General features: G+C 39.6%; 89 protein-coding genes (1 of these 89 cut by a window edge). 16 read left to right on the top strand and 73 right to left on the bottom strand.

What is annotated here, in order from left to right:
* Positions 1-61 precede the first annotated feature (61 nt).
* The 12 genes from BMZ99_RS05550 to BMZ99_RS05495 form a co-directional block, all read right to left on the bottom strand.
* Entirely contained in the window at positions 62-382 is a 321-nt protein-coding gene (locus BMZ99_RS05550; protein WP_090933765.1) for a UxaA family hydrolase, read from the bottom strand.
* A 47-nt stretch (positions 383-429) separates the two neighbouring features.
* Positions 430-1,797: a C4-dicarboxylate transporter DcuC gene (dcuC, locus tag BMZ99_RS05545; RefSeq protein WP_090933763.1), complete on the bottom strand. Its 1,368-nt coding sequence runs from the start codon at positions 1,795-1,797 to the stop codon at positions 430-432.
* Between the two features lie 77 nt (positions 1,798-1,874).
* Entirely contained in the window at positions 1,875-3,233 is a 1,359-nt protein-coding gene (gene purB, locus BMZ99_RS05540; protein WP_090933761.1) for an adenylosuccinate lyase, read from the bottom strand.
* A 29-nt stretch (positions 3,234-3,262) separates the two neighbouring features.
* A complete protein-coding gene (locus tag BMZ99_RS05535) occupies positions 3,263-4,609 on the bottom strand; it encodes an MmgE/PrpD family protein (protein ID WP_090933759.1) in 1,347 nt (448 codons plus the stop codon).
* A gap of 377 nt (positions 4,610-4,986) precedes the next feature.
* Complete coding sequence (locus BMZ99_RS05530; protein WP_090933757.1) at positions 4,987-5,646, bottom strand: GntR family transcriptional regulator; 660 nt, start codon at positions 5,644-5,646, stop codon at positions 4,987-4,989.
* Between the two features lie 227 nt (positions 5,647-5,873).
* On the bottom strand, positions 5,874-6,578 hold the full coding sequence (locus BMZ99_RS05525) for a hypothetical protein (RefSeq protein ID WP_090933755.1): 705 nt from the start codon (positions 6,576-6,578) through the stop codon (positions 5,874-5,876).
* The gene (locus BMZ99_RS05520; RefSeq protein WP_090933753.1) at positions 6,578-7,273 is read right to left on the bottom strand and encodes an ABC transporter ATP-binding protein; all 696 of its coding nucleotides are present in this window, start codon (positions 7,271-7,273) and stop codon (positions 6,578-6,580) included. Before BMZ99_RS05520 ends, BMZ99_RS05525 begins: the two co-directional genes overlap by 1 nt.
* Entirely contained in the window at positions 7,266-7,643 is a 378-nt protein-coding gene (locus tag BMZ99_RS05515; protein WP_090933751.1) for a GntR family transcriptional regulator, read from the bottom strand. Before BMZ99_RS05515 ends, BMZ99_RS05520 begins: the two co-directional genes overlap by 8 nt.
* Positions 7,644-7,832: 189 nt before the next feature.
* Entirely contained in the window at positions 7,833-8,942 is a 1,110-nt protein-coding gene (locus BMZ99_RS05510; RefSeq protein ID WP_090933749.1) for an Acg family FMN-binding oxidoreductase, read from the bottom strand.
* 38 nt (positions 8,943-8,980) lie between these two features.
* Entirely contained in the window at positions 8,981-9,565 is a 585-nt protein-coding gene (locus tag BMZ99_RS05505; protein WP_090933747.1) for a hypothetical protein, read from the bottom strand.
* 75 nt (positions 9,566-9,640) lie between these two features.
* Positions 9,641-10,087, bottom strand: coding sequence for a MarR family winged helix-turn-helix transcriptional regulator (locus tag BMZ99_RS05500; RefSeq protein ID WP_090933745.1), 447 nt, complete (start codon positions 10,085-10,087; stop codon positions 9,641-9,643).
* A gap of 187 nt (positions 10,088-10,274) precedes the next feature.
* The gene (locus BMZ99_RS05495) at positions 10,275-11,177 is read right to left on the bottom strand and encodes a LysR family transcriptional regulator (RefSeq protein WP_090933743.1); all 903 of its coding nucleotides are present in this window, start codon (positions 11,175-11,177) and stop codon (positions 10,275-10,277) included.
* 141 nt (positions 11,178-11,318) lie between these two features.
* Here BMZ99_RS05495 and BMZ99_RS26225 point away from each other — a divergent pair, with 141 nt between their 5' ends.
* The gene (locus BMZ99_RS26225; RefSeq protein WP_175490482.1) at positions 11,319-11,492 is read left to right on the top strand and encodes a hypothetical protein; all 174 of its coding nucleotides are present in this window, start codon (positions 11,319-11,321) and stop codon (positions 11,490-11,492) included.
* A gap of 29 nt (positions 11,493-11,521) precedes the next feature.
* Positions 11,522-12,286 carry a TSUP family transporter gene (locus BMZ99_RS05490; protein WP_090933741.1) on the top strand — a complete coding sequence of 255 codons (765 nt, stop codon included), beginning with the start codon at positions 11,522-11,524 and terminating at the stop codon, positions 12,284-12,286.
* Positions 12,287-12,348: 62 nt separating this feature from the next.
* Here BMZ99_RS05490 and BMZ99_RS05485 read toward each other — a convergent pair whose 3' ends face one another.
* Entirely contained in the window at positions 12,349-12,987 is a 639-nt protein-coding gene (locus BMZ99_RS05485) for a M23 family metallopeptidase (RefSeq protein WP_090933739.1), read from the bottom strand.
* A gap of 224 nt (positions 12,988-13,211) precedes the next feature.
* Between BMZ99_RS05485 and BMZ99_RS05480 the strand changes: the two genes are divergently transcribed.
* Entirely contained in the window at positions 13,212-14,333 is a 1,122-nt protein-coding gene (locus BMZ99_RS05480) for an efflux RND transporter periplasmic adaptor subunit (RefSeq protein WP_090933737.1), read from the top strand.
* A 138-nt stretch (positions 14,334-14,471) separates the two neighbouring features.
* Here BMZ99_RS05480 and thiT read toward each other — a convergent pair whose 3' ends face one another.
* The 5 genes from thiT to BMZ99_RS05455 all read right to left on the bottom strand — a co-directional run bounded on the left by thiT (position 14,472) and on the right by BMZ99_RS05455 (position 17,819).
* Positions 14,472-15,125 (bottom strand): energy-coupled thiamine transporter ThiT, encoded by a 654-nt coding sequence (thiT, locus tag BMZ99_RS05475; protein ID WP_090933735.1) that lies wholly within the window; start codon positions 15,123-15,125, stop codon positions 14,472-14,474.
* The gene (locus tag BMZ99_RS05470; RefSeq protein WP_090933733.1) at positions 15,109-15,849 is read right to left on the bottom strand and encodes a thiamine diphosphokinase; all 741 of its coding nucleotides are present in this window, start codon (positions 15,847-15,849) and stop codon (positions 15,109-15,111) included. The genes thiT and BMZ99_RS05470 overlap by 17 nt, the downstream gene beginning before the upstream one ends.
* 174 nt (positions 15,850-16,023) lie before the next feature.
* Entirely contained in the window at positions 16,024-16,929 is a 906-nt protein-coding gene (locus BMZ99_RS05465) for a chemotaxis protein CheX (RefSeq protein WP_090933731.1), read from the bottom strand.
* Positions 16,930-16,981: 52 nt separating this feature from the next.
* Complete coding sequence (locus BMZ99_RS05460; RefSeq protein WP_090933729.1) at positions 16,982-17,362, bottom strand: response regulator; 381 nt, start codon at positions 17,360-17,362, stop codon at positions 16,982-16,984.
* Positions 17,363-17,525: 163 nt separating this feature from the next.
* Entirely contained in the window at positions 17,526-17,819 is a 294-nt protein-coding gene (locus BMZ99_RS05455; protein WP_090933728.1) for a Dabb family protein, read from the bottom strand.
* A 237-nt stretch (positions 17,820-18,056) separates the two neighbouring features.
* Here BMZ99_RS05455 and BMZ99_RS05450 point away from each other — a divergent pair, with 237 nt between their 5' ends.
* The gene (locus BMZ99_RS05450; RefSeq protein ID WP_090933727.1) at positions 18,057-18,971 is read left to right on the top strand and encodes a fumarylacetoacetate hydrolase family protein; all 915 of its coding nucleotides are present in this window, start codon (positions 18,057-18,059) and stop codon (positions 18,969-18,971) included.
* A gap of 54 nt (positions 18,972-19,025) precedes the next feature.
* Here the strand turns inward: BMZ99_RS05450 and BMZ99_RS05445 are convergent, their stop codons facing one another.
* The 7 genes from BMZ99_RS05445 to BMZ99_RS05415 all read right to left on the bottom strand — a co-directional run bounded on the left by BMZ99_RS05445 (position 19,026) and on the right by BMZ99_RS05415 (position 27,797).
* Positions 19,026-20,789, bottom strand: a complete 1,764-nt coding sequence (locus tag BMZ99_RS05445) for a sigma-54-dependent Fis family transcriptional regulator (RefSeq protein WP_245754828.1) — start codon at positions 20,787-20,789, stop codon at positions 19,026-19,028.
* Positions 20,790-20,997: 208 nt separating this feature from the next.
* Positions 20,998-22,272, bottom strand: coding sequence for an MFS transporter (locus BMZ99_RS05440; protein WP_090933725.1), 1,275 nt, complete (start codon positions 22,270-22,272; stop codon positions 20,998-21,000).
* Between the two features lie 81 nt (positions 22,273-22,353).
* Complete coding sequence (locus BMZ99_RS05435; protein WP_281246753.1) at positions 22,354-22,518, bottom strand: Rid family hydrolase; 165 nt, start codon at positions 22,516-22,518, stop codon at positions 22,354-22,356.
* A 75-nt stretch (positions 22,519-22,593) separates the two neighbouring features.
* Positions 22,594-24,189, bottom strand: coding sequence for an N-acyl-D-amino-acid deacylase family protein (locus BMZ99_RS05430; RefSeq protein ID WP_090933721.1), 1,596 nt, complete (start codon positions 24,187-24,189; stop codon positions 22,594-22,596).
* Positions 24,190-24,204: 15 nt separating this feature from the next.
* Entirely contained in the window at positions 24,205-25,389 is a 1,185-nt protein-coding gene (locus BMZ99_RS05425) for a YgeY family selenium metabolism-linked hydrolase (RefSeq protein ID WP_090933719.1), read from the bottom strand.
* Positions 25,390-25,403: 14 nt separating this feature from the next.
* Positions 25,404-26,657, bottom strand: a complete 1,254-nt coding sequence (gene dpaL, locus BMZ99_RS05420; protein ID WP_407670176.1) for a diaminopropionate ammonia-lyase — start codon at positions 26,655-26,657, stop codon at positions 25,404-25,406.
* Positions 26,658-26,981: 324 nt separating this feature from the next.
* Positions 26,982-27,797 (bottom strand): alpha/beta fold hydrolase, encoded by an 816-nt coding sequence (locus BMZ99_RS05415; RefSeq protein WP_090933714.1) that lies wholly within the window; start codon positions 27,795-27,797, stop codon positions 26,982-26,984.
* Between the two features lie 155 nt (positions 27,798-27,952).
* On the opposite strand from BMZ99_RS05415, the gene BMZ99_RS05410 reads away from it, so the two are divergent.
* Positions 27,953-29,290 carry a putative DNA modification/repair radical SAM protein gene (locus tag BMZ99_RS05410; protein ID WP_090933712.1) on the top strand — a complete coding sequence of 446 codons (1,338 nt, stop codon included), beginning with the start codon at positions 27,953-27,955 and terminating at the stop codon, positions 29,288-29,290.
* Complete coding sequence (locus BMZ99_RS05405) at positions 29,269-30,072, top strand: TIGR03915 family putative DNA repair protein (RefSeq protein ID WP_090933709.1); 804 nt, start codon at positions 29,269-29,271, stop codon at positions 30,070-30,072. The genes BMZ99_RS05410 and BMZ99_RS05405 overlap by 22 nt, the downstream gene beginning before the upstream one ends.
* Here BMZ99_RS05405 and BMZ99_RS05400 read toward each other — a convergent pair.
* The 5 genes from BMZ99_RS05400 to BMZ99_RS05380 all read right to left on the bottom strand — a co-directional run bounded on the left by BMZ99_RS05400 (position 30,062) and on the right by BMZ99_RS05380 (position 35,537).
* Complete coding sequence (locus tag BMZ99_RS05400; RefSeq protein WP_245754827.1) at positions 30,062-31,393, bottom strand: MATE family efflux transporter; 1,332 nt, start codon at positions 31,391-31,393, stop codon at positions 30,062-30,064. The genes BMZ99_RS05405 and BMZ99_RS05400 overlap by 11 nt on opposite strands.
* Positions 31,394-31,559: 166 nt before the next feature.
* Entirely contained in the window at positions 31,560-31,904 is a 345-nt protein-coding gene (locus BMZ99_RS05395; RefSeq protein ID WP_090933705.1) for a CGGC domain-containing protein, read from the bottom strand.
* 71 nt (positions 31,905-31,975) lie between these two features.
* A complete protein-coding gene (locus tag BMZ99_RS05390; RefSeq protein ID WP_090933703.1) occupies positions 31,976-32,584 on the bottom strand; it encodes a DsbA family oxidoreductase in 609 nt (202 codons plus the stop codon).
* 138 nt (positions 32,585-32,722) lie between these two features.
* Positions 32,723-34,378, bottom strand: coding sequence for a flagellinolysin (locus BMZ99_RS05385; protein WP_090933701.1), 1,656 nt, complete (start codon positions 34,376-34,378; stop codon positions 32,723-32,725).
* A 355-nt stretch (positions 34,379-34,733) separates the two neighbouring features.
* Entirely contained in the window at positions 34,734-35,537 is an 804-nt protein-coding gene (locus BMZ99_RS05380; protein WP_090933699.1) for an epoxyqueuosine reductase, read from the bottom strand.
* A 359-nt stretch (positions 35,538-35,896) separates the two neighbouring features.
* On the opposite strand from BMZ99_RS05380, the gene BMZ99_RS05375 reads away from it, so the two are divergent.
* Positions 35,897-36,787 (top strand): LysR family transcriptional regulator, encoded by an 891-nt coding sequence (locus tag BMZ99_RS05375; RefSeq protein ID WP_090933697.1) that lies wholly within the window; start codon positions 35,897-35,899, stop codon positions 36,785-36,787.
* Positions 36,788-36,863: 76 nt separating this feature from the next.
* On the opposite strand, the gene BMZ99_RS05370 is transcribed toward BMZ99_RS05375, so the two are convergent.
* Genes BMZ99_RS05370 through BMZ99_RS05350 form a run of 5 tightly spaced genes read right to left on the bottom strand, consistent with a single transcriptional unit; the run spans position 36,864 to position 41,457 of the window.
* Complete coding sequence (locus BMZ99_RS05370; protein WP_090933695.1) at positions 36,864-37,613, bottom strand: alpha/beta hydrolase; 750 nt, start codon at positions 37,611-37,613, stop codon at positions 36,864-36,866.
* On the bottom strand, positions 37,610-38,425 hold the full coding sequence (locus BMZ99_RS05365; RefSeq protein ID WP_175490481.1) for an ABC transporter ATP-binding protein: 816 nt from the start codon (positions 38,423-38,425) through the stop codon (positions 37,610-37,612). The genes BMZ99_RS05370 and BMZ99_RS05365 overlap by 4 nt, the downstream gene beginning before the upstream one ends.
* A 16-nt stretch (positions 38,426-38,441) precedes the next feature.
* Positions 38,442-39,461, bottom strand: a complete 1,020-nt coding sequence (locus BMZ99_RS05360; protein WP_090933691.1) for a FecCD family ABC transporter permease — start codon at positions 39,459-39,461, stop codon at positions 38,442-38,444.
* Complete coding sequence (locus BMZ99_RS05355) at positions 39,454-40,461, bottom strand: FecCD family ABC transporter permease (protein WP_090933690.1); 1,008 nt, start codon at positions 40,459-40,461, stop codon at positions 39,454-39,456. Before BMZ99_RS05355 ends, BMZ99_RS05360 begins: the two co-directional genes overlap by 8 nt.
* Positions 40,462-40,470: 9 nt before the next feature.
* A complete protein-coding gene (locus BMZ99_RS05350; RefSeq protein WP_090933688.1) occupies positions 40,471-41,457 on the bottom strand; it encodes an ABC transporter substrate-binding protein in 987 nt (328 codons plus the stop codon).
* A gap of 309 nt (positions 41,458-41,766) precedes the next feature.
* On the opposite strand from BMZ99_RS05350, the gene BMZ99_RS05345 reads away from it, so the two are divergent.
* Positions 41,767-42,525, top strand: coding sequence for a helix-turn-helix domain-containing protein (locus BMZ99_RS05345; protein ID WP_090933686.1), 759 nt, complete (start codon positions 41,767-41,769; stop codon positions 42,523-42,525).
* A gap of 140 nt (positions 42,526-42,665) precedes the next feature.
* Here BMZ99_RS05345 and BMZ99_RS05340 read toward each other — a convergent pair whose 3' ends face one another.
* A complete protein-coding gene (locus BMZ99_RS05340; RefSeq protein ID WP_090933684.1) occupies positions 42,666-43,358 on the bottom strand; it encodes a Crp/Fnr family transcriptional regulator in 693 nt (230 codons plus the stop codon).
* 103 nt (positions 43,359-43,461) lie between these two features.
* Here BMZ99_RS05340 and BMZ99_RS05335 point away from each other — a divergent pair, with 103 nt between their 5' ends.
* Entirely contained in the window at positions 43,462-44,148 is a 687-nt protein-coding gene (locus BMZ99_RS05335; RefSeq protein WP_245754826.1) for an ATP-binding protein, read from the top strand.
* A gap of 112 nt (positions 44,149-44,260) precedes the next feature.
* Here the strand turns inward: BMZ99_RS05335 and BMZ99_RS05330 are convergent, their stop codons facing one another.
* Entirely contained in the window at positions 44,261-44,695 is a 435-nt protein-coding gene (locus BMZ99_RS05330; RefSeq protein ID WP_090933680.1) for a MarR family winged helix-turn-helix transcriptional regulator, read from the bottom strand.
* 179 nt (positions 44,696-44,874) lie between these two features.
* Between BMZ99_RS05330 and BMZ99_RS05325 the strand changes: the two genes are divergently transcribed.
* Positions 44,875-45,876, top strand: a complete 1,002-nt coding sequence (locus BMZ99_RS05325; RefSeq protein ID WP_090933678.1) for a YhdH/YhfP family quinone oxidoreductase — start codon at positions 44,875-44,877, stop codon at positions 45,874-45,876.
* Between the two features lie 119 nt (positions 45,877-45,995).
* Here the strand turns inward: BMZ99_RS05325 and BMZ99_RS05320 are convergent, their stop codons facing one another.
* The 4 genes from BMZ99_RS05320 to BMZ99_RS05305 all read right to left on the bottom strand — a co-directional run bounded on the left by BMZ99_RS05320 (position 45,996) and on the right by BMZ99_RS05305 (position 52,134).
* Entirely contained in the window at positions 45,996-46,415 is a 420-nt protein-coding gene (locus BMZ99_RS05320) for a CBS domain-containing protein (RefSeq protein WP_090933676.1), read from the bottom strand.
* Positions 46,416-46,491: 76 nt separating this feature from the next.
* The gene (locus tag BMZ99_RS05315; protein WP_090933675.1) at positions 46,492-49,629 is read right to left on the bottom strand and encodes an efflux RND transporter permease subunit; all 3,138 of its coding nucleotides are present in this window, start codon (positions 49,627-49,629) and stop codon (positions 46,492-46,494) included.
* Positions 49,630-49,642: 13 nt separating this feature from the next.
* Positions 49,643-50,812, bottom strand: a complete 1,170-nt coding sequence (locus tag BMZ99_RS05310) for an efflux RND transporter periplasmic adaptor subunit (protein ID WP_090933673.1) — start codon at positions 50,810-50,812, stop codon at positions 49,643-49,645.
* 32 nt (positions 50,813-50,844) lie between these two features.
* Positions 50,845-52,134 carry a TolC family protein gene (locus BMZ99_RS05305; RefSeq protein WP_090933671.1) on the bottom strand — a complete coding sequence of 430 codons (1,290 nt, stop codon included), beginning with the start codon at positions 52,132-52,134 and terminating at the stop codon, positions 50,845-50,847.
* A gap of 299 nt (positions 52,135-52,433) precedes the next feature.
* Here BMZ99_RS05305 and BMZ99_RS05300 point away from each other — a divergent pair, with 299 nt between their 5' ends.
* Positions 52,434-53,051 carry an outer membrane beta-barrel protein gene (locus BMZ99_RS05300; RefSeq protein WP_090933669.1) on the top strand — a complete coding sequence of 206 codons (618 nt, stop codon included), beginning with the start codon at positions 52,434-52,436 and terminating at the stop codon, positions 53,049-53,051.
* Positions 53,052-53,180: 129 nt separating this feature from the next.
* Here the strand turns inward: BMZ99_RS05300 and BMZ99_RS05295 are convergent, their stop codons facing one another.
* The 8 genes from BMZ99_RS05295 to BMZ99_RS05260 all read right to left on the bottom strand — a co-directional run bounded on the left by BMZ99_RS05295 (position 53,181) and on the right by BMZ99_RS05260 (position 58,443).
* Positions 53,181-54,299, bottom strand: coding sequence for a DUF362 domain-containing protein (locus BMZ99_RS05295; protein ID WP_090933667.1), 1,119 nt, complete (start codon positions 54,297-54,299; stop codon positions 53,181-53,183).
* A 241-nt stretch (positions 54,300-54,540) separates the two neighbouring features.
* Positions 54,541-55,086, bottom strand: coding sequence for a glutathione peroxidase (locus BMZ99_RS05290; protein WP_090933665.1), 546 nt, complete (start codon positions 55,084-55,086; stop codon positions 54,541-54,543).
* 104 nt (positions 55,087-55,190) lie between these two features.
* Entirely contained in the window at positions 55,191-55,571 is a 381-nt protein-coding gene (locus tag BMZ99_RS05285) for an HsmA family protein (protein WP_090933663.1), read from the bottom strand.
* 49 nt (positions 55,572-55,620) lie between these two features.
* Complete coding sequence (locus tag BMZ99_RS05280; RefSeq protein ID WP_090933661.1) at positions 55,621-55,965, bottom strand: hypothetical protein; 345 nt, start codon at positions 55,963-55,965, stop codon at positions 55,621-55,623.
* Positions 55,966-55,977: 12 nt separating this feature from the next.
* Positions 55,978-56,511, bottom strand: a complete 534-nt coding sequence (locus BMZ99_RS05275) for an RNA polymerase sigma factor (protein WP_090933659.1) — start codon at positions 56,509-56,511, stop codon at positions 55,978-55,980.
* A gap of 183 nt (positions 56,512-56,694) precedes the next feature.
* Positions 56,695-57,483, bottom strand: coding sequence for an EFR1 family ferrodoxin (locus BMZ99_RS05270; protein ID WP_090933657.1), 789 nt, complete (start codon positions 57,481-57,483; stop codon positions 56,695-56,697).
* Positions 57,484-57,544: 61 nt separating this feature from the next.
* Positions 57,545-58,147: a lysine exporter LysO family protein gene (locus tag BMZ99_RS05265; protein ID WP_090933655.1), complete on the bottom strand. Its 603-nt coding sequence runs from the start codon at positions 58,145-58,147 to the stop codon at positions 57,545-57,547.
* Positions 58,144-58,443, bottom strand: coding sequence for a LysO family transporter (locus BMZ99_RS05260; protein WP_090933653.1), 300 nt, complete (start codon positions 58,441-58,443; stop codon positions 58,144-58,146). Before BMZ99_RS05260 ends, BMZ99_RS05265 begins: the two co-directional genes overlap by 4 nt.
* A 305-nt stretch (positions 58,444-58,748) precedes the next feature.
* On the opposite strand from BMZ99_RS05260, the gene BMZ99_RS05255 reads away from it, so the two are divergent.
* Positions 58,749-59,168 (top strand): thioesterase family protein, encoded by a 420-nt coding sequence (locus BMZ99_RS05255; protein WP_090933651.1) that lies wholly within the window; start codon positions 58,749-58,751, stop codon positions 59,166-59,168.
* Between the two features lie 136 nt (positions 59,169-59,304).
* Here the strand turns inward: BMZ99_RS05255 and BMZ99_RS05250 are convergent, their stop codons facing one another.
* The 8 genes from BMZ99_RS05250 to BMZ99_RS05215 all read right to left on the bottom strand — a co-directional run bounded on the left by BMZ99_RS05250 (position 59,305) and on the right by BMZ99_RS05215 (position 65,496).
* A complete protein-coding gene (locus BMZ99_RS05250; protein ID WP_090933649.1) occupies positions 59,305-59,667 on the bottom strand; it encodes a biotin/lipoyl-containing protein in 363 nt (120 codons plus the stop codon).
* A 36-nt stretch (positions 59,668-59,703) separates the two neighbouring features.
* Positions 59,704-59,988, bottom strand: a complete 285-nt coding sequence (locus BMZ99_RS05245) for a hypothetical protein (protein ID WP_090933647.1) — start codon at positions 59,986-59,988, stop codon at positions 59,704-59,706.
* Positions 59,989-60,118: 130 nt separating this feature from the next.
* The gene (locus BMZ99_RS05240) at positions 60,119-61,249 is read right to left on the bottom strand and encodes a sodium ion-translocating decarboxylase subunit beta (RefSeq protein WP_090933645.1); all 1,131 of its coding nucleotides are present in this window, start codon (positions 61,247-61,249) and stop codon (positions 60,119-60,121) included.
* Between the two features lie 37 nt (positions 61,250-61,286).
* Complete coding sequence (locus BMZ99_RS26220; protein WP_090933643.1) at positions 61,287-61,448, bottom strand: hypothetical protein; 162 nt, start codon at positions 61,446-61,448, stop codon at positions 61,287-61,289.
* Positions 61,449-61,624: 176 nt separating this feature from the next.
* Positions 61,625-62,620, bottom strand: a complete 996-nt coding sequence (locus tag BMZ99_RS05230) for an NADH:flavin oxidoreductase (RefSeq protein WP_090933641.1) — start codon at positions 62,618-62,620, stop codon at positions 61,625-61,627.
* A 345-nt stretch (positions 62,621-62,965) separates the two neighbouring features.
* Positions 62,966-63,460 carry a hypothetical protein gene (locus tag BMZ99_RS05225; protein ID WP_090933639.1) on the bottom strand — a complete coding sequence of 165 codons (495 nt, stop codon included), beginning with the start codon at positions 63,458-63,460 and terminating at the stop codon, positions 62,966-62,968.
* Positions 63,461-63,505: 45 nt separating this feature from the next.
* Entirely contained in the window at positions 63,506-63,964 is a 459-nt protein-coding gene (locus BMZ99_RS05220; protein WP_090933771.1) for a hypothetical protein, read from the bottom strand.
* 266 nt (positions 63,965-64,230) lie between these two features.
* Positions 64,231-65,496 (bottom strand): cation:dicarboxylate symporter family transporter, encoded by a 1,266-nt coding sequence (locus tag BMZ99_RS05215; protein WP_090933637.1) that lies wholly within the window; start codon positions 65,494-65,496, stop codon positions 64,231-64,233.
* A gap of 219 nt (positions 65,497-65,715) precedes the next feature.
* Between BMZ99_RS05215 and BMZ99_RS05210 the strand changes: the two genes are divergently transcribed.
* Positions 65,716-67,008, top strand: a complete 1,293-nt coding sequence (locus BMZ99_RS05210; RefSeq protein ID WP_090933635.1) for a sensor histidine kinase — start codon at positions 65,716-65,718, stop codon at positions 67,006-67,008.
* Positions 67,009-67,010: 2 nt separating this feature from the next.
* Positions 67,011-67,931: a response regulator gene (locus BMZ99_RS05205; RefSeq protein WP_090933633.1), complete on the top strand. Its 921-nt coding sequence runs from the start codon at positions 67,011-67,013 to the stop codon at positions 67,929-67,931.
* A gap of 102 nt (positions 67,932-68,033) precedes the next feature.
* On the opposite strand, the gene BMZ99_RS05200 is transcribed toward BMZ99_RS05205, so the two are convergent.
* From BMZ99_RS05200 to BMZ99_RS05165, 8 genes are all read right to left on the bottom strand, one after another.
* Entirely contained in the window at positions 68,034-68,780 is a 747-nt protein-coding gene (locus BMZ99_RS05200) for an ABC transporter permease (protein WP_090933631.1), read from the bottom strand.
* Complete coding sequence (locus BMZ99_RS05195; RefSeq protein ID WP_090933629.1) at positions 68,777-69,529, bottom strand: ABC transporter ATP-binding protein; 753 nt, start codon at positions 69,527-69,529, stop codon at positions 68,777-68,779. Before BMZ99_RS05195 ends, BMZ99_RS05200 begins: the two co-directional genes overlap by 4 nt.
* Positions 69,526-70,482, bottom strand: coding sequence for an ABC transporter substrate-binding protein (locus tag BMZ99_RS05190; RefSeq protein ID WP_090933627.1), 957 nt, complete (start codon positions 70,480-70,482; stop codon positions 69,526-69,528). The genes BMZ99_RS05195 and BMZ99_RS05190 overlap by 4 nt, the downstream gene beginning before the upstream one ends.
* Before the next feature lie 168 nt (positions 70,483-70,650).
* On the bottom strand, positions 70,651-71,463 hold the full coding sequence (locus BMZ99_RS05185; protein WP_090933625.1) for an ATP-binding protein: 813 nt from the start codon (positions 71,461-71,463) through the stop codon (positions 70,651-70,653).
* Positions 71,460-73,421 carry an anaerobic carbon-monoxide dehydrogenase catalytic subunit gene (cooS, locus tag BMZ99_RS05180; RefSeq protein WP_090933623.1) on the bottom strand — a complete coding sequence of 654 codons (1,962 nt, stop codon included), beginning with the start codon at positions 73,419-73,421 and terminating at the stop codon, positions 71,460-71,462. Before cooS ends, BMZ99_RS05185 begins: the two co-directional genes overlap by 4 nt.
* Positions 73,422-73,582: 161 nt before the next feature.
* A complete protein-coding gene (locus BMZ99_RS05175) occupies positions 73,583-74,254 on the bottom strand; it encodes a Crp/Fnr family transcriptional regulator (RefSeq protein WP_090933621.1) in 672 nt (223 codons plus the stop codon).
* Positions 74,255-74,474: 220 nt separating this feature from the next.
* Entirely contained in the window at positions 74,475-76,379 is a 1,905-nt protein-coding gene (locus BMZ99_RS05170; RefSeq protein WP_090933619.1) for a heavy metal translocating P-type ATPase, read from the bottom strand.
* A 3-nt stretch (positions 76,380-76,382) separates the two neighbouring features.
* Entirely contained in the window at positions 76,383-76,802 is a 420-nt protein-coding gene (locus tag BMZ99_RS05165; protein WP_090933617.1) for a MarR family winged helix-turn-helix transcriptional regulator, read from the bottom strand.
* Between the two features lie 266 nt (positions 76,803-77,068).
* On the opposite strand from BMZ99_RS05165, the gene BMZ99_RS26910 reads away from it, so the two are divergent.
* The gene (locus BMZ99_RS26910) at positions 77,069-77,617 is read left to right on the top strand and encodes a hypothetical protein (protein ID WP_245754825.1); all 549 of its coding nucleotides are present in this window, start codon (positions 77,069-77,071) and stop codon (positions 77,615-77,617) included.
* 67 nt (positions 77,618-77,684) lie between these two features.
* On the opposite strand, the gene BMZ99_RS05155 is transcribed toward BMZ99_RS26910, so the two are convergent.
* The 7 genes from BMZ99_RS05155 to BMZ99_RS05125 all read right to left on the bottom strand — a co-directional run bounded on the left by BMZ99_RS05155 (position 77,685) and on the right by BMZ99_RS05125 (position 85,504).
* Complete coding sequence (locus BMZ99_RS05155; protein WP_090933615.1) at positions 77,685-77,990, bottom strand: antibiotic biosynthesis monooxygenase; 306 nt, start codon at positions 77,988-77,990, stop codon at positions 77,685-77,687.
* Between the two features lie 62 nt (positions 77,991-78,052).
* Positions 78,053-80,956, bottom strand: a complete 2,904-nt coding sequence (locus tag BMZ99_RS05150; RefSeq protein ID WP_090933613.1) for a sigma 54-interacting transcriptional regulator — start codon at positions 80,954-80,956, stop codon at positions 78,053-78,055.
* 237 nt (positions 80,957-81,193) lie between these two features.
* Complete coding sequence (locus tag BMZ99_RS05145) at positions 81,194-82,027, bottom strand: class II fructose-bisphosphate aldolase (RefSeq protein WP_090933611.1); 834 nt, start codon at positions 82,025-82,027, stop codon at positions 81,194-81,196.
* Positions 82,028-82,080: 53 nt separating this feature from the next.
* On the bottom strand, positions 82,081-83,181 hold the full coding sequence (locus BMZ99_RS05140) for an NAD(P)-dependent oxidoreductase (protein WP_090933609.1): 1,101 nt from the start codon (positions 83,179-83,181) through the stop codon (positions 82,081-82,083).
* Between the two features lie 25 nt (positions 83,182-83,206).
* The gene (locus BMZ99_RS05135; RefSeq protein ID WP_090933607.1) at positions 83,207-83,680 is read right to left on the bottom strand and encodes a PTS sugar transporter subunit IIA; all 474 of its coding nucleotides are present in this window, start codon (positions 83,678-83,680) and stop codon (positions 83,207-83,209) included.
* Positions 83,681-83,850: 170 nt separating this feature from the next.
* Entirely contained in the window at positions 83,851-85,125 is a 1,275-nt protein-coding gene (locus BMZ99_RS05130; RefSeq protein ID WP_090933605.1) for a PTS transporter subunit IIC, read from the bottom strand.
* A 73-nt stretch (positions 85,126-85,198) separates the two neighbouring features.
* Positions 85,199-85,504, bottom strand: a complete 306-nt coding sequence (locus BMZ99_RS05125) for a PTS sugar transporter subunit IIB (protein WP_090933603.1) — start codon at positions 85,502-85,504, stop codon at positions 85,199-85,201.
* 434 nt (positions 85,505-85,938) lie between these two features.
* Between BMZ99_RS05125 and BMZ99_RS05120 the strand changes: the two genes are divergently transcribed.
* Positions 85,939-86,439, top strand: a complete 501-nt coding sequence (locus BMZ99_RS05120; protein WP_090933601.1) for a hypothetical protein — start codon at positions 85,939-85,941, stop codon at positions 86,437-86,439.
* A gap of 96 nt (positions 86,440-86,535) precedes the next feature.
* Here BMZ99_RS05120 and BMZ99_RS05115 read toward each other — a convergent pair whose 3' ends face one another.
* Positions 86,536-88,020, bottom strand: the 3' portion of a protein-coding gene (locus BMZ99_RS05115; protein ID WP_090933599.1) for a [FeFe] hydrogenase, group A. It continues 198 nt past the right edge of the window; the window shows 1,485 of its 1,683 coding nt (coding positions 199-1,683); its start codon lies off the right edge, out of view — the gene reads right to left on this strand; its stop codon occupies positions 86,536-86,538.

Below are 88,020 nucleotides of genomic sequence, written 5' to 3'. Positions count from 1 at the left end.
CTTGAAGAAGAGGCTTGTTTAGTGCACCCATTTTTTGCGGATTACTTACAAAACTTATTTTTTATGGGCTTGACATATTACCAGATTGCTTTGTCTTCAAGTCGCCGCGTCCACGCAGACTTTCAATGTTTTGAACATGGGCATGATAACCGGCTCCGATATCTTTGGTGGCTCGTCCAATAATTTCACCATATTTAAGAATCTCTTCTCCGAAATGGACAGGTTTCAACGTAAATTTGTGTCCATATGGAATGTCCTCTTGCAATATGATATGACAAACATCGTGATTGATCCGAACTGTCGCCTCTTGTCCTACCTTGAGATCCTGCACTGCAGTAGCCACATTATCTGTCATATGTAGAGCGATTGCGTCAATAGCCATTTTTCTTCCTCCCTTGCTGTTTTAACTTTTGTTTTTATTTTTCTCGTCTATAAAAAAATGATATACGTAGTAACCATATTCGCGATAAGCCCAATTATAACCGGTATTGCACAACGCTTTGCCACTTGGAAAGGTGATACATCGGCTATACTGGATATAGCGACAATTGCGGGGGTTATCGGCGATATGCATCGACCAAAACCCGCCGTAATTTCCATAGGCAGTAGTATTAGTACAGGATCCACCTTAAGGTATGCAGCAATTTTAGGAGCCAATCCAGCGAAAGCAAAGAAAGAGGCATTACCTGAACCCATAATAAACGAACATGCAACCATGATCATGCTGATAATGAGCACCATTGACTTCAAACCGAAACCAGCTGATTGTGCCCCTTGTATCAGAGCATCCACGGCACCGATTTTCACCAAGCCCATTGCAAAAGTCTCTGCACAAATGATCAATGATACTACAACAACGAACTGTTTCCCCATTCCATCGAAAAAAGTCATAATGTTGTCCATGACTGGACGAATATCCCTCAACCGAATAAATTCAAAGATCATAGCGACTATTGTGCAAATGAGCATCGCTGTAATAACATCCATTTTAACCGACTTAACAAACAATGGGCAGAATACAATTACCAATATCAGTGGCAAAGTGGGTAAAATTGCGTATACACGAGGTATCTTTTCTGTAGCAGCCGCCTCTTCAACGGCATTATTCGAAGCATCTACGCTATAGCCTTCACGTCTATCCCACCAGGGTTGGATGAAATAATGGGCAATACCAACCACTATTATCGACGGTATAACGACAGGAAGCTGATATTTGATGAAATACGTCACCGGATCTAATCCAGCAGTGTGAGCCGCTAGAATAGCATTTGATGAAATTGGACCAATGTCGGTGAATTTTGCGGTAGCAATAATAGCAACAGCAGTTAACTTGCTAAGACCTGCTTTTACCATAATCGGATACAACGTCAACATTAGGAGTAGTCCAAGACCAGCGTGACTTGGAATAAACACGTCCACCACCTGACCAATCATATATGCCACCATCATTACAATCATCGGCGAACGTACTAATTTGAGAGGATATGCAGATACTTCTACCAATGCTTTATTGGCACCGCACTGCTCCATATACCTTACAAATCCACCAATGGACATAATCGTTAAGCCTAATCCCGCCAGTCTGTCACTCATCATTTTTTTCACGGCTTCAAATATGTCAAACCAAATAAAGCCTGTCGCTTGTTTTGCTGGCAAGATGGTTCCGCTCCCAAATACAACCGCGCAAACCATCAAAGCAATACCAGCTGCCAGTAATACCCCTTGCGGCTTATACCTTTTGTAAAGCATATAGCCAACCCAAGCGGTTACGACCACAGACAGTGAAAGTCCTAACATTTCTATCCCTACCCTTCAATTTACTTTAAATCGCAGGAGCCCAAGATATCTTACTATGCCTTTTTCTAATCCGCCTTCTAAGATCGGTCCTTCTTAATATTTTCCACAACGTTTTCTGCTAATTTATAACTAAAGCCTGTGTAATTGTGGGGATTCAAAATGTTGTCCAGTTCCATTGCCGTACAATATGTATTGACTCTAGGGTCGTCTAAAAGATATTGTTTGAAAGAAGCATTATCTTTGAACGCCTTCATTGAAATTTCATACACCACTTCATGAGCTGTTTGTTTGCCGAGTTTTTCACCTAGATAAAGCATAGCAGCCTCCGATAGCAATAGACCTTTTAGAATATCCAGGTTCTGTTCCATTTTTTCTTTGTTTACCACTAAGCCACTCAGTACCTTCTTGGATTTTGCCATAGCAGAACCAGCGAAGATGAAAGCCTCAGGCATAACCACCCACTCAACTTTCCAAGCAGCCCCGTCTCTTTCGTGTTCCTGAATCATAGATTCATACATCACAAGCAGGTTTCCTTTGACAAGCTTAGACATGCTAACCATACCCTCTGCACCGTTAGGGTTTCTCTTGTGAGGCATTGTACTGCTGCCTACAAGTCCATCTGACCATGGCTCCGCTAATTCTGACATTTCCGTCTTTTGCAAATTGAGAATTTCATTCCCAATCTTACCCAATGTTCCTGTAACTAAAGCCAGCATGCTTACTAGTGAAACCACTCTATCCCGACTAACATGCCAAGTAATATCAGGTACCACAAGACCCAATTTGCTCATAACTTTTTCTTGCAATTCAAAAGCATGTTCGCCAAAACCTGCCAAGGTACCCACAGCACCGCCGAGCTGCCCCGCAAAATCTCTTTTCTTACACTCTTGCATGCGCTCTAGATTTCTGTGAATTTCACTTGCCCATATGGCAGCTTTATACCCAAAGGTAATAGGTAATGCATGCTGTGTGTGTGATCGACCAGTCATTATCGTATTTTTATGCTTTTCTACCAAGTCAATCAATATTTCTTCAATTTCATATAAATCATTATATATTACATCAAACGCATTTTTCGCAGCTAGTATAAATCCAAGATCAATAATATCCTGGGTTGTGGCACCTAAATGAATATACTCTCCCGCTTTACCATTACATTTTCTTTGCAGCTCCCGAAGTATTGGAACAAGGGAATGGCCAATCTTGTTAATGTCTTGCCTGACTACAGCAAGATCTAAGTTCTCTACTTTGGCTTTTTTGACAATTTCCTGAGCAACTGCAGCAGGAATAATACCAAGCTCTGCTTGGCTTTCCGCCAATGCAGCTTCTACATCCAGCCAATTTTGAATAATTGCTTTATCATCCCAAATTTCTCGCATTTTTGCAGTAAGATAATTATCACTAAATAAAATTGAATCGATCATATGACAAGCCATCTTAAACCATCTCCTATTTTAAAATTTGTTTACATTAGGTGCTTCATTAGCATGTTTAAATCATCTAGTTTATCAATGCCTAAAATCATCTCCTTAACGGTTTCTACACGTTGGCGCTCTAAGCAGGTACTCGCCAGTGATCTGAATTTCTCCTCGAGAGCGCTATAGTCTGGAGCATCTTTTGATGAAATAGTTTCCTTTGCAATGATTAGGTTGTTATCCATTTCAATCTGAATGCTCGCCCTTCGTTCTCTTGGAAAATTCCTTGTAGCTTCCGGGTCCTCTGTAATTTTTATTTTGGCTGCTATTTTGGCTACAAGCGGATCATTTAATTTATCAAAGGAAAATTCTTCTAATGTGACCCTTTTATATAAGAGCGCAACAGCTATACAATAAGGTAATGAAAACTTTGCTTCTTCTTCATTGCTGTTTTTAAATTGTCCCGTCAGTTCAACAGCAGTAAGGTACGTCTTTATCTGCACCTGCCTTATGGATTGCGGTAATAAATCATGTTCTTGCAGGATCATAAAAATTAAATCTAATGGCGAGTTGGTATGTCCACAGGATGCATACACTTTAAAGTACGCTGTTCTTGATAAAAAGCTGCTGTCATTTATTTGTTTAAGAATTTTACTATTATCGTTTGAAGATGTTGCCTTAATAAAGCCTTTCTTGCCTCCAAGAATATCTTCAGGTCCTGTAAAACCTTTCATCGCCAATAAAGCCGATTGAATGCCACTTTGGCAAGCATGTCCAACATTGAGCGCTTTGGCATGTGTACCAAAGGTTTCTCGTGATCCCGATGCCATTGTCCCTGCGATTCCAAGGGACATAAGGATCCTGTCTCTATCAAGTTTTAATACACTCGCAGCAGCAGCAGCAGCAGCAAATGTCCCGCATGTGCCAGTCGTATGCCACATGTGATAATGAGATGGATTGACAGCGGTACCCAATCTGATTAGCACCTCATACCCCGCAATGATACCTGTTAATAGCTCCTTGCCCGTCTTGTTATACGTTTCTGCTATGGCAAGTGCAGTTGGAATCGTAACGGCTCCAGGATGGGCAATTGCCAGCCTGTGCCCATCATCAACCTCAGCTACATGCCCGATAATTCCATTGACTAACACAGCCTGAGAAAGCGGAACTTTTAAACCGCCTTTCAATACTGTTGCCTGGGCAATGCCGCCATTTGACTTTACCATTTCGGTAACAATGACAGATGGTGTATAGCGCGCCCCCACTAATGCACCTCCCAGCCAATCAAGAAGACGATACTTTGCATCTTCAATAATTTCTCCAGGCAAGCTATTATACTGCAATTCTGATATAAATTGCGCCACTTCAGCCTGAAGACTCTGCCGTCTTTTTTCCATTTCATCCCCCCATTTCCTTAGATACTCATTATTTTTCATTTGCTCTAAAAACGAATGGAACCATCGTACGCTTATCTCTTTTTAATTATATATTATATATAATATATAATTAAAGTTGACAATCCAATTTTAAATGATTAAGACGATAAGACTACAGCCAATTTAAGAACTTGAAATGCTTGCTATGGACTAAAGCAGTAATATTAAAACATAATCAATATTTAAAATATATTATATATTCTGATATTATATATAATATATACTTAAAATTCTAATCTTGTCAACAGCTTTTTTATATCTACTTTTATTCTGAGGGTTAAAAAGCCAAGTGTGCTTTTTAACCCCGAGACAAAATAGATATTCAATGTCGTTATGATTCAAGTATTAAATTGAGAGCGTAGATATTGACGCATCTTGTCAAATACCTTCTTTTTATGATCATATACCACTTTTGCCAACGCCTTGCTATCTCTGTCTTTTATAAATTGTAATATTATGCTGTGCTCCGTATTCGATGTTTCAATTATTTCTGGAAACAGTTGAAATATCATCTGCATTCTTTTCTCAGATTCCATTAATTCAAATATTGTTTTTGTCAGCAGCTCGTTTCCGCTGGCCTCAATAAATAATTTATGAAATGCTCTATTAAGATCACGGTATTCTGTCACATTACCAGCTTCTAATGCGCTTTCCATCTCATGATAATATTTTTCCAATATCCCTATCGTCTGCTCATCAATATTTTCCACAGCTAATTCAGCGGCTAAAGGTTCTAAGAATTCACGCATAAAGAACATTTCTTCTATCCCTTTTAAAGACATGCTAGCAACTCTGGATCCAACATGTGGTGTTGTTTCAACGAATCCTTCGGAAGTTAGTTCCCTCAATGCCTCTCGTACAGGAATATCACTTACACCGTATTGATTGGCTATGTGCTGTATCAACAAACGAGCTCCCGGTTTAAGGGTTCCATTAAGAATCTCTTTTTTGATTTCATTGTATATAGCTTCTGATTTGGTGATCGAAGTAATTGACATCCTTTACACCCCAATATATATAACATTATTTACACGATAATATATAATATATTATTCTCATTGTCAATATTAGAGGATCGATTCCTACTACCCCATCTGCGTTAATACTATCGATAATTTAATGAGGATTTCTTTGACCTGCAAGGCAGAGGAACCTCGCAGATCGAAGATCTGTGACAAGACGACAACGATGCAGGATAAAACGGCTGTTAAAGCAGTAGCGTTTTTTATAAATCTACCTTATGCTCTAATAAATAAGAAGTCGCCATAAATAATATCCCAAAGGTAACGATGTCAAAAATCATACTGCCAACATTCATTGTCATTGTTGTGACAGAGTGGATTTGCACCATCTGGGGAAAGGAGCTTGAAATTCCTACTGCTAGCCCTGCCTTTGCTATGCTAAGTAGAACAAAAATAACAAATGAGCCTATTTTCCCTATCTTTTTTCCTTTCAAGGCAATTCTGCCAACCACCATACAAAAATACATAAATGTCAATGTTGAAACGATGGTCCATAGGTGCAAAAGGATAGAATACACTAGTTCATGAAGCTCAACTTGATTAAAAATAGCATTGAATAATCTCCCCTGATCAAGTACACCAAACATGGCTGCAGATACAAGAGCAACAAGGCTGATTTGAATTACGGCTGCTATTAATCTCGAAGCCATAATTGATGTACCCGACTGCGGAAGTGTAAATAGCAGATACCCTTGATCCTCATACAAATAATCACTCATTAATGTTAACGAAGATATACCGATAACAACTAAAGCTGCTCCCCCTAAAAAACCCGATAGTACAGGTACTCCAATTTGCCAGGATTCTACCTTTGTCATTAAAAAAAGGTTCCCGATTATAACCGATAGGCAAATGCCAAGTATAGTTAGCAACTTTCCTCTTAGTTCATATTTTATAAGATGAAACATTATTGGAATACCTCCCTATACAATTCATCAATGGATTTATTCTTGTTCAATCTTAATTCTTCGGCATTGCCTTGCAATACAATCTCTCCATCAGATATAAATGCCACATCATCAAAAATTCGTTCAATATCATTAACAAGATGAGTCGTAATGATCATGGAACTATCTTCACTAAAGTTATTGATGATTGCATCTAGTATTTTTTCTCGAGCAGTAGGATCTACTCCACCAAGAGGCTCATCCAGTATATATAGCTTAGCTTTCCGCGAAAGCACTAAAGTTAATTTTAATTTTTCTTTCATGCCCTTTGACAGACTCTTAACGCTGCTATTTGCATCTAGTTTCATAAACTCCAGCAGCGCAAACGCCTTCTTTTCATCAAAGTCCGTGTAAAAATCTTTAAAATATTGAACTGCATCTTTTATTTTCATCCATTTGAATAAATACTCTGTATCAGGCAGATACGAAACGATAGACTTTGTGTACACCCCAGGTTCTTGGCCATCTATAAGCAATTTTCCAGAGGAAGGATGTAATATGCCTGCTGCTATCTTTAAAAACGTAGTTTTGCCACTACCATTCGGACCAAGAAGGCCCAAAATTTTTCCTTGTTGTATTGTTAAATTTGCTCCTTGCAGTGCTCTTTTATTTAAATAGGATTTGCATACGTTTTCAGCTTCCAATACATTATACATTTTTCTTCACCTCTGTTATATTTTTAGAAATACTCTCAATAATCTCTTCCTCATTAAACCCCAGACGTTTCATTCTCAGAATAAAAGAATCGATTACTTCCTTTGCCATCTCCTGTTTCAAATCATCTATCATATGCTTTCGCTCCCCCACAAATGTTCCCATACCCCTTTGGGTATAGACTATTCCAAGTCTCTCAAGTTCTTGATAGGCTCTTTGCAGGGTATTAGGATTTACCTTTAAAATGGTTGCCATTTCCCGTACTGAAGGCAATTTATCATTTACTTTTAACTTTTCTGTAGCAATATCCATTTTTATGTGGTCCATGATTTGTAGATATATAGGCATCTTATCATCAAATTCAAACTCCATACCTTCATCTCCTTAACTTGCTACATCTCCGATCTAGTGTATTAGTTAGATAATACACTAGATCGGAATATTTGTCAAAAAAAATACCAAATGAACAGTTAATTTTTTTCAATCTGTTCGTTTGGTCATATCCATGATCGCAACGAATGAGAAAATAGAAGCTTCTCAATTGGTGCGAAAATGTACTCCCTATACAATAATACGCTGTAAGGGCATCCTTAGACTTACGGGTTTAGGATAGTCGTTGATATAACCAACTCGTAATAAGAGCTGCATCTCGCCTGCAATCCCTAATCTTGAGAAGAAATCATTTCGTACTGCTATTTCTTCAACCATTTGCGTCATCGGATGAATTGCTATCTTTTTATCTCTTGCAGCAAGCCATATTCGCTGAAGATTCCGCCCTATATTAATCAACTCTGTAATAGAAGAATCTTTACTCGTAAGCAGAAGCCAACCACTGCCAGTTGCTACCTGCTCCTGTATTTTCTGAATCGTTGCTTTACGAAAATGATTTGCTAATGCAGATTGACGTGAGTAGAAATTCTTAACAAACCATCGTGCTATTCCTTCAATTTCCATTGTTTCAGCTGTCAATCCATTTTGATACTTCTTGCCCTCTTCATTAGACCATCGAATCCATTTCGCCAATTCCTCTTGCGTAGAATTTCGATCCGCTTGTATTTTATTTGCTAAAACAGTCCCTTGAGATAGATACTTACCTTCCTTGGCCTGCCTTGAGAAATAAAAGAACGACTCTTTGTTTTTCCCTGCAAGAAAGCGAATATCTTCATTGGATAATTCATTCGTAAGAAAGTTATTTCTTATGGTCCTGCGTAATTGAATTTTCTTAATGTCAAAAGATTCTGACTGAGCTACTTTATGCAGCTGCAAATCTACTATTTCTTTATCTCTGGAACTTTGTGCTTTTATCTGAACCTCTATATCATACCCTTTTGCCCTTGCAGCTACTACTAGATTTTCCAAGAAAGCTCCAATTGATATCAAAACTTCCCGATTTTCTGGATCCACAGCAGGCAACCATCTGGCAGCATCAGTACCAATTATCCAATGATGAACAGTAATAAACTTCACTGTCCATGGCTGCGTATTATGTCCGCTAGGCGCTAAGGATGCTAGATATAGCAGTTCCCTAAAGTCTTTTTCTATTTCTTGGACATAATCATAAGAATTGTCTCTAGCTACTTCTTTTAGCTGTGCCAAGGAATGAAAGAGAGAAAGCCCTCCTGCTGCGGCAAGACCTGCACCGCTCCATTTAATAAATTGCCTCCTATTCATAACCCACCTCCATAGGACAGAGAATTTAGCTATACGTATTAATCACTTTCTGCATTTTGATTTACCATTTCTGCTGCCTTGTAAGTAGCTTTGTGAATCGCTTCCAGTACTGTTACCTTCTTTCCTACAGACGTATACGGAATGACCGTTTTATTCGTATCTGTACCTGCTACGTCTTCAAACAGCACATATTGCTTTCTTGCCACGTCATATAAACGAATGCTTAGTGTAACTTCTGATCGTATTGCCTTATAAAATGCAATGTCACTAAAATCAGACTTAACCGGTAATATTTCTACGACTAGTACTTGATCTGCACCTATCTTTTTAGCTAAATCTAATAATCCTGATTGTTCTACCTTCGCTATTTCATCAATCTCATGACGACTTTGATTTATCAGCTCACTTTCTTTCATCACTTCAGCCTTTAGCTGTTTCTTTAATTGTGTAAATATCTCACTCTGCAGCTGGGTGCCATAGGTTTCTTTTGATTTATCTACAATAAGCAAAAGAACCTCTTGATTTGATATACTCTGAATATCATTGGCTAGGCAAGAGAGCGCTGCCCCATAGTAAATTAAAATAATAAAAAAAACACTTAAGAAGCCAGCTATTTTCTTCATTATTAACCTCCTTAAATTCATATTTTTATATAATTAGTTTTATGAAACTAATTATATATTTATTTTAAAACCCGCTTATTTGCGGGTAATAGTATTGGTAACTTTATTTAAAAGAAATGTAAAGGTCTTCCTTTCTGTCTCATCCAACGTCTCCATAATGAGATCCGCAAATTGATAGTATCCCATATCCTCGATCTCAATTAAATATTTTCCTTTCTCCGACAGGCGTACATACACGACTCGTAAATCGCTTTGCGATGAAAATTTCTCAACAAAGCCGCGCTGTAATAACTTATTCACTGCAACGGTTACGGTTGATCTTTGTACCCCAAACATTTCAGCAAGTTCGCTAATCGTAGGATTCGTCCTCTCCCTTATTGCGTGGAGATAATGCAATTGGGTTATGGATAAATTAAATAATTCCTGACTATTCGGAGTCTGCTCCTTATGTTTTCGCATACATTCACGCATTGAGTCTGATAAAACATTGATCGCTTTGACGATTACCTCTTTAGTTGCCATAGCCTTATTCCTTTTTAGTTAGTTCTATGAAACTAACTATATAATATCTCTAGATCACTGTCAAGCTTAAACCTTACTTAGGACTTAGCCGCCATCAGAATCTCTTGCCACTTTGAATCACATCGATTTTTCTTTATAGGCGGCAATATCCTTTATGGAGAGGTCCTCAATGCCATACCCCCTAATATCAAGTATATTGGGTCAGGTAATCAGCTTCTGTGAATATTTCTGATGCAAAGGCATCAAAAATTCGTATTGCTTCTTTTGTTCTGGATTTCGCAAATTTATGAGTTAGCTTATAACAAATTCGATCAGGGGGAGGATCACTCAGCCTTTGAATCGTATATGTGCTTGCTGCCGCCGTAGATTGAGCAATCGATAAGGGGACAATGGCCCATTGTTTTGGTGTTTTAAGGAGAGGTAAAACCATGGGACCGTTGCTTACTTGAATATGAGATGACTGAAAAGGATCCCACCATTTATTATGCCAAATCTGATAAGCCGGAAACCATTCATGATACAATTCATCACGGGGCTTCAGCTGATCCGGATCAATATTGGGGTTTTCTAAATGCTCTGGCAATGCCAAGCGAACAACAACCATAGGTTCTGCAAAAAAGGGCGTTAGTTCGATATTCTTTATGATTCTTTCATGCAACACAAAAGCAATATCGATTGTACGCTGTTCAATTAATGTATAAAGGTCTGTTGAATTTTGGGTATAGATATGTAAGCGCATGGCGGGATGCTGTTGGATGATTCGCTGATAAATATTGGGCAGCACATGAGTATTTACGCTGTCAACTGCACCAATCGCTAAAGACAAACGAGTACGTGCTTTTAATGATTGAGTTTCTAGTAACAATTGAATCCATTTTTCAGCGACTGGAATAAAATCTTCACCAGCAGGAGTCAGAGAAATCATTTTTAATCCTTTGCCACGTTCAATCAAAACCAGATCTAGTTCTTGTTCCAGGTTCTTGAGGCGATGGCTCACAGAAGACTGAGATAGGTGAAGAATTTCGGCAGCCTTTGTCAAACTCTGATTAGAGACAACTGCTAAAAAAGCTTGAATGTCATCAATATTCATGATAGCCCCTTTTAAGTAAATATTAATTCTTTGCATATTATTAATGAATTTTATTTGTTTTACTTTAAGTATACGCACTGGCTATAATAAATTCAAGAGACAGCACTCAATAAGGTTGTGCAGAATAAGGGGGGCAAAACCATGCGGGCTTGCAGTTTTGTATGCACAATTATTGTTTTATTTTTATGCATTGACCAATTTTACAGCGGTCTAAATTGGTGGAGGCTTTTTATTGGCGGTTTTATGATTATTGCCGTATGGACAGATTGTGAACGTTGGCTGCGCTATAAGATAAGACATAGAAGACATGGATAACGTGTCGTAAAAATCGGAGGGTAATGTTTATGGAGCATATTAGTTTAGAAATGCTTAGTTTTTTATTAGGAGCAGGTTTTGTTGCTGCTTTTATCGACTCAGTTGTTGGCGGCGGTGGCTTAATATCCATGCCAGCACTGCTGATGACAGGACTGCCTCCCAGCGTTGTATTAGGGACTAACAAACTTGCTTCCATCTGCTGTTCCAGTACCAGCAGTATATCTTTTTTGCGTTCAGGTAAGATGGACCTTGGATTAGTGAAATATCTTTTTCCTTTATCCCTATTTGGCTCTGTATTAGGAGCCTATACGGTGCGACTGATTCCGCCGGAATTCTTAAAACCATTAGTTATCGTTATGTTGATTTTAGTAGCCATCTATACGATTTTCAAAAAGGATTGGGGAAAACAGTCTACTTATAAGGGAATTAGCAAAAGGGTCGGTATTTTAGGAGGTTGTGTTGCTTTCCTACTAGGTTTTTATGACGGTTTTTTTGGACCGGGAGCTGGATCATTTCTAATCTTTGCATTTTTAATGCTGGGATTTGATTTCGTAGTAGCTGCGGGAAATGCCAAGGCCTTGAATTTAGCAAGCAATCTTGGTGCAGTCTCAACCTTTCTGCTATTTGGTTCCGTCAATTATGTCTATGGTATCAGTATGGGGATCGCAATGATTTTTGGTGCAATCGTAGGTTCTCGGTTTGCAATTGCCAGAGGTACCACTTATATAAAACCTCTATTCATTTCAATGACAACCTTGTTAATTGGAAAACAAATGTGGGATATCTTACATTAACTAATAAAATCCTAGAAGAAGGTATGAGCCTTCCTTTAGGATTTTATTAGTTAAACCGCTGACTATTGAACCATAAAACCAATCGGGTCCACTGCGTTCCCATTTACTCTGACTTCATAATGAAGATGAGGCCCCGTACTTTTCCCTGTGCTGCCTACATAAGAAACGACCTGACCTTTTCTCACACTTTGGCCGACACTTACAATTATACGAGAATTATGCCCATAAATAGTGGAAATGCCATTGCCATGATCAATCTGCACCATATTGCCGTAGCCTCCAGCCGCCCCACTCTGTACAACCACACCATCAGCGGCGGCAACAACGGGTGCTCCCATACTATTGGCAATATCCATCCCAGGATGCAATTCACTTCCGCCACCCATAGGCGAATTACGCCAGCCAAAGCCAGAGGTAACTTCTCCGCTAGTTGGCCAAATAGAAGGCTTTGTCGCTAGCTGATCGGTATCTCTCGCCATTTTTTCAATTTCTTGAACCTGTCCATTGTCTCTATGTCGAATCGGTTCAGGCTCAGGGATTACACGGCTGCCGGCACTGATACTTTGATGATAGTTTGCAAAAAGGATTACCGAAAATATGCTAAGTACGCACATGGAGGAAACAATCCATCGGACAGAGATAAACTTCGTCCACTGGCTGCCTGCTTTTTGCGTATCATGAGGTTCATTTGAAATATGCATTACGATGTATCTCCTCCTTTAAATAAATATAGCCACCATAATATTCTGGCCGTAGTATAGTCACAAATAATGTTGACTCACTCTATTTTACATTATACCGGAAATACATCTCTTTTACTGTCTTATCCTGCAATTTAATTCACTTTTCTTATCAAAACTTGACGTAAAAAGTGAAAAGTGAGAACATAGTAACTACTACAGTATCATTATTGGAGGAAATATAGGTGAAAAAATTAATCCAGCAATATCCCGTTGTCGCTATGCTAACCTTACTTTCATTTGCTGCGGCACTATTATTAGCCGCCAGTCATAATAGCCTGTTCCCATTTTCAATCTGGAATGGACACAGGGCTCCTCGAGAGTCAATTCATCTTACTGCCATCCCCTTGGGCAATATAAATAAGCCGGTACAAATCATTCGAACGGGTTCTGTCGAACATGCCACATCCACTCCGATTATAGCAGACTTTTCTGGTCTTCTTAATGAACTATACGTCGCAAAAGGACAAGTAGTCAAAGCAGGCCAGCCTCTGCTTAAGATTGAGGCATCTACAGCATCAGTCGTCGAGCAAACTACAGAAGGACCTTCCGAGCAAACGCAAAATAATTATGATAATGCCCTAAAAGAATTTAACCGCTTACAAAAATTATTCGAGTTAGGAGCGATTCCACGACGACAGTTGGATACTGCTGCCGCCCGTTTGCAAGAAGCAAAAGAAAGTTTATCCGGCACCCAAAATACAACGCATTCATCCAGCAGTATTGTAAACGGCTCTGCTACAATCAACGCTCCAATCGACGGTATCGTGACTGGTTTATCCTCCTCTTCTGGAAAAGCGGTACAAGCTGGGCAACAGCTGCTTTCCTTAGGAAGCGGCCAAGAAGTAGAGGTTGTTATTCCTCTAAACCAAAACGATCTATATTTAGTTCATCTTGGTACACCGGCTGCAATAGAAATATCTGGGCAAAAGGTGGGAGGTCAGGTTTCCAGAATCTATCCTCGAATTGAAGCAGAAGAAGTATCTGCCTATCTTGCCCATATGAAACTTGCTGCTAATCCAAATGGATTGCTTACATTTGGTATGTCTGTTACGATTCATATTGATACGGGTAAAACAGTATCCGTGCCTGCAGTTCCTAAAGCTTCAATATTTCAAGATGATCAGGGAAGAAATCTCATCTATCTCGCGGTCAATGAAAAAGCGCTCCTGCAAGAAATAAGTATTGGAGAAACCATTGGTGATTATACCGAGATCACCTCTGACCTTCCACAGCAAAGCATAATCATAACAAGCAATATCAACGATGTAAAAAATGGTGATCCGATTACAGTAGTGCCAGAATAGCAGTTCCTGAATTACCTGGCTGTGAAGTATCATACCTTTTTTACTACAAAATTCCTGCAAATTCTCCTTAGAGTCCTTTGCAGGAATTTATTATTTTCTACAAAGCCTAAACACTTTGCCATGATTCAGTAAAAGACTCTACCGTCCATAACCTGATATATAATTTTCACTATTTCTCATTTGAAGCAGCAAACGCTTCACTGGCAGTACACGTAAGATGAATAGGCAGATCATCAACTCCGGTAAAAGATAGGTGGCATTAAATACGAAGGAATACCAATAGGGAGATGTTCCAGGAGGTGCATAGCTGGCAAAGAAAACTACTCCTGATATAAAATGACAAATAAATCGACCGCAACTGCCTACAATGGCCCCCAGCAGCATTCGATCTTTGAAATATCCCGCCAGACCAAGTGCCATATAAGGCAGAGGATAATCAAAAAGGACTTGAATAGGATGCAGAATATAAGGATCTTGGAGTAAATTAAACAGACCATAGACAAACCCAGCGAGGTATCCGACAATCGGTCCATAACGAAAAGCAATCAATAAAAGCGGAATCATTGCGCCCAAGGTTACACTGCCTCCCTGAGGCATATGATATAAGCGGAAAGTATGCAAAATGATGGTCAATGCTACCATTAAACTAATATGAACCATCATCTGCGTATTTAATTTTACTTTTTTTATGTAAGCAAAAGCAAATATCAATGCTACTATAGCTGCTAAAGCGAAAACACTGGTAGTCTGTTCAAATATCATTGCTATATTCTTACTAAAAGCTGCTTCCATAACACTCATCTCCATTCCAGCATAAATAAATCCCTAACCAACCTGTTCCTATCGAAGCGCGAATTTCTCTGTGGATTGCATGGGGACGATTACTAACAGCATAAGGCAGGGCATCCCGCAATATTACATTGGTCAAGGGCCAGTGAACTCCCTCAATCGATACATCCGTACATTCCGTAGATAACGGGAGCAAAGAAACTACTTCTGGAGGAAGAGCTGTTTCGATACATATAGACTCCCTACCTTTTAACAAGATCAGCACCTCTTTTTCATCTGCTGCGCAGCAGCCCCGTATCCCAAAATCTTCACAGCCCTTTAATGAATGAATATTACTAAAGGTATGATCGAAGCGGCCTCCCCATATGCCAGTTAGAGTGACTGCAGCCTGTCCATGGACCACTCCCACCCGTTGCAATGCTAATTGTAAATCCGTCAAATTCTTTTCTGCCGGATAGACCTCCACGGGGATCCCCAAGCTCTGTCCCCAAGTCCATCCCTGGAATGTAGCACTATCACTATCACCAATGAGCCGCTCAGGAATAATGTGATTCGCGTGACAACTATCTATACCGCTATCTACACACCAAACTGGGAACAGATCCGCAGCCTGAATCAGCCATTCAGCTGCTGGTTTCCTCCCCCCTGCGACAAGTAACACTTGTGTATCCGGTAGGTCTTTTTCAAAGTAGCATCGTAATTGTGGCAATACCAAAAGGTTTTTCATTCCATCAAGCTCCTGAATCTTTATCCATTGCATCTTTAAAGCAATCTTGTCATATAACTTATATTATATATTTTTTATTTAAAAAATGCATCTATATAAGTAAGTCCCCCGCAATATATACCTTATTAAGGATATTGCGGAGGACTTACTATCGCTAGCAGGAACATGCAGCATTTAGCTTGTACTGCTATTTTTTGATAATACTTTAAAGGATAACCTGAAATCAAAACGTCCTAATAACGTGGTGATGACGATGGGGCAGCCGGAAGTCTCAGTGGAATTTTTTTGTTTACGGACTGTCTGAGGCTGCAAATCTACTTTAAATCCATCAGTAGACAATAGACTGCAGTAAACACCGTTATGGACATTCAGAAATTCACCAATGCTATCAAGAGCCATTTCATCAATTATGGTAAGTTCTTCGCCGCTGAAACGACTAGCGGCTTTCAGTACGGTTTGCTCGTCCATAATTAAGTCAATTGTTATATTCAAATCGCCGATGATTCTCTGGGATGCAACCCATTGACTGCTATGCTCTGCATCAATAGCCTCGGGCTGCATAAAAGGAGTCTCATTTAAGAAACGAACCATATTGCGCAGCGTCAAGCCCGCATAACTATACAATACATGGGCATTGTCACCCGCCTGTGAGAAGTCCAGCAGCTTTTTGATTTCAGTATCATCAATGGGGGCTGAAGAGGCTGATCCAGGGGCTGTAATGCCACATTCCACACGAAATTCAGCTAGTGCCTTTTCGATGTCGCCTAGCACCATATATCCTTTATCTGCGATTGTCTGAATCAGCGTGAGATGCCCTTTTGCCTGAGCAGCTAATAGCTCTTCTATCTGTACAACAGTCAGATATCCTTTTTCTAGCGCCAGCTCGCCAAATTTTTTATCCTTAGCACGTTGAAGATCGTGAACTTCTCCTACTTGTACCGCTGTCATCAAGCCTGCATCTACAGCAAGAACGCCTAGTTTGACTCGGGTAGAACTCTCATAATGAAGTGCTTGAGAAAGCTGTTCAGGAGTAACCAATCCTTTATTTAGCAAGTAATACCCAAAATATTGATTAAACATTTTGTTTTCTCCTTTTTCGTCTAAATAGCTATAACCTTTCTCGACTAGATCGCTACTTTATACCTGCCTGTTTGTTGTCTAAAATGAGGTCTATTACAGGAAGTAAATTGCCTTCATTAATTGGTTTAATAATGTAGTTCCTAGCACCCAATTGCAAGGCATCCATTATAACGTGTTTTTGACCCGATGAACTCACAACAATAATATTTGCTGCCGGATCCGACTGTACAAGACGTTTAATCGTTTCAATTCCACCTAAACCTGGCATAGTAATATCCATCGTCACGATGTCTGGTACCCATTCTGGATAATGAGCAATGGCTTCTTCACCGTTTGCTGCTTCTCCTACTACCACATGCCCTGCTTTCTCCAGTACTTTACGCAACGTCTTTCTCATCATCATAGAATCATCAACTACTAAAACTCGTGCCATTTTAATCATCCTCCTGTAAGCATATCACTCTCTTAAAACCACATCACAGCTTTGACTTTAGCTTGCATCAGTTTTAAAGATAATGATTATCACTATCAATAGTTTGCTATATTAGAGAAAATTCCTGCAAGGCAACCTCATTTCTTTGTAGTTTATTACCTTTTTATTTATATCTTTCATAACAAACGGATGCTCCAGTTTCCAATACACCCGCGATGAATTTGGATACTTCCATATGGACTGGATGAACCAGATACGCATCAAAATCTGCCATAGATACAAATTGGCTCATCAAAATGATGTCATATGACGACGCGCCATGGCGAATATCTAATTCTACCCTCAAATCATGAAGATATTCAATTTTACCGTTCATGCTCAGCAATACATCTCTAGCCTTATCGATGCTTTCACGGTCTCTGGCTTTTAGTTTAAGAAGTAAATTGTTTATTATCATTTTCATTTCTCCTTTTTTGCCTGTACAAAATCCGCAATCATATAGATCAGGTCTTTTCCTTAATTATAATGAAATAATAAGACAGCAGTATGTCATATTAGAAATGCAGACGTTAAGTAATCTGCCATATTTCCTTCGTAACCTTTCGTAACATTGCTCATATAACGATTGACAAAATACTAAAATGAGATTATGTTAAATTTTGTATATACTATTTTAAAGAGGAGAGGTACTTGCATGCATTTTTTAACATATCAATCTAATGGTCAAGAAGAAATCGGCCTAATGACAGCAGATCAGAAACAGATTATTCCTCTACTGGCCGCCGAGCATTATTTTTATAGAGAGACCATATTGCCAGCTACTTTACTCTCTCTTATTCAGCAAGGTGAATTAGCGATTCAACGAGTCAAGTCGATCATGAAATCAGTTGAAGAACAAAGTGATCTTCCATTTCTACTGTCCCCAGATAACATCCGGATTGTAGCGCCAATCCCCCGACCAGCCAAAAATATTTTCTGCATTGGCAAAAACTATGCCGAACACGCTATGGAAGGTGACAAAAGCGCCGACCCGAGTGTGGCAATCCCTAAACACCCAGTTATCTTTACCAAAGCTCCTACCACGGTAATTGGTCTTGGCGACATCATTAACAGCCATAGCCAAGTTACAAGTGCCTTGGACTATGAGGTCGAACTGGCTGTAATCATTGGAAAAAAGGCTTCCTATGTTAGCAAAGAAGAGGCAATGGACTATATATTTGGCTATACCATTTTAAATGATGTCACTGCGCGAGATTTGCAAAAACGCCACCAGCAATGGTTTCGTGGTAAAAGTCTTGATACTACAGCACCAATGGGTCCATACCTTGTTCATAAATCTTCTGTTCCTTCAATTCATGACTTAACCGTAACATTAAAAGTAAATGGAGAACTCAGACAGCATGCTAATACAAATTCTTTAATTTTTGACATACCAACACTTATCAATACAATTTCTTCTGGCATCACTCTTGAGCCCGGAGATATTATTTCTACCGGCACCCCTGCCGGTGTCGGAGCCTACTTAGAACCTCCTGTATATTTAAAGCCTGGAGACAAATTGGAATTATCAATTACGGGTCTAGGAACATTAATAAACACAGTCGGTTAAAAATAAATGCCCTTTGGTCCATTGACCAAAGGGCATTCTATTCACAGCTGCTGATTATAAAACTTCATTTAATTTTCGGTAAAGAGTAGCGACCCCAATCCCTAACTGCCTCGCAGCGACTTGTTTACCCTTAGTATCGCTGCCATAAAAAGCAACAGCCTTCAAAATATGCTCCTTCTCCACCTCACAAAGCGGCCGAATACTTTCACCACTTGTTTCAACAATCTGGCGTTTATATTCTTTTATATTTCTTGGTAAGGTCTCCTGCGTTAAAATGCCAAAGTCATCTGCCATATTTATCATAAATTCAATGGTATTTTCTAATTCCCGCACATTACCAGGCCAAGGATAACCTACTAAAATATCCATCGTTTTTCGATCAATTGCCTGTACTTTTTTGTGAAATAGACCACAGTACTTTTCCATGGTACTTGCTACAAGCACTTCAATGTCTTCTATTCTATGGCGGAGAGGAGGTACTTCAAGTGGAATCACATTCATCCGATAGTATAAGTCTTCTCTAAATTTATTTTCCCTTATTAAATGCCTTAAATCTTTATTGGTAGCAGTAATGACTCGTACATCAAATGCTATGGATTGATTAGAACCAATACGTACCAATGTTCTCTCCTGCAATACTCGCAAAAGTTTTACCTGTAAATAAATTGGCATACCCCCAACTTCATCTAAAAAAATAACCCCTTTATTGGCTAATTCAAACTTACCAATTTTCCCACGAGGATCAGCCCCAGTAAAAGCCCCTTTCACGTATCCAAAAAGTTCGCTTTCTAATAGCGTATCAGGAATCGCTCCACAGTTAATCGCAATAAATGGCTTGTCACTGCGATTGCTTTCTGCGTGAATAGCCCTAGCAATCAGTTCTTTACCAGTACCGCTCTCACCTGTAATAAGAACTGTTGAATTTGAATCAGCAATCTTCACAATCTTATTCTTTAGCTCCTGAATAACCTCCGATTTGCCAATGATATGATCTAACTTTACAGACTTAGCTACATTGGTCAATCCATAAATACCTGACTTGATGTTTTTAATTTCATTAAAAATAAAAATCCGATTATACACAGAAATTCCTGGCGAAACTGCTAGCAGTTCACCCATTAGAGAAAATATCTTATTACCGATAGTAACCCTATACTCTTCTGCGCCTAACAAGGAATCGCCGGTAGCCTCAATTATCATTTTCCCATTTATACAAGATGATGACAACTGCAATTGTTTTAATGCATTATTATTGATTTGTATGATCTCGTTATTTTGATTTAAAATAAGTACGCCTCTATCTACGCTATTGATAACCTGAAATAATAAATTCATCATGAGCTGAATTCGTTCGCTTTCTTGATGCTCATAAGCCTTTGCGCTGATGAATTCAGCAATTTGGACTAAAAATAGCTGATAATAATTCAAGTTCTGCAGTAAACGCTGCTTTTGTTCTTCATTGAAACAAATCAGCCCAATTACACCAATGATTTCATTTTTAGACTTGATAGGAGTGCAAAGTTCCATTTTTTCTTCGCAGTGTTCATACTTTGGACATGTGGTGCATAATTTATGTTTACCAGGTTCTTCAATAAATTGGGTTTGTCCTGTAGCTAATACTTGCTTATATACAAACCCTTCTTGGGACATGTCCTCGTTCAGATGATTGTCATAGCGCCCTGTACCAGCAATACGAAATAACCTAGTATCAACAATCTCTACATCGACTTTGATAACATGGGATATTACTTTTGCATATTGTATCACGGCATCTTGGATCTCCTGTAAACTTGTTTTCTTCGTAATCGCTTCCCTCACTCGGACTTTGTCACCACCTTACAATCATATCAAGTATTGCATTCCACGACATATCCATTTTTCCCTTTATACAGTATCTGTATTTTCTTCTGCCTAAAAAGTAAGATATCATGATGTTTCTCCTCATTGATTATCTATTTTTCAATGAGCAATTTTACCCACACAAAGCAGTCGAGAATAATCTCGGCTGCTTTGTTCAAAACTTTTATTATACCTTTACTTCAGATACAGAACGCTCTTGCTGTACTGTGAAAGCAACCGCTGCTGAAGCAATAATGGCTATGATCAGGAATATAAACGCTTCATCAAAAGAACCTTGATTTGCATCGATCAGATAGCCCATGATAAAAGGAGAAATAAATCCCGCAACTTGTCCGCCAAAATTTACTGTGCCTGAGCTGGACCCCATAATATGAGGAGGAATCGTATCCATAACCAGTCCCCAGAATGCTGACATTGCTAAAAACATAAAGAATGCGGAAACACTCTGATACAGGATAACCATATCTGCTGAAGCTACAGAATATGTTAAATATAAGAAAAATCCAGCGATAAGCGCATTGGGAATAAACATCCATTTACGCTGACCTTTTATACGGTCAGATAAGTAACCACCAACTAACATACCAACTGTCCCAACAAAAAATGGTATGGAACCGGTAATACCTGTTTTAATGAGGGAAAATCCTCTGACTTTCATTAGATAAGACGGCAGCCAAGAAACAAAGCCCCAGAAAGTAATATCAAATAAGAACCAAATTAAAACCATCTGCCAAAGAATTGGCTTGGTAAGGAATGTTTTAAAGGTTATACCAGAGCTATTGGTGTCATGGCCTCCCTGCACCTGATCAATATTCAATTCCTGCAATTCTTCTTTTGTTATTTTGGGATGCTTTGCCGGATTATCTCTAAAGTAGTACCACATGAGCGCTGCAATCAAAAGACCGGGAAAACCAAGATAAATAAATACGTGACGCCAGCCATAGCTTGCAATAATACCAGCTGCAACTAAGGAAGCAACTGCAGGCCCCAGGGTATTTACAGATGATTGTATCGCAGTTGCGGTCGCCCTTTCTTTCGGTGGAAAGTAAGTTGCAATCATTTTCCATGAAGCGCCTGGAAAGCAGCCTTCCCCTACGCCAAAAACCAAACGACAAAACAGCATAATAGAATAAGAACTCACAAAACCAGTAAGAGTGGTAAATACAGAAAACCATGCAATCGCAATCGACATTATTTTTCTCGGGCCAAATTTATCCGCCAGCATTCCACCAGGTATCTGGAATAGTGCATATCCAGCAAAGAAGGCACTTAAAATTCCGCCTTGCATGGTTGCATCAATATTGAGATCTTTGCCGATAAAAGGCAGAGCAATACTAATGACCATTCGATCTAGAAACGAAAACAACCATCCTGCCCAAATAATCGACAAAATCGTGTGTCTGACTTTCCACCGAAAACCGCCTTGCGTTAACTCACTCATACTCTTTCACTCCCTATTTTTGTGCGGGCAAATTCTTGCCTATATTTATTACGTTACTCCTCTTTTACTGCAACTTGTTTTTTAGATTACAGCAATCCCTTCAATTTCAACCATAACATCCTTCGGTAACTTTACTACCTGTACACATGCCCGAGCAGGAGCCTGCTCTTTAAAGTACAAACCATAAATCTCATTCACAGCCTGAAAATCATTTAAATCTTTTAAGAATTGCCCCTGGCGCTTTATCAGTATTTACAACCGTTTTCATAAAATTGCCCCCTTATACTACTCATTTGCGCATCAATTAAAAATATTCAGTTTTTATGATTGACCATTCTTTCTAATCACTCTCCCTGCCAGTGTTTTGGCCTCCACACCATTTTGCACTACAGGGTTTCCATTAATGATGACGTGCTCAATCCCTTCAGGGTATTGAACAGGATCAATAAAGGTTCCTTTATCAATAATCGTTAGCGGATTAAAAACAACAATATCAGCAAAATTTCCTGCTTTTAACACCCCGCGATCAACAAAACCAAATACCTCTGCGGGCTTTGAGGTCATCTTTTGAATTGCCTCCTCCAATGTTAAGGCTTTATCCTCTCTTACGTATTTCCCTAATACTCTGGGAAAAGAACCAAATACCCGCGGATGGGGTTTCCCGCCCAAAAGTCCATCGGTACAAACATTTTGCTCAGGTCTCTTCATAAAACGAATGACATGCTCTTCTGTCCCATAAAAATCAACCATACCTACGGCATTCTCTTCATCATGCAGCAAGTCAAAGGTAGCTTGATAGGCATCTTTTCCTCTGATTTGACCAATTTCAATTAAATTCTTACCAATTAAATCCGCATTTGCTTTTGTTTTTACACTTGTTACAAAGATTTGATCTAAGCCAGCAAAATCTATAAAATTATCCCATCCTGGTATACCGTACTCAATATCATAAATCATTTTCTCTCTGAGATCAGCATCTTCCAGACGTTTGAGAAGCTTATCTGTCCCGCCGTCATGTACCCAGGGCGGTAAAATAACGCCTAACATCGTACTTCCTGCTACATAAGGGTACTGGTCAAAAGAAACCCTGATGCCTTCTGCCTGAGCGTTTTCTAATAACTCCACAACTTGATCAATCAAGTCCCAGTTCTTTCTGCCACATACCTTAAAGTGTGAAAAGTGAACTTTAACTCCGGACTGACGCCCAATGTGAATCACTTCTTCCATTGATTCTACAATGGTATCTGCTTCACTGCGCTGATGAACAACAAAGACACCATCATATTCAGCAACAACTTTGCACATCTCAACAATTTCCTTGGCCTCAGAGTAAGCGCAAGGCATATAAATAAGCCCCGTTGATAATCCAAAAGCACCGGCTTCCATTTCTCGTCTGGTGATTTCACACATTTTTTGAATTTCGTCTGCTGTAGGCAAACGATTATCCAGCCCTATAGCTTCCATGCGAATATTGCCGTGAGGAACAAGATAGCTTTCATTGAGACCGACTCCGATCTTTTCCATCATTTTCAGATAGCACTCTGTTGTTTCATAGGTCCAGTCGACATCATCGCTGTCCCCATCAAGACCTGCTAAATTTTTTCTCCAAGGACTAACATACTGCTTGGGCAATGGTGCCATGGAAATTCCATCCTGACCTAAGACTTCAGTAGTAACTCCCTGACGAATCTTAGGTATCACATAGGGGTCAAGCAATATTTTGAGATCAGAATGACTATGAGTATCAATAAATCCCGGACAAACTACCATCCCCTTCCCATCGATGACGGTGTCAAATCCATTTAGGCTTGTCTTTCCCACTGCTGTGATTCTATCATTTTCGATTGCTACATTGCCTATAAATCCTTTCGCTCCTGTTCCATCAATAACGGTACCATTTTGAATAAGAATCTTCATAGATTGCACCTCCTGTTACTTCAATACTTCTTTCAAAATCCCATAGTAGCCATTTGCTACATTCACTAACTGTTCGACTTCAATATATTCATCGATTGTATGAGCCAAGTTTTCTCGTGAAGGTCCAAAGCCAATTGTTTTAATTCCTGCTTCACCAGCATAATGACTGCCATTGGTACAAAAAGAATATTGAGTAACTGCAGGACTTATACCCATCGTTTTTATGCCTTTTAAAGCAGCTTGGATAAATTGATCTTCTTCATCATATAACCATCCTGGGAAGAACCTCTCGCCCTCAATGTTAGTTCCCGTATAACATTTCTCAACTCCAACGGCATATGAGGCTGTCCCTTTAAACTCAGCATCTTCCCTACTCATTTCTTCAATTAAATCCAATATTGGTTTTAATACAGATTCTCGCGTTTCGCCAACCAGCAGTCTTCTGTCATAGGTTGCTCTGCAGTAATCAGGTACTACAGATGCTCCAGGATAGGGTGATGATTTAATGTCGGTTAACTCCAAAATACCCTGTCCTAAAACAGGATGAAAGGTCATGGTAAGCTCTCTGATTCTGTCAATTAGTTTGGACATCTTGTATACAGCATTAATTCCGGCCTGTGGATTTGCAGAATGAGCAGGTCTACCATAGGTTTCTACTACAATCTCTGCCCGCCCTCGCTGACCTATTTTCAAATTCAGTTCCGAGGCCTCCCCAATTACTACATAATCCGGTTGCACCCTCTCACTTACTTCACGGGCAGCTACCCCTTCAAAACACTCTTCATGTACTACTCCAGCAATATAGATATCCCCGGCAAAATCCCGCTTTGTATCCATTGCAAAGTATCCTGCTGCCATAATCATGGCACTGACGGCCCCCTTCATGTCTGATGCGCCTCGACCGTAAATTTTTCCATCTTTCAATATTCCACCAAAAGGCGCTTGCTTCCATTTTCCATCATCGGGAACAGGCACCGTATCAATATGACCATCAAATAAAATCCGTTTACCTGGTCGCTTTCCCTTAATATGACCAACAATATTTCCATAACAATCCACCCAAAAATCATCAAACCCCATTTTTTGAAATGCCTTGCGAATTCGCTGCACCACATGATTTTCTTCACCAGAATAGCTCTGCTGCTGGACTAATTCACTGCAAAGTGTAATTAATTCTTCTTTTCTGCCTTCGCTCAACATAAATTTCACTCCTTTTATTTATAACTGGGATATGCTCCATCCCAAACAATGCTACGATATTGATCAGGGTCTGTATCACCTTCTGTACTAAACAGCAGCACAATTGAGTCTTTATTGAGTCCCAAGGCTGTTTGTGCCTGTTTTAGCTGTTCACTCTGCATGAGTTCGACCAAAGCGCCAGTCGTGACCGCCCCAGATTCTCCCGAAACCACCTTCCAATCGCTGCCTAGAGGATTTGCCAAGATCCTCATTCCCTTTGCTGCAACCCAATCAGGACAAGACATAAACATTTCGCTGTAATCACGCAGCACATTCCAGCCGATGGTATTGGGTTCACCACAAGCCAATCCTGCCATAATCGTTGCCATATCGCCACCAACAATTCTAGCTTTGCCATCACCAGCCTTCACTGACTTATATAAACAATCTGCCTGGTCAGCCTCCACAACAACAGTTTTAGGTCTGCTTGCTGCAAAGACAGAAGCAAAATAACCTTGTACAGCAGCGGCTAAAGAGCCGACTCCTGCCTGTATGAAAATATGTGTAGGCTGCTGGATCTTAATTTCGTTTAACTGCTCTAGGGCTTCTGCTGCCATTGTGCCATATCCCTGCATAATCCAAGTAGGAATATCCTCATATCCCTGCCAGGCGGTATCCTGAACCATTATCCAGCCTTTTTCTACTGATTCTTCTGCAATCATCCGAACCGTATCATCATAATTATAATCTGTGATCTTTGCTTCCGCTCCCTCTGCCCTAATATTTTCAAGCCTTCGAGGAGAAGAACCTTTAGGCATATATACCACTGATTTTTGCCCAAGCTGGCGGGCAGTCCATGCCACACCACGCCCATGATTGCCATCGGTAGTCGTTGCAAATGTAACATCACCTAATTGCGCTCTGATTCTCTGAGAAGTTATTTCTCCAAAAGGCAGCTCACTAATATCTTTCTGCAATTTCTCTGCCATATATCTTGCCATAGCATAAGAACCGCCAAGAACCTTAAATGCATTTAAACCAAATCGATAGGACTCATCTTTTACATAAATTCCTGAAACACCTAATAGTTGGGCTAAGTGACTGAGACTTCGCAAGGGTGTCTTTTCATAACCAGGAAAGCTCATATGAAATTGATTTGCTTTATAAATTTCCTGTTTATTTAAGAATCTAACAGATGCTTTACATTCACTATTATTAGCCATGAGATTGTTAACCCACTTTATTTTTCCCAGCACGATATCAACCTTCCTTTTAATACTTTTTCTCACTTTTACTAATTGCAAATTTCATGCCATGATTCAAAAAATATATTATCGCAGTAAAATCAGCCTCTAACAGCAGCATCTTAGAAAAAAACTTTGCTTTTTAATTATCAAAAAGATAAAAATTATCATTTTGATAATTAACCCCTTTTTTCTCACATATGCATCTAAAGTAGAAAAGTTAAAGATTTACTACTCTTTTTACCATAAAAATAGGACTTCAAAAGTTATATAAACTATTTTTGAAGTCTTATTTGGGAAAAGGGTTAATTATCATTTTGATAATTAACCCTTTTCATAATGTTCTTCGCAATCTTTTTCTGAACAACTTTATTCCTCCACAAATTGCACTAATTCCTTATTGAATTTATCCCGCTGATCATAGAACAGTCCGTGACCGCTGTACTTGAAGGGCACAAGTTTAGAGTTTTTAATTCCTTCATGCTGCGCAATAGCCAATGGAAACAAACATACTCTATCATGAATACCATGAAGAATTAAGGTAGGAACGCATATAGCTTCAAGATCGGCAAAGAGCCTTTCTTCATCTAGCCACGAGTTTGCAACCGCAGCAGTAGACCAGCCAGCCGCTTGTAGTCCTAACTGGAAGAACCAATCTGAAAAAGGCTGGGATACATACTGAAAGAAAAACATATCCCCAAAGCCCCTAAGCATTTTAGGACGATCATTTAGTGTATCTTGAATCATCTTGTCTACGTCTTCTTTCCTTAAGCCATGAGGAAAATATGGACGTTGAATCAAACTTGGAGCAGCAGCTGCAAAAAGAGCAAGCTTTGCTACCCCATAGCCATTGTGACGTGCCATGTAGCGAATCACAATGCCTCCCCCTGTAGAATGTCCTCCAAGTACAAAGTTCTCTAAACCAAGGGCATCAACCACACATCGAATATCATCTGCTGACTGATCGTAGTCATAGCCTCTCCAAGGCTTATCCGAATTGCCGAATCCTCTAAGATCAATTCCGATACAGCGATATCCCATAGCTGGAAGCTGGTCAAATTGATATTCGAACATTCTATGATTCGCTGGCCAACCATGTATAAATACAATAGTCTTACAGCTTCCTGGATTGACATCTTCTACATAAAGGTTTACGTTTGGTTCGACTTCAATAAAATATCCCATGCAAATCACTCCATATCAAGTCTTTACATGGTAATATATTCAGCTCGTAATAAAAAAGCACAGAATAGAACCTATTTAAATGGTCAAAAATTCCTTTGCAAAAATCGAACATATGTTCTACAATGTAATGAAGACACATAAAGGAGCTAATACACATGGATGTTTTTGATAAGCTGAAAATTTTGACCGATGCAGCTAAATATGATGTTGCCTGTACCTCTAGCGGAGTGAACAAAAAGGCAGCTGCCGGAGGAATTGGCAATGCAGCGGCCAGCGGTATCTGCCACAGCTTCTCAGGAGATGGGCGTTGCATCTCACTATTAAAGGTACTGATGACCAATGCATGTGCATATGATTGTAAGTATTGTGTAAACCGTAAGTCAAATGATACTCCTAGAGCGTCATTTACACCACGGGAATTGGCAGAACTAACCATCAATTTTTATCGACGCAATTATATTGAAGGACTTTTTTTGAGTTCTGGCGTGTTAAAAAATCCTGACTATACCACCGAGCAGATGATTGAGGCACTGCGCATCCTGCGAGAGGAATATCGATTTTTTGGATACATCCATGCAAAAGCCATTCCTGGCACTGACAGCGGTCTCATTGCCCAGTTAGGCATGTTAACTGATCGTATGAGTGTAAATATTGAACTCCCTTCCCAGAGCAGTCTCCAGATGCTGGCCCCCGACAAGTCAAAGCATTCTATTTTAGCGCCTATGAAATACATTCAAAATCGCATTCAAGAAAATTCCACGGATATCATAAAATATCGTCATGCACCAAAGTTTGTTCCTGCCGGTCAGAGTACTCAAATGATTATCGGTGCTACGCCAGACACTGATTTTCAGATTTTAAATTTAACAGAAGGTCTTTATAAAAAATATAAATTAAAGCGGGTGTTTTTTTCTGCCTACATGCCCGTGGCCGAGAACGACCTGCTGCCCACTTTAGATACAACTCCGCCTCTTTGGCGCGAGCATAGGCTTTATCAAGCCGACTGGCTGCTTCGTTTTTACGGTTTCACGGCAAATGAGCTTCTGGATGAGCATCATCAAAGCTTCAATCCTTATTTAGATCCGAAATGCAACTGGGCACTCCATCATATGGATTTCTTTCCTATGAATGTGAACCGGGCATCCTATACTGACTTGCTGCGAGTGCCGGGCATTGGCGTCAATAGTGCCAGACGAATTGTAATTGCCCGCCGCACAGCTACTCTCCAATTCAATGATCTTAAGAAACTAGGAGTTGTACTAAAGCGGGCACAGTATTTTATTAACTGTGGCGGTAAAGTCATAGGCAGCTTAAAAATCTCCCAGGATAAAGTACTACGATCTTTAATGTCGGAAAAAACATTGGGTATGTATCACCAGAGTTTCCCACTTCAATCCCAAGCCGAGCAGCTCTCTCTTTTCGAACAGCCACCCATGATACTATCTGGATTTCCACAGGAGGATCATCAAAGATGCTTGACCAATTCACTCTGATTTATCGTTATGACGGAAGCTTTGATGGACTGCTCTGCTGCGTATTTGAGAGCTATGATAAAAAAGAAATTCCGACAGAAATCATTCTGCCGGATATCTCTCAGACGTTGCTCTTTGCCGCTAAAGAAATTAGGACCGATGTTCAAAAGGCAAATCGAGTGCTGGCGTCCATCCCAGAAAAAATGGGATTTGATGCCCTAAATTTTATACAGCGCGCATTCTTAACCTGTGCTCCTAAAAAAGAGCTGTACATCCTTCTATTCCTGCGTTTGGGGTATCGCCATGGGCGTTCCGTAATGGATATGCTGGCTGATGATGCAGTCCATACCCTCTTTAAGGCTGTGAAACATTTGGATAATGAAAGCCACCTGCTGAAAGGATTTGTACGCTTCTCCATTTTCAGCAATGTTCTGGTCGCTGAAATTGAGCCCAAAAATTGCGTGCTGCCGCTGATGACCCAGCATTTTTGCGAACGTTATCCAGAAGAGCGTTTTTTAATTTATGATAAAACTCATGGCATGGCACTAGTTTATCATCCTTACCAGTCAGCCATTATTCCCATTGACGATCTTGAACTGCCTGAACCAGATGAACAGGAACAATCCTATAGAGCACTATGGCAGCTCTTCTACGATACCATCGAAATACAGGGTCGTCATAACCCCAAATGCCGTATGGGTCATATGCCAAAACGTTATTGGAAATATACGACCGAATTCGGCAGTTCATCAAAAAAGTCTTTGCTGAAGCTGGAAAATACCGCAAAGTTCCTTATACCATGACCTTGGTTTTCCATACACCGCTTTTCCAGCGCCATAACATACACATTCCCCGCAGCCATTCATCGACAAGCATTAGAGCCCAAATCGCCGGCAAACCAAATCCTAAAATAACTCCCATATAGTAACCTAGCCCGATAGTAACAGACCACATAGAAAGTATGGCAACCAGAACTGGAAAATTGACGTCTCCAGCTCCCCGCAGGCCATAAATAAAAACAATATTAAATGTTCGCCCCGGCTCTAAAAGAGCATCAATTGCAAAAATCAGAGCACCAAGAGCGATAATCTTCGTATCCGTGGTGAAGATTCCAATGAGTTGATACCTAAATAAGAATAACATCCCACCAATGATCCATGCCGACCCAAAGGCAATCAAGAAATTTTGCATTCCAGCCTTCTCAGCTTCATCAAATTTCTTAGCTCCTACTAATTGTCCGATCATAATAATATTGGCTTGCCCAATGGCCAAGGAGAATAAAAAAGCCATTTTTATAATGGACCAGGCATATGTGCGTGTAATATACGCATCGGCACCCAGGTGGACAATAATGATCGTCATCAGCACTGTCTGACTCATGTTATAAGACATGTTTTCCATTGCAGCCGGAAAGCCAATCTTCAATAATTGTTTCAACTGAGATTTAGGAAATTGAACTAAATGACGCAGAATATTAAGTTTGAGCAGTTTAGTAAATAAATATAGCAAAGCAAAGCACACAGCAATTCCTTTACTGAAAACAGCTGCAATTCCAACACCATAAACTCCCATCGCCGGAATTCCAGTCACTCCAAGTCCCAATACAACAGATCCAATCAAATTTAAAATATTCATTAAAGCAGTAATCACAAGACACTGCTTTGTTTTCCCAAATCCTTTCAGTATAGCATCAGCCGACGAAAGCATCGCATCAAAAAAAATAAAACCACCTGCTAAGAGCAAGTAGGTATGAGCGTAGGATAATAAATTATCAGCAATTCCCATAAACATCAACATCTGTTTTCCACCGATGACTAGCACCAGACTGGCCAACCCGCCCAAAATCGCATTAAACAGCAGCGATACAGCAGCAACTTTATCAATTTCTTCGGGCCGCTTCGCCCCTACATTCTGGGCTACTAAAACTGAGGTGCCCATGGAAATGATAGCAAATAGCAAAAGAAAATTCCATAAAATTTGAATCGTCGCTTCCACAGCTGCTGCAGCAACACTATCATACTTGCTTAATATAAATACATTTACAAATCCGACCAATGTAATCAGAAATAATTCCAAGAATATCGGCCAGGCTAATTTAAATAATGACAACTGCTTCACAGCCATCCCCCCCATACAACAAAAACAGGATTCCAAATACAATTGGTTTATCCTATCAGAAAACTGTGAGATTGTCAAAAGCTTTATCCACATAAACTAAAATAAAACTGCAAAGGAGCAACGTTGCTGCCCGCAGCGAAGATAGGAAATAAATAAATATTTTATATTTTCTTTACTTAGCAGCTTTCTTTATAATAATGGTTTTTTGTCCCTTTCCTTCTTCTGATCCATGAGTATATCCAACGACATCAAAGTGCTCACTCAGGCGCTTTGCCAGTACCTCATAATTAGCGGCTTTTCCCCTCATACAGGTAGACAAATGTACCACATCCACACCATTTTTGATCATTGTTTCAATCTTATGGTCAATATCGCCGTCGGCATGAGAAAAGGTGATCAGCTCAACATCGTCCTTGTAGCCGGCAAATGCATCCTTTTTCTGAAAAAAAGCATTTAGGCATCCTTTTCCAGTACAACGCTTCATGGTTTCTTCTCTGACTAATATAGCAACTTTCATAATTCACCTTCATTTTTACATTTTCAAACGGTCTTTTCATGTATCTCTATCGAAATTATTATAGATCCTTATCATTGCTGCAATTGACTTAGATCCACTAGTGCCTTTTCAAAAATCTCGTAAGTTAGGGCCCCTTCTAATACCTTTTCCGGCCCACTAAAGATAGTCGGAACCCATTCCAGCTGCTTGTCCATACATTCCTGATCAGTCTCAAGCAATATTGGAAGATAACGTTCACTTGCAACTGCCTGCTCAAATGCCGCTGCATCCAGGCCAATCTGACGAGCAATATCGATTAGTACCTGTATATCACCGATATTTTTATCTAACACATAGCTGGTTTTATAAACCTCAGCAACCCATTCCTGCATCTTGCCATTGTCACGAGCAAATTCCAAGCCTTGCAAGGCCAACCGTGTATTCGGTACAAACAGCTTATTTCCCGGAACAATACCAGCCGGCTTACCAAGGCCATTCAGTTTCTCAACCCTTTCGCTTAATACAATACCTGGCACGACATCTTGAATCATCCGGCCGTCCTTTGGAAGATCAGGATGTATTTCCCAGCCAATCCAGTTAACCGCCAGATCAACTGTTTCCTTTAACTTTTGTACATATCCCCACGCAATGTAACAGTATGGGCAAGAAAAATCAAAAATAATTCGTAATGGCAATGTCATATGTATCTCCTCCTATTATGTAACGGCCTCATATGTAATCTTATTTTGCTAGAACATCTCTGTTTCTATTCTATTTCACACTTTATAGATAAACTCCTGCAGGATTATCCTTGCAGGAGTTTATCTGTATACCCATTTTTAACTAGTTTTCAGCAATTGTAATACTCTCTCAGGCTGTAATCTGGCTATCTTCGACGCATTGTTAGCGTTTGTCCCCTCCAGACTGGCCTTTACTTGCTCCACTTCTTTTTCGGCTCTATTAGAATCCGTTATCGCTGAAGAATTTGCATTTTCAACTACGATACTTTCTTGATTACTTAAATTATTTTTAATCTCACCAAGCTGTGCTTGCTTATCGGTAATATAAGATATGGCCTTATCAAAAAGTGCGCTAGCTGTATCAGAATGATTAACAAGATCGATTTGATCTGTACCAAGAACATGGCTATCCACTTTTAAAGGTGTGTAATTTCCCGTACTACTCTGAATCGTAGCAGCTTTATTTGCTTGATATGGAATTGGATCTTCCCTGCGAGTTGGCCAGATAACACGGAAGTTTTCCAGTGGTGTCTCCGTTGGATGGTTGATATCAGGAATTACCGATTCTGCCGTCTGAACGGGACCACCATCAACGGTAGAACCTCCTATAGCACCAGTATCTCCTCCAGCTAGAGAGGCTCTAAATTCACCTGCTGCATCAAGATTATGGATAAATGCAGCCCCATTCCCATTTTTAACATAATCATTAACAAATGCTTTCACATTTGAATATCGAGAGACATGGTTCAAAGCCTGATCAAGGCTTTCCGTTGGATTGGACTTTAGGTCCGTCATCAAGTCTTTTATGCCGCCGCTATAGCCATCTTCTTTTATTTTCGTATGTAAATAACGTACTGCCATGGATGCTGCAGAATAATGTAAACTCGTATTTTCCCAGGAACTATTGGTACCATCACCCAAAGCATCTTGGAGTGCTGTCGCGCCCTTCATTCCACCACCACTACGCTTCAAATCAAGAGCCACCCTCTCATTAGGGCCATGGATGAATTCCGCAGTTCCTTCTTTGAACCAGTTAGGCATCGCTTGAAAGTTCATCGTCCTCCCCATAAGCACATGAACCATCTCATGAGTAACCACACGATCATCATACTGTCCAGGATCTCTTCCCCCATTAGGCAAAGCAGCTGGAAGTGCACTCTTAACTGCAATATGCATGGTCTGATTAATTGCTTTGCCATCTTTATCGTAGTTGTACATGATCGCAGCAAGATAAGGTACAGAATCTTCATCCAGTACGATTTGCAATTCTGCTCCATCACCGACTAGCCCGTAACGCTCCTGAATAACGTCTTCTGCTACTTCTAACCAGTCACTCTTTAAGGCAGTCATAATCTCTTCATTGTTTGGATCTGATGAGTAAGTAGTTTTATAGTTGTCAATCTCATGATTTATATTATTAATTTCATTTTGAAGCCTTTCCTTTTCCGCTGCATCCTGAGAAGTAGCCGCTTGAGCCGCTAATTCTTTTCCTCGTTCAAGCATACTACGAATTTTATCTAAATCTTGATCCGCAGCTTGCAGCAAAGAAACACCGTTTTGTATATTTTCCAACGTTTTCGCTGGTAGGCTTGTCTTATTTTTTGTACCTTCAGACATTTCCACCTTGGCAGCATCTTCATATGTTGAGGAACTTGTCTCTATATTAGAAACAAGTGATAGCGGCTTCTTCTTTGTCACATTATCTTTTTGACTTGCAGCCTTATTCGTATCCGCAATAGCGCTATTAATTCTCATTATGCTCACTCCTAACCCCTCGTGAGAAGGTACAGCTTTTTCCTATCCTACATTTATATCGAAAGGATTTCTTTGAACTGCATTTGACTATATACAATTAAACTAAAAAATCAACAAACTGCAAAAAGCAATTCATTGATTTTTTTTATAAAGCTATATATTTTTGCTCAACACCAAAATGTCTACTTGACAATATTGTCATTGCGAGGAGGCGACAGCTGACATGGTAATCTCTACTGCCTCCCAGCTTGCTATTGGAGATTGTCGCGCTCCGCTCGCAACGACAGAACGTCAAGCGTACTTTCTGGTGAGGATCCATATTTAGGATTTGCCATTCATAGTGCTATTTGATTTATTATCTGTTTATAGACAAAGTATTTCCTTGTACATGAGGAATACAGGCTTCACAAGGTACAGCGGTCTGGCATTTTCCACAGCCGTATCTGGGACGATAGCGCGCCAATACGCGACCAAGGTAATCAGAACAAACCGCATTATCCTTGCCTTGCTCATTGATCGCAAAAGGGGGGCAGCGCAGGATACAAGCACCGCATTTTGTGCAATGTTCATCAAATTCAGTATACTGGCGCTCAGTAGCATCAATAGCAGCATCTACAATGATACTGCCAATCCTACCTGCAGAACCACGAGCTGTAATTAATGATCGATTCAGACTAAAGGTTCCTAGACCAGCTATAAATGCAATATGGCGTTCTGACCAATTACTGCGGCGATTGACCACACTAAAACGAGGATCCATAACGGGAACAACAGCTTTTATTCCTGCATTTTCTAAAAACGCTACTAGATAATTACTTAAAGAGTTATTGAATTGCTCTCCTTCATAGCGTCCATACATCCATTCCCGAGCAGCCACCCCTGGTTTTCGATTTGCTTCACGGACTCTTTTCGTCAAGGGCAAAAAATAAGATATAACAGACTTGGCACCTTCTAACCACTCCTGGGGCATTCGGTGCTGCGGGCCAACAACTTCATTCTCCTTTAGCTTTGTAAATAATGGATCATAGGCATCCGCTGCTGCTATCAGCGGCGCATCAAAAAGCTGCAGCGAATCTAACTCTGCAATCGTGTTCAGTGGACTATCCTTTATAAAAGCACTTGCAGCATCTTGAATCCTCTGTAACGTTATTCCTGTCATACATCATTCCTCCACACCTAGCTCATGGCGCCATCTAAAATAATGGTCATTTTGCAGCCCTTTCCAATGCTTTAAATAACCCAATGACTAGTACCTCATCTGCATTAAAAGTTCTGCTACTTTAGCAGCCTTTTTCCGTCCTGCTTCATTGGCATCGCCTTACAGATTCCCGATCTGCACGATTCTTCCGCTTTGCAGGTTAAAAACGCCTCGCTAAATTATCTATCTTTTCAACGCAGATGAGATACTATTAATTTTCTAATTTCATTGTACTACATCTCCTTAATTCTGTATAATTGAAATATAAGAATCATTATATCAATATTATTGAACTATCAATTATTGGAGTGATAATAACTATGGACCTACGAGGACTCAAAACATTTCTAACAATTGTAAAATTAGGCAGTTTCCAACAAGCGGCTCAAGAGCTTCGCTATGCACAATCTACCGTAACGATGCAAATTCAAAAGTTAGAGCGAGATTTAGGAGTAATCTTATTTGAACGTGGGAAAAGCTTCCGTCTGACAGAAGCCGGAAGAATTTGCAGCGAACAATCCGCCCATATCCTACGAGATGTCGATCACTTACAAGATACTATGAGTGATATCACTCTCGGAGAATCCGGTTCCATTTTATTAGGTGCTATCGAACCTACAGCAAGCTTCCGATTGCCTAACATTCTAGCTGCTTTTATGGAACAATATCCCAAAGTACAAATATCCATTCAAATTGGAAATACGTGCACCTTGACGGAACTCACTCTAAAAGGCGAAATCGACTTTGCTATTTCTTCCGTACCAGCAACCAGCTCTGGATTAATGTTTGACCCTTTATTTTCGGAACCCCTTGTATTGCTGGTTCCTTCCATGAATCCCCTTGCAATAAAGCAAGACATCACAATACAGGATTTAAAAGGAGAGCGATTCTTAGTTACCTCCCGCGAATGTGTTTTTCGAAAAAAATTATCGATACTACTACAAAAAATAGGCACTTCTTACTCAACACTTGAAATCAACAGTTTAGCTGCCCTTAAGTATTATGTTCAAGCCAATCATGGCATTGCCCTAGTACCAGCAGTTACTGTAACACCAGCTCCTGCTGGTACTGTAGTAAAAATGGTACAAAATTTGGATCTGGAACTAGACGTAGGATTTTTGCGCAGCTCTGAAAAAAGCACCTTTGGCATAGCAGAAGAAAAGCTATTTACTTTCTTAAGAAAATCGATATACGCCTTTCAAAACAGCTAAAAACGTATGTATCTGCTGAAGTAAATAGATCTACTTTAAAATAATAATAAGATGACCAGGTGCTCTATCTTCTAGATCACCTGGTCATCTTCATGGGAAATAACCATTGTAATGCAGTTGGGAAACGCTTCAGAAAAAAGGAGTGTCCATGATCCTCTCCCTCGTGGGTAAGAAATTGACATTGCTCCTTAAGAAACCCTTTATCTAATAAAATTTCATACGCTTCTTGATTTTTTGCGACCATGCTTCTTTGCTCGTTATTTTTTCTCTTCCCTTCTAACGATCCAACGTCCATGTAAATCCTGCGTCCGAGATGTACAACATCTGAGGAACGCATAAAATCAATAAATCCCGTATACCAAAAAGAGCCTGAGATTGAGGCAATCCTGCCAAAAATCCCGGGATACAGGTACGCCGCGTACATCGAGATCAATCCTCCAAAGGATGCACCTGCAATTGCTGTATTTTCCGGCTTCTTCATTGTACGATACTTCTCATCTATGTACGGTTTTAGCTCATTTGCCAAAAAAGCAAGATACTGAGATCCCCTACCGCCAAAGTCCGAAAATCCTGCTGTTACCGCCTTTGCAAACCAAGGACTATACTCATCATTGCGGTTATCCGGTTTAATGCCTACAAAGATAAACTCCCTCAGTTCTTTTGCAAACATCATTTCTTCTAACTCACTCAAACAGTCGCGAAACAGATAACCGCCATCATGCAAATAAACAACAGGAAAATGCTTTTGATGCATATCATAGGATGGTGGCAGGTAAATACAGATTTCACTGCTCATAAAAGTACTAAGAATCAGCGTTCCCGTCATTCCTCTCCTCCTACCGTTTCCTTCTCTGTCTGCAGATTATCATAACTAAAGCAAACAGGTACCCCATCCCGAGGATCAAGCATCACCCTAGCATCGATACAAAAAACTTGTTTCAATACTTCTGGTGTGATCATTTCCTGAGGACTACCCAACGCAATGACATGCCCCTCCTTCATAGCAACAATCTCATGAGAAAAACGGGCTGCGTGGTTAATATCATGCAACACCATAACAATAGTGCATTTCCTTTGACGATTTAACTGCTGCACAATCTTCAGCACTTCTAACTGATGTACCATATCCAAATAGGTAGTCGGTTCATCCAATAGAAGAATTGCAGTTTCCTGTGCCAATGCCATCGCTAACCATACCTTTTGTCGCTCTCCTCCTGATAAACTGCCCAACTCCCGCTGCCGAAAAGAAATCGTTTTGGTAATATTCATAGCCCATTCAATAGCCTTTTGATCCGCTATTGAACTTTTTTGTCCTTGATTGCGATGGGGGAACCGCCCATACGTAATCAATTCTTCTACGGTCAACTCTTTAGGCCCCACTGGATTTTGGGGAAGAAGTGTGAGTTTTTTAGCAATTTCCCGGGTTGAAAGATTTCTTAAATCCTGGTCATATAAAAAGACGGTTCCTGATTTTTGTTTAAGAATCCGTCCCATGGTTTTCAATAGTGTTGATTTACCACAACCATTAGGACCAATAATTGTGGTGATCTTCCCTTCTTTTACAGAAAAATTGAGATTCTGAAAAACGGTACGCTGCTCATAGCCTGCCTGCAGTTTTTCGGCTCTAAGTATACTCATATCCATACACATCCTCTTAGGCTTTACTTCTAAATAACAAATAAATAAAATAAGGTACTCCGATCAGGGATACGATTGTCCCTGTAGCGACTTCGGCCGGTGCAAAGATGTTTTTGGCGATAAAATCCGCCACGATCACAAGAAGCATGCCTAACATTGCACATAAAGGAATAATTTGCTGATGGCGAATACCCGTCAGAGATTTGGCTAAATGAGGAACAATTAATCCTACAAACCCGATACTCCCGGACACAGAAACACAAGCACTAACTAGCCCAGTGCTGCAAAGCAATAAAATGACCTGCTCTCTCCCTACAGAAACACCTAGGCTTTTGACGCTGCTTTCCTCAAGTTGGAACAAATCAAGAATATGGGCTTTCCAGAAAATAATAGGCAGTAAAAATAAGAACCATGGCAATATGGAGATACTATATTGCCAATCGGCGTGAAACAGACTGCCGACGCTCCAAACTGTCGCGGTGTGAAAATCCGTAGGATCCATTTTTAATGTAATATACAATGAAAGCGCCGCAAAACCAGAACCAAGAGCAATTCCCGTTAACAAAAAGCGCTGAGAATCCAGCCTCCCATTTTTCCAGGAAAGAAGATACACTAAAACGGAAGTAGCTAATCCTCCAATTAAACCAAAAAAGGGCATAGCCAGTATTGAAAGCCAATCTGTTCCAGCAAGTTTCCCCTGATAAAAGAACATAAATACAACAATAGCAAGACCCGCTCCAGCATTGATGCCTAAGATGCCAGGATCAGCCAATCCATTTCGGGAAACACCTTGTAATACAGCTCCGGCGACTCCCAGACCCGCCCCTACCAACCCGGCAATCACAATCCTGGGCAGCCGAAATTGATAAATCAGTATATCATATTCTCCATTACCCTGGCTGAATAGCGTCTTAACGACCTCAGCAAAAGTAATATCAAAGACTCCATAACTAAGGCTTATATAAATAGCAGCTACAATTAGCCCTAAAGCAGTAAGCATGATGCCCACAAAACGCTCCTGACTGTATTTAAGCATACGTATTGCCCCCCTTTTTCCTGGCTAAATAAAGAAAGAAAGGCACGCCAATCAAAGAGGTGATAACTCCAACTGGAGTCTCGAAGGGATAGTTGAGGAAACGGCTTACTATATCAGATAAAGCCAAAAATATAGCACCTAGCACCCCTGAACAAGGTATGACCCATTTATAATCAGCACCTACAAGGAAGCGAACGATATGGGGAATAATCAGACCTACAAAAGCAATTTTGCCAGCTAAAGCCACAGCACTCCCTGTCAAAAGCATGACTGCTGCTGCTGCCAAGACTTTAACGACAGTAGTCCGCTGTCCTAGGCTGACCGCCACTTCCTCTCCCAAAGAAAGAACGGTAACAGACCTGGAAATTCGAAGTGCCGCAAGCATTCCGGCTACTACAAAGGGAATCGCTAATCCTACCTGCTCCAGCTGCAACTGATGCAGACGCGCATGATACCAAAAGCCAATATTTTGAGAAATTTGAAAATAGATTGCTAAAGCAGAAGCAAAGCTGCTTAGAAATGTTCCAATAATTGTCCCTAAGATAGCCAGCCTTACTGGTGATAATCCATTAGGCAATATGGATCCCAAACCAAAGACAATCCCTGCCCCAAGAGCAGACCCGGCAAAGGAAAATATGATCCGCTGCAAATCAGAGGCTTCGGGCAGCAAAATCATACTTAAGGTAACAGCTAAAATTGAACCATCACTAATACCCATAATTCCGGGAGAAGCTAGATAATTTCTGGTAATTCCCTGCATCAGGGCCCCGGATACACTAAGAGCACAGCCAATCAGCATCGTTCCTATCACTCTGGGCAGGCGGGAGCTCATAATAATCTGATGATCCACATTGGTGGGATCAAATTGAAATATGGCATTTTGTATCGTCATTACATCAATCTCTTTTGCACCATATAGTATAGATAAAGCTGCCATCAAAAGGATTAACACTGGAGATGCCAGCAAAATCATATAAGGAAAATAACGTTTTACATACATTGGTTCCCCTCACTTTGTACCATTCATTGATAATTTTTCCATAGCGGCATTTAGAAACTGAATTTTTCCGCCGATTGCTACCCCTTGCACCAAAGGGTCAACTACATTAATAAATACATTATTATTCTTTACCGCTTTCAGACTGCGCCATATCGGATTCTGCTGCAAGTCATTTAATACGTTAGGTTGAGCAGGACTTTCAAGTACGGCATATTGCAAAAAGATATAGTCTGGGTCCATTTCACTAAACTTCTCTAAAGAAATGACCTCTTGTGCTTTGACAGCTTTAATTTCCTCTGGAACAGGCAAACCTAATTCCCCATACAATATTTCATTAAAAAATACATCAGCTGGATAAACACCAATGTTACCCGCACGAATTCGTACCGCTACCACTTTTTTATCCCTCACGCCTTCTGGCAACCGGGTTTTGGCAGCTGCTGCATCCTTTTCATATTTTCGCAGTACTTCTTCTGCCTGCTCTCTTTTACCAGTCAATTCACCAAGAAAGAGGAGGTTGGCTTTCCCATCAATGGGAAAATGGGATATGGGGATGGTCGGAGCAATTTTTTTCAATTGCTCTGCCGTAGATGCAGGGAATTTGTCGCTGCTCAAAATGACATCCGGTCTTATTTTCAAAATCGCTTCAAAGCTAGGCTGCATCCGTTCTCCAATGGGTTTTGCATCTTTCGTAATATCTGCAAACAGAGCCGGAAACGTCCCTCCAATCGTCATAACACCAACCGGATTTACCCCTAAGACTAACAGATCCTCTAACGCTTCCAGCGCACCTGTAACTACAATTTTATCAGTCTTGCCAGGCAGAACATATTCTTTTCCAAGATACGAATGACGTTTTTCTCCTGACCGCTCCTTTACTGAAACTGACGCACTCGATTTCGCTTGATATAGTACTGTCTTATTGACATAAATACCTGTAATGAGACCGCCAGCGATTACAACCGCCAATACTACTATCCACATTTTTCTTGTCATGTTATTGCTCCTTACTTTATCTCAGTAAGAAAGAAACGTATATTCGCTCCCTTCATAAAATTGCACTGATTTTATTTCTCAATTAAAGATAGCATTTCTCCTATGAATTCCTTAGAAGAATATTACGATTTTTATAACAATATTGTGATTTTCAGAAAATAAATGTCTTGCCAAATCCGAGGCAACTCATCAAATCTCATTGACAACCAAGGAAAAGAAGCATACAATAAATAAAATCAACAATTGATAATGGTTATCACGACCTAACGATACTTAAGAGTCCGATCGGATGTTTTGGAGGTATGCTGCATGTTAGTTCAAGAACATATTCGTCAAATCGATACAAAATTCTTTTTGTGTACTCATCTTCCCATTCGAACCTTTGATTTCAACGGAAATCTCATTTATTCCGCTGGCTATAATCGCGAGATGGAAGATTTTTTTGAACACCATGACATTTTTGAGCAAGTACGTCAAAAACTTGTCACCAAAACTGAAAACTGCATTATTACGATTTCCTGCTTGGAATCGATTTCTTTCACCGCTTGCTGGGTTTGCAGCAAAAACATCAATTGGGGCTTTCACATCCTAGGTCCTTACACCACTTTAGAAGCGGTCAACCCTTTCGACATCGTATACAAGCCAGCTTATTGTATCCCGTACTTAATTACATTGCTGGGCACTATAGCAGCAGATAGTGCGTATTTGAAGCAAAAAATCAAGAAATTTAACGACATGCCTTATAGTACCTATGTCAAAAAATCCATTGATTACCTAAATGCGCGCTACCATGAAACCATCAAACTATCGGATATTGCGGCGCACCTGAATATCAGCAAATATTATCTTTGCAGCTTGTTTAAAAAAGAAACAGGGAAAAACTTCTCTCAGTACCTCAATGAGATCCGGATTGAGAAAAGCAAGGAACTGCTATTAAAGAAAAATTTATCTGTCCTGGACATTGCTCTTTCCGTGGGTTTCAATAATCAAAACTATTATAATGTAATGTTTAAAAAATTTATGAAGCACACTCCTTTAGAATTTCGCAATCATCGTCAAACATCCTAATTCATTACAATGCAGCGACCATCTATTGAAGTATATCTAAGTAGCCAATCTATTACTATCGATTATACTATAGCAATAACCCTCTAAAGCAGTGAACATTCCTTCTGCTTTAGAGGGTTATTGCTATAGTTACGCTGGAGTCACTCAGCGCCTCGTCTTAACATGGCAAGATTATTAATTTTAACCGATGTACGATAAAATTCGATAATCCCTTCATCCCGCATACGACCTAGTTCGCGGGAAAGCGCTGTTCGGGAAACGCTGAGAAAATCAGCTAATTCATTACGTTTTAATGGTAAAATAAAGGTATGTTTTTGATTGATCTTATATTGCTCCAGAAGATAAATGCTTATTTTCTCCCGCATACCTTTTATCGCCAAGTATTCCACTCTTTGATTCAGCATCAGTGCCTTCGTTGATAAAAGCACCAGCATATTTTTAATCAGTTGCTTGTACCCTCCACAAACATGAGTACACTCACCGATTATTTTCTCAGGGGGTAAAAACATCACCGAGCATGTACTCTGAGCAAAAACTGATGCCGGCCAATGTTTTCTTGGTGAGAACGCGATCATTTCTCCAAATAGATCGCCCGGGCGAATCACTGTCATGATAACGCGGCTGCCTGACGCACTTTCTTTGATGATCGATGCCTCTCCTGAAAGCAAGATGCCCAAACCGGTATAAGGCTCACCCTGGACTGCAATATAGCTGTTTTTGCTAAAGGTATTGATTTTAGGTTTTAAACATTCTAACATGATATCTAGTTGACTCGGTGAAATATCATGAAAAATTGGCGATGAAACCAGAATTTTTACTATATTTGCATCCAAATGACGGGCACCTCACTCTCGGTAGCTATAGCTACCGATTTTTTATCTCTATTGTATTACAGTTAGGTATAAGAATTCAATGAATATCCCTTAGGAGGAAATTATGATGCAACTTCGAAAAGTGAGTAAAATCGATGAAGAAAAATGCACCGGATGCGGAATTTGCACCCAAACCTGTCATGAAGGTGCTTTGCAATTAGTCAATGGTAAAGCCAAATTGATTTCAGCTTCCCAATGCGACGGTCTGGGGATCTGCCTGCCAGCTTGCCCTAATGGGGCAATTACCCTGGAAGAACAACCCGTTACAGCTGCTCCTGCAAGTACTCCAGCAAATACAAAATTTCAATGCCCGGGAAGCCACTCTAATCGAATTGAAAGGAAAAAAATTAACAGTCAACTGCTAGAGCCGACAATCATTCCACAATCCCAATTGCAGCAATGGCCTTGTCAGATCAAACTCATTCCTACTACTGCAAGTTATTTTCAAAATGCTCATGTTTTGATTGCTGCAGATTGTACAGCATATGCCTATGCTAATATTCATCATGATTTTATGCGTGATAAGATTACCCTTATTGGCTGCCCAAAGCTGGATGAGGGAAATTATGCCGACAAGCTCAAAGAAATCTTCCAATCTAATACCATCAGCTGCATCACCGTATTGCGAATGGAAAAGCCTTGCTGCAGCGGCTTGGTCAATGCTGCCCGGGAAGCATTAGAAAACAGCGGCAAGTCCATTCCCTTTGACTTTGTAATTATCGGAGTTGACGGCAGTATTATCAGCTCTTAAAACTAAGCGAACAAGATCTCATCAACCCACTGCTAGATTACATGGCTACAATGAAAAAACTCCAGCAAGTTTTCAGCTTCACTGGAGTTATTTTTTATCCGTTCGGTAAATACTAAACCGAATCAAAATTATTATTTAATTTCTTTAACAAACGTAAAAAAACTTCCTGTTCATCAACAGAAAACCCCTTATAGGCCGTCTGATACACCTTACTTGAGATTTCACTGAACTTTGCCTGCATTTGCTTGCCCTTCTCCGTTAGCATGATATACGTAACTCTTTTATCAATTTCATTCTTTTCTCTTGTGATATAGCCTAAATCCATTAGCTTATTTACTAATGGTGTTATCGTTGATTTGTCCTTTCCGATTGTTTTGGCTATTTGCTTCATGGTTAGCTTATCATGATTTTCATAAAGGGCGGTAAGAATATTACCATGAGACGGAATCAAATCATTTAATTGATTTTCCTGTAGTTGCTTTTCAATAAAGTGTAACATTTTATCTTTCGTTCTACTGATAAAGTAGACGATGTATTTATCCTTCATAATAACAACCTCATAACAAATAGTAATTCTATATCGGATAACCATTGTAATTATAGTACTACGTAAAATCCCATGTCAATATGAAATATTCTTTAAAATTCGATATAGTTTGACACAAAACTATTATCTGTTATAATGTTTTTAACACACTTTATAAATTAAGAAAGGAAAGTGAACCAATGTCTACAACCCACTTTAAAGCCATGTTGGTAACAGAGAATACAGATGCTACATTTTCAAGAGAAATTGTCAATAGAGAGCTTGTCGCCCTTCCAGAAGGAGATGTTTTAATCCAGGTAAAATATTCTTCTTTAAATTATAAGGATGCTTTATCTGCTTCGGGCAATAAAGGCGTCACAAGGAAATATCCTCATATTCCAGGTATCGATGCTGCAGGAATTGTTGTGGAAAGTACGAGCGAAAATTACCATGCTGGCGATCATGTTCTGGTCACAGGTTATGATTTAGGCATGAATACATCTGGCGGCTATGGACAGTATATTAGAGTTCCTGCTGACTGGGTGGTTAAGTTGCCTGAGAATCTTTCATTACGAGAAAGTATGATCTACGGCACTGCTGGCTTTACGGCTGCGCTTTCCGTCTATAAAATGATACAGGGCGGTATCAAACCCAGTGCAGGTAATATTCTCGTAACGGGAGCAACTGGCGGTGTAGGCAGTATTGCAGTGAGTATCTTACATAAGCTTGGCTATAGCGTCATTGCAGCTACTGGTAAAGCAGAAGCTAAAGAGATGTTATTAGAAATCGGCGCCAAAGATATTATCTTAAGAGAAGAGCTTAATGATCAATCAGGAAGAATCCTATTAAAAGGAACTTGGGCTGGTGTCATCGATACCGTTGGCGGAAACATGTTAGCCACTGCACTAAAATCCACAAACTATGGCGGTAGTGTAACGTGCTGCGGAAATGTAGCCTCTCCCGAGCTATTAACCTCTGTATATCCATTTATCTTAAGAGGCATCACTCTATATGGAGTAGATTCGGTAATGTGCCCTATGGATTTGCGTTTGGAACTCTGGTCTTTACTCGCAAATGAATGGAAACCTTTTCAATTAGAACAAAATGTCGAAGAAGTATCATTAGAAGGCTTAAATCAAAAAATCGACTTAATCCTACAGGGAAAACTTCAAGGCAGAACTATCGTCAATCTTGCTTTGTAAATAATTGAACCACAGAGCTACAGAAAATAAATAAATGGTTAGAATGGTCTCCAATTAAAAACACAAGAACGAGGTGCGGCTTTTACGCCGCCCTCGTTTTTTTGCTGCTACTATATGATTTATATAGCATCTGGTTTTCTCGAACATTGTTTTGCATAATGCTCAATAATCTCTCTTCGGCGAATAATCCCGATAAAAATTCCACTGTCATCCACAACTGGAACAAAATTTTGTACGATAGCTAAAGAAAGTAATCCTTCAATTTCAGCATTTACACGCACCGGATTATTAATCATCCTCCAAGGAATTTCGTCTATCATAACCTGCTCTGTATCAGCGAAGGTTAAGCCTGGTGTATTTTTCATCTTCCAAAGTAAATCACCCTCGGTAATCGTCCCAGCATATTTACCGTCCTCATCAATGAGAGGAACAGCCGTATAGCGATGATATTCCATTTTCTCAAGAGCCTGCCGCATCGTACTATTTACTGGCAGATAAACAACTTCATTTTTGGGAATCAGAAAAAATGCAATGTTCATGGAAAGGAATCCTCCAGCTTTGATTTAGTTGCTGATTGCAGTGCTATCATTGCCTTACAGCAATAGTATCAAAGTTCTACATAGCCTTTGGTTTTTCCTCGTTTTTATGCCCTTTTCCTGTAATCTTTTCTACCACTACGAACAGTACAGGGATTAAAAAAATCCCAAGAGTTGTAGCGGTAAACATACCTCCAACAACTGCCGTCCCCATAGAATTTCTAGCGCCAGCACCAGCTCCCGTAGCAATTGCTAAAGGAAAGCAGCCAATAATAAACGCTAATGATGTCATCAGAATCGGACGCAGACGGATCTTAGCTGATTCTATGGCAGCCTGTACGGGATGCATGCCTTTATCAACTCTGACTTTAGCAAATTCAACAATTAATATTGCATTCTTTGCTGCCAAACCAATGAGCATGACTAGCCCAATCTGCATATACACGCTATTTTCTAAATTACGTACATACTGAAATAGAAACGCACCAAATATTCCTACAGGAACAGTAAGCAGCACTGCAAAGGGAACACTCCAGCTTTCATAAAGTGCAGCTAAACACAAAAATGCAAATACGATTGCCATGCCAAAAACGATGGGGGCCCGATCACCAGAGAGTTTTTCTTCTCGGCTTTGACCTGACCATTCATAGGTATAACCTTCAGGTAATACTTCAGCAGCCACTTCTTCCAAGGCCGTCATTGCTTGACCCGAACTATATCCTACCGCCTGGCTGCCGCTAATTTTAACTGCCTTAACACCATTGTATCTTGTAATGACCGATGGAGCGCTTACTTTTTTTGGTTTTACCAAGGTATTTAACGGTACCATTGTGTCGTTTGAACTCTTTACAAACAAATATCTCATGGCGTTAACATCACTGCGAAATGCGGCATCTGCCTGTACGGAGACCTTGTAAGTACGTCCAAACTTATTGAAATCATTTACCTGTGATCCACCGAGGAATATCTGTAAAGTGGTAAAAACATCATCAACGTCTACACCCATTTTTTCAGCTTTCGCCCGGTCTACTTCAAATTCATACCCTGGTGTATTGGCTTTGAAGTTAGACGCAATTGACCCAATTTCAGGACGCTGCTGTGCTGCAGCAATAAATTTCTGTGCTATACTGTCTAAATCATCCAATGAACCTCCGCTTCGATCTTCCAGCATAAAGCTATATCCGCCCACCATCCCAAGTCCTGGAAGAGCAGGAGGAGCAAACGAAATTACAGTTCCTTCTGGCAATTGAGCTCCGCTCATGAAGGTTTGTGCAATTTCCGCTTTCACTTGTAATTGCGCATCTTTTCTTTCTTCCCAGGGGGCCAATGAGATAAACATTGCACCTGCATTTGGCTTCGTTCCTCCGCCTAACATGTCCATTCCGGATAAGGACATCACATTTACAACTCCTCCTTGTGAGGACACGGTTTGGGTTAAGCCTTTCATTGCATTAATCGTACGATTTAAGCTGGATGCTTCTGGCAAAGTAAGAGAGGTCATATAGAATCCTTGATCTTCATCAGGCACAAAAGAAGTAGGAACCAGCTTATACAATACGCCAATCAATATAAATACAACCAACAATAGAACCATACACAATCGTGCTTTAGCAATGATTTTTGTTAAGCCTGCTCCATATTTTTCAATTGCCTTATCAAAGCAGTTATTAAATTCATCAAAAAATCTGCCCACAGCCCCTTTATGACTATTGGGGTCATAGGGTTTCAATAGCAGTACGCAAAGTGCCGGTGTAAGAGACAACGCAACAACAGCAGATAGAGCCATGGATACGGCAATGGTTATAGCAAACTGTTTATATAGAATTCCCATCATTCCGCCAAAAAAAGCGACTGGAATAAATACAGATGCTAAGACAAAGGCTATGGCAACTACCGGGCCGGAAACTTCGCTCATCGCCCGCCTCGTAGCTTCTAAAGGAGTTAGTCCTGAATATCGCATGTGATGCTCAACTGCCTCAATTACAACAATCGCATCATCCACTACAAGCCCGATGGCAAGCACCATGGCAAATAAGGTCAATGTATTGATCGTAAAGCCTAAGGCACTAAAAGCTCCGAATGTTCCCAGCAGGGATACAGGAATTGCCAATGTAGGAATCAAAGTGGCACGCCAGCTCTGCAAAAAAAGGAATACAACAATGATTACCAGCAGCAATGCTTCGGCAAAGGTTTTTCCAACTTCTATCATTGATTGCCGTACAAAATTGGTATTATCAACGACTATTTTGTATTGCATCCCCACAGGGAAATTTTTAGACGCTTCTTCCAAAACCTTTTTTACATTTCCGATTGTTTCTAAGGCGTTTGCATCACTGGTAAGCTGAATTGCAAACCCGGCACTTTGGTGACCATTAATCAGACTGTCATAGGTGTACTCTTTGCTGCCGAACTCAACTCTAGCTACATCTTTGATATGAACCGCTGAGCCATCGGAATTGGATCGAATAATAATATTTTCAAACTCTTTAGCAGTACTAAGACGTCCCTTTACGCGAGCCGTATACTGGAACTCCTGATCGGATGCTACCGGCATTTTTCCAAGAGAACCAGCAGCAGCCTGCACATTTTGTTTTTCAATAGCCGATGTCACTTCACTTGTAGAAATTGCCAGTTCCGCCATTTTTTCAGGCTGCAGCCATATTCGCATACTATAATCGGAACCAAATGCCGACACATCGCCGACACCTTTGACCCGTTTGATATCATCAAGAAAGTAGATACTTCCATAGTTCTTTAAAAAATTTACATCATAGGTATCATCTGGGGAATAGAGATTAAAAATCATGGACATATCTTGAGACGCTTTTCGAGTTGTAATGCCTGTTGTCTGAACAGAACTTGGTAATGATGCGTTGGCCTCTGATACACGATTTTGCGTCTGCACGGCTGCAGTGTCAGAATCTTTTCCAGATTCAAACTGAACCGTTAAGGAGTAGGAACCTGAGTCTGTACTGGTGGAAGACATGGAGGACATACCTTCTACGCCATTTACTTGCTGCTCAATTACCTGTGCTACCGTTTGATCTACAACATCAGCATTTGCCCCTTGATAACTTGTGCTAATGCTTACTGTTGGCGGCGAGATCTGCGGATACTGCGCCACAGGTAGGCTGAAAGCAGCAGTTACGCCTATTATTGTTATGATAATTGATAAAACGATAGCAAAAATAGGGCGATCAATAAAAAATTTAGCCATTGAAATCTCCCCCTTATTGCTTCGCCGGAGTCTGTAAATCCTCCGGTTCTATCATAGTTACTTTTAATGTTGTTCCTTGCTTAACCTTGTCGATACCTTCTACAACAATACAATCATCAACCGTAAGTCCTTCTTCTACGATCCACATGTTGCCAACCTTATTTCCCATCTTGACGCTGCGGCTTTCGGCTTTGTTGTCTTTTGTCACTACCGTAACAAATGTATTTTCCAATAATTCTTTTACTGCCCGCTGGGGAATTAGCAACGCTCCCTGACGAACATCTCCTTGGGCTGACACCCGGGCAAACATTCCAGGCAAAAGAAGCTTTTGCGGGTTACTAAAAGCTGCTTTTAGTGTAATTGTCCCTGTGGTATCACTTACGCCCTTATCGATTTGCTCGATATGACCAATTAGGGGATATTCTGCGCCATTACTAAGGGTAAGTTTAAGATTGTCCTTAAAATTACTCGGCAGCGTACCATTCCCTTGCTGAGCAAAGTTTAAGTATTCATTCTCACTCATACTAAATTGCACCCAAATAGGGTCCATTGATGATACGGTCGCCATAGTAGTGGACCCGGCCACTACATAATATCCGTTACTTACGTCGTTGACGTCAATTCGTCCATCAACAGGTGAGACGATTATCGTATCTTGTGAATCCTGCTCAGCCTGCTGCAAATTGGCCTGATTCACCTCAACAGTAGCAGCATCTTCTTCTGCTTGCGATACATTCGCATCTACGGTTTGCTGCGCAATACCGTTTACACTAGCTAGTTTCTGATATCTCTCCACATCTTTTTGGGAATTACGAAGGGTCACTTTTGATTTGTTTAGGGTTGCTCTAGCAGAATTTATAGCTGATCGATACTGCTTGTCATCAATCTGAAACAATGGCTGCCCCTTATAAACTAAATCTCCGCCATTGACCATTTTCGCTACAATGTTACCAGAAACTTTAGACATAATTTTAATTTCATCTTTCGATTTTACTTGTCCTACGAATTCATACTGAATCGGAGTATCACGTTGAACGACTTTCGTTGCTTTTACTGCTACTGCTTGTGAAGCTTGGGTGGTTTGTGTCTTTGAAAACCATCCTGAATGTACAATCGCAGCACCTACTAAAATCGCCGAAATTATGACCGCCGCATATCTTCTAGTTGAATATTTACTGTTCACTAACGATTCCTCCTAATAACGACATTGGTGTTTTATTTTATGGGAATCCCCATAGCCTGCTCTAACTTTGCTTTATTGGTATTATAGTCATATAAAGCCTGGATATGATCTTTCTTAGCGGAATCTAACGATAATACTGCATCAAGAAGGTCAAGATTAGTACCAACTCCCACATCATAACGAACTTTTTGGATCATAAGACTTTCCTCCGCTTGGTCTACCGAGACTTTACTTGTCTCAATCCGTTTTTCAGCTTCATACATACTGAGATAATACTGGCGAACACTCAACAAGATAGTATCCCGTTCTGTTTTCGCCTTATCTTCTACCATATCCACATTATGTTGTGCCTGCTTCACTTTGGAATTGGTTAATCCGGAATCAAATACATTGAAAGAAGCTGTCATTTTCAGCGTCCAATTATTATTTTTTGCACCCGGAAGATGTGTATCATTCCAATCCTCCGTAGCTGCCAGATCAACTGTAGGCAGATAACCGCTTTTAGCAATTTTAACGTCATATTGGGCACTGGCGATATTTGCATCACTTTGTGCTAGCTCCAAACGGTGGTTTTTAGCATATTCAATACATTCCTCAAGGGTTTTGGAATACTTTTCATATTGAAAGCTGTCTTTTAATTTTAACTCCGTGTCATGGGATAGCCCTATTGCATTATTAAGTGCAGCCATCGCATTATTGTAATTATTTTGCGCTTTAACTAGACTATTTTGAGCCGTTGCCAAATTGACTTGGCTTGATAGTATATCCGTTTTAGCAACAAGACCTAAATCATATTTTGTTTTTACTAAATTCAAATGATCCACATAGTTATTCACGGTGTCCTGATTCACTTGCACTTCGTTGCGATATTCTAAAACCGTAAAATAGTCCGTAACCACATCTAATTTAAGCTGCTGTTTCGCTAGATCAATTTCCATTTCCGCCACTTCAAGGCTCAGTTTAGCCTGATCAATTTTATTCTCTAATTTATTACCCGAGTAAATCGGCAGGCTAAGCGATAAGCTATTATCAAATTCAGTAGTATAGGTGTATGCGGGAGTTAATACTGTAGGTGCTGTCTTGTACCTTTCACTTATGTGACTATAGTCAAGAGACACTCCTTTATTCTTCTTTGCTTCTTCGACAGCCCAATACGATTTTTCCCGCGAGGACTGTGCATATTTTATATCATGGTTATTTTGCAGAGCCAATGCTATTCCTTCATCCAATGACAGCTCAATGGGGTTTGCAAATGCAGCTTGGCTGAAAGTCAAAATGAAAATGGGGACTAATGCTGTAAAGCACCGCAGTTGTATATTCATTCGTTACCTCCTAATGAATCTTAGATCTGTAAATTATATCAACCTAAAATTACATTTAGTTGTAACTTATGTGTCGATTCTGTCACAATTCTTATTTATTTATGAAACGACAAAAAGCAACTATATGCGATTTATATCGAGTCTTCAAATACAAATAAAATAATCTTTTGTTATAATCCATATAAAATTGCTTTGTGTTTCTGTCTTAAGCCGAGGACACAGAGAATATATAGATCGATTAGAATTACCTTATAATTATGCAAAAGATCATTTTACACAAAAACAGGGAGGTTTTATCTATGAAAAAAATTATTACTGTGGTCTTTTTATTATTTATCTCCACTTCAGCTCTTTGCTCAGCCAGTCCTGTGCCAAACTATTCCTTGGGGGAAATCTCAATTGACATGAATTTAGGTGCCCCGGACCTGACAAATGACAGTGGAAAAGCCGACGGAAAATATAATGTAGGATACAGTGTAACAGCAGGGGTTGGATTTGGTTTTGCCGGACAATATACCTATAATAATTTCAAGACAAAATCTCCTCTTAATGGAAGCAATGAAATTAAGGCTCAGCAGCTAAATGTCATAAGCAATATATTTGATACCATTGCTAATGTTTCTGTTTTTGGGGGTATTTCACAAACTGAGGCCGTTGGCGGATCTCAAAAGGATGGACTTGTTGTGGGAATCGCTGCAAATATGCCAATCGCGCCAAAAACGAAAGTCTATGGAGTACTCAGCACAGGCAACCACCTTGGAGGTTATGAAATAGGCATAAGCTATCATATAGCTAAAGATACAGACTTTAACCTTGGCTACCACGATACCAAATATAAAGATTTAACTTTTGAAGATGACACTAAGAGCGACGTAATCTCAAAAGGGTTCATTGGCGGTATTCATTTTAAGCTATAGTCCCTATAGCACTTCCTAATTTCGGTAAATTAGGAAGTGCTTCTTATTTATCATCCTATTTTCAAGCATTAGAAAACGGCTACTCATCTATGCATGAGTAGCCGTTCCTATGATTGTTCTTATTACTTTTTAAACTTCAATCAGCTCATACTGCTTCGTACCAATACCGATTTTCTCAGCATGATCAACACAGGACATCCAGTTGGTTTCAGGATGAGCCGCTTGGAAGTGATCATTGTCGTTGGAGCTCTTATTCTTTAGCTGTTCAGCTAAGTAGCTGTTTGTGATCACAGGTGCCTCATTTGCTTTATCAGCACAGGCCATGTCAAGGGCTACAGGATCAAAGGATGCAAACATGCCAATGTCAGGAATGATCGCTACATCATTTTCAGCATGACAGTCACAATTTGGTGATACATCAATTACTAAGCTGATATGAAAATGTGGTCTGCCATTTAAAATCGCCCAGGTGTATTCGGCAATTTTCTTATTAAGGACATCATTGGATTCATCCCAGGCAGCACCAACGGCATTAAAATGACAAACACCTATGCACCTTCCACAGCCTACGCATTTGGCATGGTCAATTTGGGCCTTTTTATCGATAAGACTTATGGCGCTATGTGCACAAATTTTTACACAAGCACCACAGCCTACGCAGCTTTTCGTACGAACGCTCGGCTTGCCTTCACTATGCATTTCCATTTTTCCTGCCCTTGAGCCACAGCCCATACCAAGATTTTTTAATGCACCGCCAAATCCAGTAAGTTCATGCCCTTTAAAATGATTGAGACTAATAATGATGTCCGCATCCATGACAGCGCGCCCAATTTTTGCTTCCTTCACATATTCTCCAACAGGAACAGGTACATAGGACTCATCTGTGCCCTTCAAACCATCTCCTATAATAATTTGACAGCCTGTAGTGAAAGGGTTATAGCCATTTTCATATGCTGCATCTAAGTGCTCAAGAGCATCCTTACGCCTTCCAACGTATAAGGTATTACAGTCCGTAAGAAATACCCTGCCGCCTAAACTTTTGATTACATCTGCAATCACTTTGGAGTAATTGGGTCTAAGATATGCAAGATTGCCAGGCTCACCAAAATGGATTTTAATCGCACTAAATTTGCCTTTGAAATCAATTTGCTCAATCCCAGCGCTCTTTACTAACCGCTCTAACTTTTGCAGCAAATTCATCTTACTAGTTGCTCGCATATTTGTAAAATAAACCTTTGATTTTTCCATAGTATCCTCCTTATTCTCATGATCATAGACTCTTGGACAAGTAATCCACAATCGCTATTTATGTTTTATTTACCATTCAAAGACATTTTCCTGCAAGAGTAACAATGGAAGAGCTTAAAATAAAACATTTCAAATGCAAAGATACTAAGGCTGTAAAGAAAGCCGATCAACAGAGGCACAATGTGCCTCTGTCTCCTCTGTGCTCTCGGCAATTAAATCGTCTTTACTATATGCAGTGTTATTATAATAACTTCTCAATGTCCTTTTCCATACTCAAAGGCGCAGTTGTTGGCTCATAACGTCCTGCAACATTCCCCTGGCGGTCAATGAGGAATTTGGTGAAGTTCCATTTAATATCATTCCCTGCCAGAATTTCAGGAAATTTTTCTTGTAATATGCCCTGCAATCGTTCTCCAATAGGATGATTCAGATCAAACCCTTTAAAGGGCGCCTTTTGTGTCAAATAGCGAAATAAAGGATGAGCCCCTTCGCCTCGAACATCTATTTTCTCAAAGAGCGGAAAGGTTACACCATAATTAATCTGACAGAAGTTTTGTACCTCTGCATTACTTCCTGGCTCTTGTTCTGCAAATTGGTTGCTGGGAAAGCCTAAGATAACCAGACCTTGCTCTTGGTATTTTTGATAAAGTGCCTGCAACTCTTCATATTGAGGCGTAAATCCACATTTACTGGCAGTATTGACAATTATGAGAACTCTGCCATGATAATCGGTTAAGGCTACTTTTTTACCTTCAATGGATTTCAATTCAAACTCATAAATATTCATTACGATCGACTCCTTTTCACTATATACCTTCTTTGCCAATACAATCCACTTTAGTATGAATCCAAAGCGTTTTTACTATACCATCCCTTTGGCTGCTGGCTTATTTATGGAAAATGGACAATTGCCCCACTGATAAAGGGCAGCAGCCAAATCAGCCAGACCATTAAACTATAGCGATGAAATTTTCGAATCCAGCTTTCTTTATGAGCTGCGATAATGACCGTTGCCCAGCATGTATGTACTAGCATGAGAAGCAGTGCTATTATACCAGTCAAACTATGAAATTCACTGGTTATGGGTATCATACCAGCAACATGCCCTTTAGCAATTTCTCCCATGGCTGCTGTGCCTAGAACATCACATACAATTCCCAACCAGAAAAGAACTAAATGTCCTCGTTTTAAATTGCCTTGTATCTTCTCACTCCAAACTCCAACTGTATATAATACAAAGGCACAGTTTATAAATAGTACCCCATATGACATTTTAACGCCTCATTCTTTTTTGCTTCTTGCTCCATTACAGGCTTACATTTTAATTTTCCTTTTCCAAATATTTTTCAAAAGCCTCCCTTCCCTCATTCTCCCACCATAGCTGATGCTGTTCTTTTTTTAGCGTTTTTTTATATTTTTTGGCCTGGTCCCCATGTTTTCCATAACCACAGGTGCCAAAAAGCAGGCGACACAGGATCACCAAACCACTACCCTGCCAAAAGTTTATTGCTTTTAAGCCAAAAATGTCAGGCATTAGAAAATTCCATAGTAGCATGACAAAATATCCAAAAATAAGGCCAAAAGCAAAAGCCATGATGATACCTGCGAAAACATGAATTACGAGCAGTTTCCCCCCTGCTATACATGGATTATTATCTGCTTGCATATTGATTCCTCCTTATACATTATTTTTAAGTAACTTTCGCAGTATTTTTGTTGCTCGGCTTTTCCGAGATAACAATGTTCCAATCGGCTCTCCCCATTTAGCAGCTAGTTCTTTATATGTATAGCCTTCTATTTCAGTGGCAATCCACACTTCACGCTGCTTGCGATCAAGTTTCATGAGTGCTCCATACAACTGGTTTCGCAATTCCTCTTGCAGCATCTTTGTTTCAATATCAGCACTCCTATCTACGATAAACTCTACTATTGATCTCCCTGAAACTTCATCGGATTGATACAGCGAAATTGCTCTAGAAGGCTGTCGAAGATAATCAATCATCTTATTTTTTATCGAGCGATACATATATGCAAGAATATTTTCTATATGGTATTGAATATCGACTTTGTTATATACATTAAAGACTACATCCGCTACAATATCTTCTGCATCCATATCTGAAATATTTTTTATTCTGCGTCGAATATATTGCAAGAAATTCTTCTGCTCTTTACTAATGATCTCGACTACATCTTGTTCTTGCTTATACATAGCATTTGAATTCCCCCAACCTAATGACAATTTATAGCATCATGCTTCCTCTTTCCTATTGTACCATTATTATAAATGACGAAATAACATTCTATTTATTGCATGATTTTTTTGTTCTATGAGTAATATAAAAGAGCTGCTCTAGAATCACCGATTCCAGAACAGCTCTTTTATAAAACAAATTTAGTGTTCTTTATATCCAATTATCTCAGAACTTACTATTTTAGGATGATGATATCGTTTTCTTCCGGCTGTACGCATACCAAACTCAATACTTTGGGTTGGACAAAAGTGTAAACAAGATAAGCATTCTTGACAATTGTTACTCCATTGGGGCTTCTTACCGTTCATTTGAATATTATTGACAGGACAAATCTTTTCACAGCATCCACAAGAGATACAGGATTCCGAAACGGAGAACTTCCCCGGGGCATGTGAAAGACGTTTTTCCCTCCAATGATTGTTAATAGCCCGGGAAGCCGGCCAAAGATACTCGGAGTCTCTGCCTGTTTGCTGTTTCTTTATAACTTCTGCAATTTTTTGTATCTTTAGATCTGCTTGCTCCAGCCTCTTTTTTACTTTTTCTGCTGGAGGAATATCAGATAGTGGTATATAACTTGAAATCATTTCTATATGAAATCCAGCATCCAGACCCTTATTCTTTTGCCTTAATAACAAATCCAGCTGATGTAATACACTAGTAATATAACGGCTTCCACAAGTTGCAGCTGCAAAAGAGTATTTCATCTTATCCAGGTTCAATTTCTTAATAAATTCTATTACAAGCGGCGGCAAACCAAAATAATGTGTTGGAAAAACAAAACCGACTCCATCCGTATCAATCTTTACTTCTTCTGCACCTCTAAAACTTGGCATAGATAAAAGCCTACAATTGTGCAGCTGTCTTCCAAGGGATTTTGCTGCGTGCAACGAATTGCCTGTAGCTGAATAATAATAGATAGTAAAGTTCATACTATTTCCCCTTCTACCAGAACCTTTTTAATTTTATCATTACGTAAAAGACACTCTCAAACTAAGAAATCGCCACTAATAAGGGGATCAGAAATGGTACCATTGTTGTTAATATTAGACCACTCACGAAGGCAATCATTGCTGTGGGTGTATCCGTCATTTTAGCAATAATCGGCAGGGTAGAATCCATGGTTGTCGCACCGCCAGGAGCAATCGCTACAATCTTCCCAATATGAATTGCTAAAAAAGGAATTAGGACAAAAGCCATTAATTCTCGAAAAACATTAGCTAAGAAGGCAATCGCTCCCAACTCAGCGCTATACAGCTGCGTAATGAGAACACTAGACAAACTATACCAGCCAAATCCCGCTCCGACAAGCAACACTTCTTTTAAGGACATATCTAAAAGCATGCTGCCAATCGAAGCGCCCAAAAGGCTTCCTCCTGCAATCGCTCCAGGTACTAATACAATACGCCAGCCAACTGCTTTTATTTTTACCAACTCCCGGCGATTATATCCTATGCTGATTCCTACACCAAACAGCATGACCGCCAATACATCGGTGATTACTTGATCCAATACCTCAGGATTCACCGAAGGTAACATCCATCCTAGAGCAATGCCTGCTAAAACCGCTGACATAATACAGCCAATCATTCTCATAATTGCTCTTCCTCTTTTTTATGATGTTGAAAAAAATCTACCTTTAATACAACAAACCATAACGCAAGCACACTGCCAATCGTACTTATCCCTGCGACCACTATTGCTTTGTAGCCCAACAATGTTAAGTTTCCTATAAGTTCTCGATTGCTGCCAATTCCAATACCAACAGCAATTAATAATACAAAAACAATTGCCATTACGATTTGATCCAAACGTCCAATCCATTTTTCAGAAATTACATTACTGGCCCCCAACAAACAACCTGCCAGTAAGCTGATGATTACAATTTCCACTTCATCCCCTCACCTTATTCTTTTTATTTATGATGATTGCTTACAATATTTTCACGAAACGACCTATATCCTTGGAAGTTACTTTGCTAGCCAAAAAACTACTTATGCTTTTTGATATATGTAGTTTCTTTTTAATCCTGCTGTTATTATATCATTCTTTTCCCAATAGTTATTTGCTTCAGCCAAATTTTAATTTCATCATGATAAAACATGTATACATTTTACATATATTGGAATTTTAATATGTTTTCTATATAATATAGTTATATTGCTTTTTCTATCAAGTAAAAAGGGAGGCTATTCATATGTTCGACTTGAGAAGCGCCTTACTACCAGGTATGAATAATACGGTTCAAAAATTAGTAGATGAGTCCGATACCGCCACACATTATGGCAGAGGCTCACTAGGGACTCTAATTGCCACTCCAGCATTTGTTTCTTTAATGATTGATGCATCAATTGCAACAGTAGAAAATCGTCTCCCCGAAGGCTTTACAACGGTAGGAACCTCATTTGAATTTACTCACGATGCTCCTACTTGCATGGGCATGACTCTAAGAGTAAAATCAACTCTCATTGAAATTAATGGCGAAAATCTGTTATTTGATATCGTAGCTTCTGATGATTATGGTGAAGTAGGCCGTGGGCACCACCAGCGGGCCGTCGTTAATCGCAAGCGTCTTTTTGAAAAAGCAGATCAGCGTATCAATAATCGGTTGTCCTAACACCATCAACTGGTCTAAAGGATGAGACAAACACAGAGAACACAAAGGGGTGAAATAAACCCATCTTTGTGTTCTCTGTACATCTTTGTGCTTTACAAAGTCGCCCCTGCCCCAATATCTCCGAGTAATCTGACTATTACGTTCCTATGGATAATAAGGGTTGGCCGCTCTGCACTGATTCATTCACTTTGACAAATAACTTACTAATGGTACCATCATTCGCTGCAAGAATCGGATTATGCATTTTCATTGCTTCCATAATCAATAAAGCTTGCCCTTTTTTAACACGCTCACCCTCATGTACATGTATTTCAATAATCTTACCTGGCATTGGCGCTGTGACTTTTTCGCCATCACCACCAGCTGACAAACTTGGCTGGACTGCAGCCATAGGAGTCACGGTTTTACCAGTGCTTATGGGCGTGTCAGCAAGCGTCTTCTTTTTCTGTACAGTAACATCATAGGATCTGCCATTCACCAATATCGTATAGTTTGTCATGGATTTTCCTCCAATACTTATAGGTTCTATTCCTTTCTAACGATTTATAAGTAAATTTTGCCGACCTGTTAGTATCCAATTTTGCGCAGTCAACCGAATCCTCACCACCTCAAATTCTTCTGATTCAGTAAATTCATGAATGGCTGCTGTAATAGCGGCAATGATATATTCATCTTCAACATCTGCATCAGTGCTAGCAGATGCTGCTACTTTTCCATACTGCTTATGATCCACCTGCATGGCAACTTCTTGTTGTGACCTATTTTTCCGCAATACTGCAATCACACAGATTATAAAAATAGCAAAAACCAGCCACATCATCTATACCACTCCCTTTATCTTTTTTCTCGATATGCAGAAAAGAAATAGTAGCCTAACGTTACCACCAATGCCAAAACAAATGCTGTTGTATTTATGCTTTTCACCCGCCTTTTATTTAAGAAACCTTCCCTTATTTAACTCCAATAAGCGCCAACATGATGCCGCCGGATATCGCCGTACCAAAAACACCTGCAAGATTAGGCCCCATTGCATGCATGATTAAAAAATTGTAAGGGTTTTCTTGTAACCCTACTACGTGCGACACCCGTGCTGCAATGGGTACAGAAGCAATGCCCGCCGAACCGATCAGCGGATTAATCTTTCCACCGCTGAACCAATTCATAATTTTAGCACCAATTACCCCTGAAGCAGTCCCTCCAATAAAGGCAATTAATCCAAGAACAATAATTTGCAGAGTTTTTATATTTAAAAACTTATCTGCCTCCATCGTTGACCCAACAGCTACTGTTAAAGTAATAGTAATGACATTCATTAAATCATTAGCTGCCGTACTTGCCAAACGGTCAACCAATAGCACTTCTCGCAGCATATTGCCTAGCATGAGCATCGTGATCAATGGAGCAACTGGCGGCAGGAGAAGATTCACGATAATTGCCATAACGAAAGGAAAGCAGATTTTCTCCAGGCGACTTACCTTGCGACTTTGCACCATAACAATCTGCCGCTCTGCTGGCGAAGTCAACAACTTCATAATAGGCGGTTGAATAAGAGGCATCAATGCCATATAGGAATAGGCCGCGACAGCAATTTGCGGCAGCAAATGGGGCGCAAGTTTCATCGTAACAAAGATTGCCATAGGGCCGTCAGCACCACCAATTATACCGATTGCACCAGCTTCAGCTAATGTAAACCCAAGCGCTTTGGCGCCAATCAGAGCAATAAAAATTCCTAAATGAGCAGCTGCACCAAGAATCATCAAACTTGGATTTGCAATCATGGGGCCAAAATCAGTCATCGCACCTACCCCTAAAAAAATTAAAGGAGGTATAATGACCAGCTCTACTCCTCGATATGCATAATAAAACAATCCTCCAGGCTGGGTTAAGTCCGATCCAGGTACATTTGCAACAATACACGAAAATCCTATTCCCAGTAACAAAAATGGCTCATATTTTCGATAAAGCGCTAAGTAGACGAGTATTGCCCCTACTACGATCATGAAAATATTTCCCCACCAAATTTGAGCAAGTCCAGTCTGTTCTGCAAGATTTACCATGAGAGATATAATTTGCTGAAACATGTAAGTTCCTCCTAATATATCGTCCACCAAATCCGTTCTAATGCCCGCCTCTTAATTTACTATCATCCAGGTACCCCAGTTTATTGAGATACGGGAAAATATATAATACTAGACTTATACCCCAGATAATTACAAAACTTAAGAAAAAATCAATCACACTTAAGATATAGGCCCCCTCCATTGTATCGGGTACTGTCATTTGTCCTCACTCCTTTCCATTGTTCTTATGACAGTCACTTATTAATAGTACTACCACTCTTAAGAAAATATGAATGGTAAATGTGACTTTATAATTAGAAAGCACCTCGAGTGAGCTACATTAAAAAAGAGACCCTGCAAGGTTGCAGGATCTTCTTTTCTGATCTTCGATGTATTTTACAAAAGACTGTTTACAGCCTGCTGCGCCCAATTGGAATCTTTCAGTACGACCCTGCCCACACCAATTAAATCTGCTTTTCCTTCAGCTAATAGCCCCTCTGCAGATTGCGCCTGAGTAATCCCCCCGGTAAGGATAACTGGTATAGACACAACTTTTTTGATTGCGGCTGTTAATGGAGAAAAATAGCCCTGTTCGCTGCTGCCACCTGGCATCATGTAACCGCAAAATCCGCCAGAAATATCAAGGATATCTACACCAGCCTTTTCAAATTCCTGCGCTGCAACAATACTGTCTTCAATGGTGCTTCCTCCTTCAGTAAAGTCGGATGCTCCTAAGCGCAGCAAAACTGGAAAATCCTTTCCCACCACTTTCCGAACTGCAGCAATTACCTCAAGATGAATGCGAATGCGCTTTAGCACCGTTCCACCATACTCGTCTTTACGCTGATTCGTCAAAGGAGAAAAAAATTGGTTCAGAAGATATCCGTGAGCTGAGTGAATTTCTACACCATCAAATCCAGCTTCTTTAGCTCGCTGGGCAGCCTTTTGAAATTCAGTTATAATCTCGCTAATCTCTTGTATTGTCAGCTCATGAGGCACCGTTCCTTTACGAGGATTGGCAATTGCGGACGGTCCTACTGGAATGATTCCTGTTACTCTCTGATCTGCAGCACTGCCAGCATGATTCATTTGTACGATTGCTTTAGAACCGTTGCGATGAATGACATCTGCTAATTTCTTATATCCTGGAATGGCACTGTCTCCAGCAATGGACAGCTGACGTTCACTAGCCTTTCCTGCTAACTGTATAAAACTATGTTCAATTATAACTAAGGGTAAATAACCGCCCTCTGTTTTTTCTGCATAATAGTCTAATACATCCTGACTTACACTCCCATCAGCTCCAGCTTTTGCCGTAGCCATAGGAGGCATTACTAAGCGGTTCGCCAATGTTAGCGATCCTGCCTCTAAAGGTTTAAGTAAATGTGACATCGATAAATCCTCCTTGTGTAATATGGTCATCCAGTTTCAGTATTTCTACTATAATAGTAAATAATAGGATACTCTTTGACAAGTACAAACTTATTAGTACCATAGTTACTCTCTATATACTGATATAGCAAAAAACCCCCGCTTACTGTAAGTGGGAGTTAAGAATCGCTAGTACCTCATCTGCGTTAAAACGATAGATAATTTAGTGAGGATTTTTTCGACCTGCAAGACGGAGGGCCACACAAATTGGGAATCGGTAAGGCAACGACAACGAAGCTGGACGGGAACAGACTGCTAAAGTGGCAGAGTTTTTAATGCAGATAAGGTACTAGAAGTTCTGGATTTCTAAAATTTACAACTAACACCTATTCCAATACTAGATTTATTTCCAGAAAGAGTCGACAAATTGATGTTTAGATCACTAGTATCCGTCAGGCGATAATTAGCCCCCAGCTGCAGCTCTTGTAATCCGTTCCCAGCAATTAAAGAAGCGTAGCCCTCTAAATCATCAGCTAGTTCACTCTGCACAGCTCCCCCTAAATACCCTATTGAGTGAGAATCAGAGATTCGATTTCCAACGATCACTCTCAATGTATCATTATCCGTTCTGATCTGGGCATAATAATCCGTTGCACTTTTATCATTTCTTAAGTCGCGGTATGAAATACCAAGGATTAAATTATCCGTAGTTTGCGTTTCCAAATAGTACATGCTATTCTTGCTGCCGCTTATAACACCAACAGCTGTATCATCTCTTTCCAGATCATTGATCGGCGTTGCAAATACATTATTCATATTGAACAAAAGGAAAGATATAAGAGTCATGATTACCTTTTTCAACTAAATCCCTCCCCATTCTACTACCTTTATCTCACGGCACTTTGACTATTTCATTGTTACATATTCAATATTGTTTTGAATATAGTCTGCCATGTTTCTCATAATCTTTTCCTCTGTTGAATCAACGGGAACTGTAACCCAATCAGAGGCGCTTACTTCTCGAGAAATCAGCTGGGAGTCTTTGTCATAATAATAGGATTCTAAAATTTTGTATCTAACATTTTTAGAATCAAATTGAATATGTATGTATTGATAAGACATCTTTTGATAAAGTTCTTTTACTTCCTTGATTTTTGCTTTTTCTTTTTTCGATGCCTTTTTCTTAGCTTTTTTGATACTCTCCAACTTAGATTTTCTTTCTTTATCAGTAACAACCTTTTTCACCCAGCCATCCAAAATTCCACTAGTAACATATTTGGTGATTCTTGTGTTATCCAAATAAACGGTTCCAGGTTCCCTTGTAGCAATTGATAGGAAACTGCTTTGACCATAAGCAGGAGCCATTATGCCCGTCAGAAAAAACACTGTAATTAGCAATATTGATATACTATGATGCAGCCATTTCTTTTTTTGAGATATCCATAGGCAGTTTATCTTAACCATGCGAATATCACTTCTCCTCACACTTATAATTATTGAGTCAATTATAAGTGATAAACTTTGTAAATTCCTTTTAAATTGTAGTTGTATGACTACTAAGTGGTAAAAAATAAAATAGTTTGATGCTTTTTGCAAAGCTTCAAACTATTTTATAAAGTCGAGCAGCAATTCTATGCAATTTTACGAAGTATTTCTTCTTCTTTTTTCGTATCGTACTGATGTTCTAATTTGGAAATTACTACAGCAGCTAACGCATTCCCAATAACATTGACCACTGTTCTTGCCATGTCCATAAAGCGGTCAACCCCTGCAATAAAAGCCAATCCTTCTGCCGGAATTCCTACGGTGCCAAGGGTTGCTAATAATACAACAAAGGATGCGCCTGGCACACCTGCTATTCCTTTAGAAGTAAGCATAAGTACCAGCATTAAGTCAATCTGACTGCGAATGGACAAATCAATACCATATAATTGAGCTAAGAAAATAGCAGCAACTGCCTGGTAAAGGGTTGAACCAGTCAGATTAAATGAGTATCCTGTTGGAATTACAAAAGTTGTAATCGACTTAGGACAGCCCATCTTCTCCATTTTCAGCATAATATTAGGCAGAACAGCCTCCGAGCTTGCTGTTGTGTAGGCAAGAATCAATTCATCTTTCAGTACCCTAATAAAATTCATAATACTTAGACTGTAAAGCTTGGCAATTGCGCCCAGTACGACGAAGACAAATACAAACATCGCTCCGTAAACTGTAATCACTAGCTTCCCCAGAGGAATCAAAGATTGAAGACCAAATTTGGCAACGGTTGAGCCAATTAATGCAAATACACCAAAAGGCGCAAATTTCATAACTTGGTTCGTTACCCAAAACATCGTTTCTGCAATTCCTTCACAAAGTTTGAGAACAGGTTTTCCCTTTTCTCCAATTGCTGCTACCCCTAGACCAAACATAACGGAGAAAAAGATGATAGCAAGTAAATCACCCTTGGCCAATACATCAAACACATTCGTAGGAACAATGTTAACAAAGGTATCGGCAAAACTATGATGGCTCATATTTTCAGCAGTATTCACATAATTGGCAATATTCGTTTTAGCAAGAGTGCCACTATTTTCAATACCAATTCCCGGTTTTACCACATTCGCAATGATTAGTCCCATAACAATGGCTATCGTTGTAACAATTTCGAAAAAAAGAATGGTTTTACCGCCTATTTTCCCAAGCTTCTTAGCATCACCAACACCTGCAATCCCAACAATCAGGGAGGACACCACAATAGGTACTACAATCATTTTAATCAGCCTAATAAACATATCCCCTAAAGGTTTGAGATACCCTTCAATCGTTGGATCACCATAGTAAGCAGCTCCCACTGCTACCCCTAGTACAAGACCAATCAGAATTTGCATGCCTAATCCCAATTTTATTCTCTTCATTTTTCATCGCCCTTTCAATTATTCTAATATGATGGAAAAGTCTAACGTAATACAATTTTCTGATTTTAATGTATCACGCAACCTATAAAATCCAACATAATACTAGAAAGCTACTGAAAACTTTAAAAAGAATGCCTGGAAGACGGTTATATTTTCTGTTATCCTGTAGAGAGTACCAACAGCACTACCAAGATTCTTTTCAAGGAAGTGTACCGTCTAATGAAGAAACACTACATTGCTATTTTACTTATGATGGTCATTGTTCCCTTAGCAGGGGAATTAAAATTTTATCCTTTTGAAGGAGAATTTCATTCTTTTCGCGTTAGTTTTGGTTCTCCAGCATTTTTATTTTTTCTGTTGTGGCTGCGCAGCACCTCATTCATGCTGCCAGGCTTGCTTGCAGGTTTATCCGTTTTAGTCTTTCGCTTACTTTTGGATTGGAGCACTGGCGATAGTTCTTGGACTTCTAGTTTTTTGCTTCATATGCCAGCATTTCTTTATTATGTGATTTATGCAGGGATTTTTTATTTGGCAAAAGCCAATGATTTATATAGCAGTCCCTTACGCATTGGACTGTTATCGATACTAGCAGAAATTACCGCTAGTATGATAGAACTCTTACTGCCCCTTACCTATTCTAGTGCAGCCTTTATACTTACATTTTCAATTCTTAGTAAGCTTTTAATCGCTGCCGTTATACGCAGCTTTTTTGTTCTTAGCTTCTTTTTTATCACAAACTTACGTCACGCGGAATTTGCCGCTGAACAGCAAAAGGAACAAAATAAGCACATATTACTATTGATTTCCAGCTTATATGAAGAAGCTATCCAACTTACAAAGTCTCTGCAAAATGCCGAAAATATCACGCGAGACTGTTATAAATTATATAAAGATGTAAATGATGGTCATTTTCTGCTTACTAAAAATGAACTTGCTCAAAACATACTGGAAATAGCCGGACAAGTACATGAAATAAAAAAAGATAACCAAAGAATCTATGCCAGTCTTACCCAGTTAATCTCAGACGGTGAATTGCATGACTACATGACCGCATCGGAGCTAGGTGAAATTATCGTACAATCCCATCAAAAATATGCTCGCTCTTTGGGCAAGAATATAATCTTTGACCTGCAGGTTGAAACAACTCTGCCACCATTGCACGTGTATACCGTTTTATCTCTCGTCAATAACCTCGCTTCTAATGCTGTAGAATCCATTCAAGCTTCTGGCTCCATCAGAATCCTTTTTTATCGCAAAGAGCAATTCATCGTCTTCCAGGTAGCCGATAACGGACCAGGAATTCCAATCAAAAAAAGAACTCTGATTTTCAAACCTGGCTACACCACTAAGTTTGATGTATCTGGCAATCCTTCTACAGGTATGGGGCTGCCATACAGTAAAGATTTAGCCAATAGCCTAAAGGGCAGTCTTACCCTCGAAGAAAATTCCCCTGGCAATGAAACCATTTTCACCATAACGTTACCACCACAACATTTAGTAAGGGAAGGATAATCATGCGTTTTTTTATTGTTGATGATGATGAAGCAATCCGTTCTATGTTGTCCGAAATCATTGAAGATTATGATCTGGGCACCGTAGTAGGAGAAGCGGAAAATGGTGCTGCCATTGACGATCATTTGTTAAATATGAAAGCTGTTGATATTCTAATAATCGATCTACTCATGCCCCTGCGAGATGGCATTGAAACGGTTCGTGCAATAAAACCTAGCTTCGATGGAAAAATTATCATGCTCTCGCAAGTAGATAATAAAGAGATGATAGGAAATTCTTATTTACTTGGCGTAAATTATTACATTACAAAACCGATTAACCGCCTAGAGGTTATTGGTATTATACAAAATGTAATGGAACATATAAGGATGCAAAATGTCATCCATAATATTGAAAAAAACCTAAATGTGCTCAATACAGAAAAAAATCCTCCTGCATCTTCAACTGCTGCAATAAGTAAACATTCTATTGTAGCATCGGGGCAAAACCTGCTCGCTGAATTGGGAATGATAGGAGAAAATGGCTGCAGTGACTTATTGGGCATACTAGACTATTTAAAAAGCTATGAGAATCATCAACCACTAGAACAGGAATTCCCTTCTTTAAAAGATATCTTTATGAATGTAGCAATGAAGAAGCTCGGCTTGTCTGACCCAAATGATATAAAAAGAGAAACAAAAGCATTAGAACAGCGAGTGCGCCGTGCAATCTTTCAAGGACTGCATCATTTATCTTCCATCGGTGTTACGGATTACACCAATCCAAAGTTCGAAGAATATGCACCAAAATTCTATGATTTTGTTGAAGTCCGAAAAATGATGCTCAACTTACAAAATAATATGAAACCTTCCATCTCCAATTCTCATATCAATATTAAGAAATTTGTAAAAGTTTTGTATCTGGAATCAAAAAAACGGCTCTAACAGCAGAAACTGCCTATTTCCTAATAACATAGTAAAGTCCCAGCAATATTCTCCTGCAAAAGAGAGTATCGCTGGGACTTTATGACGTATGCTGCATTTTGTTCATTTGTACTGCCAGTGGCATATTTTTCGATCCAAATAATCAATTACACCAAATAAAACTAGCCCCATGCAGCTTAGCACTACGATTCCTGAATACATTTCCAAATAATTTACCCGCATCCAGGCATCCATTATGAAATATCCCATCCCATACTCAGTGCCAAATGTTTCTGTAAAAAACAGTACCGAAATAGCTGTTGCCATAGCCACTCGTATCGATGTCAAAAATTTAGGCATAGAAGCAGGTATGAGAATTTCCCAAAAAATATTACCAGATGTAGCACCTAATGAATATAAGGGATAATACGTTTCCTTCGGTATACTTTTAACTCCATCTCGTACGGCTATAATGACCTGAAAAATAATAATCAAAAAGATCATAAGGATTTTTGATACTTCTCCTAAGCCCAGCAGCAGCATCATAATCGGTAATAAAGCAATTTTAGGAATAGGGTAGGTTAAATAAACAATGGGGGAAAGAGCCCTGTCCCATTTTGGAAAATACCCCATGTATAGACCGGCAGGAACTCCAATAATTACAGCCAAAATAACGCCCGCCACAATACGCCATAGACTATAAGAACCGTGAATCAGAATTTTAGAAACAAAAATCCCCAGCAAATTCTCCATCACAATCCAAGGCATTGGGATAATTGGCAGATTTACTAAGCTGGCAGCCATATACCATAACGTGAAAAAAATCAGTATGCCGTAAAGATACCACACTCCCCTTCGCTGTTCTATCATTTTAACCAATCCTCTTTTATCATTTTTCGCAGTGCAAGGCTGAGTTGGAAAAAATCTTGATGGTTTCGAATATTCTCAATACCAAAGAGAGGATTATCTATTATTTTGCTGATTGTGCCGGGAATACCAGATAATATTACAATCTTTTGTCCTAAATACAACGCTTCTTCTACATAGTGAGTAACAAGAATGGTGGAAACCGAATATTTCCGCCAAACATCCAGGAAAACATTTTGTATTTCTTCCCGTGTCATCGCATCTAAAGCCGAAAATGGCTCATCCATTAATAGCAGATCCGGCTTTAGCAGAAAGGAGCGGGCTAATGCAACACGCTGCTGCTGCCCGCCACTTAACTCTCCAGGATACCTGCCCTCCAACCCTGCCAGTCCTAACTGCTGAACAAAAAAATCTAGTTCTTTAGAATTATCCCGATCTTTTATATTTTTTATTTTGGCACTCAAACGGATATTTTCATATACATTCTTCCAAGGCAGCAGTCCATAATTCTGGGGAATAAAACCAATCTTCTGTTTCATAGGCATTATAGGCTGTCCATTTATTTCTACTATGCCTTCATATTCTCTGATAATCCCTGCCAATACCTTTAAAAGTGTAGATTTGCCACAGCCAGAAGGTCCAATAATAGCGCAGGTCTCCCCTGCTCCAAGCTCCATATTAATATTTTCTAGAGCAGCGTATCCCTCTCCCATGGCTTCATAGGTAACGTTCAAGTTCTTGATTTGAATCATTGCCTTACAAACCGATCATCAACCAGTTCTTTGTAGGGATAAGCCTTTTGGATCAATTGTCTAGCTTGAAGCCATGTCACACAATCTTCAACATCCTTTATACCTGGTGCTACTGCTTTCTTATATTGAGGCAGGACCAGCGCACCTTTTACACTTTCAGGGAAACCTCCTTTTTCAATTAACAGGTCAATGTAATTCTCCATTGGCTCTCGTGATAGATATTCTATGGCTTTATTGTAGGCCCGATACATCCCTTGCAGTTCTTTATCTTTTTCATTCACTGCCTTAGTAGTAAAAATCAGAACTCCAGGGTTGATGCCCAGTTGGTCTGAACTATTCAGCAACTTGCCCCCATTGCGCACAGCAATGCTTGCCATAGGCTCCGGCAGAGTGGCAGCAGCGACCTTACCATTTTGCAGCATTTCTAGCCTCGTAGGAATTTGAGGGATCACAACTTTATGAATGTCTTCTGGAGCAAGCCCCCCTTGGCTTATAATCTTATCCGTTACATATTCAATAATTGTATTCTTTGATATCGCAACATCCTTGCCTTTCAGTTCTTTAATCGACGTGATTGTTTCATCTTTGTTAATAACCAGCTTGTAACTACCGCTAGTTAAAGAGGTTATCACGGTATTAAATCCGCCTTCCTTAGCAAAAGCTTCTGCCAGCATGTCCGAAATTGCTCCGTCCAAATTGCCGCTTTGCAGTGCACTATCCCGGTCTACGGCACTTCGAAATGATTTGAGAGTTACCGTTATCCCTTCTTCTTTAAAGTATCCCTTTTCCTGGGCAATGATGAAAGGTATAGAATCGACGTCAGGCATAAGTCCAATAGTAATATTCTGCAGTTGTCCCGCCTTTGAATCAGCGCTTTCTTTTTTACCATTAGCGCAAGCTGCGAGAAAAACCGTCATAGCACATATGAGCAGGAATACCATGATTTTTTTCACTTCAAAATCCTCCGTTCTTCCATATAGTTAATTCTTCTTCATCCATAATAACATAGATTCGTTATCTTTTAAAACATATAAAGCCCAAGCAAACTACTAGCATGCGAAGGACAGGAAGAAGCCAGGAGTATCGGTCGGCAATACTCCTGGCTTGTTTCTTTCAACTTGTTACACTTTGCTTTTTTTCCTCTCTTCCGCCATATCTTTGCCAATTCGCTCTAGAATAGCAGCAGCTTCTTCTACCAAATCAGGACATAACTCAAATAAGGTGTCTCCTTGCAAATCGGCGAAAACCGCCTCTACTTTATAGGGCAGAAAACCAATTACATTTAAATCCTGCAGTTCATCTTTGATAGCGGATGCACTGACTCCGTGAAGCTTACTCACAACAATATATACATTTTGAACACTTAAATCTCTGGCCATCTTGGCAACGGCACGTGCGGTAGCAAAGCTGCGTTGTCCAGGTTCCACTACGATAATGAAGGCATCCACACCTTCAGCAGTACCCCGTCCTAAATGCTCTAAGCCTGCTTCCATATCAACAATAACCGCTTCATCCCGCTCTACTACCAAATGATTTAAGAGAGATTTCAGCAATATACTTTGGGGACATGCGCATCCTGTACCACCTGTAGATTTAACCCCCATTTGCAATAGACTGATGTTCCCTTGTTTTACTACATATTTCTCTGGTATATCTTCTACAAAAGGGTTTAGTGCAAACCAGCCTCCGAATTCCCCAGGAACCGCACCAGTACGTTCTTCAATCAGCTTTTCATCCTGAGCAATGGTTGTTGCTTGATCAAGAAGCGTAGAACTGAATCCTAGCGCCATACCTAGATTGGCATCAGGATCTGCATCAACGGCAAGTACCTTACTTTTACGCTGGGATAAAATATGGCACAGCAGTGATGCCAGCGTTGTTTTCCCCACACCCCCCTTACCGGAAATGGCAATTTTCATCCCTTTTTCTTTCATATTCCTGACTCCAATTTTGAGCTGAGCCCCAGCGCCAAGCGCTTTTCTTCAATTCGACGTAACAAAATAGCAGCTGCTTTTACTGGATCTTTTTCATAGATCAATTTACCGCCAAATAGTTTTTCTAAATTCAGACCATCATCTTTCACACCATTGCACAGTACATCTGTGACAAACTGGGAGCCAGATACTTGAGGATTCACACCAACATGAACATCCACCCCATTGGCTAGAAAGTACGTACCAATGACCAATGCTTTCGGACTATGCGTTTCTGGGCAAGATCCGACAGCAGGCAAATCCTTAACTTCCACACCCAATCGATTTGCTACTGCCGTCAACAGATCGGCAGGACGAGAATTATCAACACAGCTTCCCATATGAAGAGTCGGCGGCAGCGATTCAAGACCAGCAGCTTGCCCAACCGCCTTTAAGACGCCCCGTAAGGATTCGCCGCAATATTCCAACCCTTGCATGTTCATCAAGTTATGTTTTGCCAAAGAATGAGCCGAACACCCTGTAGCAACGACTAGAACATTATTCTTGAGCAGTTCTTTGGCAACTGTAACATTTCCCCAATCTTGAAATTCTCGGACATTTGTACAGCCAACAATAGCCGCAACACCCCGAATTGCTCCGCTTGCTATTGCATCAAGCAAGGGTTTAAGGGGATCTTCTCTATTTAACGCACTTAGCGCTTCTATGATTTGTTCGTTGGAAAAACCTGCATATGCCTCTACAGTCCCAGTAAAACTGTTAATTTTCTGATGATCTCTTTTAGGGAAGTTGGCAATTGCTTTGCGAACGATATCCTGAGCCGCTTTATCCGCTTTATCTGTGTGAAAATCAACATGAGTCGATCCTGCAATTTTAACGTAAGGCAGAGTTGTAATAACCTCGGTATGATAACATTCTGCTACCTTTTGAATGCCAGGCATTATGCATTGCACGTCTACAATCATTGCTTCGAGCATGCCTGTTACAATAACCAGTTCCTGGGATGAAAAACTTGAAGCCGCAGGTATGCCATGACGCATGAGCACTTCATTGCCCGAACAGCAAATTCCCACAACATTAATGCCTGCCGCCCCAACAGCCTTTGCTTCTCCAGATAATTTCCGAGACCACTCTACGATTTTTTCGGATAATAAAGGAACATGACCATGTACTGCAATATTAACCATTTCTTTTTTTATTACACCGAGTCTAAAATTGGATTTTACCAATTTAGGCACACCAAATAGAATGTCTTGTAAATCTGAAGACAAATGCAGCCCGCCAAAGCCATCTACCAGTCCCATGGTCAAACAGCCTAAAAGAAGATTTATCGGATCTGCATCGCATCCCATTGTTGTTCGGGTAACAGCTTTGGAAATCTCTAAATGAATGTTAACAGGAGTTATACCAAGCTCGTTCCACTTATGGATGGATTGCTGTTGTGCGTGAAGCGCTAACCAGTTCATGACTCCTGTTTGCTTTTGGAAGTCTTCTAAAGCCTTGAGAGCTACTTGTTTCCCAATATCCTCCACAGCTTTACCACTCGTTTCAATTCCTAAACCGGCAGCTACCTGATATAACTTTTCCACACCTTTAATCTGATAATCAGAATTTCCTTCTGAAGCTTCTAATAAGGCCAACGCCGTCTCTCTGCCATGCTCGGCATGCCCCGCCGCACCTTCAATCATCATCGTTAATAAATTGCGAGCAACAATCGTATCTCCATTCGCTCCACATATGCCTTCTTGGGGTCCTTTGCCATTCAATCCAATACGGCATGGACCTTCCAAACAGTGTCTACAGCAAACTCCTGCAGACCCAAAAGGACAAGGAACAGGGGTTTGTTTTGCCCGAGAAAATGCTGTCTCAATTCCTGCTTCACAGGCCTTCTCGTAAAGAACTTCAAAGTCTTGATCCAAAGAGATCCTCTGCGTATGAATGTGATTCTGAGTCTTAGGCATTGTAAATCCTCCCCTTTAAATTGATCCTAAAATAAGTTCAACTTTAAACCAGCTGGAGTAAAATATCCACCCGGTTCTTTAGTCTACTTATCTATACACTAGCAGAGAGACGGAAATAAAAATGTCGGCTAGCTGACAGAATTTTATGTTTTTTTATATCTCTATTCATCATCATCCTTGGCTCGCTCCATAATGATATCAAATTTTTGAATGATGATCTTATCCTTTCCAAGAATGAGTACTCCCTCTTTCTGCAGATTGTTAAAGAATGTGTTCACCGTTTGCCTTGTACTTCCCACAATCGTAGCAATCTGCTGATGAGTTAACCCAATATTAACTTGGAAGGAATGTAACTCTTGCCTGTCACTAGACAAAGCCAGGCTATAAATAAACTGATAGAGGCGTTTATTCACTTCTTTAAAAACTAGACTTTCAATGGTGTTAATTGAATTTTTTAAGGAGTCTCCCAGTACTCCAATTACGGTCATCGCAAAGGAAGGAACCTCCATTAACAAATTTCGAAATGTTTCTACAGGAATAAATAAAATTTCGCTATCGACAATCGCCTGACCAAAAGCACGGGTATGACCACTATACGTATCGCCTGCATCCAGCAGTGTGAGGGTGAACTCTTTACCATTTGGGTATCGTAAATACACACGAATTCTGCCGCTAACCACAAGATAAATATACTCAGAATGCTCCTCTGGTCCAAAAATTTCTGCTTTCTTTTTATATTTTTTAGAAAGACAGTGACTTAAATATTTGGTTACAATCGGTACAGGCAATTGGCTAAATAATTGTTTTCTCTGCAGTTTCCCTAGATTTTTCATTATCAGCCCTCCCACTATTTCGATCTGGGTATAAAATACTTTGTGTTCTCACGAACATAAATGCAAAAAAATATTTTGAACCGTGCTTTTACCATCAAAAACTTATATTTTCTATATTACTATAAAAATGCAAAACTCCTGCAAGATTGAGATAAAATCTCATCCTACAGGAGTTTCTATATATAGTATGCTAGCCACAGCTCTTGTTCATCCTACAACATTAATTTCTTAATAAACGCGCAGAATTCAATACGACTAAGATCGAGCCAACATTATGCACAATAGCAGCGGCAACAGGTCCTAACAGACCAAGAGCAGCCAAAACAATTGCGACAAAGTTAATTACATTGGAGACTACAATATTCTGCCAAATGGTACGAATCGCCTTGCGGCTTTTTTGTATTGTCTGAGGCAACTTTTTCAGGTCATCGGAAAGTAATACAATATCTGCAGCCTCAATGGCAATATCCGTTCCAGAGTAACCCATGGCAATACCAATATTCGCCTTGGCCAGGGCTGGAGCATCGTTAATTCCATCCCCAATCATTGCTACATTACAGCCTAGCCGTTGATAAGTTTCTACATACTTAACTTTGTCTGTAGGTAATAGATCACCATGAACAATAGAAATATCTACTTGCTTCCCAACAGCCTCTCCAACCGCTGAGGCATCTCCTGTCAGCATCACTGTTTTTGTAATTTTTTCTCGTTTTAAACTGTTAATTGTCTCTTTTGAACCTGTCCGAATGGGATCTTGTATTGTCAGTATCCCATTTATCATTCCATTGACGGCTATAAAAACAACGGTAGCTCCTAATCTTTGGCTTTCAGAACAATAAGCCTGCTGCTCTGATGTAATCCCTATATTTTGGGATTCCATTAAAAATTGATTTCCCAACAAGAAATGATCACTATCTTTTTCTGCAATTATTCCTTGACCAATGACAGGCTCCCAATAAGATGGTTCAACAAAGGATATGTTTTCTTTTTGTGCCTCCTCAATAATTGCTTTTGCCAAATGATGCTCGGAGCGCTTTTCGATTCCTGCTGCAATGGCCAACAGCTCATTTCTTTTCCAGCCATTATAGCTTCGGATCTCTTTTAATGAAGGCTTCCCAAGTGTGATTGTACCTGTTTTATCAAATAAAATCGTATCGAGTGCTCCCACTTTTTCTAGTATTTCCCCGCCCTTAATTAAAATGCCTCGACGAGCCGCTGCTCCAATAGCCGCAGCCACAGCAGTAGGAGTACTTAATAACATCGCGCAGGGACAGAATACGATTAGAATTGTAACGCCTCGTACAAGATCTCCTGTTGCCAGGTAGACCAATACTGCAATCGCCAAGCTTAATGGAACAAACCAATTCGCCCAACGATCGATGATTCGAGCGCTCGGTGCCTTATTGGCCTGAGCCTCCTTTACCATTCGAATAATATGACCTAAGGCTGTATCTTGCCCAACCTTCGTCGCTACAATTTCAATACTCCCCATAGTCACAATCGTCCCGCCAAAAACACTCGCACCATTTCTGCATTCAGCAGGTATCGATTCACCCGTTATCGTAGCCTGATCGACTGTAGCCTGACCACTAACTACTATACCATCAACCGGTATCTTTTCTCCTGGCTTTATCAACAGCTTATCCCCAGTCCGTACTAATTCCGCTGCAATTTCTCGTTCTATTCCGTCCTCTATAATGCGAGCTTGTAATGGGGATAGTTCTGCAAGTTTTTTTAATGCAGTATTCGATTTTTCCAAGGTAATATGTTCTAACATCTCACCTATCGTCATAATAAGAGCCACTTCAGCAGCTGCTAAATATTCACCAATGGCAATGGAAGCAATAATTGCAATACTTACTAAAAGACCAACCCTGGTATCTCCTCTTTTATAAATGGCTGTTATGGCTTCTTTCACAATGGGCACTCCACCGATGATCGCTGCAATCAGCGTCGTCTCAATGCCAAAAATTTGCGGCAGCCACTGAGACCAACTGCTTACTAACAAAATCGATGTGGATGCAATGACTATATAATCTCGAATATGTCCTCCTGCCCCATGCTCCATATGCTCAAATTGCTCCGTTGCTTCTTCTTTTGCGATCAGTCTGCATTCATCTTCCATTCTTTAAAAAGCCTCCGCATTAATTTTTTTAAGTATGTTTATTAATTGTTGATTTTCTTCAACGGAAAGAACAGAAAGTATCTGTTCGGTTAAATTCGAATGATACTGATGATGCTCAGCAAATGCTTGTTGGCCTTTTTGCGTTAACGTAATTAAATGTATGCGGCGGTCTTCCTTCACTGCCTCTCTTCTGGCATAGTCTTTCTTTTCCAGGCGATCAACAGTAACCGTAGTGGTACCAGTAGTGACCCCCAAATGCCCTGCAAGAGTTTTCATCTTCATTTGGCCATGTGTTCCCAATATCTCTATGGCATGAGCTTCTGATACTGACAGTTCACTCGTCTTGATTACGGAGTTTTCCCATGATGAAAATCCATTGAAAAAAGTAAATAACTCATGTGTCAATTCATCTAAAGAATCCATTATTCACTACTCCTTTGATTTCCTTATTATTTTAATTTATGATTGTTTGATATTCAAACTAATTTTACTTTATTGATCTTACTTTGTCAATTTAAATTGCTTTTAAAATACGCAAAAAAAGGAACAGATTTGCTGAATCTATCCCTTTAACCCTTCCAGACCACCCATCGGCAGACAGTCTGGTAAATTTTTATATGCGATTGATGTGTATATCTGCTTTTATCAGGCAAAACTACAGGAGTATATAAACGATAGGAGGTCTTACTGTGAATAATCAGATGTTAATGTGGTCTATGCTATTTCTGCCCTGGCTTACTTTGTTTTTTATGAATAAGGAAGAGGTGAAGCGTTTTATGCCTGCTGCGCTGTTCTCAGCGCTTACTAGCGTATTAGCTGTAGAGATGGGTGAAAGTCTAGGGTGGTTTATTTACGGACAGACAACTTATCCTTTAAGGACATCTTCTTATCTTATTTTCGGATTAAATTGTGTCACAACTATCTGGCTTTTTCACTTCATTTATGGTAATTTCGGAAAATATATCATAATCGATCTAGTACTAAACTTAGGATTTATCTATTTACTTCATATCTATGTTCTTGGTAGTAGAGGGATTTTTCATGAGATCGGCTTAACTCCTTTTAGAAATGCATTAATTACTACTGCCGATGGTGTTTTAGTATATGCTTATCAAATGTGGCAAGAAGGTATTTTCGTTCATTATGAAAAAGCCGAGAGAATAAAGAACCTGCAACTTTTACAGCCAAAAGCTGCTAAACCATTGGACCCTGAAAAGCAAGAGGATAATGAGCATTAAGGATTCTCAATTACGCTGATTATCCCGTCCGTTTTTTGACCTTTTTTTATAGACTGCTTTCACTTTGTCAAAAAGAGTCTGCAAGAGGAGCAATAACAGAATGTGCTACTCCTGCGCGTGGTCGTGCCATCCAATCGGCCACTGTATCTCTCCATTTTAAATAATGAGCTGTCCTTTTATGGTCTGCAGCAGCCTCCTCTGAGGAGTAGGCTTCATAAAGAAAAAACCTGGTTTCATCACTTGTGCACCGCAGTACATCGAAGCGAAGATTTCCTTCCTCTTTTATTGAATTTCTGTGATTATCAAGAGTAGCTTCAATAAAATTAGATATAAACGGTTCTTTTACATAAATAGTAACGCATGTAACAATCATCTGTATTCCCTCTCCTTTGTATATTGTCGAATGCCCTCATCAAAGGCTTTACCATGCAGAATTTATGAAAATGAATTATACAAAACTTTAATAAATTCAAAACGATTTTTTGCCTTTAGAAATTCATCTATATTATTTTTCTGTTTAAGTAATTTGAACAAATCATTAATAATATTAATGTCATCATCTTTTACTGCAAGAAGAAATACTAAATTGACCAAATTTTTGCTGTCATCCCACTCAATGGCTTGGCTTAACCTTGCAGAAATAATCGAAGTTTCATTAACAAATGAGGGTAATCCATGGGGAATGGCTACATTCTTCTTAAAACACGTACTACTCATATTCTCTCTTTCAAATACGGAATCTATATAACCTTTTTTAATAAAACCGTTATTAAAAAGAACCATACTCATGGTTTCAATTACTTCCTGCTTTGTTTCACATGCTAAGTCAATCATTATAAAATCTTCTCTAAAACTCTTCTTAAGACTATTGTAATTCTTTTGTTTTAATACCTGATCTAGAAGCATCTTTTTGTCTTGGGTAAAATTGTTTTCAAAGGGTATAAAGTTGATTCCTTCTATGTACGGATTCATCGTACCAATAATCGCTGGAATCGTATACTGTTGTTTTAAATTGTGTATTTCCTGCTTTACGTTAGCCTCTAATATGCTTAAGGAAATTACTTTTATGTGAGGGTAATTTACAGCTAAAAGTTCTTTTATTTTTATAGCAACTCCATGACCTGTAAGACACATAGCAATTAAAGCTAAGGGCTTATCCGAATGATTCGTTGACACCATATGATAGGTGTGTTTGGAATTCATTATATCGTAATAAATGTCATCAAGGGTTTCCTCGGATATATATACTTTTCGAATTGCTTCCATAACAGAAACAAGGTCTACTCTATCAATAGTGCGAGTTTTAATACCAGTTCTTTTTTCAACGATTTCTCCAACATTTAGCAGCGATCCCATATCAACAAAAAACAGTATACCACTTTGACTATCCAAGGTTTTAGAAATTTCAATGATTTGCTCAAAGATCTTAATTGGATTCACATTGAAAGGCATATCTACAGCAATAGGAAAATCTACATTCATCATTTTATTAGCAACAGCTATCATCTCTGATGCTATTTTGCCATGAGAAATGACAATGATATTGATCCTGCTTTTGCTGCTCCTGGGTTTTAACAGCTCATTAATATACATTGCAATGAACCCGACTTCGCCTTCGGGAATCCTGACTTTATTGATAGCCTCCAAATCATATACCAGACTGCATGCCATATCATATTCTGATTTGAGGTTTTCTTTTATGTAGATAAGATTGGGATTAATGATATCTTGTTTAAAATTAATCCTTTTCATCGCTTCACTGATGTGAATCGCTAAGTATATTGCAACCTTCTCATTTACCTGTAATTGAGAATGATCTTTTTTAATCCTTTGAATAAACTCTTTTACAACAACAGCAATATTTTCACCTACAAGATATTTTAATTCCTCTAGAGAGGTTACATTCTTGTCATTATTCGAATCAATTCCCATCATGCTAAAATTACTTAATATAAAATTCCAAATGATTTTTTCTATTTCAGCGGATGTAACGTTTGCTTTTTTCAATTCATAATATTTTTCTTCAATTTTTTCATAAATATCTTTTGGCAGTGAGTAATGACTATTGTTTGCAGTAACAAGGTGCTCCCCCTTATTTGTTGTGTTTGGAATGAATAGCATATCCTTAAAGGTAACTGTGAGCTTCGTCACCTGCATTTCGGAATTTTCTGTATTATTGCTAAAGAAATTATGATACAACATCTCATTAAAACCAATATTAATTTCATCCCTGCTGTTGTTCATTTTCTCGACATAAGCATTTGCGCAGGTTACTTGAATCTCACTTTTGAGTTGACCTATATTACCAAGATATTTTTTTTGAACAAAGGCTTCCATAATTTTAGCCTTTACAAAGATTTTTAAATGAGTCCGATTTGATTCTTCTTGAAAGAAACTGTAAATCAACTGAATCTTCTCTTTGATAGATCTCTCTTTTAGAGATGGCAGTTCTATAATCATAGGAATTCTTCTTCGGAATGTTAGAAGCAGGGAGGATTCAATATTCTCAGTAGTTGCACCGATAAAATAAATTTGCGCCTTTCGGTCGCTTACAACCTCACCAAGTCTCCTAAATTTTCCTTTATCCAAAATAGAAAATAGCATTTCCTGCCCTTTGGGAGGCAGGCGATGGATTTCATCTAAGAACAATATTCCTTTATTGGCACGCTCTACAAGGCCTTCTGTATCTTGATTTGCTCCTGTAAAAGCCCCTTTCTTGTATCCATATAGCATGGACAGTAAAAGTTGAGGATTATCACTGTAGTCAGCACAGTTTAGTGATACAAAAGGACCATCCACTTCTATTATTTTCTTCTGCACTGCATACTGATAGATGCATTCTGCAAACAAGGTTTTACCAGTCCCGCTTTCTCCAATAATCAGGGTAGGGAGACCAAAGGGCGGATATAACACCGACGCTTTGCCTTGTTTGATATTATTAGTAAGACTTCCATCATAACCTGTTAAATTCTGAAAGCTATCTATTTGCATTTTTTCTTCAGCACGCGACTGTAACTCTTTTGTTGTTCGTTCATCGCATTCACTATTTATGATCTCCCCGATATAGCCCCTAGTTACTTTAAATCCCTGCAGTTTCAATTTGGCAACAAGACTTGCAATCGTTAGATCCAAGTTATTCGTCGTTATTAGATCTACAGCCTTTTTCACGTTCATTCTTTTTCTGTCTCGAGAACTGGGGATATTCAATTTTTTTCTAATATTAGTAACGGTTTCCCGTAAGATGGATAACTTTTGTGATATTTGCTCATCCGTTAATGGCTCTTGGGGGCGTTCATTTTTAATTAATTCCGTAATGCCTTCCTGGTTGCCTTCCGCCATATTTTTCTCCTTATCAATATAGTGATGTAATGACATTATTATAACGCAAATTAAAAAATACAGGTTAGAATACACAAAAAATCATTACATTTTTCCACATTTTTTTACACTAAGTTACAATCGTTACCCCAGTAAAAATAAATTCGTCTACTATCTACTTTCTAAAAGAGATATGTAAGCTGATAGGAGTAAGCTTACATATCTCAAAATAGAAGAAATTTATACGCTATTAAATTACTAGGCTCTCCCGCTTGCTCCAAACCATTGTATGTAGTGTGCCAGTTTATCAGAGTAACCTTTAAACATAAGATTGCAGGCTTCTGTTATTTTACTTATTTCTTTTGCTTTTATGGACTCTTGAAATAAAGTATATCCCGCCATATCCAAATCAGTATATAAATTAAGCTTTGTTATTCCATACCCGATGGCTTTTTTTAAATTTCCATCTCCTGTGCCTGAGCATCCATGAAGTACTAAGGGAACGTCTACTGCATGATTTAACCTGCTCAGCAAATCAAACTGCAATTCAGGCTTTCCTTTATACACACCATGAGAAGTTCCTACAGCAACCGCAAGGCAATCCACACCTGTCATTTCTACAAATTGAATTGCTTCTTTTGGGTCTGTAAGCCCTTGATCCTTGGTTTCTGTATAGTCACATCCCTGCCCAACATGACCTAATTCTGCTTCTACTGTTACCCCTACGGCATGAGCAAACGTAACAATTTCTTTCACGGCTTCTACATTCTTGTCAAAAGGCAAAGTTGAACGATCAACCATAACCGATGTAAAGCCGGCTCGTATCGCCTTCACTACTTGCTCTAACTCTTGTCCATGGTCTAAATGAACTGCAACCGGTACCGAAGCGTTCTTTGCCAGTTCAACGGCAATTTTGCCAAATTCAAAAATATCAGCCATTACAGGATAAAGGGCAATGATGATCGGCGCTTTTTCTCTTTCGGCAGTCCTGATTGCTGCTCTTATGCTATCTTCATTCCATGCATTAGGAGCTGCCACCCCGTAAGATTTCTTCTTGGCATCTGCCAGAATGCTTTTCATATCTGTAAGCATACTTTCACCTTCATTTTCTCTATATTTTATTCTAAGGCACTTATATCTGCCGCTTATTTATTTTTCTTAATTTCAGCGGAATTAAAGCAAGTAGCAAGGCTGTCTTCCTGGAAGAATGGCTTCATCGTTCCTTCTAATATGGAGGCTGACCCTTCTGAAACATCTTTTCTTTGCCCTGCTAAATGAGGAGTCAGAATCACATTGTCCAATTTGACTAAAGGGCTGGTCGCAGGCAAAGGCTCTGTATAATATACATCCAGGGCTGCTCCCGCTATTTTCCCCTTCTGCAATACATCAATCAGCGCTTCTTCGTCAATAATTTCTCCTCTTGCAACATTGATGAAGTATGCAGAAGGTTTCATCTTATTAAAGAGTTCTTTGCTGATGATGCCTCTGTTTGATTCAACGGGGGGAATGTGAATGGTTATAAAATCGCTGTTTACAAACAGCTCCTCCAGAGTACATACCGTGCCATACTCACCTAATATCTTTTTATCTAAAAACGGATCATACACTTGTACGTCCATACCAAGTCCGGCTGCCTTCTCAGCGACTTTCCGCCCTATTTTACCAAGGCCAACCACGCCAAATTTTTTATTTTTAAGGGTAAGTCCTCTAAAGGTTTCGTACTCTTCCCAGCTTGGTACTTCTCTATTGAGATCGCCTGCCCATCTGCCCTCTTTTACGTACCGATCAGCTCTCAATATATTTCTGCAAAGCGCCAAAGCGAAAGTGATCGTAAGATCCGATACTGGTTCAACGGACCGTCCTGGGGCATTAAAGAAATAAATTCCTTTATCCGTAACAGCATCTACATTTACACTTACAGCATCAGATCTGCAGCAGCCAATTGCAATTAGATCTTTGCCTGCCTCAATTACTTGCTTTGTAACAGGAGATGTATGAACCACCAGTAAATGCACACCATCAATTCTGCTGATCAGTTCTTGGGGATGCCCACAATATTCGGTAACACTGTCATCGCCTATATCGTCTTTTTTTTCTCTGCTCATTGGTTTGTCCATTACTTGATCAAATGAATCGATTTCATAATCATAACCTTCCAATACACGCTTGGTAGCTTCAATCAGATCTTTTGTTTTTACCCAATCGTCTCCCACGACTAATGCTTTTATTTTTTTATCTTTATTCATACTAACGTCCTCCTCTTATTTTGCTTTAATCAGCATTTACGATCTCAGCTACAAAGATCTGTAACGCTTCCTCTGCCGATTTTACACCATAGAGTTTTTCAATATTTTCTTCTACCTTGCAATAATTAACAATATTCTTCAAATAATTGATATGACCATTTTCACCCTTTAGTGCCAGTAAAAACAGAATTCCAACATTCAGTTTGGAATCACTATTTCCCATCTCAGAAAACTCGATTAGCTGATCGGATATCCCCAGTACAACCGACTGCTTTATTACATTCTCGTGTTTAGAATGAGGAATTGCTATAGCAATTGGTTTGGTTGGAAGACCAGTAGGATAGGTATCTTCCCTTTCAATTGTTGCATGTTCATAATGTTCATTGACATGCCCCTTCTTTAGCAAGTACTCTGATAAAGAATGTATTGCTGCTTCTTTTGTTGTTACGTTCCTTAACATTACTACATCATAAAATATAGTATCTGCTTCATTGCTCATATTTCCCCTCCTCCTAGTCTTTTGACATTAGCTGACTACCTGCTTACGCATCTTCTTATCATGAATTTTCTCTTATAAGTCGGATGTATAAGCGTATCTTTTCATATTTGCAGCTATATAGCTGCAAAATGAAGAAATCTTACTATAACAAACTCATTTATATGTGCGCGTTAAAAACCAAATATCCAAGAAAACAATCCATATACTAAAACCAGTCCAGGAGTACCTGCCGCATCCCAATTGGACACTAAACCTTTAGCAGCATCATATCCCATGGAAACCGCCAAATGTGTCATAGGACCTGCCATGAAAGTAGCTCCCCAGCAGAAGAGACAAACGATCAGGGATAATATGATAATGTTATGAAATATGTTTCCCTCTGTGATCGCATTCACCGCTGCACTCTCCCAGAGAACGATGATTAAGCTTACGGATGAAATCATCTGATTGCCTGGAAGTATGACCGATATGAGCAATGCTAACGGATACATAATAAGTGTTGTAGGGACGACTGCTGCATGTCCAATAACCGTCGAACAATCAAGTGCGATACGCACATCATCTCGTTTTAGCTTACTTACCAATATCTGTCTTGCAGCTTTAATCACCGGGAACCAGCCCTCCACCAGAATGGCCGCCATTCTCGGAAGAAGAAGAAATGCAGCTGCCATTTTTACTCCAAGCAACAAGGAAGGCATAATACCGACTTGGCTAAATAGTCCAATTACAATACCCAGTATTGCTCCCATGACTGTTGTCTCTCCAAATATTCCAAATTTCTCTTCAATTGTTTCGGCCTTAATATTAATATCCTTGATAATGGGTATTCTTCTCAAAACCCATTCAATTGGTATAGCAATGCATGCCTGAAATGAAAAGTGACTGCCATGAGGCCATGAGCCTCCAGGAGGAAAATTATTGATTTTTTCTATATATGGCGCCGCAATATCTGCAGCTTTTACATCAATGATGAGAAAGATTACAACAGCAAACGTGGCAATCCAAAAGTTGCCGGTCGTAACACCGATCATTCCTGCCAGAAGCATCGCTCTCCATGTATTAAAAACATCAACATAGATGGTCTGGGTAAATCTTACGGAAACTAATATTATATTTACGATTAAAAATACGAGTACTCCAAAATAACCATATGTATTGCCAAAAGCATATCCGACAGAACCCCAGCCAATATCTACTATACTTTTATTAATGCCATACAAAGAGATCATATTGCTTATTGGATTTACCATGGCGGTCTGTATCAAATCTACAATTAAGAATAGACCTGTAAGCCCTATAGAAACTTTCAAAGCACCGAGTACAGCTTTCTTGATTGGTACTTTCACAAGCAGAGAGATTGCAATAATAATACCCAGTATAGTGACGGTTGAATCAAATCTAAAGAACGCAGACAGCCCACTGGTAATTGAACTTATAAATTCCATTTTTCACCCTCCATACATATTCTCTTTACCATCACAATATCTTAAAAAATCTAAATCCAGCTATCAGAACCATTTATTTTTGCATAATGTTTTTCACTTCATCCACAATTTGATCCAGTGCTTTTTTTGCAGCCTTATCATCTAACATGATGCCTAAAGCCCTTATCATTGGCACGGGGTATGCTGCCTTCATTTCCACAGTTGTAACAAGTAAGTCAGCCCCGCTGATCGCTTCGTCTACATCACTCACTCTGCATAAAACGATTTTGACATTTTTTAGACCTTCCTGTTTGATTCGATCTTCAATTTCTTCTTTTAAGTAATTGGATGTACATATGCCTGCTCCGCAGCAGCAAAGGATTGTCACTTTTTCTTTCATGCTCACATCTCCTCCAGATTTTATTTCACCTATAAATATATGCAACTATCGTGCCAGTTACAAATTTTACATATATACTCCTTATAAACACTATTATCTGAGATTATGAATAGTAATGTAATTACATTACTATTCATAATCCTGGCCCAGAAACATACAAAACTAATCAAAAAGAGCACCTACTTCTATTTTAAATGATAAAATACAATATTTTAATCATTATAATCTAGATTCCTTTGGTCTCAGAATCATCTTCCACCATCCACAACGTGATGTATACTATACCAATGAAAATACTAAAAATAAGATAGTAATATATTTTAAAGTCCGTATATACTAACCTATAGAAATCAAACTCTAACGAAGTACGATTCCTCCAAAATTCTATTAAATACTGACACCTATATAGAAACAAAGAAGGTGAAGCAGCATAAATGAGCAGTCATCAATGGAATATTCAGGCACGTGCTTTTCTGATTCCCTATACTCCATTTAGCCATAACTTCTGGGCATTATCGAATTCCAATCATAGGGTAACAGATCAGCTTCATGGCCTGGCATTTAATATAAAATCCAAAACAACCAAAGCGATCGGAAGCTCCTCAGATCATTTACAAGTATTTCGTGACGCTGGAATATCTTGGTCTTTGCAGTTTAATCAGCCAATAACATCCTGCATTACAGGTGATAAAGCAGAGATCAATGAACGATGGCAAGCAGCAGTCAATGCAATTCCTGCTATCAATGCATTACAGCTGCGTTACCCTAATTTGTGGGAACATTTTTACAAAAAAAACTGCAATTCTGTTTTTAATACCCTAGGACAGATCATGGGGATTGAATCCCCCTCTCTCCTTCTTCCCACTTGGGCACCTGGAATTCACTTAGTCATTTCACAAGATATCATCAATTATTATTGCTACAAACAGCGTTAGTCTTCGAGACAAAAAAGAACAAACAGAAATTGATCCTAACTGATCCTTCTGTTTGTTCCCTTATCAGAACCCTTTTATTGAAACACAACGTGCATCTTATTTGAGGTAATTCACATGAAGCAGCTTATGCACCTTATCCTTTAGCATGCCATCATAAAGCTCTTTTATAATCGGATTCTCTTCCGATCGTTTTATATTGCTCATCCGATCCGCATTATAGAGTCCTGCTCCTCTATTATACTTTCCATCTCTATTGGTAACCGGCTGTCCCGCTCCCCCGATACAGCCTCCAGGGCAAGACATCACTTCAACAAAATCATATTGTTTTTCGCCTGCTTGTATGCTTCTGATTAGATCATCCGCATTTTTTAGACCGCTGACAATTGCAATTTTTACCTCACGTCCATTACAATCAATCCTTGCTTCTTTTACGCCCTGCATACCCCGTACACCTGTAAAGGCAATTGCTCGCAGCCCAAATGCTGATTTATCATCGGAAAGCCGTCTAATTACTGCCTCAGTGACCCCTCCGGTTACGCCAAAAATGATCCCAGAACCACTAGTGGTTCCAAAAGGCATATCCACAGCTTCCGGTTCTATTTCAGAAAAAATAAGGTTCGCTTCTTTAATGAGATGGATCAGCTCTTGCGTAGTGATCACATAATCGACGTAGGGGACACCGTCTTCTTTAAATTCATCTCGTGCTGCTTCCTGCTTTTTGGCTGTACAAGGCATAACTGCAACAACAACGACTCTCTTTTCATCATCCCTATGATGTTCTTTCAGAATGGATGCCAGCATCTGCATTGGAGAGCGGCATGTAGATATATTTTTGAGCAGCTGAGGGTAATTCAGTTCAGCATACCTTACCCAGGCAGGACAACAAGAGGTGAATAGAGGCAGCTTGTCTCCAGTTAGCAATCTTTTACTAAACTCTTCTGCTTCTTCCAACACGGTAAAATCCGCACCTGTAGATGTATCGAACACTTCATCAAAGCCAATCCGTCTTAAAGCAGCAACAATCCTGCCCATCACATTTTGCCCCTCGGAAAAACCAAGTTCTTTTCCGATGCCTACCCTTACTGCAGGAGCAATCTGTACAATTACTTTTGTATTGTTATCACTTAATTCCTTCCAGAGTTTCGCTGTGTCATTTCGAACAACGATAGCACCTGTGGGACAGACAACAGAACACTGGCCGCAGCCTACACACTTGGTATTGGCTAGAGGCTCGTCAAATGCTGTACTTACACACATCTTTGATCCGCGAAAAGCAAAATCGATAGCTCCCACATTCTGCACTTCATTGCACATTCTCACACAGTCACCGCATAATATGCATTTGCTTTTATCCCGAACAATGCAGAGAGAAGAGGTATCAAGTTCGGAATCTTCCGAAGTGTTGTGAAATCGCACCTGTTTTATGCCAAAACGCTGCGCCAGCTCCTGTAGCTTGCATTTTCCATTTTTCTCACAGGTTGTACAGTCACGACAGTGATTGGAAAGCAGCAGCTCTAGAATCATCTTTCTATATTTCCTCAGCCTTGGCGTATTCGTGCGAATCTCCATACCAGCCTTGGG

The sequence above is a fragment of the Pelosinus propionicus DSM 13327 genome, from assembly GCF_900114615.1.
GTDB classification, from domain to species: Bacteria; Bacillota; Negativicutes; order DSM-13327; family DSM-13327; genus Pelosinus; species Pelosinus propionicus.
This window is presented reverse-complemented; position numbering and strand designations above follow the sequence as displayed.

Bases quoted from the DNA above. Each gene is read 5' to 3' on its own strand.
- BMZ99_RS05370 (WP_090933695.1), bottom strand. From the start codon at position 37,613: ATGACGGGAACGCTGATTCTTAGTACTTTTATGAGCAGTGAAATCTGT.
- BMZ99_RS05125 (WP_090933603.1), bottom strand. From the start codon at position 85,504: ATGAAAGAAAAAGTGACAATCCTTTGCTGCTGCGGAGCAGGCATATGT.
- BMZ99_RS05430 (WP_090933721.1), bottom strand. From the start codon at position 24,189: ATGAAGATTCTTATTCAAAATGGTACCGTTATTGATGGAACAGGAGCG.
- BMZ99_RS05265 (WP_090933655.1), bottom strand. From the start codon at position 58,147: ATGAGAATGATTGGCTGTATTATGTCAGCGGTTTTAGCAGGCATTGCT.
- BMZ99_RS05320 (WP_090933676.1), bottom strand. From the start codon at position 46,415: ATGAACATTGCATTTTTTCTGATTCCCAAAAATGAAGTTGTTTATCTG.
- BMZ99_RS05465 (WP_090933731.1), bottom strand. From the start codon at position 16,929: ATGTTTAATCAATATTTTGGGTATTACTTGCTAAATAAAGGATTGGTT.
- BMZ99_RS05200 (WP_090933631.1), bottom strand. From the start codon at position 68,780: ATGATAGAACAGCGAAGGGGAGTGTGGTATCTTTACGGCATACTGATT.
- BMZ99_RS05520 (WP_090933753.1), bottom strand. From the start codon at position 7,273: ATGTATAATGTATTGGAAGCTGAAAACGTATGCAAATCCTATTTAAAT.
- BMZ99_RS05345 (WP_090933686.1), top strand. From the start codon at position 41,767: ATGTTAGTTCAAGAACATATTCGTCAAATCGATACAAAATTCTTTTTG.
- BMZ99_RS05285 (WP_090933663.1), bottom strand. From the start codon at position 55,571: ATGTCATATGGGGTACTATTTATAAACTGTGCCTTTGTATTATATACA.
- BMZ99_RS05500 (WP_090933745.1), bottom strand. From the start codon at position 10,087: ATGGCAACTAAAGAGGTAATCGTCAAAGCGATCAATGTTTTATCAGAC.
- BMZ99_RS05175 (WP_090933621.1), bottom strand. From the start codon at position 74,254: ATGAAAAATCTAGGGAAACTGCAGAGAAAACAATTATTTAGCCAATTG.
- BMZ99_RS05150 (WP_090933613.1), bottom strand. From the start codon at position 80,956: ATGGCGGAAGGCAACCAGGAAGGCATTACGGAATTAATTAAAAATGAA.
- BMZ99_RS05140 (WP_090933609.1), bottom strand. From the start codon at position 83,181: ATGAATAAAGATAAAAAAATAAAAGCATTAGTCGTGGGAGACGATTGG.
- BMZ99_RS05305 (WP_090933671.1), bottom strand. From the start codon at position 52,134: ATGAATATACAACTGCGGTGCTTTACAGCATTAGTCCCCATTTTCATT.
- BMZ99_RS05155 (WP_090933615.1), bottom strand. From the start codon at position 77,990: ATGATTGTTACATGCGTTACTATTTATGTAAAAGAACCGTTTATATCT.
- BMZ99_RS05250 (WP_090933649.1), bottom strand. From the start codon at position 59,667: ATGACAAACTATACGATATTGGTGAATGGCAGATCCTATGATGTTACT.
- BMZ99_RS05275 (WP_090933659.1), bottom strand. From the start codon at position 56,511: ATGTATAAGCAAGAACAAGATGTAGTCGAGATCATTAGTAAAGAGCAG.
- BMZ99_RS05220 (WP_090933771.1), bottom strand. From the start codon at position 63,964: ATGGCTCCTGCTTATGGTCAAAGCAGTTTCCTATCAATTGCTACAAGG.
- BMZ99_RS05205 (WP_090933633.1), top strand. From the start codon at position 67,011: ATGCGTTTTTTTATTGTTGATGATGATGAAGCAATCCGTTCTATGTTG.
- BMZ99_RS05195 (WP_090933629.1), bottom strand. From the start codon at position 69,529: ATGATTCAAATCAAGAACTTGAACGTTACCTATGAAGCCATGGGAGAG.
- BMZ99_RS05440 (WP_090933725.1), bottom strand. From the start codon at position 22,272: ATGAGTGAGTTAACGCAAGGCGGTTTTCGGTGGAAAGTCAGACACACG.
- purB (WP_090933761.1), bottom strand. From the start codon at position 3,233: ATGGCTTGTCATATGATCGATTCAATTTTATTTAGTGATAATTATCTT.
- BMZ99_RS05425 (WP_090933719.1), bottom strand. From the start codon at position 25,389: ATGTTGAGCGAAGGCAGAAAAGAAGAATTAATTACACTTTGCAGTGAA.
- BMZ99_RS05215 (WP_090933637.1), bottom strand. From the start codon at position 65,496: ATGAAGAGAATAAAATTGGGATTAGGCATGCAAATTCTGATTGGTCTT.
- BMZ99_RS05470 (WP_090933733.1), bottom strand. From the start codon at position 15,849: ATGAAAAACCTTTTGGTATTGCCACAATTACGATGCTACTTTGAAAAA.
- thiT (WP_090933735.1), bottom strand. From the start codon at position 15,125: ATGGAAGCAGCTTTTAGTAAGAATATAGCAATGATATTTGAACAGACT.
- BMZ99_RS05300 (WP_090933669.1), top strand. From the start codon at position 52,434: ATGAAAAAAATTATTACTGTGGTCTTTTTATTATTTATCTCCACTTCA.
- BMZ99_RS05355 (WP_090933690.1), bottom strand. From the start codon at position 40,461: ATGTATGTAAAACGTTATTTTCCTTATATGATTTTGCTGGCATCTCCA.
- BMZ99_RS05550 (WP_090933765.1), bottom strand. From the start codon at position 382: ATGGCTATTGACGCAATCGCTCTACATATGACAGATAATGTGGCTACT.
- cooS (WP_090933623.1), bottom strand. From the start codon at position 73,421: ATGCCTAAGACTCAGAATCACATTCATACGCAGAGGATCTCTTTGGAT.
- BMZ99_RS05315 (WP_090933675.1), bottom strand. From the start codon at position 49,629: ATGGCTAAATTTTTTATTGATCGCCCTATTTTTGCTATCGTTTTATCA.
- BMZ99_RS05350 (WP_090933688.1), bottom strand. From the start codon at position 41,457: ATGACAAGAAAAATGTGGATAGTAGTATTGGCGGTTGTAATCGCTGGC.
- BMZ99_RS05330 (WP_090933680.1), bottom strand. From the start codon at position 44,695: ATGAAGGATAAATACATCGTCTACTTTATCAGTAGAACGAAAGATAAA.
- BMZ99_RS05130 (WP_090933605.1), bottom strand. From the start codon at position 85,125: ATGGAATTTATAAGTTCAATTACCAGTGGGCTGTCTGCGTTCTTTAGA.
- BMZ99_RS05400 (WP_245754827.1), bottom strand. From the start codon at position 31,393: ATGGCTGTGAAGCAGTTGTCATTATTTAAATTAGCCTGGCCGATATTC.
- BMZ99_RS05240 (WP_090933645.1), bottom strand. From the start codon at position 61,249: ATGTTTCAGCAAATTATATCTCTCATGGTAAATCTTGCAGAACAGACT.
- BMZ99_RS05255 (WP_090933651.1), top strand. From the start codon at position 58,749: ATGTTCGACTTGAGAAGCGCCTTACTACCAGGTATGAATAATACGGTT.
- BMZ99_RS05535 (WP_090933759.1), bottom strand. From the start codon at position 4,609: ATGGAAAAAAGACGGCAGAGTCTTCAGGCTGAAGTGGCGCAATTTATA.
- BMZ99_RS05365 (WP_175490481.1), bottom strand. From the start codon at position 38,425: ATGAGTATACTTAGAGCCGAAAAACTGCAGGCAGGCTATGAGCAGCGT.
- BMZ99_RS05490 (WP_090933741.1), top strand. From the start codon at position 11,522: ATGGAGCATATTAGTTTAGAAATGCTTAGTTTTTTATTAGGAGCAGGT.
- BMZ99_RS05510 (WP_090933749.1), bottom strand. From the start codon at position 8,942: ATGAATAGGAGGCAATTTATTAAATGGAGCGGTGCAGGTCTTGCCGCA.
- BMZ99_RS05395 (WP_090933705.1), bottom strand. From the start codon at position 31,904: ATGAAAGTTGCTATATTAGTCAGAGAAGAAACCATGAAGCGTTGTACT.
- BMZ99_RS05290 (WP_090933665.1), bottom strand. From the start codon at position 55,086: ATGAATATTTATGAGTTTGAATTGAAATCCATTGAAGGTAAAAAAGTA.
- BMZ99_RS05505 (WP_090933747.1), bottom strand. From the start codon at position 9,565: ATGAAGAAAATAGCTGGCTTCTTAAGTGTTTTTTTTATTATTTTAATT.
- BMZ99_RS05185 (WP_090933625.1), bottom strand. From the start codon at position 71,463: ATGAAAGAAAAAGGGATGAAAATTGCCATTTCCGGTAAGGGGGGTGTG.
- BMZ99_RS05525 (WP_090933755.1), bottom strand. From the start codon at position 6,578: ATGTTTCATCTTATAAAATATGAACTAAGAGGAAAGTTGCTAACTATA.
- BMZ99_RS05385 (WP_090933701.1), bottom strand. From the start codon at position 34,378: ATGAGAATTAATAGCGCTATTGCGGATACGAATAAGGCTGCAAGTCAA.
- BMZ99_RS05170 (WP_090933619.1), bottom strand. From the start codon at position 76,379: ATGGAAGATGAATGCAGACTGATCGCAAAAGAAGAAGCAACGGAGCAA.
- BMZ99_RS05390 (WP_090933703.1), bottom strand. From the start codon at position 32,584: ATGACATTGCCATTACGAATTATTTTTGATTTTTCTTGCCCATACTGT.
- BMZ99_RS05295 (WP_090933667.1), bottom strand. From the start codon at position 54,299: ATGGAAAAATCAAAGGTTTATTTTACAAATATGCGAGCAACTAGTAAG.
- BMZ99_RS05515 (WP_090933751.1), bottom strand. From the start codon at position 7,643: ATGGAGTTTGAATTTGATGATAAGATGCCTATATATCTACAAATCATG.
- BMZ99_RS26225 (WP_175490482.1), top strand. From the start codon at position 11,319: ATGCGGGCTTGCAGTTTTGTATGCACAATTATTGTTTTATTTTTATGC.
- BMZ99_RS05415 (WP_090933714.1), bottom strand. From the start codon at position 27,797: ATGGGATATTTTATTGAAGTCGAACCAAACGTAAACCTTTATGTAGAA.
- BMZ99_RS05405 (WP_090933709.1), top strand. From the start codon at position 29,269: ATGCTTGACCAATTCACTCTGATTTATCGTTATGACGGAAGCTTTGAT.
- BMZ99_RS05375 (WP_090933697.1), top strand. From the start codon at position 35,897: ATGGACCTACGAGGACTCAAAACATTTCTAACAATTGTAAAATTAGGC.
- BMZ99_RS05360 (WP_090933691.1), bottom strand. From the start codon at position 39,461: ATGCTTAAATACAGTCAGGAGCGTTTTGTGGGCATCATGCTTACTGCT.
- BMZ99_RS05530 (WP_090933757.1), bottom strand. From the start codon at position 5,646: ATGTCAATTACTTCGATCACCAAATCAGAAGCTATATACAATGAAATC.
- BMZ99_RS05380 (WP_090933699.1), bottom strand. From the start codon at position 35,537: ATGACAGGAATAACGTTACAGAGGATTCAAGATGCTGCAAGTGCTTTT.
- BMZ99_RS05460 (WP_090933729.1), bottom strand. From the start codon at position 17,362: ATGGCACGAGTTTTAGTAGTTGATGATTCTATGATGATGAGAAAGACG.
- BMZ99_RS05120 (WP_090933601.1), top strand. From the start codon at position 85,939: ATGAGCAGTCATCAATGGAATATTCAGGCACGTGCTTTTCTGATTCCC.
- BMZ99_RS05455 (WP_090933728.1), bottom strand. From the start codon at position 17,819: ATGATAATAAACAATTTACTTCTTAAACTAAAAGCCAGAGACCGTGAA.
- BMZ99_RS05245 (WP_090933647.1), bottom strand. From the start codon at position 59,988: ATGATGTGGCTGGTTTTTGCTATTTTTATAATCTGTGTGATTGCAGTA.
- BMZ99_RS05485 (WP_090933739.1), bottom strand. From the start codon at position 12,987: ATGCATATTTCAAATGAACCTCATGATACGCAAAAAGCAGGCAGCCAG.
- BMZ99_RS05410 (WP_090933712.1), top strand. From the start codon at position 27,953: ATGGATGTTTTTGATAAGCTGAAAATTTTGACCGATGCAGCTAAATAT.
- BMZ99_RS05270 (WP_090933657.1), bottom strand. From the start codon at position 57,483: ATGAACTTTACTATCTATTATTATTCAGCTACAGGCAATTCGTTGCAC.
- BMZ99_RS05210 (WP_090933635.1), top strand. From the start codon at position 65,716: ATGAAGAAACACTACATTGCTATTTTACTTATGATGGTCATTGTTCCC.
- BMZ99_RS26220 (WP_090933643.1), bottom strand. From the start codon at position 61,448: ATGACAGTACCCGATACAATGGAGGGGGCCTATATCTTAAGTGTGATT.
- BMZ99_RS05495 (WP_090933743.1), bottom strand. From the start codon at position 11,177: ATGAATATTGATGACATTCAAGCTTTTTTAGCAGTTGTCTCTAATCAG.
- BMZ99_RS05165 (WP_090933617.1), bottom strand. From the start codon at position 76,802: ATGGATTCTTTAGATGAATTGACACATGAGTTATTTACTTTTTTCAAT.
- BMZ99_RS05280 (WP_090933661.1), bottom strand. From the start codon at position 55,965: ATGCAAGCAGATAATAATCCATGTATAGCAGGGGGGAAACTGCTCGTA.
- BMZ99_RS05335 (WP_245754826.1), top strand. From the start codon at position 43,462: ATGATGCAACTTCGAAAAGTGAGTAAAATCGATGAAGAAAAATGCACC.
- BMZ99_RS05145 (WP_090933611.1), bottom strand. From the start codon at position 82,027: ATGCTTACAGATATGAAAAGCATTCTGGCAGATGCCAAGAAGAAATCT.
- BMZ99_RS05135 (WP_090933607.1), bottom strand. From the start codon at position 83,680: ATGAGCAATGAAGCAGATACTATATTTTATGATGTAGTAATGTTAAGG.
- BMZ99_RS05325 (WP_090933678.1), top strand. From the start codon at position 44,875: ATGTCTACAACCCACTTTAAAGCCATGTTGGTAACAGAGAATACAGAT.
- dcuC (WP_090933763.1), bottom strand. From the start codon at position 1,797: ATGTTAGGACTTTCACTGTCTGTGGTCGTAACCGCTTGGGTTGGCTAT.
- BMZ99_RS05450 (WP_090933727.1), top strand. From the start codon at position 18,057: ATGCATTTTTTAACATATCAATCTAATGGTCAAGAAGAAATCGGCCTA.
- BMZ99_RS05230 (WP_090933641.1), bottom strand. From the start codon at position 62,620: ATGTCACATTTACTTAAACCTTTAGAGGCAGGATCGCTAACATTGGCG.